The 114,455-nt window shown below is 58.8% G+C and carries 104 protein-coding genes, 2 pseudogenes and 1 riboswitch (2 of these 107 running past the window's edge); of the genes and pseudogenes, 32 read left to right on the plus strand and 74 right to left on the minus strand.

Going from position 1 to position 114,455, the window contains the following annotated elements:
* The 15 genes from Q2T52_RS12510 to Q2T52_RS12580 all read right to left on the minus strand — a co-directional run.
* Positions 1-32, minus strand: partial view of an ABC transporter ATP-binding protein gene (locus Q2T52_RS12510; protein ID WP_302077069.1) — the 5' portion only. Its footprint begins 820 nt before the window's first position; the window shows 32 of its 852 coding nt (coding positions 1-32); it begins with the start codon at positions 30-32; the stop codon falls past the left edge of the window.
* Positions 33-34: 2 nt separating this feature from the next.
* On the minus strand, positions 35-946 hold the full coding sequence (locus tag Q2T52_RS12515) for an ABC transporter permease subunit (RefSeq protein ID WP_302077070.1): 912 nt from the start codon (positions 944-946) through the stop codon (positions 35-37).
* A gap of 16 nt (positions 947-962) precedes the next feature.
* On the minus strand, positions 963-1,967 hold the full coding sequence (locus Q2T52_RS12520; RefSeq protein ID WP_302077071.1) for an ABC transporter permease subunit: 1,005 nt from the start codon (positions 1,965-1,967) through the stop codon (positions 963-965).
* A 157-nt stretch (positions 1,968-2,124) separates the two neighbouring features.
* A complete protein-coding gene (locus Q2T52_RS12525; RefSeq protein ID WP_302077072.1) occupies positions 2,125-3,720 on the minus strand; it encodes an ABC transporter substrate-binding protein in 1,596 nt (531 codons plus the stop codon).
* 399 nt (positions 3,721-4,119) lie between these two features.
* Positions 4,120-4,440 (minus strand): hypothetical protein, encoded by a 321-nt coding sequence (locus tag Q2T52_RS12530; RefSeq protein ID WP_302077073.1) that lies wholly within the window; start codon positions 4,438-4,440, stop codon positions 4,120-4,122.
* Positions 4,441-4,485: 45 nt separating this feature from the next.
* On the minus strand, positions 4,486-6,006 hold the full coding sequence (locus Q2T52_RS12535; protein ID WP_367187305.1) for a methyl-accepting chemotaxis protein: 1,521 nt from the start codon (positions 6,004-6,006) through the stop codon (positions 4,486-4,488).
* Between the two features lie 365 nt (positions 6,007-6,371).
* On the minus strand, positions 6,372-7,295 hold the full coding sequence (locus tag Q2T52_RS12540; protein WP_302077075.1) for a MerR family transcriptional regulator: 924 nt from the start codon (positions 7,293-7,295) through the stop codon (positions 6,372-6,374).
* Between the two features lie 154 nt (positions 7,296-7,449).
* A complete protein-coding gene (locus tag Q2T52_RS12545; protein ID WP_302077076.1) occupies positions 7,450-8,916 on the minus strand; it encodes a sensor domain-containing diguanylate cyclase in 1,467 nt (488 codons plus the stop codon).
* A 108-nt stretch (positions 8,917-9,024) separates the two neighbouring features.
* Entirely contained in the window at positions 9,025-10,200 is a 1,176-nt protein-coding gene (locus Q2T52_RS12550) for a glycosyltransferase family protein (protein ID WP_302077077.1), read from the minus strand.
* Positions 10,193-11,440 carry a glycosyltransferase family 4 protein gene (locus Q2T52_RS12555; protein WP_302077078.1) on the minus strand — a complete coding sequence of 416 codons (1,248 nt, stop codon included), beginning with the start codon at positions 11,438-11,440 and terminating at the stop codon, positions 10,193-10,195. The genes Q2T52_RS12550 and Q2T52_RS12555 overlap by 8 nt, the downstream gene beginning before the upstream one ends.
* A gap of 15 nt (positions 11,441-11,455) precedes the next feature.
* Positions 11,456-12,667, minus strand: a complete 1,212-nt coding sequence (locus Q2T52_RS12560; RefSeq protein ID WP_302077079.1) for a glycosyltransferase family protein — start codon at positions 12,665-12,667, stop codon at positions 11,456-11,458.
* A 61-nt stretch (positions 12,668-12,728) separates the two neighbouring features.
* Positions 12,729-13,898 carry an ABC transporter permease gene (locus tag Q2T52_RS12565; protein ID WP_302077282.1) on the minus strand — a complete coding sequence of 390 codons (1,170 nt, stop codon included), beginning with the start codon at positions 13,896-13,898 and terminating at the stop codon, positions 12,729-12,731.
* Between the two features lie 2 nt (positions 13,899-13,900).
* Complete coding sequence (locus Q2T52_RS12570; RefSeq protein ID WP_302077080.1) at positions 13,901-14,899, minus strand: ABC transporter permease; 999 nt, start codon at positions 14,897-14,899, stop codon at positions 13,901-13,903.
* A complete protein-coding gene (locus Q2T52_RS12575; protein ID WP_302077283.1) occupies positions 14,896-16,800 on the minus strand; it encodes an ABC transporter substrate-binding protein in 1,905 nt (634 codons plus the stop codon). The genes Q2T52_RS12570 and Q2T52_RS12575 overlap by 4 nt, the downstream gene beginning before the upstream one ends.
* A gap of 8 nt (positions 16,801-16,808) precedes the next feature.
* Entirely contained in the window at positions 16,809-18,695 is a 1,887-nt protein-coding gene (locus tag Q2T52_RS12580) for an ABC transporter ATP-binding protein (RefSeq protein ID WP_302077081.1), read from the minus strand.
* Positions 18,696-18,926: 231 nt separating this feature from the next.
* On the opposite strand from Q2T52_RS12580, the gene Q2T52_RS12585 reads away from it, so the two are divergent.
* Entirely contained in the window at positions 18,927-19,910 is a 984-nt protein-coding gene (locus tag Q2T52_RS12585; protein ID WP_302077082.1) for a glycosyltransferase family 32 protein, read from the plus strand.
* 1 nt (position 19,911) lies between these two features.
* Here the strand turns inward: Q2T52_RS12585 and Q2T52_RS12590 are convergent, their stop codons facing one another.
* Both Q2T52_RS12590 and Q2T52_RS12595 read right to left on the minus strand, forming a co-directional pair.
* On the minus strand, positions 19,912-20,640 hold the full coding sequence (locus Q2T52_RS12590) for a polysaccharide deacetylase family protein (protein WP_302077083.1): 729 nt from the start codon (positions 20,638-20,640) through the stop codon (positions 19,912-19,914).
* A complete protein-coding gene (locus Q2T52_RS12595; RefSeq protein ID WP_367187307.1) occupies positions 20,633-21,661 on the minus strand; it encodes a glycosyltransferase family 4 protein in 1,029 nt (342 codons plus the stop codon). The genes Q2T52_RS12590 and Q2T52_RS12595 overlap by 8 nt, the downstream gene beginning before the upstream one ends.
* Before the next feature lie 234 nt (positions 21,662-21,895).
* Between Q2T52_RS12595 and Q2T52_RS12600 the strand changes: the two genes are divergently transcribed.
* Complete coding sequence (locus Q2T52_RS12600; protein ID WP_302077085.1) at positions 21,896-23,248, plus strand: nucleotide sugar dehydrogenase; 1,353 nt, start codon at positions 21,896-21,898, stop codon at positions 23,246-23,248.
* A 28-nt stretch (positions 23,249-23,276) separates the two neighbouring features.
* Positions 23,277-23,759: a class I SAM-dependent methyltransferase gene (locus Q2T52_RS12605; RefSeq protein WP_302077086.1), complete on the plus strand. Its 483-nt coding sequence runs from the start codon at positions 23,277-23,279 to the stop codon at positions 23,757-23,759.
* Between the two features lie 15 nt (positions 23,760-23,774).
* Here Q2T52_RS12605 and Q2T52_RS12610 read toward each other — a convergent pair whose 3' ends face one another.
* A complete protein-coding gene (locus tag Q2T52_RS12610) occupies positions 23,775-24,569 on the minus strand; it encodes a helix-turn-helix domain-containing protein (protein ID WP_302077087.1) in 795 nt (264 codons plus the stop codon).
* 312 nt (positions 24,570-24,881) lie between these two features.
* On the opposite strand from Q2T52_RS12610, the gene Q2T52_RS12615 reads away from it, so the two are divergent.
* Positions 24,882-25,277: a DUF805 domain-containing protein gene (locus tag Q2T52_RS12615; protein ID WP_302077088.1), complete on the plus strand. Its 396-nt coding sequence runs from the start codon at positions 24,882-24,884 to the stop codon at positions 25,275-25,277.
* Positions 25,278-25,555: 278 nt separating this feature from the next.
* On the opposite strand, the gene Q2T52_RS12620 is transcribed toward Q2T52_RS12615, so the two are convergent.
* Together Q2T52_RS12620 and Q2T52_RS12625 are read right to left on the minus strand one after the other, a co-directional pair.
* Positions 25,556-26,020 carry a cyclic nucleotide-binding domain-containing protein gene (locus Q2T52_RS12620; RefSeq protein ID WP_302077089.1) on the minus strand — a complete coding sequence of 155 codons (465 nt, stop codon included), beginning with the start codon at positions 26,018-26,020 and terminating at the stop codon, positions 25,556-25,558.
* 38 nt (positions 26,021-26,058) lie between these two features.
* Positions 26,059-28,782, minus strand: coding sequence for an ABC transporter transmembrane domain-containing protein (locus tag Q2T52_RS12625; protein ID WP_302077090.1), 2,724 nt, complete (start codon positions 28,780-28,782; stop codon positions 26,059-26,061).
* Between the two features lie 476 nt (positions 28,783-29,258).
* Between Q2T52_RS12625 and Q2T52_RS12630 the strand changes: the two genes are divergently transcribed.
* The 6 genes from Q2T52_RS12630 (at position 29,259) to Q2T52_RS12655 (ending at position 34,383) form a co-directional block, all read left to right on the plus strand.
* Complete coding sequence (locus tag Q2T52_RS12630; RefSeq protein WP_436799536.1) at positions 29,259-30,041, plus strand: transporter substrate-binding domain-containing protein; 783 nt, start codon at positions 29,259-29,261, stop codon at positions 30,039-30,041.
* Between the two features lie 96 nt (positions 30,042-30,137).
* On the plus strand, positions 30,138-30,779 hold the full coding sequence (locus Q2T52_RS12635) for an amino acid ABC transporter permease (protein WP_302077092.1): 642 nt from the start codon (positions 30,138-30,140) through the stop codon (positions 30,777-30,779).
* Positions 30,776-31,444 (plus strand): amino acid ABC transporter permease, encoded by a 669-nt coding sequence (locus Q2T52_RS12640; RefSeq protein WP_302077093.1) that lies wholly within the window; start codon positions 30,776-30,778, stop codon positions 31,442-31,444. Before Q2T52_RS12635 ends, Q2T52_RS12640 begins: the two co-directional genes overlap by 4 nt.
* On the plus strand, positions 31,441-32,232 hold the full coding sequence (locus tag Q2T52_RS12645) for an amino acid ABC transporter ATP-binding protein (protein WP_302077094.1): 792 nt from the start codon (positions 31,441-31,443) through the stop codon (positions 32,230-32,232). Before Q2T52_RS12640 ends, Q2T52_RS12645 begins: the two co-directional genes overlap by 4 nt.
* Before the next feature lie 21 nt (positions 32,233-32,253).
* Entirely contained in the window at positions 32,254-33,009 is a 756-nt protein-coding gene (gene hutC / locus Q2T52_RS12650; RefSeq protein WP_302077095.1) for a histidine utilization transcriptional repressor HutC, read from the plus strand.
* A 24-nt stretch (positions 33,010-33,033) separates the two neighbouring features.
* On the plus strand, positions 33,034-34,383 hold the full coding sequence (locus tag Q2T52_RS12655) for an LLM class flavin-dependent oxidoreductase (RefSeq protein WP_302077096.1): 1,350 nt from the start codon (positions 33,034-33,036) through the stop codon (positions 34,381-34,383).
* Between the two features lie 144 nt (positions 34,384-34,527).
* Here the strand turns inward: Q2T52_RS12655 and Q2T52_RS12660 are convergent, their stop codons facing one another.
* From Q2T52_RS12660 to Q2T52_RS12725, 14 genes are all read right to left on the minus strand, one after another.
* Positions 34,528-37,185: a DNA translocase FtsK gene (locus tag Q2T52_RS12660; RefSeq protein ID WP_302077097.1), complete on the minus strand. Its 2,658-nt coding sequence runs from the start codon at positions 37,183-37,185 to the stop codon at positions 34,528-34,530.
* Positions 37,186-37,390: 205 nt separating this feature from the next.
* On the minus strand, positions 37,391-37,942 hold the full coding sequence (gene recX, locus Q2T52_RS12665; RefSeq protein ID WP_302077098.1) for a recombination regulator RecX: 552 nt from the start codon (positions 37,940-37,942) through the stop codon (positions 37,391-37,393).
* 59 nt (positions 37,943-38,001) lie between these two features.
* Positions 38,002-38,820, minus strand: a complete 819-nt coding sequence (thiD, locus tag Q2T52_RS12670; protein ID WP_302077099.1) for a bifunctional hydroxymethylpyrimidine kinase/phosphomethylpyrimidine kinase — start codon at positions 38,818-38,820, stop codon at positions 38,002-38,004.
* A 56-nt stretch (positions 38,821-38,876) separates the two neighbouring features.
* Positions 38,877-38,979: riboswitch (TPP riboswitch) on the minus strand.
* 63 nt (positions 38,980-39,042) lie between these two features.
* Complete coding sequence (locus tag Q2T52_RS12675) at positions 39,043-40,569, minus strand: UxaA family hydrolase (RefSeq protein ID WP_302077100.1); 1,527 nt, start codon at positions 40,567-40,569, stop codon at positions 39,043-39,045.
* A 2-nt stretch (positions 40,570-40,571) separates the two neighbouring features.
* Positions 40,572-41,582 (minus strand): zinc-binding alcohol dehydrogenase family protein, encoded by a 1,011-nt coding sequence (locus tag Q2T52_RS12680; RefSeq protein ID WP_302077101.1) that lies wholly within the window; start codon positions 41,580-41,582, stop codon positions 40,572-40,574.
* A 51-nt stretch (positions 41,583-41,633) separates the two neighbouring features.
* Complete coding sequence (locus tag Q2T52_RS12685; protein WP_302077102.1) at positions 41,634-42,923, minus strand: L-fuconate dehydratase; 1,290 nt, start codon at positions 42,921-42,923, stop codon at positions 41,634-41,636.
* Positions 42,924-43,001: 78 nt separating this feature from the next.
* Positions 43,002-43,847: a fumarylacetoacetate hydrolase family protein gene (locus Q2T52_RS12690; RefSeq protein ID WP_302077103.1), complete on the minus strand. Its 846-nt coding sequence runs from the start codon at positions 43,845-43,847 to the stop codon at positions 43,002-43,004.
* A gap of 24 nt (positions 43,848-43,871) precedes the next feature.
* Positions 43,872-44,606 carry an SDR family oxidoreductase gene (locus Q2T52_RS12695; protein WP_302077104.1) on the minus strand — a complete coding sequence of 245 codons (735 nt, stop codon included), beginning with the start codon at positions 44,604-44,606 and terminating at the stop codon, positions 43,872-43,874.
* A 12-nt stretch (positions 44,607-44,618) separates the two neighbouring features.
* Positions 44,619-44,948, minus strand: a complete 330-nt coding sequence (locus Q2T52_RS12700; protein ID WP_302077106.1) for an L-rhamnose mutarotase — start codon at positions 44,946-44,948, stop codon at positions 44,619-44,621.
* A 12-nt stretch (positions 44,949-44,960) separates the two neighbouring features.
* Positions 44,961-45,773, minus strand: a complete 813-nt coding sequence (locus tag Q2T52_RS12705) for an amidohydrolase family protein (protein ID WP_302077107.1) — start codon at positions 45,771-45,773, stop codon at positions 44,961-44,963.
* Between the two features lie 3 nt (positions 45,774-45,776).
* Complete coding sequence (locus tag Q2T52_RS12710) at positions 45,777-46,781, minus strand: aldo/keto reductase (RefSeq protein ID WP_302077284.1); 1,005 nt, start codon at positions 46,779-46,781, stop codon at positions 45,777-45,779.
* Positions 46,782-46,846: 65 nt separating this feature from the next.
* Positions 46,847-47,788, minus strand: a complete 942-nt coding sequence (locus Q2T52_RS12715) for an ABC transporter substrate-binding protein (protein ID WP_302077108.1) — start codon at positions 47,786-47,788, stop codon at positions 46,847-46,849.
* A 94-nt stretch (positions 47,789-47,882) separates the two neighbouring features.
* Positions 47,883-48,920, minus strand: a complete 1,038-nt coding sequence (locus tag Q2T52_RS12720; protein WP_302077109.1) for an ABC transporter permease — start codon at positions 48,918-48,920, stop codon at positions 47,883-47,885.
* Between the two features lie 10 nt (positions 48,921-48,930).
* Complete coding sequence (locus tag Q2T52_RS12725; protein ID WP_302077285.1) at positions 48,931-50,472, minus strand: sugar ABC transporter ATP-binding protein; 1,542 nt, start codon at positions 50,470-50,472, stop codon at positions 48,931-48,933.
* 167 nt (positions 50,473-50,639) lie between these two features.
* On the opposite strand from Q2T52_RS12725, the gene Q2T52_RS12730 reads away from it, so the two are divergent.
* Entirely contained in the window at positions 50,640-51,311 is a 672-nt protein-coding gene (locus tag Q2T52_RS12730) for a FadR/GntR family transcriptional regulator (RefSeq protein WP_302077110.1), read from the plus strand.
* Positions 51,312-51,316: 5 nt separating this feature from the next.
* Here Q2T52_RS12730 and Q2T52_RS12735 read toward each other — a convergent pair whose 3' ends face one another.
* A complete protein-coding gene (locus Q2T52_RS12735; RefSeq protein WP_302077111.1) occupies positions 51,317-52,147 on the minus strand; it encodes a VOC family protein in 831 nt (276 codons plus the stop codon).
* Between the two features lie 138 nt (positions 52,148-52,285).
* On the opposite strand from Q2T52_RS12735, the gene Q2T52_RS12740 reads away from it, so the two are divergent.
* The 4 genes and pseudogenes from Q2T52_RS12740 to Q2T52_RS12750 form a co-directional block, all read left to right on the plus strand.
* A complete protein-coding gene (locus tag Q2T52_RS12740; protein WP_302077112.1) occupies positions 52,286-53,689 on the plus strand; it encodes a mannitol dehydrogenase family protein in 1,404 nt (467 codons plus the stop codon).
* Between the two features lie 78 nt (positions 53,690-53,767).
* Positions 53,768-54,301 carry a carboxymuconolactone decarboxylase family protein gene (locus Q2T52_RS12745; protein ID WP_302077113.1) on the plus strand — a complete coding sequence of 178 codons (534 nt, stop codon included), beginning with the start codon at positions 53,768-53,770 and terminating at the stop codon, positions 54,299-54,301.
* 278 nt (positions 54,302-54,579) lie between these two features.
* Positions 54,580-55,026, plus strand: a pseudogene (locus Q2T52_RS26895) (HAMP domain-containing protein); the annotation flags it as partial.
* Between the two features lie 30 nt (positions 55,027-55,056).
* Positions 55,057-56,569: pseudogene (locus tag Q2T52_RS12750) on the plus strand (methyl-accepting chemotaxis protein); the annotation flags it as partial.
* A gap of 281 nt (positions 56,570-56,850) precedes the next feature.
* Here the strand turns inward: Q2T52_RS12750 and Q2T52_RS12755 are convergent.
* The 8 genes from Q2T52_RS12755 to Q2T52_RS12790 all read right to left on the minus strand — a co-directional run bounded on the left by Q2T52_RS12755 (position 56,851) and on the right by Q2T52_RS12790 (position 65,102).
* The gene (locus tag Q2T52_RS12755) at positions 56,851-57,750 is read right to left on the minus strand and encodes a carbohydrate ABC transporter permease (RefSeq protein WP_302077115.1); all 900 of its coding nucleotides are present in this window, start codon (positions 57,748-57,750) and stop codon (positions 56,851-56,853) included.
* Between the two features lie 13 nt (positions 57,751-57,763).
* Positions 57,764-58,651 (minus strand): carbohydrate ABC transporter permease, encoded by an 888-nt coding sequence (locus Q2T52_RS12760; protein WP_302077286.1) that lies wholly within the window; start codon positions 58,649-58,651, stop codon positions 57,764-57,766.
* Positions 58,652-58,787: 136 nt separating this feature from the next.
* Positions 58,788-60,098 (minus strand): ABC transporter substrate-binding protein, encoded by a 1,311-nt coding sequence (locus Q2T52_RS12765; protein ID WP_302077116.1) that lies wholly within the window; start codon positions 60,096-60,098, stop codon positions 58,788-58,790.
* A 128-nt stretch (positions 60,099-60,226) separates the two neighbouring features.
* Positions 60,227-61,294, minus strand: a complete 1,068-nt coding sequence (locus tag Q2T52_RS12770) for an ABC transporter ATP-binding protein (RefSeq protein WP_302077117.1) — start codon at positions 61,292-61,294, stop codon at positions 60,227-60,229.
* A 106-nt stretch (positions 61,295-61,400) separates the two neighbouring features.
* Entirely contained in the window at positions 61,401-62,174 is a 774-nt protein-coding gene (locus tag Q2T52_RS12775; RefSeq protein ID WP_302077118.1) for an SDR family oxidoreductase, read from the minus strand.
* A complete protein-coding gene (denD, locus tag Q2T52_RS12780) occupies positions 62,171-63,157 on the minus strand; it encodes a D-erythronate dehydrogenase (RefSeq protein ID WP_302077119.1) in 987 nt (328 codons plus the stop codon). The genes Q2T52_RS12775 and denD overlap by 4 nt, the downstream gene beginning before the upstream one ends.
* Before the next feature lie 34 nt (positions 63,158-63,191).
* Positions 63,192-63,938, minus strand: a complete 747-nt coding sequence (locus tag Q2T52_RS12785) for a FadR/GntR family transcriptional regulator (RefSeq protein ID WP_302077120.1) — start codon at positions 63,936-63,938, stop codon at positions 63,192-63,194.
* Between the two features lie 132 nt (positions 63,939-64,070).
* Positions 64,071-65,102: a LacI family DNA-binding transcriptional regulator gene (locus Q2T52_RS12790; protein WP_302077121.1), complete on the minus strand. Its 1,032-nt coding sequence runs from the start codon at positions 65,100-65,102 to the stop codon at positions 64,071-64,073.
* A gap of 127 nt (positions 65,103-65,229) precedes the next feature.
* Between Q2T52_RS12790 and ltnD the strand changes: the two genes are divergently transcribed.
* From ltnD to otnC, 4 genes are read left to right on the plus strand one after another with little or no spacing between them, the layout of a single operon-like run.
* Complete coding sequence (gene ltnD, locus Q2T52_RS12795; RefSeq protein WP_302077122.1) at positions 65,230-66,159, plus strand: L-threonate dehydrogenase; 930 nt, start codon at positions 65,230-65,232, stop codon at positions 66,157-66,159.
* 5 nt (positions 66,160-66,164) lie between these two features.
* Positions 66,165-66,941 (plus strand): 2-oxo-tetronate isomerase, encoded by a 777-nt coding sequence (gene otnI, locus Q2T52_RS12800; protein WP_302077123.1) that lies wholly within the window; start codon positions 66,165-66,167, stop codon positions 66,939-66,941.
* A gap of 3 nt (positions 66,942-66,944) precedes the next feature.
* Positions 66,945-68,207, plus strand: a complete 1,263-nt coding sequence (gene otnK / locus Q2T52_RS12805; protein WP_367187308.1) for a 3-oxo-tetronate kinase — start codon at positions 66,945-66,947, stop codon at positions 68,205-68,207.
* A complete protein-coding gene (gene otnC / locus Q2T52_RS12810) occupies positions 68,204-68,842 on the plus strand; it encodes a 3-oxo-tetronate 4-phosphate decarboxylase (protein WP_302077124.1) in 639 nt (212 codons plus the stop codon). Before otnK ends, otnC begins: the two co-directional genes overlap by 4 nt.
* Before the next feature lie 13 nt (positions 68,843-68,855).
* Here the strand turns inward: otnC and Q2T52_RS12815 are convergent, their stop codons facing one another.
* The 9 genes from Q2T52_RS12815 to pcaD form a co-directional block, all read right to left on the minus strand.
* A complete protein-coding gene (locus tag Q2T52_RS12815; RefSeq protein ID WP_302077125.1) occupies positions 68,856-70,142 on the minus strand; it encodes an SAM-dependent methyltransferase in 1,287 nt (428 codons plus the stop codon).
* A gap of 142 nt (positions 70,143-70,284) precedes the next feature.
* Complete coding sequence (locus Q2T52_RS12820; RefSeq protein ID WP_302077288.1) at positions 70,285-70,689, minus strand: YqaA family protein; 405 nt, start codon at positions 70,687-70,689, stop codon at positions 70,285-70,287.
* 22 nt (positions 70,690-70,711) lie between these two features.
* Entirely contained in the window at positions 70,712-71,632 is a 921-nt protein-coding gene (locus Q2T52_RS12825) for a nickel/cobalt efflux protein RcnA (protein ID WP_302077126.1), read from the minus strand.
* A gap of 10 nt (positions 71,633-71,642) precedes the next feature.
* Positions 71,643-71,918: a metal-sensing transcriptional repressor gene (locus tag Q2T52_RS12830; RefSeq protein WP_302077127.1), complete on the minus strand. Its 276-nt coding sequence runs from the start codon at positions 71,916-71,918 to the stop codon at positions 71,643-71,645.
* A gap of 77 nt (positions 71,919-71,995) precedes the next feature.
* Positions 71,996-73,054, minus strand: a complete 1,059-nt coding sequence (locus Q2T52_RS12835; RefSeq protein ID WP_302077128.1) for a 3-carboxy-cis,cis-muconate cycloisomerase — start codon at positions 73,052-73,054, stop codon at positions 71,996-71,998.
* Positions 73,055-73,074: 20 nt separating this feature from the next.
* Positions 73,075-73,692, minus strand: a complete 618-nt coding sequence (pcaG, locus tag Q2T52_RS12840) for a protocatechuate 3,4-dioxygenase subunit alpha (protein WP_302077129.1) — start codon at positions 73,690-73,692, stop codon at positions 73,075-73,077.
* 1 nt (position 73,693) lies between these two features.
* Positions 73,694-74,434, minus strand: a complete 741-nt coding sequence (gene pcaH, locus Q2T52_RS12845; RefSeq protein WP_302077130.1) for a protocatechuate 3,4-dioxygenase subunit beta — start codon at positions 74,432-74,434, stop codon at positions 73,694-73,696.
* A complete protein-coding gene (gene pcaC, locus Q2T52_RS12850) occupies positions 74,431-74,850 on the minus strand; it encodes a 4-carboxymuconolactone decarboxylase (protein WP_302077131.1) in 420 nt (139 codons plus the stop codon). The genes pcaH and pcaC overlap by 4 nt, the downstream gene beginning before the upstream one ends.
* Positions 74,851-74,853: 3 nt before the next feature.
* Entirely contained in the window at positions 74,854-75,651 is a 798-nt protein-coding gene (gene pcaD, locus Q2T52_RS12855; protein ID WP_302077132.1) for a 3-oxoadipate enol-lactonase, read from the minus strand.
* A 93-nt stretch (positions 75,652-75,744) separates the two neighbouring features.
* On the opposite strand from pcaD, the gene pcaQ reads away from it, so the two are divergent.
* Positions 75,745-76,668, plus strand: coding sequence for a pca operon transcription factor PcaQ (pcaQ, locus tag Q2T52_RS12860; protein WP_302077133.1), 924 nt, complete (start codon positions 75,745-75,747; stop codon positions 76,666-76,668).
* Between the two features lie 11 nt (positions 76,669-76,679).
* Here the strand turns inward: pcaQ and Q2T52_RS12865 are convergent, their stop codons facing one another.
* From Q2T52_RS12865 to pobA, 4 genes are all read right to left on the minus strand, one after another.
* Positions 76,680-78,323 (minus strand): Na/Pi cotransporter family protein, encoded by a 1,644-nt coding sequence (locus Q2T52_RS12865; protein WP_302077134.1) that lies wholly within the window; start codon positions 78,321-78,323, stop codon positions 76,680-76,682.
* 285 nt (positions 78,324-78,608) lie between these two features.
* Positions 78,609-79,826: an MFS transporter gene (locus tag Q2T52_RS12870; RefSeq protein ID WP_302077135.1), complete on the minus strand. Its 1,218-nt coding sequence runs from the start codon at positions 79,824-79,826 to the stop codon at positions 78,609-78,611.
* A 136-nt stretch (positions 79,827-79,962) separates the two neighbouring features.
* Positions 79,963-81,009, minus strand: a complete 1,047-nt coding sequence (locus Q2T52_RS12875; protein ID WP_302077136.1) for an NAD(P)-dependent alcohol dehydrogenase — start codon at positions 81,007-81,009, stop codon at positions 79,963-79,965.
* Between the two features lie 133 nt (positions 81,010-81,142).
* Positions 81,143-82,312 (minus strand): 4-hydroxybenzoate 3-monooxygenase, encoded by a 1,170-nt coding sequence (gene pobA / locus Q2T52_RS12880; RefSeq protein WP_302077137.1) that lies wholly within the window; start codon positions 82,310-82,312, stop codon positions 81,143-81,145.
* A 111-nt stretch (positions 82,313-82,423) separates the two neighbouring features.
* Between pobA and Q2T52_RS12885 the strand changes: the two genes are divergently transcribed.
* Entirely contained in the window at positions 82,424-83,323 is a 900-nt protein-coding gene (locus Q2T52_RS12885; RefSeq protein ID WP_302077138.1) for a helix-turn-helix domain-containing protein, read from the plus strand.
* A gap of 31 nt (positions 83,324-83,354) precedes the next feature.
* Positions 83,355-83,693, plus strand: a complete 339-nt coding sequence (locus Q2T52_RS12890) for a hypothetical protein (protein WP_302077139.1) — start codon at positions 83,355-83,357, stop codon at positions 83,691-83,693.
* A gap of 80 nt (positions 83,694-83,773) precedes the next feature.
* On the opposite strand, the gene Q2T52_RS12895 is transcribed toward Q2T52_RS12890, so the two are convergent.
* The 3 genes from Q2T52_RS12895 to Q2T52_RS12905 form a co-directional block, all read right to left on the minus strand.
* Positions 83,774-84,058, minus strand: a complete 285-nt coding sequence (locus Q2T52_RS12895) for a GIY-YIG nuclease family protein (RefSeq protein WP_302077140.1) — start codon at positions 84,056-84,058, stop codon at positions 83,774-83,776.
* A gap of 622 nt (positions 84,059-84,680) precedes the next feature.
* Entirely contained in the window at positions 84,681-85,421 is a 741-nt protein-coding gene (locus tag Q2T52_RS12900) for a hypothetical protein (protein ID WP_302077141.1), read from the minus strand.
* Between the two features lie 291 nt (positions 85,422-85,712).
* On the minus strand, positions 85,713-89,513 hold the full coding sequence (locus tag Q2T52_RS12905) for a vitamin B12-dependent ribonucleotide reductase (RefSeq protein WP_302077143.1): 3,801 nt from the start codon (positions 89,511-89,513) through the stop codon (positions 85,713-85,715).
* A gap of 665 nt (positions 89,514-90,178) precedes the next feature.
* On the opposite strand from Q2T52_RS12905, the gene Q2T52_RS12910 reads away from it, so the two are divergent.
* Positions 90,179-92,089, plus strand: coding sequence for a HAMP domain-containing methyl-accepting chemotaxis protein (locus Q2T52_RS12910; protein ID WP_302077144.1), 1,911 nt, complete (start codon positions 90,179-90,181; stop codon positions 92,087-92,089).
* 88 nt (positions 92,090-92,177) lie between these two features.
* Here the strand turns inward: Q2T52_RS12910 and Q2T52_RS26900 are convergent, their stop codons facing one another.
* The 3 genes from Q2T52_RS26900 to Q2T52_RS12920 all read right to left on the minus strand — a co-directional run bounded on the left by Q2T52_RS26900 (position 92,178) and on the right by Q2T52_RS12920 (position 92,893).
* Positions 92,178-92,363, minus strand: coding sequence for a hypothetical protein (locus Q2T52_RS26900; protein WP_436799529.1), 186 nt, complete (start codon positions 92,361-92,363; stop codon positions 92,178-92,180).
* A complete protein-coding gene (locus Q2T52_RS26905; RefSeq protein WP_436799530.1) occupies positions 92,360-92,524 on the minus strand; it encodes an SDR family oxidoreductase in 165 nt (54 codons plus the stop codon). Before Q2T52_RS26905 ends, Q2T52_RS26900 begins: the two co-directional genes overlap by 4 nt.
* 123 nt (positions 92,525-92,647) lie before the next feature.
* Positions 92,648-92,893, minus strand: coding sequence for a PilZ domain-containing protein (locus Q2T52_RS12920; RefSeq protein ID WP_302077145.1), 246 nt, complete (start codon positions 92,891-92,893; stop codon positions 92,648-92,650).
* Between the two features lie 225 nt (positions 92,894-93,118).
* Here Q2T52_RS12920 and Q2T52_RS12925 point away from each other — a divergent pair, with 225 nt between their 5' ends.
* Positions 93,119-93,460, plus strand: a complete 342-nt coding sequence (locus Q2T52_RS12925) for a response regulator (protein ID WP_302077146.1) — start codon at positions 93,119-93,121, stop codon at positions 93,458-93,460.
* Here the strand turns inward: Q2T52_RS12925 and Q2T52_RS12930 are convergent.
* From Q2T52_RS12930 to Q2T52_RS12945, 4 genes are all read right to left on the minus strand, one after another.
* A complete protein-coding gene (locus Q2T52_RS12930) occupies positions 93,359-94,498 on the minus strand; it encodes a sensor histidine kinase (RefSeq protein ID WP_302077147.1) in 1,140 nt (379 codons plus the stop codon). The two genes, Q2T52_RS12925 and Q2T52_RS12930, sit on opposite strands and share 102 nt — an antisense overlap.
* Positions 94,485-94,943 carry a response regulator gene (locus Q2T52_RS12935; protein WP_302077289.1) on the minus strand — a complete coding sequence of 153 codons (459 nt, stop codon included), beginning with the start codon at positions 94,941-94,943 and terminating at the stop codon, positions 94,485-94,487. Before Q2T52_RS12935 ends, Q2T52_RS12930 begins: the two co-directional genes overlap by 14 nt.
* Positions 94,936-97,134: an ATP-binding protein gene (locus Q2T52_RS12940; protein WP_302077148.1), complete on the minus strand. Its 2,199-nt coding sequence runs from the start codon at positions 97,132-97,134 to the stop codon at positions 94,936-94,938. Before Q2T52_RS12940 ends, Q2T52_RS12935 begins: the two co-directional genes overlap by 8 nt.
* A gap of 216 nt (positions 97,135-97,350) precedes the next feature.
* Positions 97,351-98,082, minus strand: a complete 732-nt coding sequence (locus Q2T52_RS12945; protein ID WP_302077149.1) for a helix-turn-helix transcriptional regulator — start codon at positions 98,080-98,082, stop codon at positions 97,351-97,353.
* A gap of 245 nt (positions 98,083-98,327) precedes the next feature.
* Between Q2T52_RS12945 and Q2T52_RS12950 the strand changes: the two genes are divergently transcribed.
* The gene (locus tag Q2T52_RS12950; RefSeq protein WP_302077290.1) at positions 98,328-99,827 is read left to right on the plus strand and encodes a globin-coupled sensor protein; all 1,500 of its coding nucleotides are present in this window, start codon (positions 98,328-98,330) and stop codon (positions 99,825-99,827) included.
* On the opposite strand, the gene repB is transcribed toward Q2T52_RS12950, so the two are convergent.
* The 5 genes from repB to Q2T52_RS12975 form a co-directional block, all read right to left on the minus strand.
* Positions 99,828-100,880: a plasmid partitioning protein RepB gene (repB, locus tag Q2T52_RS12955; protein ID WP_302077150.1), complete on the minus strand. Its 1,053-nt coding sequence runs from the start codon at positions 100,878-100,880 to the stop codon at positions 99,828-99,830. It lies immediately after the preceding gene.
* Positions 100,881-100,890: 10 nt separating this feature from the next.
* Positions 100,891-102,120 carry a plasmid partitioning protein RepA gene (repA, locus tag Q2T52_RS12960; protein WP_302077151.1) on the minus strand — a complete coding sequence of 410 codons (1,230 nt, stop codon included), beginning with the start codon at positions 102,118-102,120 and terminating at the stop codon, positions 100,891-100,893.
* A 207-nt stretch (positions 102,121-102,327) separates the two neighbouring features.
* Positions 102,328-103,536, minus strand: coding sequence for a 3-(3-hydroxy-phenyl)propionate transporter MhpT (mhpT, locus tag Q2T52_RS12965; RefSeq protein WP_302077152.1), 1,209 nt, complete (start codon positions 103,534-103,536; stop codon positions 102,328-102,330).
* Positions 103,537-103,685: 149 nt separating this feature from the next.
* Positions 103,686-104,519 (minus strand): p-hydroxycinnamoyl CoA hydratase/lyase, encoded by an 834-nt coding sequence (locus tag Q2T52_RS12970; protein WP_302077153.1) that lies wholly within the window; start codon positions 104,517-104,519, stop codon positions 103,686-103,688.
* A gap of 36 nt (positions 104,520-104,555) precedes the next feature.
* Complete coding sequence (locus Q2T52_RS12975) at positions 104,556-106,130, minus strand: AMP-binding protein (protein WP_436799537.1); 1,575 nt, start codon at positions 106,128-106,130, stop codon at positions 104,556-104,558.
* A 462-nt stretch (positions 106,131-106,592) separates the two neighbouring features.
* Between Q2T52_RS12975 and Q2T52_RS12980 the strand changes: the two genes are divergently transcribed.
* Positions 106,593-107,069: a MarR family winged helix-turn-helix transcriptional regulator gene (locus Q2T52_RS12980; protein WP_302077155.1), complete on the plus strand. Its 477-nt coding sequence runs from the start codon at positions 106,593-106,595 to the stop codon at positions 107,067-107,069.
* Position 107,070: 1 nt separating this feature from the next.
* Here the strand turns inward: Q2T52_RS12980 and Q2T52_RS12985 are convergent, their stop codons facing one another.
* Positions 107,071-107,925: a D-amino-acid transaminase gene (locus Q2T52_RS12985; protein ID WP_302077156.1), complete on the minus strand. Its 855-nt coding sequence runs from the start codon at positions 107,923-107,925 to the stop codon at positions 107,071-107,073.
* Positions 107,926-108,054: 129 nt separating this feature from the next.
* Between Q2T52_RS12985 and Q2T52_RS12990 the strand changes: the two genes are divergently transcribed.
* Positions 108,055-108,999 carry a 2-hydroxyacid dehydrogenase gene (locus Q2T52_RS12990; protein ID WP_302077157.1) on the plus strand — a complete coding sequence of 315 codons (945 nt, stop codon included), beginning with the start codon at positions 108,055-108,057 and terminating at the stop codon, positions 108,997-108,999.
* A gap of 62 nt (positions 109,000-109,061) precedes the next feature.
* Here Q2T52_RS12990 and Q2T52_RS12995 read toward each other — a convergent pair whose 3' ends face one another.
* On the minus strand, positions 109,062-110,042 hold the full coding sequence (locus Q2T52_RS12995; RefSeq protein ID WP_302077158.1) for an alpha/beta fold hydrolase: 981 nt from the start codon (positions 110,040-110,042) through the stop codon (positions 109,062-109,064).
* Between the two features lie 262 nt (positions 110,043-110,304).
* On the opposite strand from Q2T52_RS12995, the gene Q2T52_RS13000 reads away from it, so the two are divergent.
* Together Q2T52_RS13000 and Q2T52_RS13005 are read left to right on the plus strand one after the other, a co-directional pair.
* Entirely contained in the window at positions 110,305-110,949 is a 645-nt protein-coding gene (locus tag Q2T52_RS13000; RefSeq protein ID WP_302077159.1) for a hydrolase, read from the plus strand.
* 9 nt (positions 110,950-110,958) lie between these two features.
* The gene (locus Q2T52_RS13005; RefSeq protein ID WP_302077160.1) at positions 110,959-111,318 is read left to right on the plus strand and encodes a hypothetical protein; all 360 of its coding nucleotides are present in this window, start codon (positions 110,959-110,961) and stop codon (positions 111,316-111,318) included.
* A gap of 63 nt (positions 111,319-111,381) precedes the next feature.
* Here Q2T52_RS13005 and Q2T52_RS13010 read toward each other — a convergent pair whose 3' ends face one another.
* A complete protein-coding gene (locus Q2T52_RS13010; protein WP_302077161.1) occupies positions 111,382-112,269 on the minus strand; it encodes a LysR family transcriptional regulator in 888 nt (295 codons plus the stop codon).
* Between the two features lie 198 nt (positions 112,270-112,467).
* Here Q2T52_RS13010 and Q2T52_RS13015 point away from each other — a divergent pair, with 198 nt between their 5' ends.
* The 3 genes in view from Q2T52_RS13015 to Q2T52_RS13025 are tightly spaced (at most 5 nt apart) and all read left to right on the plus strand, a layout consistent with a single transcriptional unit that may run on beyond the window.
* The gene (locus tag Q2T52_RS13015) at positions 112,468-113,442 is read left to right on the plus strand and encodes an ABC transporter permease (RefSeq protein WP_302077162.1); all 975 of its coding nucleotides are present in this window, start codon (positions 112,468-112,470) and stop codon (positions 113,440-113,442) included.
* Entirely contained in the window at positions 113,439-114,341 is a 903-nt protein-coding gene (locus Q2T52_RS13020) for an ABC transporter permease (RefSeq protein WP_302077163.1), read from the plus strand. The genes Q2T52_RS13015 and Q2T52_RS13020 overlap by 4 nt, the downstream gene beginning before the upstream one ends.
* Before the next feature lie 5 nt (positions 114,342-114,346).
* Positions 114,347-114,455, plus strand: partial view of an ABC transporter ATP-binding protein gene (locus Q2T52_RS13025; protein WP_302077164.1) — the 5' end (the start) only. The gene runs 866 nt beyond the window's last position; 109 of the gene's 975 nt are visible here — the first part of the coding sequence; it begins with the start codon at positions 114,347-114,349; its stop codon lies off the right edge, out of view.

Here is a 114,455-nt window from a genome sequence, read left to right on the forward strand (position 1 = left end):
ACGGTAAGGTTTTCGATTTCGAGAAGCGCCATGATCAGGACCTCTTCATTTTGGGATCAAGCGCGTCACGCAGCCCGTCACCCATCAGGTTGATGGCAAGAACGGTGATCAGGATCGCGAGGCCCGGGAAAGTAACAACCCACCACGCCTGCAGAATGAACTCGCGCGATTCAGACAGCATCGTTCCCCATTCCGGCGCCGGCGGCTGGGCGCCCATGCCGAGAAAGCCAAGCGCTGCCGCATCGAGAATGGCATTCGAGAAAGACAGCGTGGCCTGCACGATGAGCGGTGCGGTGCAGTTGGGCAGGATGGTGCGGAACATCAGGCGCAAGGGACCGGCGCCTGCCAGGCGAGATGCAGTGACGTAATCCTTGCTCTTTTCAGCCATGACGGCGGCACGCGTCAGGCGCACGAAATGCGGCTGCAAGACTAGCGCGATTGCAATCATGCCATTGGTCAGGCTCGGGCCGAGGATGGCCACGAGGACGAGCGCCAGCAGCAGCGACGGGAATGCCAGGATGATATCCATCAGCCGCATGATCACCGTATCGACCCATCCGCGATAATAGCCCGCGATCAAGCCCACCAGAATGCCGCCGACGAGCGACAGGGTTGTCACGAAGACGCCGATGAACAACGAATATTGCGCGCCGTAAATCAGGCGCGAAAGGATGTCGCGACCGACAGGATCGGTGCCCAAAAGGAAAGTTGCTGTTCCACCCTGCGCCCAGATCGGCGGCTTCAGAACCGCCTCGCGATACTGTTCAAAGGGAGAATGAGGCGCAATGATCGGCGCGAGAACCGCAATCACCACAAGGATGAGGAAAACGAAGAGGCCGATGACGGCGCCTCGGTTTTCGGAAAAATAGAACCAGAATTCCTTGAGCATCTGGCGGCGCATGGCCGCGGAAGATGTCGGTTGCGCCGTGGTTGAAGTGCCTGCCATGGGAATTTTCTCCTTCTTAGTGGCGGATGCGCGGATTGATCAGACCGTAGAGCAGGTCGACGATCAGGTTTACGATCATGATGATGCCAGCAATCAGAAGCAGGCCGCCCTGGATGACAGGGTAGTCGCGGCGGAACACGCTATCGACCATCCACTTGCCGATACCCGGCCAGGAGAAGATGGTTTCGGTCAGGATGGCGCCCGCCAGCATCACGCCGACCTGCAGGCCGATGGTGGTGATCACGGGGATCATGGCATTGCGCAGGGCGTGCAGGCCCACCACACGGAAGGGCGACAACCCCTTGGCGCGCGCAGTTCGGACGTAATCTTCCGACAGCACTTCCAGCATGGCCGAACGCGTCTGGCGTGCAATGACCGCCAAGGGAATCGTCGCAAGGACGATGGACGGCAGAGCCAGATGGCTGAGGGCCGAGAGAAACGCTCCCTTCTGATCAGAAAGCAGCGAGTCGATCAACATGAAGCCCGTCACCGGCTCGAAGAAGAACATCAGCGAGATGCGACCGGACACAGGGAACCATTGCAGGATGCCGGAGAACAGGATGATCAGCAGCAAACCCCACCAGAAGATCGGCATGGAATAGCCGACGAGTGCCACGCCCATCATGCCCTGATCGATGATCGTGCCGCGCTTGATCGCCGCAATCACACCTGCCGGGATGCCGAGAGCGACAGCAATGATGATGGCGCAAAAGGACAATTCGACCGTCGCCGGGAACAGGTCCAGAAACTGGGTCATGATCGGCGTCTTCGAAACAATCGAAGCGCCAAAGTCGCCACGCATCACGCCCCAAAGATAATCCAGATACTGGATGACGATAGGACGATCGAGACCCAACTGGTGACTGACCGCCGCATGCTGCTCGGGCGACATGACACGCTCGCCGGACAGGAGAGCGACCGGATCACCCGGCAGAAGCCGAATGAAGGAAAAGGCGATGATCGAGACCCCAATGAAAGTTGGGATCAAGACGGCGATACGCCGCAGAAGGAAGCCAAACATTCCGTGACCTTTAGTGGTTTCGGGCTTGAGCGATTCTCGCCATGTCAAGCCGTCAAGGAGCCTGATCCGTCAGGTCCGCGCTATTTTAACGCTTGATTAAGAAAATGCCGCGGGAAACGCAACGCGTCCCGCGGCAAAAACCGTTGAGAACTGACAATTAGTCGGCGAGATCAACAGATTCGAAGGTGAAGGCGCCAAGCGGGCTCTTCACGAAGTTGACCACATTCTTGCGCATCGGAACGATAGCGAGCGAGTGGTCGATCGTTGCCCAAGGAGCGTCCTTCTTGAACACAAGCTGTGCCTGTTCGTAAAGCTTGGTGCGCTCGGCCTGGTCAGCCGTGACCTTTGCCTTCTTCACGAGTTCGTCGAATTCCTTGTTGCACCACTGAGCGCGGTTGTTGCCGCCAACGGCGTCGCAACCGAGCAGCGTGTCAAGGAAGTTGTCCGGGTCGCCGTTGTCGCCCGTCCAGCCCATGATGGCTGCACCGTCGCGATCCTTCGCCTTCGAGCGGGAGAGGTATTCAGCCCATTCGTAGGTGACAATCTCGACCTTCACGCCGATCTTGGAAAAATCATCCTGGATGATTTCGGCAGCGCGGCGGGCGTTCAGCATATAGGGACGCGAAACCGGCATTGCCCAGACCTTCATGGAAAGGTCCTTCACGCCAGCGTCGGCCAGCATCTTCTTGGCGGCTTCCAGGTCGTAGGTGTCGTCCTGGGTGGACTTGTTGTAGGACCACATGGTCGGCGGGATCGGGTTGACAGCAGGCGTTGCCATGCCCTGGAAGACGGCGTCAACGATCGCCTTCTTGTTGATCGCCTTGTTCAGCGCCTTGCGGACCTCAGGCTTGTCGAACGGGGCCTGCGTGGTGTTGTAGGCGAGGTAGGCGATGTTCAGGCCTTCCTGTTCCAGAACCTTGAGGTTCGGATCAGCCTTCATGGCCTTGACGTCGGCAGCGTTCGGATACGGCATCAGGTGGCATTCGCCGGCCTTCAGCTTCTGGTAACGAACAGCGGCATCGGTGGTGATCGCAAAGACCAGATCGTCGATCTTCGGCGCGGTGCCCCAGTAATCGGCGTTCTTCTTGAAGCGGATCACAGCATCGCGCTGGTAGGCAACGAAGCTGTACGGACCGGTGCCGATCGGCGCCTGGTTCAACTGCTCCTTCTTGCCGGACTTTTCGAGGCTGTCGGCATATTCCTTGGAGAGAATCGATGCGAACGGCATGGCGAGGTCGGCGAGGAACGGCGCTTCCGGATGCGTCAGCGTGATCTTGACGGTCAGATCGTCCACTTTTTCGATCGACTTGATCAGCTTGGGGAAGCCCATGCCGCTGGCATATTCCCAGGAGGCGCCTGCGATATACTTGTTCCAGGGATTGTTCGCATCGATCTGGCGACCAATGGAAAAGATCACGTCGTCAGCCGTCAGCGTACGGGTCGGCTTGAAGCTTGCATTCGACTGGAACTTGACATTCGGGCGCAGCTTGAACGTGTAGACGGTGCCGTCCGAAGAAATGTCCCAGCTCTGTGCGAGGCCTGCAACCGGCTGCGTCGTGCCGGGCTTGAACTCGATCAGGCGGTTATAGACTGGATGCGCCGAGGCATCGAACGTAGTGCCAGCGGTATAGAGGCCCGGATCGAAACCTTCCGGAGAACCTTCAGAGCAGAACACGAACGTCTTAGCGCTCGCGGTCGTGGAAAGGAACGAGGCTGCGAGCAGTGCTGCAGCAAAACCCAATTTATATCTCATCGACGTCTCCCATGGGCGGCACGAAGGATGTTCCCCATCCGCCATTGTCTGGATCAAAAACGCGTGGTGCGCTTGAAGCTTCTTCTTATTCCACGCGCGGTCATCACCTCCACCAGCAACTCAGGCATATCGCCATATCATGGGCGCCTGAAATACGGGTCGGTCCGTCCGTCATATCCGTTGGGTGTGCCGTGTAAAGATGGGGAGCGGCATCCTTGCCGCGAAGTTGCCGAATTTTTGTTAGTTTGTGCAAAATGGAAAAATATGACGCAGATGAGGCAATAAAGTTTCGCGCGGGTAACTCAACTTGCTGCGATGCAACACGAATCTGGTGGCATTGGGAACAAGATGTCAAAGCGGCTCAAATGTGACTTGAGCCGCTTGTATTGGTAGAAACCTTTAACGATGGGCGTCAATCAAACCTTCGGCCATGGAAAGAATGCGCTCCATCGTGGTTGATACCTCGACGGGAGCATAACCCGTCCCCCCAAACTCGCGATGGCTCAAGTCGGCAATGCGAATTGCCGTTCCGCTAACCTCTGCTCCGAAGCGACCGAGATCGTCGTCGGCTGTGCCAGCATCGCGAAACTGATGGGCGATGAGCAGGGCCAGAACATTTTCCAATGCGATGACCCGGCTGGTCAGGGAGTGGTTCTGGTCAATCAGGCGATCCATGATCTGCGCCGCCAGATCTAACCGTTCCTCGAAACTAATCTGCATGGCTCGTCCTTTCACGATGGGCGGCAGAGCCGCGTTTCAAGCCGCTCAAGCAACCCTGCCGTAGCGCATGCCCTGCCCGCCATAGGCGTAGTTGCTTTCATCTGCTAGTTTGAACTGCGCCATCATAGCCTTCAGCTTGTCACTTTCAGAGGCCAACGTGGCTGCAGCTGCGCTGCTTTGCTCGACCATTGCCGCGTTCTGCTGCGTCGTCTGGTCCATGGTATTGACGGCGCTGTTGACTTCGGTCAGCCCGGTCGATTGCTCACGTGAAGCGGTAGAGATGGCAACGATGTGGTCGTTGATGTCGACAATCAACTGACTAATGCTGCGCAGTGCACCGCCCGTATCGCTCACCAACTTGACGCCGCTTGCCACTTCGGACGTGGAATTGTGAATGAGATCCTTAATCTCCTTGGCAGCCTTGGCGGAACGCTGCGCAAGCTCGCGCACCTCCTGCGCAACCACCGCGAAGCCGCGACCGGCTTCACCCGCGCGCGCTGCTTCGACGCCTGCATTCAACGCAAGCAGATTGGTTTGGAAGGCGATCTCGTCAATCACACTGATGATATTGGATATCTTGGACGAGGAATCCTCGATACGGCTCATGGCATCGACGGCATGCGCCACAACCTCACCAGATTTCTCTGCGCTCGATTTGGCGTCCGATGCCACGTTGCGGGCATCCTGTGCACGTTGTGCGGAAGCACCGACATTGGACGTAATCTCTTCGAGTGCCGCGGCCGTTTCTTCAAGGTTCGCCGCCTGAGCTTCAGTCCGGCGTGAAAGATCGGCTACACCCTGGCTGATCTCCTGGGTGCCATTGCGGATCAATTCGACGCTGGTGACAATCTGCGTGAACGTATCGCACAATTGGCGAACGGAGCGATTGAGATCGTGGCGCAGGAATTCGAATTCCGGCGCAAAGGGATCGTTGAGCTGAAAAGCAAAATCGCCCGAACAGAGCCGTTTCAGACTATCGCCCAGCGCAGCAACCGTCTGCACGCGCTTCGTCACATCGGTTGCAAATTTAACGACCTTCACCACCTTGCCGCTGAGATCAAGGATGGGGTTGTAGGAAGCGGCAATCGTTACGACCTGACCGTCCTTGCGTACACGCTTGAATTCGGCCGCCTGATACTTGCCCTCGGAAAGCTCTCTCCAGAACTGATGGTATTCGGGGCTGGAGGCGTACTCCTTGCCTACGAACATGCTGTGGTGGCGACCCTTGATCTCCGCCAGACTATACCCCAACGTATCCTCGAAATTCTTGTTCGCGGACATGATCTCGCCATCGACAGTGAACTCGATGATTGCCTGTGAACGGCTGATCGCAGCGATCTGAGCCGCGTAATCGAGATTGAGCACACGCTCCTTGGCATCGGACCATTCAACCACGAAACCGACGGTCTTCGAACCTTCCCGCAACGGCGTCACCTGAAGATCAAACATGCGATTGCCGACGCGGATGGTCGCGCTGTGCCGTTTAGTGAGCGCAGCCAGCATATTGCGCTGATGGGATGGGGTCTTATGAAAGACGTCGATGTTACTGCCAATCAGCGTCGCCACCGAAAACTTCGGGAGCTCCTTCTTAAGATCTGACTCGGCTTCTTTGAGTAGATCGACGACGGCAGGATTCATGTACATAATATTGAGCTTCGCGTCAGCAATCATGACGTTGGCCTTCAATGCATCAAGGGCCAGTAATTTTGCATGCGCTTTGGAATTCAATAGTCCCTGAAGCCCCATATCGCCATCCTCTATAGCGTCCACATTTGCAAAACGAGTGCCCTTGAGCGCTCTTATGCAAACCAAAATATATACAGATTACGAATGAAATCCTAATTATGGGATTGAATGTATATCTTTTTGCATAAAAGGCCGACCTGCCGGCGAACGACTGTCAGAAAAGAGATATATTTATTCAAATAGGATCAGGAAGAAGCGCAATCACCAGCTTCTCCCAATTTCAGCGAGATAAGCTTGGAAGACGCTTGTTCAAAGTCTGCAACATGTTGAAAATACTGGGTAGCCTCAACATGCGGCACCTCGGCGAACCCCGGTCCACCCAGCCACAGCAAGATCTCGCGCGGAAGGTTACGCCGGAGTTCCACGACGCGAGCTTCCATGACTTTGGCGCGCGCCATGAGACTGCTCAGACAAACGATCTGTCCTCGGTAATGACGACAAGCAGCCGTGATTTCTGCCACCGGCAGGTTCGGCCCAAGGTACAGAACATCGAGACCACAATGACGCCCAAGAAGCGCAATGAGCAGCGCTCCGATTTCATGCATCTCGCCTTCAACGGTGGTGACGATTGCACGGGGTGCGCCTGGTCGCGGCGAAGGCGCCCGTTCCAAACCATTTGTCAACAAACGGCGGATCTCAACGGAAGCCATATGTTCGGCGGCGATGGCAACGCTTCCCTCGGCCCAACGCCGGCCAACTTCTGCCATCAGCGGAACAACGATCCGCTTGGCGAACTCCACTGCACCAAGGCTGTCGAAGCGTGCCTGCAAAAGAGCACTCATCCGTTGTGCATCGAGCCGCTCTATAGCGGCCAGGATGTCGTAAACGCCGAGCACCAGCGTATGGGACTCAGCGATATCCAACAGCGCCGCTTCGCTCAGATGGATGATCTGGCCGATGCGATATCCCGCATCCGTGCACAATTTCAGCACCCGCAACCGCTCCACCTGCTCAACGGTGAAGAAACGACGGCCGGTTTCCGTCCGTTCCGATAACTCTAAGGAGTAGCGTCGCTCCCACGCGTGCAAAACGAGCTTGGTGATCCGCGCCTTGCGCAGACCTTCCGCAAACGAAATGACACCAGGATCCTGCTGCTTTCGCCGGCTCATTGCGGCTTCCTTACCCTCGTACCCAGACAAGCGACCTCACTCTAGCTGAAAGAGGCCGCCACAATGCCATCGCTTCAATTATGTAGCTTTGTCATTTGTTAAAGACAACTGGTAGCGCAGCAGCGAAAGATGACCGTTGACGGGCAGGGAACGGTCAGGAAAACGCAGCGCCTTTGTTGCGCGAGGCGTGAGATTCTTCAGTCGCTTGTTGCAGACGCTTATGCTCATACATGGCCATATCGGCCCGCTTGACTACAGCTTCGATCTTCTCGCCATCCTCGCTCGTCGCGCTGCCGAGGGCGATGCTGAGAGGCGCGCTTGAATAGAACTGGTTATTGATTTTCAGGAGCTCGAAAATCGTCTCACTCATGGCCTGCGCGACTATCCGATCGGCACCTGGCATGAGAACGGCAAATTCGTCGCCACCAATGCGTGCCGCATGGTTGGGCCGCGTCACCGCGCCTTCCAAGACTTCGCCCATTCGCCGCAACAAAGCGTCGCCGGCATCGTGCCCCATCTGGTCGTTGGCGTCTTTCAACCCGTTCAAATCGATCATGATGATGGACACTGGCCGCAATGTCTTGCGCTCCAGCCGGTTCAACTCGTCGATGTAGAAAGAGCGATTGTAGAGCTTAGTCAGAACATCATGGCGACCGAGATATTCGAGATAGGCCTCTGCCTTCTTTCGTGCGGTGATGTCAGTCAGTGCCACTTGCACCAGCGACCAGTCATCCTCATGCCCTGGCAGCACGGAGAATTGCAGCAGAAGATATCGCTCCGAACCATCCAAGGCATAGTTGACGACCTCTCGCTGGTGAAAGAGGTTGCCGTTCCACAATTCGATCAACTGCTCGCGGAAATGCTTTTCCATTTCATCGCGGAAGATATCGCTCGAACGTTGCAAAAGTGTCTTGCGATCAGGGGCGCAAAACAGGTCAAGTGTCGCCTGATTAACCTCCACCACGCGGATCTCGCTCATGCATTGGCGCACGAACTCGGGATGAACGTCCGTAAAGATCCGCAAATCAGCAATGTCGCGATCGCGCAATTCATCCATGAGATACTTGATGTGGCTGAAATCTTCGACCCATAGCGATACGGGCGAATGCTCAAAGATGCCTTCAGCGTACTGCCTATTCTTACGCTCACTGCGGCGGGCTTCCTCGCGATCGGTAACATTCTCCGTGGTGACAAGGAGGCGGGAAAGATCTTCCTCATGCCCAGGAAGCACCACTCCCCGCAACTGAATATCGAGACGCTTTCCGGATAGTGAGTAGTTCACGCTTGCGCCGGAAAATTCGAGCTTACCGTCCCAAAGCGCCACGAGCTCGTTGACATGGCTCTCCCACATCTCATCGCGAAAGACGCGGCTCATGTTGGCGACCAGGTGTTCCCGGCTATCGGCTTCAAACAGCTCCAGCGTCTTGCGGTTCACGTCAACAACACGAATTCGCGATGCACATTCACCCACACGTCGACGGTCTTCGCTGAGATGGGCGAGAATATCCGTTACACCTTCCGACCGCCAAAGATCGAACAGTGCCTTTACCTCGCTGAAATCTTCCAGCCACATCGCGATCGGCGCGAGGGCGAAAATGTAAGAGTCGGAATGGTCACTCATCATTTGATGTCTCTAATGGAAATACCGACAAGTTCGTCGGTTATTAGACTCAATGAATTACGCTAATGGTAGCCGATAGGAAAAGATACCCTTATGGAGCGAGACTGATCAATTGTCAGTTTTAGCGGAACTCGCCGTCATATCTCCAATGATCCGTGAAGTTTGATGCGCCCCGTCGAGGTGCATATTCATTGTAGGCGGCGAGCGCAGCATGGCCGCCCGTTGCAATGCATCAGCCACGGCCTCACCCGACAGATCAGCTTCCTCTACCACGATGGCCAATCCCATTTCCTCCAGCTTCTGCGCCCGCACCGTCTGTTCCGTCTCACCTCCGGAGGCGAAAGGAATGAGAATGCTGGCGCAGCGGGCGCGCAACAGGTCACACACGGTATTGTAACCCGCTTGGGAAATCGAAACCTCGGCTTTTGGCAATAGATTGGGAAAATCCGGCCGGAACCGAAAGAGCGAGACATTGGGAGGCACACGTGCCCCCAGGGTCTCAAATTCCAATTGCGGCAGGTTTGGTCCAGTGATGACGCACCAGCGCCGTTGATCACCGAGCAATTGTTGAGCATCCAGAGCCGCATTGATCAGTGCGCCGCCAACCGCCCCCCCGCCTGCGGAAACGACAACATCGAAGTGATCCGTCGATGGCTCCGGTTCGCCGGGTGCAACGAGACCGGTGTAGAAGACCTTGTCAGCAATATCTGCTGCAAGCGGAAAAGTTTCCTCCAACCGCACGAAGCTCGGATCTCCATGCACGAGGATGCCATCGAAATGGACCTTGATGTGGTCGACCGTCTCCTGATCGCGACCCGGCTTACGGTTCTCCTGGAGAATGTCGCGCACGGAAGAAAGAAGGAGCGGCCTTGGTGACGCCTTGCTGATGGCATCGAGCAGCGGCAACAACTCAAAACGCATCTGGCGGCGACCGAAGGGGAACGCCTCGATCAACACAACATCCGGCTGCTGATCGTGAAAGACCTGCAGCAATCGCGCCGTCCGTTGCGCTTCAAAAGTCGCATCCACGGGCGTTCCGTCTTCTTGGGCCAAGCCGGAAAAGCTGCTGCTGGATGCCAGCACAGTCGGCAGCTGCACATGCCGAACGCCCGGCTTCGGAAAGCCTTCAATGCGGCTTCCGCCCGTGACGAGGGTGACCTCCATGCCTGCCGAAACCATGGCTTCGGCGATACGGCTGGCGCGCACGAGATGACCGATGCCAAGGAGGTGCTGCACATAGAAGAACACACGCAATGCAGCAGGAGAACCGAAACCGTCAGTCATTCAGGCCGTCCTTCGTAAAGCTCGCCGTGAACAGCCGCGCAAGATCGCGGATACTGTTGTGATAGTCGAATTCGCTACGCACCTTGCCCTCCGCTGCACCACCAAGGGCAATACGCAAGGAGGGGTTTCGAATGGCCTTCTCCAGCGAGGCAGCGAGTGGATCCGGCTGCTCGGAGGGAACCAGCAGTCCGTTTTCGCCGTTGGAAAACAATTCAGTAATGCCCGATACGGTGGTCGAGACGACGCAAAGTCCCTGGCTTGCTGCCTCTACCATGACGTTTGGAAGTCCATCACGATCGCCATCAGCCGTGACACGACAAGCAAGCGCGAACAGGTCGCTTTCGCGGTAATGCTGCAGAACATCGCGCTGATCCATTGCGCCCTTCCAGGTGATACGATCATCGATGTGCAGGCGCTTTGCCAGCTCTTTCAAGCGTGCCAGTTCATCACCGCCACCGATATGCGTGAAGCTCCAGGCAAGTCCCTCAGGAAGCCGGGCAAGCGCCTCAAGCAGCACGTCATACCCCTTCTTTTTGACGGCTCGTCCGACGCTAAGAATACGAACAGGGTTAGCTGCATCGGAACCATCACGAGCCGGACGTTCGTCTTCGAAATGGGGGAAGCGATCGAGATCGAGCCCATGATAGCTGAGATGCACATTGTTCCGTCCACGCGACAGGTCGGTCAGATGATCAAAGCCGGTGCGCGTGCATGTGACGGCCCAGTCGGCATCCGCGAGCTTCTCCTCCAGCTCCCAGGCCGGCGACGTCCAGATGTCTTTCGCGTGCGCCGAGACAGTCCAGGGCGCCTGGCGCATTAAGCTTGCATAGCGCGCAACAGATGCGGGCGTATGGATGAAATGCACATGCAGCCAGCCAGCATCCTTAGGCCATTCTGCAACAAGAACGGCGGCCTGACCCAATCGACGAAAGCGGTTGCGCGAGACATCCCGCTTCAGGTCCTTCAAGAAGGCCCGCCAGGCTGCGCTGAAACCCTTCAGCTTGCGGACTTTCCAGAGCGCGCTCACAACCCTGAGCGGCTCCTCATGGAGGTATTCCGGCAAATACCAGACGCGCGCCTTGATCTCCTCATGGACGGGATGGCGCTTCTTATCCGTTGGACGCCGCATCGCAACCAGTTCCAGCGGAAAGCCGGCGCGTTCCAGCCCCAGCAACTCCTGCGCGATAAAGGTTTCAGAAAGGCGCGGATAGCCCTTCAGAAGAACGAGGATCTTTTTCATTTTGGTACGATCGGATTACTTTTGCACGACGGAGAGACCGTGCTCTTCCTTGCGCTCGAACCAGTCGGACACGATACGCGAAATATTCGGCAGGCCTTCCAGCAGCATGCCCGGCGCACTGACCGAGGGCGGATCACGCTTCAGCAAGGCCTTGATGGCTTCCGCAAAGCGCGGACTATCCGCGGATTCATCCGCAGACAGCATGCTGACCAGCCCGAGTTCTGCGGCGCGCGTCGCGCGGATCAGCTGCTCCTCGCGGGGTTGCGTGCGGGGCACGATCAAGGCCGGCTTGTCGAAGGACAGGATTTCGCAGTAGGTGTTGTAGCCGCCCATGGCAACCACGGCCTTGGCGCCGGCAATGCGGTCTTCCATGCGATTGTCGAATTCAAGAATTTCCAGGTAAGTGTGGCCTTCGCAGGCCTCCTTGAAATGGGTTCTCTGTTCAGCCGACATATAGGGACCGAGCACGATCACGGCCTTCTGTGTCAGAGTCGGATCCGCATTGTAGGCGGCAATCACATCGCGCACGAGGTCGGCCCCGTCGCCCCCGCCGCCAGTGGTCACCAGCAGATAGTCATCCTTGTCTAACTGCTGCGCTGCCGTATTCGTAGCAGAGGCGCTGCGCTGCAGGAAGCCGACGAAATTCATCTTCGAGCGAACGCTGGGCGGCGTATCAATGCCGGTCAAAGGGTCGTAGAAATCCGGCGGGCCGTAAACCCATACATCATCGTAGAGTTGGCCGATCTTGCGAAGCACGTCATTGCGCCGCCATTCGGCCTCCAGCAGGTGCGGAGCGTCCATGACGTCGCGCAGACCGAGGATCAGCGTGGTACCACGCGTCTTGAGGTAGACCAGCGTGTCCTCCACCTCGCCACGCAGGCCGAGCGGTTCCTTGTCGATGATGAAGATATCAGGCTCGAAGGTTTCCGCCGTGTGGCGAATGATCGACTGGCGCATCTTCATGGTTTCATGAAGATCGATGTGCCGGTCCATGGATGTATATTCGCCATTGCGAAGCTTGATCACGCTCGGGATCTTCACGAAATCCACGCGCGCACGGTAATCGAAAGCGCCGGCAATCGTGGCGCCCGATATGATCAGGACGTGAAGTCCGCGATAATCTTCCACCAGCGAGTGGGCAATCGTACGACACCGGCGTAAGTGGCCGAGCCCGAACGTGTCGTGGCTGTACATAAGGATACGGGCGTTGTCGAGGCGTCTCGGCATGCTCTAGAATCTCCTTGAAACACCAAGTGCCGGAAAACGCCCCCCGCGCAATCCGTAGGCCTTACTTATAGGGGTCAGCCGCATCTCTAAGCCCATCTCCCAGAAAATTGAAGGCAAGGATGACGAAAATGACCGGGACGACCGGTAAGAGAAGCCAGGGATAAAGTGCAACGATGCTGACTGTTCTGGCTTCAGTCAGCAGCACGCCCCAGCTTGTGATTGGAGGCCTGAGACCGAGACCGAGGAAGCTCAACGTCGTCTCGCCCAGGATCATGCTGGGGATTGTCAGAGTGGCGCTGGCAATCAGATGCGACATGAAGCCCGGGATCAGATGGCGGCCAATGATGCGGGCGCTTCCTGCCCCCATCAACTGCGCCGCCAACACATAATCCTCCTCGCGAAGTGAGAAGAGTTTGGAACGTACTGCACGTGCAAGCCCCGTCCAGTCGAGCAAGCCCAGAATGAATGTGATTCCAAGATAGATCAGCAGCGGGCTCCAGTCCGCCGGCATAATGGCGGCAAGCGCCAGCCAGAGCGGAATGCTAGGGATAGAATGCAGCATCTCAATGACACGCTGGGTGACCAGATCGAACCAGCCGCCCCAATAGCCGGCCAGACCGCCGATGATAATGCCGAGCACGAAGCTGGTCGTCACGCCCAGAAGGCCGATAGTCAGCGAAATGCGGGCTCCGTAAATGATGCGGGAGAGCATGTCACGGCCCAGGCGATCGGTGCCCATCAGGAACATTTGGCCTTCCTTGGCGGGGCAGACGAGATGCAGATCGCTCTTCACCATACCCCAGAAATGATAGTTTTCGCCACGGCAGAAAAAGCGGATTGGTTGTACCTTGCTCGTATCTTCCGAATAGACACGTTGCAGCGTCACCATGTCGAGCTTCATCGACATACCGTAGACGAACGGGCCGACAAAGCTGCCTTCGTGGAAGAGATGTACGCTCTGCGGCGGCGCATAGATGTAATCCATGTGCCGCGTATGGACGCGGTAAGGCGCCAGAAACTCCACGAACAGGATCATCACATAGGCTGCAATCAGCAGGATACCTGAGATGAGCGCGGGCTTGTGGCGACGAAAGCGCCACCACATCAGCCGTAGCTGCGATGCCTGGTCCAGGTCTGATGTGCCGCCACGATCGGTTTCGACAGCATAGGGGTCGAACGGTTCCTGTCGGACAAAATGCGTCAACGAAGCGGGCTGCACATTGTTTTCCAAGGTCACTTGGTGCTCCCTCCCCGCAGACGAATGCGCGGATCAAGCAGCGCCAGAGCAATATCGGATACCAGCACCCCGATCACCGTCAGGAAAGCAAGGAACATCAGGAACGATCCCGCCAGATACATGTCCTGGCTCTGGAGAGCGCGGATCAGCATCGGCCCGGTGGTTTCCAGAGACAGGACGACGGCGGTGATCTCAGCACCGGAAATGATGTGCGGTAGTACCGAGCCGATATCCGAGATGAAGAAGTTCAGCGACATGCGCAGCGGATATTTGATCAGGACACGGAAAGGGTGAAGCCCCTTGGCGCGCGCCGTCATGACATATTGCTTGTGCAATTCGTCCAGCAGATTGGCGCGCACGCGCCGTACCATGCCGGCGGTACCCGCCGTGCCGATGATGATGACAGGAATCCAGATGTGCTCCAGGATGGACTTGAACTTGTCCCAGCTCATAGGCTCGTTCAAGTATTTCTGGTCCATCAAATGCCCGATGGACGTGCCGAACCAGATATTGGCGAGGTACATCAGCACCAGCGCCAGCACGAAGTTCGGTACGGCGAGCCCGATCAATCCGAGAAGCGTCAGGCCGTAATCACCCCAGCTGTACTGGTGCGTTGCCGAATAGATGCCGATTGGAAAGGCGATCAGCCATGTCACGATGATCGTGACCGTCGAGACCAGGATGGTCAACCAGACCCGGTCGCCCACAACATCCGAAACTGGCATGCGATATTCGAAGGAATAGCCGAAATCACCCTTCAGCATGCCGCCGACCCAGTTGAGGTAGCGGATAGGCTCCGGTTGATCGAAACCGTAGCGTGCACGCAACTCCTCGATCTCCTGCATATCGGCCTTTTCGCCGATCGCCTTGAGTTCCTCGACATAGCTTTCGAAATAGTCACCGGGCGGCAATTCGATGATGGTGAAGATCAGCATCGAGATCATCACCAGCGTCGGGATCATCACCATGATGCGCCAGAGGATATAGCGGATCATTTCCCCGCCTCCTTGTCGAGCCAGAAGGTGTCGGGCATGTAGACGCCAAGAAATGCCGTCGGATCGAAGCCGTACAACGCCTTTTGCGGCACATTCCGCAGGCTTCGCGCCGTTACGATCGGTTGCAGCGTGGCGTTGACGATCCCGATGGTGAAGACCTGATCGGTGAAAATGTGCAGCATCTCGTGCCAGATCCGGGTGCGTTCCTCACTGGATGGCGCCCGACGCCAGGCTCCCATGAGATCCTGTAGTGCAATCGCTTCGGCCAGATCCGGCGGCTTACCGTCGTGGCCGTTTGAGAGGGCGTAAAGCCCCCAGAGTGGCCATTGCTGCTGATCATCGCTGGTGGGGGCGAGTTCACGCGGCGACATGTCGGGTGTTGGAACGCCGTTATCCAGCCCCGGGCCAACGGTCATGATCGTATCGCCACCCTTTATACGGCGGCGCAACAGTTCCCGTTGGGAGATATGGATGAAGATCTTCACCCCGATCTCCAGCCAATGATCGTTCACCAGTTCAAGCACGTCGGTCTCGAAGGCGTTTTCACCACTGCTTTCCACGATGATCGTCATTGGTCGACCATCAGGCAGCAGGCGTATGCCATCCCAGTTGCGCTTGGTCAGGCCCACCTCATCCAGGAGCGCATTCGCCTTATCCAGATTGAGATCCGCCCAGGCCAGCCGGTATTCGTCACGGTACAGCGGGCTGTCCGGAAGGATGGCATTGCCGCTCTTCTGGCCGAGGCCATAGAAGACAGCCTTGTTGATTTCATCACGGTCGATCGCCAGCGAAAGTGCACGCCGGACACGGACATCCTGGAACAGACCGCGCCAGACGGGGTCCTTGCAATTGAGATTGGGGATCAGCGCCATGCGCGATCCTTGAGTCCGCTTCCATAGATCGACCGTGATCGGGTAGCGCTGTTCGGCGCTTTTCAGGAAGGTGTAGTCGGAAAAATCCAGATTGGTGACCTGCAAATCACTTTCGCCAGTCCCGGCCTTGGCGGAAATGATTCCGGGTGAACTGACGTCGAGCAGTACGCGGTCGATATAGGGCAGTTGCTGGCCCTTCTCGTCCACCCGGTGGAAATACGGATTGCGCTCGAAGATGAACTGGCCGGAAGGTGGCTCGGTTCTGTTGCACCAAGGATCGAGCGTTGGCAGGGCCGGATTTTCGGGACGCACGACGCGTGATTTCAACTGGTGGAGAGCCACCCAGTCTTCTACCCGGCTTTTTGCCACAAGTTCCGCCAGCTTTTCCGGCGTCTGGTACTTCGGGTGAAACTGCTTGAGATAGGCGGCGGGATGCATCAACCGAGTCGGCGAGGGCGAGGCTACATCCGCCAGAAAGTCCGGATTGGGATCTTCCCAGGTATAGCGCACCGTCAGGCGATCCAGGACCTCGAATTTCGGGGCCTTGCCATCCACCTTGAGGCTAGCTGGAATGCCGCCCTTGTAGAGCTTCTTGTTGAGGAACATGTCCTCCCAGACATAGCGGAAGTCTTCCGTGGTAAACTCGCTGCCGTCGGACCAGCGATGACCATCGCGCAGGCGGAAGGTGAAGATACGCTCCTCCTTCACCTCGAAGCTTTCGAGAATATCCGTCTCCAGTTCCAGCTTCGGATTGTAGCCGATCAACCGGCTGTAGCCATTGATCGGCATGTAGCGGATATCGCGCTGGCCGCCGATCAACATGCGGATCGTGCCACCCAGGCGGCCCGGCGCCTTGTCGCCTTCCAGCTTCACCACGCGCGGCACCTTGGGCAGACGCTGATCGATAGGCGGTAGTGGTTCCTTAAGATCCGGCCGGCGCACATAGTCGGAATCGACATAGGCTGCGAGAACCTGATGCGGCACCATGGTTCCGGCGAGAAGCGCAAGCGCCTGTCGGCGTGTGATCACTGTGCCGGTCATGGGCGCAACTCCCGAGCATCGACATTTCGCCGGGCCAGCACCCAGTGCCCCCCGCCGAGGTCTGCATGGATTAGGCTGTCAGGGTTACCGTCATCCTTGAACTGTGTCGCCCAAACCTTTTTCGCTGCAGCGCTGGGCTGGCCGATCGCCTCGAAATCCAGGGGACAATCGAGGTTTGGCAGCGGTACCGCCGCCAGAAGCTTCTTTGTATAAGGATGCACTGGGTTGCGCATGATGATCTCGCAGGGCGCGATCTCCACGATCCGTCCGGCATACATCACCGCCACGCGGTCTGCCATGTAGTTCACGACTGCGAGGTTGTGTGAGATGAACAGATAGGTCAGCCCCAGCTCCTTCTTCAGATCCTTCATGAGATTGAGGATCTGCGCCTGGATCGACACATCGAGCGCCGAAACCGGTTCGTCGCAGATGATCAGGTCCGGCCCTAGCGCAAGGGCGCGGGCAATGCCGATGCGCTGGCGCTGGCCGCCGGAAAAGCTGTGCGGATAGCGGGACAATGCGCTGTCCGGCAGGCCGATTGCGTGGATGAGGCGTTGTACCGCCTCCTGTCGCGACTTGGCATCACCGCGCGCATGAATTTCAAGCGGTTCGCTGATGATGCTGCGCACGGGCATGCGAGGCGACAGCGACGAGACCGGATCCTGGAAGACCATCTGGATCCGCGTCCGGAGTTCCTGTAGCGCCTGCCCTTCGGCATTCAGCACGTCAATCGGGCCGTTATCTCCGTTATAGGTCACCGTACCGCTATTGGCGGTCAGCCCACGCATGATGATCTTGCTCATCGTGGTCTTGCCGCAGCCGCTCTCGCCCACGAGCCCTAAGGTCTCGCCACGTTTGATATCGAAGCTGACGTCGTTCACAGCGACCGTGGGTGCGGAGGGCCGTGCACCAAACCCCTGGGAGCGCTTCGGCAGAAACGACTTCGTCACGTTGCGGACGGACAGAATGATGTCGGTCTTGGCTTCCGTCCGCCCCGTGCGCTGCATCAGTCCGGCGGTGTCGACCTTGATCTCTCGAAGCGGCTTCAGGCGTTCATCCCTGGCCATGTTAAAGTCCGGAACAGCCTGCATCAGTCCGCGCGTGTAGGGGTGCTGCGGATTGCGGAAGATGTCTTCCGCCGTTCCGGCTTCCATCACCTGCCCGCGATAGACCACGACCACCTCATCGGCCATGCTGGCGACGACACCGAGATCGTGGGTGATCAGCAGCATGGCCATTCCAAGCTTTGCCTGCGCTTCCCGCAGCAGCTTCAGGATCTGCGCTTGTATGGTGACGTCGAGCGCCGTTGTCGGTTCATCGGCGATCAAAAGCGCCGGACGGCAGATCAGCGCCATGGCGATCATCGCACGCTGGCGCATGCCACCGGAAAGCTCGAATGGATACATGTCGAAGGCACGACCGGGATTTTCAAAGCCGACGCGACCCAGCACGTCTTCGCAACGTTCGCGACGCTCTCCGGGCGAGAGGATGGAGTGGACCCTCAAGACCTCGTCAATCTGGTTGCCGATGGTGTGCATCGGCGAAAAGGAGGTCATCGGCTCCTGGAAGATCATGCCGATGCGGTTTCCGCGAATGGAGCGGATCTTTCGGCCATCATGCGGAAGCGACAGAAGATCCAAGGGCTCATCGCGTTCGGGATCATTGAAGATGATTTGCCCGCTCGTTCGCGCAACCGGGGTTTCGATACCCATGATGGCACGGCCGAGAACCGATTTACCGGAACCGGATTCTCCCACGAGCGCTGTGACCTTGCCGGGCCGAATGCGCATATCAAGGTTTCTGACGGCTTCGATTGTACCGCCCCATAACGGGAAAGAAACACTCAGGTTTTCGACACGGAGCAAGTCTCCACGTTCAGTCATCAATGCATTCCGGGTAGTTCCGCCAGTTCCCCATTAGAAGCGGCTTTCTTTATTTTAGACAAGCGTATCTCACAGGTTGACGTGTGTCCACGTGAAGCACGCGCATTATGCCGTGCTTTTCCTTTCTCGAATTGCAAAAAACGATTGCCGATTGATGACAGATGCATTGTAAGTTCCTGCATTTGCCTCCGTCGGGCAAGACAATGCTCCCTCTGCCGAAGGACCTATTGCGTGCCTCAGGAAAAGCAACCTGCCGTTTCGCTGCGCGAAAGAATAAAGCATCTCCGCCGGCAGATCAGCAGCGGCGCCCTCAAGGGCGTTTCTTCGGAATTGACGCAGATCGAAGCGCAGGCGCGACAATCGGGGGATCATCGTCTCGGGCCAGACACAATCCTTGGCCTGCCCCGAAAACTCCACGCAGCGCATCTCGCTCTTGCCAAGGCAGAGAATGACTCCGTTCGCCGGGCAGGCCTTCAGTATACCCTTGTGCCGCCGCCAGAACTGTTGCGGCCTCTTGTCTCCTTTGACGACGCCGAACGACGGTTGATGATCGAGAAAAGTCGACAGCCGGTCCCAGGCATACTGCACCAGATCTGGATAGGGTCTCTGCCAGTTCCGCCCTCGACAATCCACTGGGCTTCCTATGCCAGCCGGCATGGCTTTCAGTACCGTCTGTGGCGCGAGGAGGATCTCTCGGCGCTAAAGGTGGACAAACATGGCGGCTTCCGCGCCATGATCGAAGAGGGCGACTATCCCGGCGCAGTCGATGTGGCGCGCTACGCCATCCTGCATGAATTCGGTGGCATCTATCTGGATTGCGACTGGTTTCCGGCGCGGGAGGACGTTGCTTTTCAGGATATCCTGCCCCTGGTGGGGCTGTCTGCCCTGCCGGAGGATGTGCCGCGCGACACCGGGATGGGCAGTCTTTTGCTGACCAACTCCTTTATTGCGGCGCCGCCCGGGCATCCGGTGTTCAGACGCATTCTGGATGTCATGCCTGATGTGATGAAGCTGTTGCCGAAAGCCCCTGCCTGGTGGTCGACCGGCCCGCTGCTGATGACCCTTGTGTTCCGCGGCACCAATGTCACCCTACCGGATGAAAGCTTCGTCGCCGCACTTTTGCCGCGTCAGGCACCGTTTGCGGATGTCGAAGCCGCTCGGGAGGCGGCGATCACTTCCGGACGCGGTCTGCTGATCGGCTGGAAGTCATGGTGATTTAAAGCAGCAGCGTTTCCGACCGTTGCCAGCGACATGCAGGGTGATCGGCGGTCAGTGCGAAGAGCCGCTCCAGAAACCACCAAGCCTTTTCGTCATGCACCAGATGGTGCGTGAGCACCCCGATCGCCTTCAATGGATCCGGCTGGCTGATAAGGCCCGCCAGTTCTGCAAAGAGAACATCCGCATCACGGCCGCCCCTCGTGCCATGCCAGTCCATGATATCGAGATGGGTATTGAGTAGCGGAAGCGGTCCGGACTTTTCGCGCCCGAACACGGAAAGTGCCTCATACCCGATTTCCTGAAGCTGCTTCACGACTGTTGGCGCGATCCGGTTCCATGGCGGCACGAGCGTGGGCGTGAAGCGGGTGCCGTGTAGTTCGGCAAGCTTTTGTCGTCCCGCCGCAAGTTCGCGCAGCACCTGATCGAGCGGACGATGCAGGCCAAGCTCCTGCTTCTTCTCCGAAGACGGCGCGTAATTGTGGTGCGACCAGCCGTGGACGGTGACGGTCAGATGGCTTTCCCGGTCAAGGCGCTCCGCCAGCGCCTGCCCGGTATGTTCTGGGATGACAGCCAGTGTCAGCGGCACGGCATGCGTGGCTGTCAACGTCAGCAGCATCTCCAGCGCGTCTGTCGGTTCGACGGCATCGTCGTCCCGCAACCAAAGCGAGACTATCCGGCCATTTCGTTGAGCTTTTTCCAGAGTCGCCAGAAACTGCTGCTCACTCATGGCCGCCTCCAATGCGTGCTTTAAGAATGTCGTTCAGCCGCTTCGATGCCGCCTGAAGGGAGCGATCCTGCAGAACGAAACAGCGTGCGCTTGCCGCCAGCGCATGACGCGACGCCTCGTCTTCCAGCAGGCGAGTGATCGCGGCGGCATAGGCTTCCGTATCTCCCGCTGGCGTCAGAGATCCGCTGATTCCGTCCATTACGACTTCGGGCACACCAGCGACAGCCTCCGCCACCACAGGCACGCCAGCGGCCTGCGCCTCAAGATAGGCAAGGCCATAGGCTTCGCCGTGACCCGGCCAGACATAGAGCCAGCTTTCGGACAAGGCTTTCGCAACCTCCTGTGCCGAAAGCTGTCCCCGCCAGCGCACGCGCTGCGGCGGAAAGCCAGCAAACAGCGCCTCGACCTCGGCGCGCGCAGGACCGTCTCCAACGACAGTCAGCCGCCAATCCGTGTCCGATAGCGTCTCCAGCGCCTTTGCCAGTGCAGCATAGCTGCTTAGCTTGTCGCCCGGTCGCATCATCGCGACCGTTACCAATTCACCCGCCTTCGGCTCTGGTTTTATCAAATAGAACTCTTCCGTCGCGATGAAAGGATCAAGCCGTTCCAGCTGGGCCGAAGGAACGGCCTCCGCCAGTCCCCGGCGGTCGCGCTCGGTAAGGCATAGATTGACGACGGCAAGTTCAGCACCGTCAGCGACCAGAGCCTGCGATGCGGCCCACTCCCCCTGGTTTCGGCGATACGAATAGGAGCTTTCTGCCGTGACATAGGGAACACCAAATTCCCGGCAGAGTGCAGGTCCCAAAAGATCTGGCGCCTTGTAATAGGGGTGATAGCAGAACCAGAGATCCGGCTTGCCCTGCGATGCCCAGTCTCGGCGCAAACGATTGATCTCAGGTGCCGCCTGCTGCTGACGCTCATTGAGACTGATATCGGCGCTACCGGCAAAGGCTCGGAATTCCGAGGCAAGTGTCACCTGGTGCCCGCCCATTTCCAGCGCTCGAAAAAACAGGCGCGCCATCAATCGGTCCCCGGAAGGGACAGGATGACGCGGTGACTTCAACGGCGCGTAGAATGCGATCTTCATGGGGCGAGATAGAAGACAAGGCGGCGGAGATAGCAAGCCCGCAGTCCATTTGTCCTATAAAGTCTACGCGACATGGTGAGCATTTGTGAGAGGATCTCGATCTGCCCTTGGCTTGACAGCAGCCTTCAACAACCTCAACTGATGCACTTCCTTCCGCTGATTTGGAACATGCTTCCCGTGACCACGCTCACTTCCACCCACACTGAACTTCTTGCCGCCATCCAGTCGAAACGTGCCAAAGCCGGCGTCATCGGCCTCGGTTACGTTGGATTGCCTCTGGCGATCAGCATGGCGCGTGCGGGCTTTACCGTTTTCGGCTTCGACATCGATCCCGAAAAGATTACCATGATCGAGGGCCATCAGAGCTATATCGAGGCGGTGCCGCATGCGATTCTGGGCGAGGAGGTGTTGGCGGGACGTTTTTCCGCGACCTGCGATTTCTCGCGCCTGGCCGAATGCGACGTGATCGCAATCTGCGTGCCGACGCCACTGACCCGCTACCGTGACCCGGACCTCACCTATGTGGAAAACACATGCCGGGATATCGCGAAAACGCTGCGGCCGGGCCAGTTGATCGTTCTCGAATCGACCACCTATCCCGGCACGACCGACGAGATCATGCGGCCGATCCTGGAGAAGACCGGCCTGAAATCAGGTCAGGATTTCTTCCTTGGCTATTCGCCCGAGCGCGAAGACCCCGGCAACAGGGATTTCCAGACCTCCACCATCCCCAAAGTCGTGGCAGGCGATGGCGATCAGGCTTCGGAACTGATGCAGGCCTTCTACGGACAGGTGGTGCAGACGATCGTACCCGTTTCCGGCACCCGCACCGCTGAAGCCGTGAAGCTGACGGAGAACATCTTCCGCGCCGTCAACATCGCGCTCGTGAACGAACTGAAGCTTGTCTATGACGCCATGGGCATTGATGTCTGGGAGGTGATCGATGCAGCGAAGACGAAACCCTTCGGCTACATGCCCTTCTATCCGGGACCAGGTCTTGGCGGTCACTGCATTCCGATCGATCCTTTCTATCTCACCTGGAAGTCGCGGGAGTTCGAGCAGCCGACTCGCTTCATCGAACTGGCCGGCGAGATCAACACGGCCATGCCGCGCCATGTGGTGGAGAAGCTGGCGGAAGCGCTGGACCGCCGCCTCGGCAAGGCACTCAGCCGCTCGCGCGTGCTGATCATCGGGCTAGCCTACAAGAAGAACGTGCCGGATATTCGCGAAAGCCCTTCATTGCGGCTGCTGGAACTCCTGCTCGAACGGGGCGCGGATGCGGCCTATCATGACCCATTCATTACCGAGATTCCGAAGACGCGCGAATACGGTCACCTAAAAGGGCGTCACTCCGAGCCGCTTGATCCGGTGACCGTCGCCGCCTTTGATGCGGTCGTGATCGCAACGGACCACGACGCCATCGACTACGCGGGGCTGGAGCGGGATGCTCCTCTTATCGTCGATACGCGCAATGTCTTTGCTCGCCGCCAGATCGCCAGCGACAAGGTGGTGAAGGCATGAGACCTAATTTCTTGAAGGATGGAAGTGCATGAGCCGCCTGGACAGCTTCATCAACCGCATGAGCGCGCAGCGCGACCTGCTGAACCACGTTCGGGACGCGGCGCTTCTGCCCTCCAGTGGTATGGTTTTCGAAATCGGGCTTGGCAATGGCCGCACCTTCAGTCATTTGCGGGAATTGTTTCCGGACCGGCGCATCATCGCCTTTGACCGAAAGCTTGCCTCACACGCATCAGCAACACCGGAACATCAGGATTTCATCGAGGGTGAAATTCACGAAACCGGCCAGCGTTTTCTGGGCAGTGAAGCGGCCCTCGTGCATGCGGATATTGGCACAGGATATCCCGACAAAGATGCGATCACATTGACCTGGCTGCCGCAACTGACCGCAGGCCTGCTGCAAAAGGGAGGGATTGCGGTTAGCGGCCTACCGCTCGAGCACGCGAATCTGGAGGCGCTGCCGCTGGTATCGACCATTCAATCAGGCCGATATTTTATCTATCGGCGGCGCTGAAAAGCAGCCCCGCAGTTACTGCTGTTCTAGCGCCTCTTCACGCACTTCCTTCGGCGAGCGGCCAAAGCGCCGGCGGAATGCGCGGAAGAAAGATGGATAGTCCTGAAAGCCGCAGGCGCGTGCAATCTGCTCGATCGGCCGTCGATCGGCCTTGTCGCACAGCATGGCCTTGACCCTGTTCAGGCGCGTATCACGTATAGCAGCGTTGACACCGCCCATTTCTTGAAAGATTTCGTAGAGGCGCGTCCGCGAAATCCCGAGTGCGGTCTTGATCATGATCGCATCGAGGCGTGGATCGAAGAGGTGGTCATCAATGTAACGCTGTGCGAGCGCCAGCATGGCGGCTGAAGACGGTTCCGCCTTGTCCAGCATGCTCATTGCCCCAGCAGTTTTGATGAGACTGGACAACAGATGCAGCAAGCCATCCAGCCCCAAGGTCGCTTCCGCACTCGTCATTTCCGGAACCCGCTGCACGTAGGAAACCATATAGTCGGAAAACATTGCAACGAGAGGCGCCTGTTTCGAAAGGCAAAGACCGGCGAGCCTATCCACGCGACCGACACGGGCTTCAAAGTAGCTACGATCCACATGCAGACGCAGCTCCCGATAGCTGTTATGAATATCGTATGTCTGCGGCGATCCCAGGTCGCCAATGTAGATATCGCCCGGTATACCGGTGTTTTCCCGACCTGATTGGTGGATCACCCCTCCGCCGGTCAGCAATGTACCGATAACGGCCATATCCTTGTCATCGCGCGCAACATGGCGGCGATGCCTCTCAAGCAGAAACGGCGAGCTTGTGGTGTCCATTGCTGCGCAATGAGTCCACACAGACAATGAGCGTTCCGAAAAGAAAGCGCCAATATCGTTCTTCGGCGACATTTGGCCGCCCGTTAGGATTGTGTCATGCCAGTATTCAAACCTTTTGGCAGGCGATATATGGGCCGTACTCTGCTTTACTGTCAGTACCATTGGTCACAACACCTGCGCGCAAGTAGTTGATACGCTTTCAACAATAGTACCGACGCCCCGGACGAAGCGCAATCGGATGCGGACGGTGAGACATGGCAAACATTTTGCTAATTCAATATTTCTCCTCGCTCCAAAGCAGAGGAAACGACATTGAAGAAACTTCTCTTTACCGCAAGCGGGCGTATCAACCGTGCAACTTTTTGGAAGGGTTTCCTTCTGGTGATTGGGGTTACGTTGGTCGCCGGTGCTGCGGTTTTTGGCTATGCTTCAGCCATGGCGCCGGCAGGCACGGGTGATGAACCCATTCAGCTCGAAGGCGCAGCAGCAGTACCAATGGTGATCGGTATGTTTGCGATCATCGCGTTCAATATTGTCGCTGGCTTGTGCCTTGCCATAAAGCGACTCCATGATCGCAACAAGTCTGGATGGTGGATGCTAATCCAGTTCATCCCGCTGATCGGGTCGATCTGGTATTTTATCGAAGTGGGTTTTTTGGCTGGCACGAAAGGTGAAAATCGCTTCGGCGCTGACCCACTCGCCCTCTAACGATAAGAAATAACAACGTGTCAGAATTCTCGCTTTACGAGCATTGCCATCTGCATCTAAAGTAGCTGAAATCGATATGCTACCAGCCCGGTGCTAAGACACATTAACTGCCAAGGTGCGACAACCTGTCGCACCTTTTTCCAGTGGTTTGCATCAGATCACGCCGAGACAGGATTGTCTGTTTCATCAAACAAGCAAGGACAGCTTACCAACTACAAACAAAAAAAGCGGCACTTCGCTGGAGCCGCTTCTCTGCATCCGAGCTAAAATGGTCAATCTTAAAAAGCTTCAGCAGGTTGCCTAACAGGTGTTGATTCGACACGAGCTGTCGTACCGCGAAGGGTTTCCGCAAGCGCCCGGCTGATCTCAAAGCTGATACGTGGATTGTCCGAGATCACCTTGAAGAAGCAGTCCTTGGCGATGCGGAGGGCTTCGACTTCCGTTACCGCACGAACAGTCATCGCGCGCGGCGCATCACACAACAGGCACATCTCGCCGATAATGGAATTGGATCCAGCCTCACCGGCCTTCATCTCATTTCCGCCTGAATTTACAAGCAGATCAGCGTTGCCACGCAGGATGACAAAGGCAGCGTCGCTTAAGTCGCCCTGCCGGAAAATATCCTCTCCGGGATTATAGCAAACGCGTTCAGAGGCAAAGGCCATCAGCTTCAGCTTGCAGGGGTCAACCCGGCTGAAATATGGGACTTTCCTCAGCAGTTGTACTTCGTCATTGAGCAACATGGTTATCACCATCTCCTCGAGGGCATGGCGGCCTGAACTCACGCCACCAGCGACTTGAAGATACCACTTTCCTTATCCAGAGTCTCGAACGTTCCGTCCTCAGCCACACGGCCGTGGTCGAATACGATCACTCTATGAAACATTCGTGACAACGAAGTGTTCGAGAGCACCCAGACAATAGTTGGATCATTGTCCTGCTCGCGCAGGAAATCAAGCACTGCCTTTACAATTTCTTCCTGTACGCGTCGATCCAATCCCGGCAACGGGCGGTTGAGGATATAAAAATCAGACCGACGGACAAGGGCGCGCGCAAGACTGAGCTTGTGCCTTTGCGCAAGTGTTAACCGGCGGCCGCCCGATCCGATATCGAAACTGAGGCCGAGAGCGATGAAGCTCTCATAAAGCCCCTTTTCATGCATCACGCGCGCCGCATGCGTACGCACCTTTGTCAAAGCATCCGGGCTACGATGCGACAGTTTGCCGAACAGAACGTTCTCGCGCAGCGTCGCCGCCGCCATATAGCGATGAGGATCGTAGCGTTCAACACTGTCACGCAAATGGGCCGGCAGGTTGGTATAAAACAGGTCGCGGGCTGCGACCACCTTGTCCATGATATCCCGCGTGAGGACACCAAAACGATAGCGTGGTTCGATGTAGAAGAGACTGAGACGCAGAATGGAACGCCTCTCCTCCTCTGTGATCTGCGCCTTGCCCTTGGCCTGCTTTCGCTTCTGCAGGAATTGCTGGTAGCCGGCGATATCCTCTGCCGTCAGGTTCTGCAATTGCTGGAAAAACGGATGGTCTGGCGGCAGATCGGCAAAGATTTCTACCAGGTTTTCCGCAATCGTCAGCCCCATCTCGTAGAGCAGGTCATAGAGCTTTGCGATGCGCAGGATCTCGAAGACATAGTCGTGCTCGATAAATTCACGCTCAGCTTCGGGTGACTTGCCGGTGGCGGCGAAAATCAGGTTTTCACCGACAGTTGCCTCCACATTGTAACTATGTGGATCAAAGTGAGCGACGATGTTGGCCAGCCCCTGCTTGCGAAGCTCCTCCCGAAGTGCATGTCGCATCTCGACGACCCGCTCCGCGAGGGTGGGATTCTCCTCCGGATCCAGATGAGAATGCAGCGCAAGCTCCATGATATCGGATGTGAGTTGCACGGCATCCAGCGCCCTCAGGACCGATTGCTTGAGGTCATCGCTAAATCCCCGCAGGACGGAGGTCGTGTGACGGTCGATCCAGTCTGCATTGAGGTCATAGCTGCAGTTCTCGGCCATTTCAGCCTCATACACCTCCCACCGCCGCGCCGTTGCATCCTTGCCGGAATAGCTCACGGTGCTCATCGGGGCATGCTTCAAGCCGTAGAGCAGATTGTCTTTCAAGCTGCCGTGGAAGAAGTAGCTGTCTGCCGACACATAGGAAATCTGCCGGCCGGTTACAGCTTCCGGCAGCTCAAGAATATCAACTTCGCCTAGCGTGATTTTTCCGGATGCCGGCCAGATGACCCGCCCAATGGCAGCCGCGAATGCTTCAGCACCACCACCACTGTTGTCAATTACGGCAATCGTTTCGCCGCGGTCGATCTTGATCGAAACATTCTCCACCACACGGGCACCGCTGCCCTCCACGATCGAGAGATTGACGGCGCAAAGAGGCCCGCTGACCGGTTCCGTTACCGTCGTCGTCAAAGCATGCAGCTTCGGATCTACAATCTGTGGCGGATCGAATTGTTCGAGCACCTGCTCGTATTTCACCTGCACATCCTGGCGCGCCTGATCCCAGTCGATCAACTCCTTCAGCGGACCCGGCAGATCCTTATAAGCATTGATGACAGCAACCAGCTGACCAATGTCGAGGCTGCCACGAAGGGCGAAATAGCCCCCAATCGAGTAGAACAGGAAAGGCGTGAGCTGCGAGAGGAAATTGTTTGTAAATTTGACGAGGAACTTCCAGCGATAAAGATCATAGCGGATCTTGTAGATCTGGCCCAGACGGTGAGCGATATCGGCGCGCTCGAAATTGGATGTGTCATAGGCGTGGATCGTATCGATGCCTTCTACGATCTCGCCCACCTTGCCCGCCAGATGACGGGCGGTGATCTGGCGCTGGCGTCCAAGTTCGATCAACCGCCGCCGCATCTTTGGAATGATCCCCACCTGGATCGCTACCATCACGGCGGCAATCAGACCGAGCCAGAGGTTCTGCAGCAGAATGAAGAACAGGGCGGCCGCCGCCTGTCCGCCCAGCATGGTGGGCTGCACGAAGGCATCGCCGGTAAAGCCGCCGAACGGCTCCACCTCATCCTTGACCATGGTGGAGATTTCAGCGGCGTGGATCTGCTTCAGCGTCGCCGGCGGGAAGCGCAGGACGCGGTCTACAAGTTCGAATCGAATGCGGCGAAGAAGCCGTTCCCCCAGCCGCCCCTTGTAGGTGTTGATGTAGAACTTGAAGAGACCATTGATGATGACCAGCAGCAGGAACACCCCACTGAGGGCCATCAGCATCGACATGCGATCAAGCTGGAAGCCAGGAAACGAGATAGCCCAACCTGTGAGTGGCAGATCGTAGTGAAAATGCAGAAAGGCTTCGCGCGCATCGGGCGATTCGAAACCTTCACCCTGGATTGGCCCATTAATGATCTGCTTAGGCAGGTCAAACGCCATGAAATACGGTACCATCGACAGGAGCACGATGGCCAGGATCCACACCTGCTGCTGGCGCGTGTGGTTCCAGATGTAGCGAAGAAGGTTCTTTTCCATCTGTGGCGTTCGTTGATGTCCTGGCGGCCCGCTCTTTTCGAGAATGGCTTTTCAGGGCCACGGGAGATCGATGATATAGGCTTTCTTTACTTCATCGCCAATGAGCGGAAGCGAAGGGCGCCGAAAGTGCTGATTCTTTTATCATCGGAAAGTCACATTTGCTTCATCAATTTGCATTGCAGCATATCCAGGGGCCGTGCGGGAGGGCATTTCCGGCCTTATGTGCGCATTGTGCGCCGCTCAGACGTCCATGATTTTCGCTTCCGTCGGCGATCGCGCGCTCGACGCGCACTGCCCATGCAATAGGCACAAATCCTGCTTGCACAAATTTGTTGACAGCGGCTAACAGGGTCGCTCTATTTGTATAGTCAAAAGAGGCCACCAACGGCCCGTAAGGGAACAGTCTGCGGGGCAACGAGACGGGAGCTACTATCGTGAAGAAGACAACATTTCTGAAGGCTGCACTGGGTGCGGCCATGCTTTTCTCTGCAAGTCTTTCCGCCCATGCGGAAGACGTACTGGCCAAGGTGAAGGCGGCGGGCACGCTCAAGGTCGGCACCGAGACCGCCTTCGCTCCATTTGACTACATCGATGCTGGCGAACATGCCGGTCTCAATGTCGATCTCTTCGCCGAAATCGGCAAGGAACTTGGCGTGAAGATCGAGTGGGTTGCCCTGCCCTGGGAAGGCGTCCTGCCCGGCCTCGAAGCGGGCAAGTTTGATGTTGTTGCCGGCCCGGCCACCATCACCAAGGCGCGCCTCGAGCGCTATCGCTTCACGGTTCCGATCGCCGAAGCAACTGTTGCCATCCTCAAGAAGGCAGGCGCTCCGATCAGCAAGCCGGAAGACATCGCCGGCAAGGCTGTTGGCGTCGGCAAGGCCACTGCGCAGTTGGCTCAGTTGACCGAATTCTCGGCCACGCTGCCGACCAAGGTGGATATCCGTGAATATCCGGCCTTCAATGACGCCTATGCCGATATGGCGGCTGGCCGTATCGTCGCGGTCGCAAACTCGCTGCCGAACATCGCTTTCGTGGCAAAGCAGCGAAATGGCGCGTTTGAAGTCGTGCTGCCGCCCTTCGGCAAGAAGACCTATTTCGGCTTCATCGGCACAAAGGACGCCGACCATGCTAGCCTAGTCGACGCCATCGACGCCGCTCTGCTGAAGATGAAGGCTGATGGCCGCATGGCAAAGCTGCAGGAAAAGTGGTTCGGCCAAAAGTTCGACACGCCGGACGCCGTCAAAGACCCCGCGTTCTGATCGTAACGCAACCGGCAGCGCTGCATGCGGTGGCTGCCGGTTCTCTCCTTCTGCCCGCCTTGAGATCAGGCGATTGCGGCGAGTTCGGACGGACGCATGTCATTCAAGCTCTTTTTCCTTCTGCTGAAGGCCGCCGGCTGGACGCTGAGCATCAGCCTCGTGTCGATCCTGCTTGGCTTCGCCTTGGCGATCGGCCTTTCGGCGGTGCTGCTGTCCAGCAAACGTCTTTACCGGGCGCCTGCCGAACTCTTCATCAGCTTTTTTCGTGGCGTGCCTCTGCTCGTCCAATTGCTGTTTATCTACAACCTCTTGCCCTTCATCGGGCTGAACGTGCCGAGCGTCGTCGCCGCCATCATCGGACTGACCCTCTGCACGGCCGCCTATCAGGCGGAAAACCTCCGCGGTGGTTTTGAGAGTGTGCCGCGCGGCCTGATCGAGGCTGCCGATATGGCAGGCTTTTCCGTGCGCCAGATTTTCCTGCGCATCAAGGTGCCGATCGCGATGCGCCTGACGTTCCCGGCATTGGTGAATGAGGCGATCATGATCCTGAAGTCATCGTCGCTGGTGTCTGTGGTCGGCATCGTGGAAGTGACGAAGATGGCGCAGGACCTAGCGTCCTCGACCTACCTGCCCATTGAACTCTTCTCATCTGCCGCCCTGATCTATCTCGTCATCTGCTGGAGCATCGCGCTGATCGGCCGTTACACCGAGCGCGCGCTGCCGGGAGGCGTGAAATGATCTTCGATCCGAACGTCATCCTGAAGCACCTGCCCGAGATCATCCAGGGTACAGGCGTCACGCTCGCCCTCTGGATCGCAGGCATGGCATTTGGCATTGCTCTGGGCTTTTTGGTCGCAACCACACGGCGCTACGGCGGCAAGGCAACCAATGTCGTGCTGGCCATCCCTGTTGAAATCCTGCGCGGTACGCCCTTCCTGGTGCAGATCTTTCTGGTCTATTACGGCGGTCCATTTGCCGGCCTTTCCCTCGGCCCGATCCCTTGTGGGCTGATCTGCCTCACCGTCTATTCGGCTGCCTATTATTCGGAAGTGTTCCGCGCCGGCTTTGCGGCTGTCCCGCATGGTCATGTGGAAGCAGCGGAATGCCTGGGGCTTTCGCGGGTCCAGATCATCCGTCGGATTCTCCTGCCCGAGATGGCGCTGATCGTGCTGCCGCCTTCGGTGAACCTCGCCGTCATCCTTCTGAAGGAATCGGCCGTTCTTTCGATCATCACCGTGCCGGAACTCACCACGACCATCAGCGCCATCGGCTCTCAAGAATACGCCTTCCTGGAAGCGATTTTCCTGCTCGCCGTCATTTATTGGGCCATTGTCGAAGCATCCGCAAAGCTGGGCCGGATCGCCGAGGCCCGTCTTTCCACCTTCAGGTTTTCTGCGCCATGACCCTTCCCGCCATCAACGTCAAGAAACTGGTCAAACGCTTCGGTACGGCAACCGTGCTGCAGGATATCGACCTGGAAGTGCCTGAGGGAAAGGTATCCTGCCTGATTGGCCCATCCGGCTCGGGCAAGAGCACGCTGTTGCGTTGTATGGCCTTTCTGGAAGAATCCAGCGAGGGCATGATCACCGTCAATGGCGAGGCATTGGGTTTCTTCGAAAACGCGAGGGGCGAGCGCGAGCGGCTGCCGGCCGCCCAGATCCGCGCGGTGCGTTCGCAGATCGGCATGGTGTTCCAGCAGTTCAATCTGTGGCCGCATATGACGGCGCTTGGCAACGTGTCCGAAGCGCTGAAGACGGTACACAAGGTGCCGAAGACGGAAGCCGAAGACCGCGCTATGGCGCAATTGAAAAAGGTGGGCCTGGAAAACAGGGCAAACCACTATCCTTCGCAGCTTTCTGGCGGCCAGCAGCAGCGTGTCGCGATTGCGCGTGCACTCACTCTTTCCCCCAAGATCATGCTGTTCGATGAGCCGACGTCCGCACTCGACCCGGAGTTGACGGGTGAAGTGTTGAACGTCATGCGCGATCTGGCAGCCGAAGGCATGACCATGGTCGTCGTCAGCCACGAGATCGGCTTTGCGGCAACTGTCGGCAACCAGATCAGTTTCCTCGATCAGGGCAGGCTGCTGTTTACCGGCGCGCCGGCAGATGTTTTTGCGAAGCCACGCCACCCCCGCCTTGAACAGTTCCTCGATACCTATCTCGATCGAGGCGCATCCATGCTCGTCTGATGGCGTGAGGAAGGAGGAGGCATGGCCACGATGAATATTCGACCGGAAGTGTCCCTTTCTCTTCACCAGCGCATCCTGAAGGATATTGAGGACAACATCCTCACGGGTCGCTGGCCGCCCGGTTACAAGATTCCATCCGAACAGGCGCTCACCGAACAATATGCCTGCTCCCGCATGACGGTGAACAAGGTTGTGACGCAGCTGGCGCGGGCAGGACTCGTACTTCGGCGGCGCAAGACCGGCAGCATTGTGATGCCGCAGAACTCCCAGAGCGCGATCCTCGAAATCTACGACATCAGGCATGAGGTGGAAGCGCTCGGGCTCGATTACCATTTCGATATCCAGGATCGAACCGTGCGTTCGCCGACCAAAGCGGAGCAGGACGCGCTATCGCTCTCGTCGAGGCGTCGCCTGCTGCAACTCTCCTGCCTGCATTACGCCGGGGGCGAGCCCTTTTGCCTGGAAGAGCGGCTGATAAACCTGTCGGTGGTGCCGCAGGCAGAAAGTGAAAGCTTCCGGGAGCTTGCGCCCGGTCCGTGGCTGTTGCAGCACGTTCCCTGGAATGCGGCGGAACATCGTATTGCGGCGGAGGCGGCGGATGATGCCACTTCGAAGTATCTTTCGGTGCCTAAAGGCGCCCCGGTCCTGCTGGTGGAGCGCCAGACATGGCGCCTCGACGAAACCGTCACCCGCGTCCGCCTCACTTATCCCGGCGCGCAGCACGCTCTGACGGCGCGGTTTACGCCCACCCAATCCCTCAATCCCCTCGGCATGTAATCCACCTGGAAAGGACAGAGCGCCATGGCGCGGCAAGACAAACTCAAACTCGGAACTTTTGTCTATACATTTGGCTTCAACCCGGCAGCCTGGCGGCATCCGGCGGCCGATGTGAACGGCGCCAACAAGATCGATCACCTGCTGAACGTGGCAAAGATCTCCGAGGCGGCGAAATTCGACTTCATGTTCCTGGCGGATTCGCCGGCGGCTGCGATCGGCGATGCCGATGCATTGGCGCGCTCGCCCACCAAGATGAACCGCTTCGAGCCACTGTCTCTGATATCAGCGCTTTCGGTACTCACGGAAAAGCTCGGCTTCGTCGCCACCGCCTCCACCAGCTATTACGAGCCCTATAATATCGCGCGTATCTTCGCCTCCGTGGACCACCTCAGCGGCGGGCGTGCCTGCTGGAATGTCGTGACATCGGATCATGACGAAACCGGCTACAACTACAATTATGACGGGCTGCCACCGCATAGCTGGCGTTATGAACGCGGCTCGGAATTTGTGGATGTCGTTTTCGGCCTGTGGGACAGTTTTGAGCCGGACGCGCTGATCCTCGACAAGGCCGCCGGGCTCTATCACGACAAGGACAAGCTTCACCTCCTGAATCACAAGGGCAAGCATTTCCAGGTGCGCGGGCCGCTGAACATTGCCGCCTCGCCGCAAGGACGACCCATCATCGCCCAGGCCGGCGGTTCGGAAGCGGGCATGGAACTGGCCGCCCGCACGGCAGAGATCGTCTTCAGCCTCGCCTCCAACCTGGAGCGCAACAAGGCGTTTGCGGAAAACGTAAAGGGCCGCATGGCGAAATACGGTCGCGCGACCAGCGATCTCAAGATGATGCCGGGCGTCGTCTTGAACGTCGGAGAAACGAAGGCAGAGGCTCAGGCGAAAGTCGATTTCCTGATCGACAACCTGCACCCCGATGTCGGTCGCTGGATGCTGGGCGAATTCCTGGAGACGGACCTTTCGGGCGCAGCGCTTGATGAACCCTTCCCGATGGAGCGGCTTCCGGCCGAACCCAAGGGGTCAAAGGCTCTGTTCGAGGAGTTGACAGACTATATCAAGCAGGGCCACACGCTCGGCCATCTCATCCGCCATTACGCGGAAAAGAGCACGGGCAATGGCATTACCGGCACGCCGACCGAAATTGCTGACTTCATGGAAGAATGGTTCGAGGCGGGCGCCGCCGACGGCTTCATCCTGATGTTCCCCACTCTTCCCGCCAGCCTTGAAGATTTCGTGCGGCTGGTGCTGCCGGAACTGCGGCGGCGTGGCTTATTCCGCGAGGAATATGAAGGCAAGACGCTGCGGGAAAACCTCGGCATTTCAATGCCTGTCAACAGGTATGCGGCGGCGCGCAAGGGCTGAGGTTGAAAGCCCGTGCGATCGGCCCGATCACATCTTCTACGTCATCCTCGGGCTTGACCCGAGGATCCATGGCTTCAGTGGTCTACGGATGGTCGGGTCAAGCCCGACCATGACGCCGTGGAGGTTTATCTAGTCCCAGGCCGATCAACCTTCTTCCGGCATGGCTCCCGCTGGCCGGCCCGAAATGATCTCGCGCTTGCCCACATGGTTCGCCGGGCCAACTAGCCCTTCCTTCTCCATGCGTTCCACCAGCGAGGCGGCACGGTTATAGCCGATCGACAGACGCCGCTGGATATAGGAGGTCGAGCACTTACGGTCCTTCATGACGACCTTGACGGCCTTGTCATAGAGGTCGTCCGAGTCTTCGGCGCCCATGCCGGAACGGTCGAATACGGCGGCATCAACGGGTGCATCCTCTTCCTGCTCGTCTTCATCCTCGGTCACATTGCCGAGGTAATCCGGGCGGCCTTGCGCCTTCAGATGCGTGACGACATGCTCGACCTCGGCATCAGAGACGAAGGGACCATGCACGCGCATGATGCGTCCGCCGCCCGCCATATGCAGCATGTCGCCCTGACCAAGCAGATGTTCGGCACCCTGTTCGCCCAGAATCGTGCGGCTGTCGATCTTCGATGTGACCTGGAAGGAGATGCGGGTCGGGAAGTTCGCCTTGATCGTGCCGGTGATGACATCGACGGACGGACGCTGGGTCGCCATGATCAGATGGATACCGGCGGCACGCGCCATCTGCGCCAGACGCTGGATGGCACCTTCGATTTCCTTGCCGGCAACCATCATCAGGTCAGCCATCTCGTCGACCACGACCACGATGTAGGGCATCGGCGAGAGATCCAGTTCCTGATCCTCGTAGACGATCTCACCGGTGTTGCGGTCGAACCCAGTCTGGACGCTGACGGTGATCGTCTCACCCTTTTCGCGAGCCTGGGCAGCGCGGGCATTATATCCATCGATATTGCGCACGCCGAGGCGCGACATCTTGCGATAGCGGTCTTCCATCTCGCGAACAGCCCATTTCAGGGCCAGCACCGCCTTCTTCGGGTCGGTCACGACGGGCGTCAGCAGATGCGGGATGCCGTCATAGACGGAGAGCTCCAGCATCTTGGGATCGATCATGATCAGGCGGCATTCTTCCGGGCGCAGCCGGTAGAGCAGCGACAGGATCATGGTGTTGATCGCAACCGACTTGCCCGAGCCGGTGGTGCCGGCCACCAGCAGATGCGGCATCTTGGCGAGTTCTGCGATAACAGGCTCGCCGCCAATCGTTTTGCCAAGGCAGAGCGGCAGGCGATGCTTGGTTTCCCAGTAATCCTCGCATTCGATGAGTTCTCGGAAGAACACCATTTCGCGAACGGCATTGGGCAGCTCGATGCCGATGACATTGCGACCGGGCACCACGGCAACACGCGCCGAAAGGGCCGACATGGAACGGGCGATATCATCGGCAAGACCGATAACGCGGGAGGATTTGACGCCCGGGGCGGGTTCGAATTCGTAAAGCGTCACGACCGGACCGGGACGCACGTCGATGATCTCACCCTTGACGCCGAAGTCTTCGAGAATGCTTTCGAGCAGCCCGGCGCTTTGTTGCAGGGCATCCGGCTGCACCGCTTCCGCCTGCTGGCCGAAGGGCTCCTGCAGCAGCGAGATCGGCGGGAATTCGTAGGCGTCATCGCTCTGGCGCGGGGTCAGTCCACCGGCAAGTCCCGGCAGGCCCTGCGGCTGACGGCGCGGAACCACATTGGCGACGCGAAGAGCTGGCTGTGCGGTCACCTCCGGGGCAACAGCCACGACCTCGGCCTGTGGAGCCGGGGCCTCGACGGCTGCGGGAAGAATGACTTCCGGTGCAGTGGCTTCCACCACAGCAACAGGCTGCGGAACGACTTGCGGCGCGGGCTGAACCGGTGCCACGATCTGCACCGGCACAGGACGATGCAGGCGCATGCCGGGACGCACTTCGCGATAAAGCGCCGTCACGGAATTGACCGTAATGGTTGCCGTATCCGGTAGAGGCTGGCGGATGATTTCCGCCAGCCGGCGCTTCAGCATGACGGGAGCGGGTTCGGCAGCAGGCGTCACATAGTGTGCGTTGATGGCAGGAATAGCCGGCTCGGCGGACGCAGCCGGCAGATCGACCGGCCCATTTTCAAAGAAGGCAAAGTCGGAAAGCCAGATGTCGGCTGTGGGCTTCGTCTGGGCGGATGATGAATGCAATGACGCCTCCGGCGCGGCAGGTGTTTCAGTGACGGCGGGTTCGGATGGCGGGGCGGGTTCCGGCATTTTTGCGCCCGGCGGCACCATGCGGGCGGCAAGATCCGGCCGCGCCCTTTTGACGATCAGCGCGCGCGGCGATGGTTCCGGCTTGGGCTTCGGCGCGACAGACGCGATGGGCGCCATGGCTGCCTGCTGCATGGCACTGGCCACGTCCTGAAGCACTTCGACCATCTTTTGCGAAGCATCCTGACCCGGGCGAAGCGCAGCTGGCTCCATGTCGACAGGCTCGACCAGACGGCCAGCGGCAGCGGGTACGCGCTCTTCCGGTGCGACCGGCGCGACATCGCGCCCCTTCTGGCGAGCAAGATTGTTTTCAGGCGTGCGGGTGAAGCGCACATTGGGCGCCAGATGGAATGCGGATTGCCAGACGGCCTGCTGCTCGGCCCTCACCTGCTGTGGGTCTGGTGCATGAAGCGGAGCCGGGTGATCATTGCGCTGCGCGTGCGAAGTTCCATCTCGGGTCTGGCTGGTATCAGAGGTCTTATTGAAGTTGTTTCTATTGAAGTGCATGGGACCCAACCGCGTACAAAGATGGCAGTCCTCTGAAGTAGAAAATAAAGGTTAATGGCTCCTTTCCAACTGGCTCAAACCCCGTCTCAGACCCAGGATATTTTTAACGGCACTGCACATGTGAAAATGCTTTAGGACTTTGATATATCATCTATATTCGCGGCTAAGGCTCGACAATCCGGCGCTTTCATCCCATCTCGGCACATCACCAGGGAAGAGACACCAGCAATTCCTCCGCCTCATCCCGCTCCATGCCCAGCACGCGCTTGCCGATCTCGAAGGAAAAACCCTGCCGGGCGAAGGCGGAAAGCTCCTTGGCCTTCTGCTTTTCATCAAGCTCAACCCTTCGAAAAGGGCCGAAGGCGCGCTTGCGCGCAAACACGATGGCAGCGGTCAGATCATCGGTTTCGGCCACGGCTTCCTGCACGATCTGCCGGTCCACCCCCTTCTGAACCAGTTTCTGGCTGATCGCCTTTTTCGACTTTCCGGCGCGCGAAGCGCTGCGGGTACGAATTTCGGCATAGGCGGTGTCGTCCAGCGCCTTCATGTCCTTTCCAAAAGCAATGGCCGCTTCGCTCAGGGCTTTCAGTTGATTGTCGGTAATGCCTTCGAATTTCTGCCGTGCCTTGCGGGCAATGGCATCGCCCAATTGCTTCTCCGTCATCATCTGCTTGGAAAGACGATAGGCCGCCGAATTGCGGACCCAGGACAGCATGCGCGATGTTGGCGGGGGATCGGTTTGGTCGGGCTGTGTCATTATTCGGTATCCGCGATTTGCCTTTGCAGCCTTCGCAGAAACCGGCTGGCCTGCCAACCCTACAAGGCGTTGCCCTGGGAAGCAGGCCACCATGCATGGAAGTGATGCACGGGACCGTGGCCCGATCCGACCTTCAGATGGCGGCCCGCCTCAAGACTGGCGTGAAGATAGGCCTTCGCCGCGCCGACCGCCTCTTCGAGCACAAGCCCTCTGGCGAGCCCGGCCGCAATCGCAGCCGCCAGTGTGCAGCCGGTGCCATGATCGTTACGGGTATCGATTCTGAGCGAACTGAAGGGCCGCACACTGTCTTGTGTCAGCAGCAGGTCCACACTTTCCGCACCCTCTCCGTGACCGCCCTTCATCAGCACAGCCTTGGCGCCTAGCCCCAGTATGGCCCGACCCTGCTCCATCATCGCGGCCTCAGTGCGGCCAATCTCCTGGCCCGTCAACAAGGCTGCTTCCGGCAGGTTGGGCGTGACAATGGCAGCAAGCGGAATGAGTTTTTCCTTCAATGCCACAATTGCATCCTCGCGCAGCAAACGATCCCCTGATGTGGCGACCATGACAGGATCGACAACCACAGGCCCCGCGAAACCAGAAAGCTTGCCAGCAATCGTCAGAATCGTTTCGCTACGCGAGACCATGCCAATCTTGATCGCGCCGACAGCAAGGTCGGAAAGGACGGCATCGATCTGCGCGGCGATTATGGTGGGAGAGATATCCTCGACCGCGCTGACGCCGCGTGTGTTCTGCGCGGTGATGGCGGTAATGACGCTTGCCCCGTAGACGCCGAGCGCCGAAAAGCTCTTCAGATCCGCCTGGATCCCGGCCCCGCCGCCACTGTCGGAACCGGCAATTGTCAAAGCGATCGGTGTCATGTCGCGCATATCCTCGTTCAAGGATGATCCAGACATGGGGACGAGGAGATCCGGGCAAGTCCTGAACTTTCCGTTCCTACGCCGGCATGACCCGGATCAGGTTCAAGGGTCCGGCTCCACGCCATCTCAGCACCGTGCGGTGCTCCCCTCGGAATAAATGCAGACATCTTTCAATGCGCTGCCGCTGTCAACAGGATACATGCGCACGAGCGCCGGTGCCGGTTACATCACAGCACCGATCTGCCACGGCACGAACTCGTTACGGCCATAGCCCAGTTCTTCTGACTTGGTCTGCTTGCCGGAAGCCACCGCCAGCACTTCCTCAAAGATCTGGCGGCCCTTTTCCTCAAGGGTGACGCCTTCAACGATATCGCCGCAATTGATGTCCATGTCGTCGGGCATGCGGGCATAAAGCTCGCTATTGGTGGCAAGCTTGATGGAGGGTACCGGCTTGCAGCCATAGGCGGAGCCGCGGCCCGTGGTAAAGGCCAGAATATTGGCGCCGCCCGCCACCTGTCCGGTCGCCGCAACAGGATCATATCCGGGCGTATCCATGTAGACAAAGCCCTTGCGATCGATGCGTTCGGCATAGCGATAGACGCCACGAAGCGTCGAATTGCCACCCTTGGCGACCGCGCCCAAGGACTTCTCGAGAATCGTCGTCAACCCGCCCGCCTTGTTGCCCGGTGAGGGATTGTTGTTCATCTCGCCACCGTTCTTGGCGGTATAGTCTTCCCACCAGTGAATGAGATCGACGATCTTCTGGCCGACCTCAGCGCTTTCCGCGCGGCGGGTCAAGAGATGTTCGGCGCCATAAATCTCCGGCGTTTCCGAGAGGATCGCCGTACCACCCTGCCGCACCAGCATATCAGCGGCCACGCCGAGCGCCGGATTGGCCGTCAAGCCTGAATAACCATCCGAGCCGCCGCACTGCAGAGCAAGCGTCAGTTCCGAGGCGGGAATGGGCTGGCGCTTCACCTTCGCCGCGAAGGGCAGCATTTCCTTGATGCGCGCAACACCGGCCTCGACGGCCTTGCGCGTGCCGCCGGTCTCCTGGATCGTCAATGATTGGAAGTGATCGCCCTCGGCAATGCCATAGGTGTCCTTCATGCGCGGGATCTGGAAGACCTCGCAACCAAGGCCGACCAGCAGCACGGCAGAGAAATTCGGGTGGCTGGCATAGCCCCATTGCGTCCGCGAGAGCACGTCGAAGGCCTCGCCGCGGCCCGCCATTCCGCAGCCCTGTCCGTGCGGCAGAGGCACGATGCCGTCGATGTCAGGATAGTCCCTCAAGATGCCGGAGCGCATGATTTCATCAGCGATGTAATCCACCGCCGTGGCGGAACAGTTCACCGAAGAGAGGATGCCGATATAGTTGCGGGTGCCGGCCCGGCCATCGGCGCGGCGGAAACCGTCGAAGAAGGCCGGCACCTCCCCCGGACGAAGGCTCTCGACAGGCTTCGCATCGGCCGCGAAGGCATAATCGCGCTCGAAATCCTCGCCCATGGTCACATTCTTCTCATGCACCCATTCGCCCGGCTCGATCGCCACGCTGGCAAAGCCGATGATCTGCCCGAACTTACGGATCGGCTCGCCCGCCGGAATACCGCGCGCGGCAATCTTGTGGCCACGCGGCACGCGGGCGCGGGTGACAATGTCCCCTTCGACGGCACTTCCTGTCGGCAGATCGGCAATGGCGACGACGACATTGTCCGCCGGGTTAAGGCGCAAGATGCGGCTTTGTGTCATCGTCAGACCTCCAGGATTGCCTTGATCACGCCGGCTTCCGGTCGCGACCAGTCTTGAAAAAGCTGCACGCCATCTTCCAGGCGGCCGGAATGCGTGTTGAGCGCGCGCGACGGCACATTGCCTGCCTCCATCTGACGGACGACTTCCGCAAAATCATCCGGTTGCGCATTACGGCTCGCAAACAGCGTCGCCTCGCGCTTGTGGAACTCCGGATCTGAGAAGGTGATATCCTGCCGAACAACGGACAACAGGACATAGCGCGCGCCATGCGCCAGGAAATTGAAGCCGCGCTGCATGGGGATGGCATTACCGGTCGCATCGATCACCACGTCAAAGCCATCGCCGCTGGTCATTTTCTGCACCTGTTCCTCGGCGGAGGCATCGGCAAATAGCGACGCATTTGCCTTCAGTCCATCGACGGCAAAGGCCAGCCGGTCTTCGCGTGTGTCGATCACGGTCACATCAGCGCCTCGGGCCTTGGCAAAGATGATGGCGGACATGCCGATCGGACCAGCGCCCGTCACCAGAACACGGTCCTGACTGGTAATCGAGCCGCGCTTCACACCATGCGCCCCAATGGCGAGGAACTCGATCATCGCCGCATCGACCAGCGAAATGCCGCCTGTCGGCACCACGTTTTGTTCCGGCACGGAGAGATATTCCGTCATGCCGCCATCGCGGTGAACGCCAAGGACCTGAATGTTCTGGCAGGCATTGGTCAGCCCCTTGCGGCAGGCATGGCAGGTGCCGCAGGAGAGATAGGGGACGATGTAGACCGGCTCCCCCTTCTTGAGCGAGGAGCCGGAAGGCGCCTCTTCGACAATGCCGGAAAGCTCATGCCCCATCACCCGCGGATATTCGAGAAAGGGATGCTTGCCGGCATAGATGTGAAAATCCGTGCCGCAGATGCCGACATGGCGGATTCGCACCAGCACCTCATTTTCCGCCCGCTTGGGAACATCCCGCTCGACGAGCGAGAGGCGGCCTGGTTCGTCACACAAAAGGGCTTTCATGGGATATCCTTGCATATGGTTCGGAAACAACCGCGCGCCGTATCGGCACGATCAAGCCGCTTCCTGCTTCTTGAATGTGTAGGTTGAGATCGACTGCGGCTTCATCTCGATGGAAAAGCCGGGGCGCGTCGGTGGCATATAGGCTGCATCACGGATCACGCAGGGGTCGAGAAAATGCTCGTGCAGATGATCGACATATTCGATCACCCGGCCTTCCTTGGTGCCAGACACAGCAATGAAATCGATCATCGAGAGATGCTGCACATATTCGCAAAGCCCGACGCCGCCTGCATGAGGCCAGACCGGCTTGCCGTATTTGGCCGCGAGCAGCAGTACCGCCAGCACTTCGTTCAATCCGCCCATACGGCATGAATCGATCTGCACGATATCGATCGCGTTCTCGGTGATGAACTGCTTGAACATGATGCGGTTCTGGCACATCTCGCCGGTCGCGACCTTGATCGGCGCAATCGCCTCGCGGATCTTTCGATGGCCGGCGACATCGTCGGGGCTCGTCGGCTCCTCGATGAAGAAGGGCTTGGCAAAGGCAAGCTCGCGCATCCATTCGATCGCCTGTCCCACTTCCCAGACCTGATTGGCATCCACCATCAGGTAGCGATCCGGGCCGATCACTTCGCGCGCAATGGTGAGGCGGCGGATATCGTCTTTGAGATCACGCCCCACCTTCATCTTGATATGGTTGAAGCCAGCATCAACCGCCTCCTGTGCCAGACGCCGAAGCTTCTCGTCCCCATAGCCCAGCCAGCCAGCGGAGGTGGTGTAACAAGGGTAGCCCTCCCGTTCGAGGGTGGCGATGCGCTCCGCCTTGCCCTCTTCCGCCTTGCGCAGAATGGCGAGCGCCTCGTCACGGGTCAGGGCGTCGGTCAGATAGCGGTAATCGACGATATCGGCGATGTCTTCCGGCGACATGGTGGCGACGAATTTCCAGACCGGCAGTCCGGCTTCCTTGGCCATGGCATCCCAGAAGGCATTGACGACGGCGCCGGTGGCAAGATGCATGGCGCCTTTGTCCGGGCCGATCCAGCGCAACTGGCTGTCACCCGTCAGCTTGCGCCAGAATTTGCCGGGTGCGGCCTTCACCTCGGCCAAATCTACGCCCACCACCAGATGGCGCATCGCCTCGATCGCCATGCAGCAGATATCGTTACCGCGCCCGATGGTGAAGGTCAGGCCATGGCCCGCAATGTCAGGCCTGTCGGTTTCCAGAACCACATAAGCAGCCGAATAATCCGGATCCGGATTCATCGCGTCGGAACCGTCAAGGCTTGCGGAGGTCGGGAAGCGCAGATCGAAAACGCTGAGGTTGGTAATGCGGGTCATGGAAGCCTCTTTTGCAGGTCCGCCGTTTGGGGAGCCGGTTCTCCCAACGGACCTGCAAACATTTGAACCGGTGCTGCCTCAGCGGTCTGCCTTGAAGGTCTGCTTCTGGGTGCCAAGGCCCTCGATGCCAAGCTCGACCACGTCGCCGTCCTTCAGATAGCGCGGCGGCTTCAAGCCCATGCCGACGCCGGGCGGCGTGCCAGTCGAGATGACATCACCCGGATGCAGCGACATGAACTGCGAGAGGTAGGAAACGAGGAAGGCAACACCATAGACCATGGTTTTCGACGAACCGTTCTGCATGGTCTGCCCGTTGACCTTCAGCCACATGCCAAGGTTCTGCGGATCGGTGATCTCATCCTTCGTGACCAGCCACGGACCCATCGGGCCAAACGTGTCGCAGGACTTGCCCTTGGTCCACTGGCCGGAGCGCTCCGTCTGGAAAGCGCGCTCGGACACGTCGTTGGTGACGCAGTAGCCGGCGACATAATCCAGTGCTTCAGCCTCGGAGACATATTTCGCGGTCTTGCCGATGACGACAGCCAGTTCGACTTCCCAGTCCGTCTTTTCGGAACCGCGCGGGATCAGCACGTCATCATTCGGGCCAACAATGGCGGACGTCGCCTTCATGAAGATGATCGGCTCCGGCGGAACCGTGGCGCCGGTTTCGGCGGCGTGGTCGGAGTAGTTGAGGCCGATGCAGATGAACTTGCCGGTGCCGGCAACGCAGGGACCGAGACGGGTTGATGCGTCCACGACCGGAAGCGTGGAGGTATCAATGGCGCCGAGCTTGGCGAGCGCGTGCGGATCAAGTGCTGCACCGGAGAGATCCGACACATGGCCGGAGAGATCGCGGATCGTGCCGTCGCTGGCGAACAGGCCGGGCTTTTCGGCCCCTGCCGGGCCATGGCGAAGAAACTTCATGGGTCTATTCCTTTCAATTCAAACTCAGATCGACCAGCCGCCATCGATTCCATAGGCTTGGCCGGTGGTATAGGTAGCACTTGCGAGGTGAACCGCGAGATCGGCAATTTCCTCCGGTGTGCCGAGACGGCCCATCGGTTGACGGGCGATGAAGGCGGCGCGCGCTTCCTCGTAATTGCCCTGCGCACGCATGCGCTCTTCCAGCGACGGGCTTTCGACGGTGCCGGGGCAGATGGCGTTGCAGCGGATACCCTTTGCCACGTAGTCGGCCGCGACGGACTTGGTGAGGCCGATTACGGCCGCCTTCGTCACGCCATAGGCACACCGGTTCGGCACGCCCTTGGAGGACGAAGCGATGGAAGCCATGTTGATGATGGCACCGTCACCGCGCTCAAGCATGCCGGGCAGTACCGCCTGAATGGTGCGGATCATGGCGCGGACGTTGAGGTTGAAGGCGAAATCCAGATCCTTGTCGGCCAGTTCCAGTACCGTTCCGCCGTGCACGACACCGGCACAATTGAACAGCACATCGACGCGACCAACCCGACCGAAGAAGCCGGCGACCGCACCGGCATCCAGCACATCCAGCCGCGCCGTCCTGATATTGGCGATGCCATCCAGCGAGGCCAAGGCCCCCTCATTGATATCGGTCGCCCAGACCGTGGCGCCGGCCTCTGCAAAGGCGAGCGCGCTTGCGCGGCCAATACCCTGGCCTGCCGCCGTCACCACTGCAATCTTGCCATCCAGTTTCTTGCTCATGCGAATGCCCTCTCAATCCATATGGAACACTTGTTCCATCATCGCCCACCATTCACCTTCCTGTCGCGTTTCGAAAGGCTTCTGGCAGGGAATACAGAAGGACCACCATTCCTGATTCTTCGGGTCAGCCGCCATCTTGGCCATGTCGGCCTCGAAATCCGTGCCGTGATATTCCCAATAGCCGAACAGCATGTTTTCCGGCTCCTTGAGGAAGATCGAGTAGTTCTTCACGTTGCAGCGGGAAATCAGATCGATGATCTCCGGCCAAACGGCGGCATGCAGCCGCTTGTATTCCTCGATTTTGCCCGGCTGCAGGCCGATCACCATTCCCATGCGCTGCATTCAACTTCTCCCTCAAATTCCGTAGAACTGTCTGGCATTGTCGCCGAACACCCGGCCCCACGCGGCCTCAGGTACGATCAACCGCGCCTGCTCAAGCCAAGTCTTGTAGTCACTGACGAGATTGACGACCGGCCAGTCGCTGCCCCACATCACCCGCTCCATTGCGAAAAGCTCCAGAATGGTTTCGGCATAGGGGCGCACGGCCTGCGGCTTCTGGCTTCCTGCTTCCGTCAATAGGCCTGATAGCTTGCAGCAGACATTTTCCAGATCCGCCAGACGCGCCATGGCCCGCCGCCAGTCGCTGTAGAGACCATCCGCGATGATCGGCTTTGCGCCGTGATCGATGACGATGGGCAGATCCGGATGGCGGCGCGCGAACTTCTCCAGGTGTTCCAGATGCCGCGGCAGAACCAGCGCGTCGAACGTCAGGCGAGCCAAACGCATGGCATCGATCGCCGGATCGAGGGCGGGATCGGAGATCCAGTCATCCACGGCAATGTCCTGCAGCATCGGGCGCAGGCCCTTGAGCTTAGGCGACTTCGCCAGCTCTGCGATGACTTGAGGTGCCTCGGGGGCCTTCAGATCCGCCCAACCGACAACGCCGAGGATGAAATCATGCCGATCCGCCAGATCCAGCATGAAGCGCGTGTCATCCACATTGGGCAGGGATTGCACCAGCACAGTGCCCGTGACACCAGTCTGGGCCAAATGCGGCGAAAGATCCTCGGGTCCGAAATCCCTATGGATCGCGGCCAGTTCCGGCGGTGGCCACTGGCCCTCCCGGTTCTTCATCAGCCAGAAATGCTGGTGCGCGTCGATGATCATCGCTCAGGCTCCGATCGGCGCGCCGTCGGCAATCACGCCCTTGTCCTTCAGCGCCTTCCAGACAGAGGATGGGATCTGTTCCTGCATCCAGGCGATGTTTGCCTTCAGCTGCTCCGCGTTGCGGGCACCGGATACGACCGTCACCACAGCCGGGTGCAGCAGCGGGAAGTTCAGCGCCGCCGCCTGCATGGAAACGCCTTCCGCAGCACAGGCCGCCTCGACCTCGGAAACGCGCGCCAGAAGCTCTGCCGGCGCATCCGCATAGTTGAACTTCCTGTTGCCGGCCAGCAGGCCGGAATTGAAAGCACCGGCCACGACGATGCCGACGCCAGCCTTCTCCGCCCGATCCAGCAGTTTCAAGCTTTCCTGCTCAATGAGCGTATAGCGACCGGCGAGCATGGCGGCATCGATATCGAACTCGTCCATGGCATCCCACACGGCCTGCCATTCATTGACGCCGAGACCGACCGCCTTGATCTGTCCCGCCGCCCGCAATTCTCCCAGAGCCTTGAAGCCGCCACCCTTGGTGAGTTGCTGCCAGTAATGCTCGTGCCGGTCACCATGCGTGACGCGGCCGATGTCATGCACATAGAGAATGTCAGGTTTCAGCACGCCAAGACGCTGCTGGCTCGATTCGAAGGATTTCAGGATGGCATCATAGGTGTAATCATAGACCGGGCGGAAAGGCAGCGGCTGGACGTAGGTGTCTTCCTCGGGTCCGACCGTCTCGTCCGGCACCATCACGCGGCCCACCTTGGTGGAAACGACGTAATCGCCGCGCTCATGCTCCGTCAGCATGGTACCGAGACGGCGTTCGGAGCGCGTATAGCCATAAAACGGAGCCGTATCGAAATAGCGGATGCCCGCATCCCAGGCGGCATCGAACGCACCAAGCGATTCCTGATAGCTCGTCCAGCGATAGAGACTGCCCATCTGCGCACAGCCGAGGCCCATCGCCGTGAAGGAAACATCGCGATTGCGCAGCTTGCGCCTGTCATTGACCTGCATTGTCCTGCCCGTCATTTTCAAAACCTGGGAAGAAGCGCGCGGAAAACCCCGCGCGCCTCGCTGTTTCAGTAGAGAACGTTCTTGGCTTCCGGCTTGTCGATGTTGGACTTGGTGACCACCACAACGCCGGTATCGATGACCTTCTCAACCTTTTCCTTGTTCAGGAGCTTCAGCAGCGTATCCACGCCCTTTTCACCCATCTGGTAGGAGCCCTGCACGATGGTGGCTTCCAGCGTGCCGTCCTTCACGAATTCCTGCAGGTCCTGATTGCCGTCGAAGCCGATGGCGACCAGCTTGCCAGCCTTGCCGGCCTGCTTGATGGCGCGGCCCATGCCGATTGCCGTCGGCTCATTGGCGCCGAAGATGCCCTTGAGGTCGGAGTTCGCGGCCAGCACGTCGGTGGTCTGGTTCAGAGCGGTCGCCATCTGTGACTGCGAGTAGAACGGACCGACGATCTGGAGCTTGGAGTTCTTCTTGATGTAATCGGTGAAGCCGCCGACACGTCCGATTTCCGAACCCGCACCGGCCACATAGGACATGACGGCGATCTTGCCTTCGGTACCGACCTTGGCGATCAACGCCTTTGCGGCGAGTTCGCCAGCAGCCTTGTTATCCGTGGCGAGGAAGGCCTGGTAATACTTCTCTGCATCCTTCGACAGCATGGAGTCGATGATTACGACCGGAATGCGGGCTTCCCAGGCCTTCTTGACGGCCGGAACCAGTGCATCCGGATCGGACGGCGCAAGAAGGATCGCATCGACCTTACGGTTGACGGCGTTCTCCACCATGTTCACCTGGTCGGCGATGGCGGATTCCGCGGCCGGCCCCTGGAAGGTCATGGTGTGCGCTTTCTGCTTGCCGATGGCGGCATCCGCGCCCTTCTGGACGTTCTGCCAGAAGGTGGAGTTTACAGTCTTGACGATGACGGCAATTTCGCCCGCCGAAGCGGAGGCTGCGCCCGAAAGCGCGAAGACGGAGGCCGCAAGGGCCAGGGCAAGTTTACGCATAGTTTCTCCTCCTTAAGTTTTCCGGTCCCTGCCGGGGACCGATGCGGGGGAAGGCTCCTCCCCTTCCCGTTTTCTCTTGCCAAACCGGCTCAGCTCACTTGCGGTTGCGGATCTGGTCGATCCAGACCGTGCCGAGAATGACGAGGCCGATGATGATCTGCTGTGTGAAGGCGGAGACGCCATTCATGTTGAGGCCGTTGCGCAGGATGCCGATCACGAAGGCGCCGATGAAGGTGCCGGAGATCGTGCCGACGCCCCCGATCAGCGATGTGCCGCCGATGACCGCAGATGCAATCGCATCCAGTTCATAGGCCACGCCCTCGTTCGGCTGGGCGGTGACGAGGCGCGACATCAGCACACAGCCCGTCAAACCCGCCAGAGTGCCTGACACGATGTAGGTGAAGGCAGTGACGCGCGGGACATTCACGCCTGAAAGCTTGGCGGCATCGCCGTTGGAGCCCGTCGCATAGATGTGGCGACCGAGCACGGTGCGGTTCAGCACGAAGGAGGCCACCACCGCGATGACGATCATCAGTACGACCGGATAGGGAATGCCCGGGAAACTCACGACCGGAAAACCCTGGTCATCGATGGATTCGAAGCGCAGCAGCGACCCGTTGCCCAGTACGCCGAAGGATTCGCCAAGACCGGACACCGCGCGCGCGCCGGTGATCTGCAGCGCGACGCCGCGGGCGATCAGCATCATGCCAAGCGTTGCGATGAAGGGCGGCAGCTTCAGTTTGGTGATGACGAGACCGTTGATCACGCCACAGGCAGAACCGGTGAGAATGCCGAGCAGCATGCCAATCCAGACAGGCATTCCGAGTTCTTTCACGGCAAGCGCTGCGACGACGCCGGCAAGCGCCAGAACGGAACCCACAGAGAGATCGATGCCGCCGGTGATAATGACATAAGTAGCCCCAATGCCGAGCAGCGCGATCGAGGTCACCTGAAGTGCGATCGTCATGCCGTTGTTGACGGTGAGGAAGGCATTCGACGTAACGGCAAAGACGGCAGCCAGAATAACCAGACTGCCAAGTGCTGCAAACTTCTGGATGATATCCTTCTGGCGGTCGCTCAGACCTTTTCGCTGGGGCGCCGGTTGCGGCTTGCCGGTGGTGATGTCAGCCATAAGTTATTCCTCAGTGGCGCTGCCGGCCGCGGCCGGAGGCATAAAGCATGATGTCTTCCTGCGACGCGTCACGCGTCGTCAGCGTTGCGGTGATGCGGCCCTCGTGGAACACCGCCACCCGGTCGGAGAGGCCGAGAATTTCCGGCAGCTCCGAACTGATCAGCACGATACCGATGCCTTTGGCCGCGAGTTCGTCCATCACCCGGTAGATCGCAAGCTTAGCGCCCACATCAATGCCGCGGGTCGGCTCGTCGAAGAACATGATCTTCGGCTGGCGGAACAGCCATTTGCCGATGATGATCTTCTGCTGGTTGCCGCCGGACAGCAGGCGAACCGGCTGACTGAGGCTGGGCGTCCTGATATTCAGGAGGTCGACATAATGCTGGCTGGACTGACGGTGCAGTTCCTGATCGATGACGCCGAAGGGGTTGGCGACGGCTTCCATGTTGGCAAGCGTCAGGTTGGCATCGACAGGCATCTTCAGCGCCAGGCCTTCCGCCTTGCGATCTTCGGAAAGGTAGGCAATGCCGGCCTCGATGGCCGAACGCGGATCACGGATGGAAAGCTGATGCCCCTCGAGCGTGATCGTTCCGCTGTCGAACGGGTCCGCGCCGAAGATCGCCCGCGCAACTTCCGTGCGACCGGCACCCATCAACCCAGCGAACCCTAAGATCTCTCCGCGGCGAAGATCAAAGCTGATATCGGAAAAGATGCCGCTTCGGGTGAGACCGGAAACGGAGAAGATGACCTCTTCCGTCGGCCAGCGCGTCGGCGTCGGAAACTTCTCTTCCAGCGAGCGGCCCACCATGCGCGCGACGATCTGGTCCACTGTGATGGTGTGGAAGTCATCAGTCGAAATATAGCGTCCATCCCGCAGCACGGTCACGCGGTCGACGATTTCAGCCATCTCATCCAGACGGTGCGAGATGTAGATGATGCCGGTGCCTTCGCGCTTCAGGTCACGGATAACACGGAAGAGAAGCTGCGCCTCCTGCTCGGTGAGCGACGACGTCGGCTCGTCCATGATCAGCACGGAAGCATCGAGCGACAGCGCCTTGGCGATTTCGACCATCTGCCGCTGCGCAACGGACAGCGTGCGCACCTGCGCATCCGGATCGATATCGACGCCGAGACGGTCGAGACAGCGTTTTGCATCCTGGCGCAGCTTGCGCCGGTCGACCATGAAACCGCGACGCGGCTCGCGAGCCAGATAGATGTTTTCTGCGACCGAAAGATGCGGAACGAGGTTAAGTTCCTGATGGATGATGGCGATACCCGCCGCCTCGGACTGCAGCGTGGAGGTGAAATGGACCGTCTGGCCCTTGTAGACCATCTCGCCAGCGTCCCTTTGGTAGACTCCGCTGATGATCTTCATGAGGGTCGATTTGCCCGCGCCGTTCTCGCCACAGACCGCGTGAACCTCACCGGCGCGCAGCTCCAGGCTAACATTCTGCAATGCCTTGACGCCGGGAAACTCCTTGCTCACGCCCTCGAGTTTCAAAAGCAGCGGCGCGGGCTCACGCTCGCTATGCGCAAGCGAAACTCCTCCCATCGCGATGTCCTCCAACTGTCGAAAGCCTCCCAGACCTTCGTTGAGGCAGACATAGGGCAAGGCCCGATAATTGGTCAAGCCAATTTTTCGAATTCTCTTGCAGACATGCCGAGAAGCGGATTAATTCGGCCTCAACAGACATTACGAAACAAATTGGCCTGACCACTATGACATTGCCCAAACGCCTCTATCAGCAGATCGCAGATCAGGTTCGTCAACTGATCCAGAACGGCCAATATCCGGCTGGATCGCGGCTGCCACCGGAACGTGAATTGGCGCAGACGCTTGGCGTGTCCAGACCCTCGCTGCGTGAAGCACTCATTGCGTTGGAAATTGATGGCACCATCGAGATCCGTATGGGGTCAGGGATTTATGCCTTGTCTCCAGCCAAGACATCCAACGGGCAGCGATCCCTCGGCGAAAGCCCGACGGAACTGATGCAGGCACGCGCCGTGATCGAAAGTGCCGTCATCGCCAAGGCGGCTGCTGCCGTAACCGATTCCTTCATCGAGGCACTCAGTGCAATCCTGGACTCGATGCGGGCGGAAATTGCCGAGGGTCGCAAGCCCATCGATCAGGATCGCCAGTTCCACCTGACGATTGCGGAGCAGGCGGGTAATTCCGTGCTGGCGGATATCGTCGCCAACCTGTTCGACGAGCGTCATAGCCCCATGTCCGACCACATGCGCGGACGCTTCGAAACGCCGGAAACATGGTTTGCCGCACTTCAGGAACACGAGGCAATCCTGACCGCCCTCGACATGCGTGACCCGCTGGCGGCGCAGGCGGCCATGCACGCTCACCTCACCGCATCGCGCCGGCGTTGGCTTGAAAATTGATGTGCTTACGAGGTCGTCTTGAAGTGCAAATTGACGCCGAAGCAATCCACCGCCGCGACAGTGATGGCGCTCGCGCGAGCCACATAGGGAATTCCTGCCTCCTCCAGTCGGATCGCGACCGCAGCCACGTCCGGAACATGCACGGAAAAGTCAGTCAGGCCACCCTGAGAGGCTTGTGTGGCAATTTCGATTTGCCCGTGATTGCGCAAGGCGAAGACGGGAGCATCGGCTTCCCTTTCGCCATCGGTAAACGCGCGAAGAAATGCCGCATGGCTGATAGGATCGGCGGCCTCGACGCGGACCGATCCGACATTGGTGGCGCCGTTGGGATGCTGCTGAAACACTGGATTCCAGAAGGCATCCGGATAATGTTGCTGGCACACAAAGAAGGATGCGTTCGGCACGCCGGGATCGACGGCAAAAGCCAGCGTGAAGGCCACATGGGTTTCGCTGCCGTCTGGCCGACGCCCCTTCCGCTCGAAGAAGAAGGGCTCGAAGCGGCCTATACCCCGCTCCGCGAAGAGCCTCGCATCCGCTTTGGAGTCGCCACTGTCGAGCACCAGCATGGCCAATCCCTCGCGCTTCGCCAGATAATCCCGCACGAAGGCGCCGAAGCTGAAATGGCCGGGGCTATGCGGCGGGATCAGAGACGCATCCCCCACCGTAATCAACTCAAGGAAAGACGACTGGAACTGCACGATGCGGTTCTCCGTGCCCCAGGGATGGCGATTGCGCGCACCCACCTGAAAGCCGAGCCTTTCGTAGAACAAGCCAGCTGCATCGAGGTCTCGAACAGCCAGAACCAGATGATCGATTCGTCTTTTCGCTTGGCTCATGGGGCTTCTCCGTCTTGGCTTTTCCGCAGCTATAGGACGCGTCGTCCGCGCTTGGAAGGCTTGCGAGGAACGGCCTACACAAATCATCATTACCGGCTAAACCCGGTGCGCACATAAATCAGGAGGAGGAGCCCGATCATGAACCGTCTTTGCAACGAAGCCGCATTGCCGGAACAGGTCCGTCAGCCCGGCTACGACCGCAGCCAGTTGAAGCCAGGCATTGTTCATTTCGGGCTTGGGGCCTTTCATCGCGCCCATCAGGCCGTTTACACGCAGCGCGCGCTTGAAGAAGAGTTTGGCCCATGGGGAATCGTGGCGGTCAATCTTCGCTCTTCCCAACCGGTCGAGGCGCTGGCTGCTCAGGATGGGCTTTATTCGATCACCGTGCGCAGCGAAGCAGGCGATAGTTCCGAGATCATCGGTGCGACCGTGGACTGGATTTGCGCCGCAACGGATAGCGATCGCGTTCTTCAATATCTTGCATCGCCCGAGATCCGCGTCGTTACCATGACCGTTTCGGAAAAAGCCTATGGCCTAGATCCTGTGACGGGCGGTCTTGATCTTCATCACCCATCCGTGGCGGCAGATCTTGCTTCGCCGCATGCTCCTTCCGGTATTCTCGGCTTCATCGTGCGTGGCTTGGAACTGCGGCGACAGGCGGGGGCAAAACCCTTCACGGTTCTGTGCTGCGATAACCTGCCTTCAAATGGCAAGGTCATCCGTCGTCTGGTGCTTGAAATGGCAGAGCATCACAATCCGCACCTCGCAGAATGGATCGCATCCAATGGCGCCTTTCCCTGCTCGATGGTGGATCGCATCGTGCCAGCGGCCACGCAGGAAACACTCGACCGTGCAGAGCGTCTGCTGGGAGTGACCGACAGCCTCGCGATCGATACAGAACCGTTCCTGCAATGGGTGATCGAAGACAGTTTCACGGATGGACGTCCGGCCTGGGAAGCGGCCGGCGCAATCTTTGCCGACAATGTGGAACCTTATGAGAAGATGAAACTCAGGCTGCTCAACGGCTCCCATACGCTTCTCGCCCATCTCGGCATTCTGCACGGCCTTGACTATATCAGGGACGACATGGCCGTGCCGGAACTTGCGGTTAGCGCGCGCGCGCACATGGAAGAGGTGGTGCGGACACTCGATCCCGTGCCGGGCATCAATCTTCCCGCCTATATCGACGAACTCCTGGAAAGGTTTTCCAATCCCACCATTGCCCATCGCAATCTGCAGATCGCGCTCGACACCACCCAGAAACTGCCGCAGCGTTTGCTATCACCGGCCGTAGACGCGCTGGCGAGCGGCGAGGATGGCGCTGCGACCGCTTATGCAGTGGGCGTATGGATGGCCGCTGTCGCAAAACGCGGTGATTGCGATGATCCGCGTCGCGAGGAGGTGTTGCGTGCCGCGTCGGCGATGAATGCAGCAGATCCGTCAGCCAGCTTTTTCGCAATACCGGGTCTTTTCCCGCCAGCACTTGTCGAAGCGCGCGCTTGGCGAGATAAGGTCAATGCAGCCATCCGCAGTTTTGCGTGAGGTCGTCCGCATCACCTTTCCCAAGGTGGGCGAAGCGGTTAGATCTTTCGGTAACGCATTAGAAGAACCGGATTGTCCATGCCGCATATTCCCATGATCGACTACGATACCGCGCCTCAACACATTCGTGCGGCGCATGATGCGGAGGTGGAAGCGCGGGGACGCATGACCAACATGAAGCGCACGCTTCTGCATTCGCCGGAGGCGCACCGCATCTATGCCGAATGGTTCACGCTGCGCGCAGAGCTGAACGGGGTTCTCGACGACCGGGCCGTGCAGGTTTTCTGCAAGGCGATCTCCGAAGAGGCGGGCTCCAGGATCGCGGTCACCTTCTTCCGCAGGGCAATCACGTTGTCGGGCGCCAATCCTGATGCGCTGGAACTGCGGGAGGAGGATCAGCTTCTCGATGCGTTTGGCCGGGCGATAGTGCGCAATTCGCGCCACATCCCGCCAGCGATCTGGGCAAGACTGAAAGCTCGCTATGATGCAAAGGCGCTGGTGGATCTGGTGGCGTTTAGCGGGATCATGCTGGCAACGGCTGTGTTCAACAATGTGGTGGAAGTGCCATTCGACGTAGAACTGGAACCGTATGCCCCGACCAACACTTTTTGATTGCCTGTCAGTCTGTCAACCACAGTCTGACCAATGCGTTTATTTTCGATACAAGCTGAATGCAAATTTGAACTAGCTTTAAGCAGAAAAAAATATCTCATATCCCGCCTCATATTTATCATTACTTAAACAACCCTGAATTATTATTATCAGAAATCACTTCTTGGAATTCATGATGCATTAAAGCCTAATACGATAATCTTCCGAGTGGGATAGAGCTGAGCGGTCGGAGCGCCGACGCAACCGTCTGGCTCGCATGTCTTTTGAACGGAGCAAACATGTCCGGCCTACTCGACTTCAAGAAATCTTCGCGACCAGCAACGGCTGTGGCAGCTATTCGCTACGTGACCCAACTCATAGAGGAAGGCGATCTTGACGTTCGAGCGGACGTGCAAACCGCAACAGGCGATGCTCGTGAAATCCTCGATGCGGTGAACGCCCTTCTGAGCAGCGTGACGCGTCCGATCAACCGCCTCAGCGCCCAGATGGAAAAGATGGCGAGCGAGCATGAGCGCGGTGATATCGATGTCACCATCGCGGCGCACGAATTTCGTGGTAAGTTTGCCTCAATGGCCGAAGGTATCAACAATATGGTAGCAGGCCATATTGCTGTAAAGAAAAGGGCCATGGCCTGCGTCAAGGAGTTCGCCGACGGCAACTTCGAAGCACCAATGGAACAACTCCCCGGCAAAAAGGCGTTCATTAACGAAACAATTGAAACCTTGCGCGGCAACGTGAAAGGGCTAATCAATGAAATGAACCGCATGTCGACCGAACACGACAGGGGCGACATTGATATTTTTGTACCCGTTCAGAAGTTCAAGGGTGACTTCGCCACTGTGGCAGAAGGCATAAATGGCATGGTCGCTGGCCACATTGCGGTGAAAAAGAAAGCCATGGCCTGCGTCAAAGAGTTCGCTGAGGGCAACTTTGATGCAAAACTCGAACAGTTTCCCGGCAAAAAGGCGTTCATCAACGAGACGATCGAGACTCTGCGCGGTAACGTGAAGGCGCTGATCACCGAAATGAACCGCATGTCGACCGAACATGACAGGGGCGACATTGACGTTTTTGTACCCGTCGAGAAGTTCAAAGGTGACTTCGCCACTGTGGCAGAAGGCATCAATGCCATGGTCGCCGGCCATATTGCTGTGAAGAAGAAGGCCATGGCCTGCGTGAAGGAGTTCGGCGAGGGCAATTTCAACGCGGTGTTGGAGCAATTTCCCGGTAAGAAGGCCTTCATCAACGAAACCATCGAAACGCTGCGCAACAACCTGCGCGCCATTATGAGTGAGATCCAGCGGCTGATCGATGCTGCAACAGCGGGACGCCTCAGCGAACGCGGTGACGCCGCGCGCTTTGTAGGCGACTTCAACAAGGTGGTTGCCGGCATCAATGGCATGCTGGACGCAATTCTGATCCCGATTGGTGAAGGTAACCGCGTGCTGGCTCTTGTCAGTGCTGGCGATGTGACCGAACGTGTCGAGATCGAGTGCGAAGGCGATCATCAGCATATGAAGAACGCGGTAAACGATCTCGTCGCCAATCTGACGAAATTTGCGACAGAGGTCGCCACCGCTGCCGGTCAGGTTGCTGATGGTAGCCAAGCGCTGTCCGCTAGTGCGGAACAGATGAGTCAGGGCGCCACAGAGCAAGCTTCTGCCGCGGAGGAGGCTTCTGCCTCGATGGAGCAGATGGCAGCCAACATCAAGCAGAACGCTGATAACGCTTCCCAGACGGAAAAGATTGCTCGCCAGTCCGCGAAAAATGCAGAGCTTTCCGGCAATGCCGTTCGCAAGGCCGTTGACGCAATGCAGACGATTGCGGAAAAGATTTCAATCGTTCAGGAAATCGCCCGCCAGACAGACCTCCTGGCTCTGAACGCCGCTGTCGAAGCGGCACGCGCCGGCGAACATGGACGCGGCTTCGCCGTGGTTGCATCCGAAGTGCGCAAGCTCGCGGAGCGCAGCCAGAAGGCGGCTGCCGAAATCGGCTCGGTTTCAACGGAAACCGTCAAGGCTGCCCAGGAAGCCGGCGAAATGTTGACGACCCTGGTGCCGGATATTCGCAAAACGGCTGAACTCGTTTCCGAAATCAGCGCTGCTTGCCGCGAACAGGATGTCGGCGCCGAGCAGATCAACCTGGCCATCCAGCAATTGGACACAGTAACGCAGCAAAATGCTGCCGCGTCAGAAAAAGTCAGCTCAACTTCGGAAGAACTGGCCAGCCAAGCCGAGCTGCTGCAGGAATCCATCGCCTTCTTCCGCACGAAGAGCGAGCCCACCGTATCGAGAAACGCCCGGGCGCTTTCCAATCTCGCCGGACGGATGAAGGCCGAGCCTCGACAGGGAAAATCTGTGGCACAAGGTGGTCGCCAATCTGCTTACATGTCATCGAGAGGACAGCAAGGCGAGGCTCGGGGCTTTGCACTGGAGTTGAGCACTGGCGGACCCGACGACGACGACGGCCATTTCCGCTGACTTCAAGTTTGACAGAAACCTCCAATAACTTCGGGCCGCCCCTTTAGGGAGCGGCCCTTCCTTTTTTATCTACTCCTTCACCGCCCCGGTCATGGACGAAACGTAGTAGTCTACGAAGAAGGAATAGAGGATGACGACCGGCAGCGAACCGAACAGCGCGCCCGCCATCAGCGATCCCCATTCAAAGATATCGCCGCGTACCAGTTCGGTCAGCACGCCAACGGGTACGGTCTTGTTCTCCGAGGACTGGATGAAGGTCAACGCGTAGATGAACTCGTTCCAGGAGAGGGTGAAGGCAAAGATGCCAGCCGAGATGAGGCCTGGAACAGCAAGCGGCAAGATGATCTTCGTCAGGATCTGCAGGCGGCTGGCGCCATCCACCAGCGCGCTTTCCTCAAGCTCGAAGGGGATCGAGCGGAAATAGCCCATCAGCAGCCAGGTGCAAAAGGGAATGAGGAAGGTTGGATAGGTGAAGATCAGCGCCATGCGGCTGTCGTAGATGCCGATCTTGAAGACGATGAAGGCGAGCGGAATGAACAGGATCGACGGTGGCACCAGATAGGCGAGGAAGATGAACAGGCCGACGGAGCGCGAACCGGTGAAACGGATACGCTCGATCGCATAGGCGCCGAGCACTGAGGCCACCAACGACAGGAAGGTGGAGGCGACCGCCACCAGCATGGTGTTCCACAGCCAGCCGGGATAGGAGGTCTCGAACAGCAGGTATTTGATGTGGTCGAGCGTCGCCCCAACCACCCAGAATGGGCTGTAATTGTTGTAGTCGGTCAGCTGCGAGTTCGGCTTCACCGCCGTGATCGCCATCCAGTAGAACGGAAACAGCAGCACGAAGACGAACACGGCCATCGGCAGATAAATGGTCACGATCTGCCTGGGCAGGCTGTTGAGATAGGACATGCCCTGGCTGTCATCGGTCAGCACGGCATCTGAGACTTTTACTTTTGACGTCATGACGGTCTCCATCTCAGTCACCCCCGCCCTGCTGCCACTTGCGGCGCTGCAGCCCGAAGAACGAGAACATGATTGCGGCAAGCAGGAAGGGGATCATGGCGACCGCGATGGCCGCCCCCTCCCCCAACTGCCCGCCGGGAATGGCGCGTTGGAAGGACAGCGTCGCCATCAGATGCGTGGCATTCACCGGGCCACCCTTGGTCAGCACGTAGATCAGCTGGAAATCGGTGAAGGTGAAGAGCACCGAAAAGGTCATGACGACAGCAATGATCGGGGTCAGCATCGGCAGCGTCACATAGCGGAAGCGCTGCCAGCTGGTGGCTCCGTCAAGCGAGGCCGCCTCTTGCAGGGAGGCCGGAATGGTCTGCAGACCGGCAAGCAGGGAGATGGCCACGAAGGGAATGCCGCGCCAGACATTGGCGGCAATGACGGATGCGCGCGCCAGGTTCGGGTCGCCCAGGAAATTAATCGGGCTGCTGATCACGCCCATCTCCATCAATGACCAGGAAATGATCGAGAACTGTGAGTCGTAGATCCACCAGAAAGCCAGCGCGGAAAGCACCGTCGGCACGACCCAGGGCAGAAGCACGATGGCCCGGAAGAAGGATTTGAACGGCAGATGCTGGTTGAGCAGCAGTGCCAGCCATAGGCCCAGCGCGAATTTGAGGACAGAGGCGGCAAAGGTATAGACCACCGTGTTGAAGACCGACTGCCAGAAGACCCGGTCACTCATCAGAAACTGGTAGTTTTCAAGCCCGATGAAGACGCCGTCACGGCCGATCTTGGTGTCGGTAAAGCCGAGCCAGACGCCCAGCCCCAGCGGATAGGTGAGAAAGCACAGGAGAAAGATCGCTGCCGGCAGCATGAAAAGAAAGCCGAGCACGTCGCGATTATTGGTCATCCGAGACCAGAGCGATCGCTCCGGCAAGGCAAGCTCCGGGGTGTTGGTGATCGTCATGAAATATCCAGGCTCCGACAAGAGGCGCTTGAAACGGATGCGGAGAGCGAGAGGCTCCCCGCATCCAACGAACGGCCACTCAGACCTTGTAGTAGCGGTTGGCGCGCTTTTCCGCCTGCGCCATCGCATCTTCCGGTGTGGACGCACCTGTGACGGCGGCGGCGAACATGTCGACCAGCACGTAGTCTGCCATGACGGCGGCAGAGGCATAACCCAGCGGCCCGGCATACCCATTGGGCCGCAACGTCTCGGATGCTTTCGCGTAAGGCGCGTGGATCGGGTTTTCCGTCCAGACCGGATTGTTGGCAAAGGCCTTCAGCGGTTGGCAGCAATAGGCGCTCGACCCCTTGATCCAGGCGTTCATCTGGTCCGCTTCCATCATGAACTTGATGTAGGCCTTGGCCGCCTGCGGATATTTCGAATGCTTGAAGAGCAACATGGAACTGGTCTGGTGCAACTCGATGCTCTTGCCGACCGGTCCCAATGGGAAGTTGGTGCTGCGCATATCGTCAGCGATTTCCACAAGCTTCGGATCGTTCTTGGCGGCATAGTAGATCGAGACGCCGTTTGCCGTCAGCGAAATCTGGTTGGCCAGGAAGGCGCGGTTGTTGTTGATATCAAGCCAGCTTTCGGTGCCCGGGATGAAGGTAGCATAAAGCTCCTTGGCGTATTTGATGGCGGCCAGCGTTTCCGGCGAGTTGATCGTCACTTTGCCGCTTTCGTCCACCATCTTGCCGCCATGGCTCCACAAGAGCCAATGGGCGTAGTTGTTGCCGTCACCGACCGCCTTGCCATGCGGGAAGCCGGCTGGCGTACCCTTGGCCTTCATCGCCTTGCAAAGCTCGAGGAAACCCTTGGTATCCTTCGGGAACTCGCTGAAGCCCGCCGCCTTCATGTGGCTGTCGCGGTAGACGACGGCATTGCCGATTGCCGTCAAAGGCATGGCGATATACTTGCCCTCGCGGGTGGCATAGCCTTTGACGCCGTCATAGAAGCCGCCATACTTGCCATCGAGATAGGTGCCGAGTTCGGTGAGATCCGTCAGCTTGTCGGGATACTGGTGCGCATCATCGAACCAGCACATGACAAGATCAGGACCCGAACCGACATTGGCGGCAACCGCGGCCTTGGGACGAATGTCCTCCCAGCTTTCCTTGTCGATGCGGACTTCCACGCCCGTCGCTTCGGTAAACTTCTTGGTATTTGCCAGCCACGCGTCCTCGTCACCCTTCACGAAGGGCGTCCAGCGCAGCAGGCGAAGGCTCGCTCCCTTTTCCGGCGTGTAGGTGGGCTCTGCCGCGTAGGCGGGCGTGAAACCAAGGCCCGACAGACCGGCTGCACCGGCAAGACCGGCGGTTCCGGCCAGGAATGTTCTTCTCTTGATGGTCATGATTGCTCCTCCTCCAAATCGGGACCCTTAGAGCGAGGCATTCGCCGTCCCGAGGGGCGAATGCCGTTTTCTGCTGCTGCGATAACTTCGAGACCTGCGGCTCCTCTTCCGCCGGTCTCACACCGTCATCAGCGAGAAATCTTCTGTCCGCCTTCCGCGTCGAACAGATGGACGTTAGCGGGATCGATGGCGATGGTAATCGCTTCGCCGGGACGGACATCCACCCGTTCGCGGAAGACGCAAGTGACTTCCGATCCGCCAAAATTGACGACGATCTGCGTCTCGTAGCCAGTGGGTTCGATCACCACCACTTCGGCCCGGTAACCGGTGCCATCCAGGCGGATATATTCCGGCCGCAGACCATAGACGAGGTTCTTGCCCACGGCAGACGGATAGGCTGCCGGCAAGGGTAGGCGCGTGCCATCAGCGGCCACGAAGACCTGAGGGTTTTGCGGGTCGAGCTGTCCCTTGATCATGTTCATGGCAGGCGAGCCGATGAAACCCGCAACAAACAGGTTGCTCGGATTGTCATAGAGTTCCAGCGGCGAACCGATCTGCTCCACGCGCCCGTCATGCATCACGACGATCTTGTCCGCCATGGTCATGGCTTCGATCTGGTCGTGCGTGACATAGACGGTGGTGGTCTTCAGGCGGTGATGCAGTTCCTTGATCTCGGCGCGCATGGCAACGCGCAGCTTGGCGTCGAGGTTCGAGAGTGGCTCATCGAACAGAAAAACCTGCGGATCGCGCACGATGGCGCGGCCCATGGCCACGCGCTGGCGCTGGCCGCCGGAGAGCTGGCGCGGATAACGATCCAGCAAATGGGTAAGCCCCAAAATGCTGGCGGCATTGTTGACCCGCTTGTCGATCTCGACCTGCGAAGTGGAATTCAGCATGAGCGAGAACGCCATGTTCTTGGCGACCGTCATATGTGGATAGAGCGCATAGTTCTGGAACACCATGGCGATGTCGCGGTCCTTGGGCGGCAGGTTGTTGACCTGGCGCCCGCCGATACGGATTTCGCCGCCGGAAATGTTTTCCAGCCCCGCAAGCATGCGCAGAAGCGTTGATTTTCCGCAGCCGGACGGACCGACGAGGATGACAAACTCCCCGTCCTGGATGTCGATATTGACACCCTTGATGACAGGAAAGGCGCCGAAAGACTTCTTGACTTCGGCAAATTGAACAGTGGCCATGCGTCTCCTCCCAGAGTGCAAAAATCCTATGTAATCTGATCTACCTGTTTCCGTGCAGCGGGCTTCTCAACCCATCCAGCAAGGACTAGAGGCAGCTTAACGGCCGCTATCCGCGGCCGACAAACGGCATTTTGGTCGCCATGACGGTCATGGTCAGTACATTGGCATCCAGCGGCAGGCTGGCCATGTAGACCACGGCGTTGGCGACATGCGCCGGATCGATGGTCGGCTCGGCGGCAATCGATCCATTGGCCTGGATGACCCCTGTCGAAATCCTCTGCGTCATCTCGGTTCCGGCATTGCCGATATCGATCTGGCCGCAGGCGATATCGAAGTTGCGGCCATCCAGCGCCGTCGATTTCGTCAGGCCCGTAATGGCGTGCTTAGTGGCCGTATAGGGTGCCGAATTGGGCCGCGGAGTGGTGGCCGAGATCGAACCGTTGTTGATGATACGGCCGCCCTGCGGGGTTTGCGCCTTCATGAGGCGGAACGCTTCCTGCGTGCAGAGAAATGCACCGGTGAGATTGGCGGCGACGACCGCGCTCCACTGATCGAAAGTGATCTCCTCGAGCGCCACGCCCGGCGCGCTGATGCCGGCATTGTTGACCAGAAGGTCCAGCCGACCAAAAGCTTGGACAATGGCGTCGAACAGGGCTTTGACGGAGGCGGGATCACCCACATCTGCCGCAATACCCTTCACCGTTCCACCAGTTTCTCCCACAATCTCCTTCGCGGCGGTCTCCAGCACCTCTGCCCGGCGGCCGGAAATGACGACGCTATAGCCTTCCGCTGCCAACGCCTTGGCAATCGCGCGTCCCACACCTGTGCCACCACCGGTGACCAGCGCGACCGACCCGGACTTTGCGCCTGATGATGTCATGACAGGGAACCTCCCAATTCGTCCTCGATATGAATGCGGATGATCTCGTCAAAAGTCTTCTCCGCCTTGAAACCAAGGCTTTCCGCACGGCGGGCATCGAAATTCGTCGGCCAGCCGGCAACGATCCTCTCGATCACAGGATCTGCCTCCCGGCGAATGAGCGCGACCGCCTTTTCGCCCGCCACGCGCCGCAGCGCCTCGATCTCCTCACCCACAAGAGCGGAGAGACCGGGCATCGTCAAGTTGCGGCGGGGCCCGATTGGGCCAGTGTCCATGGTTGCGGCATGCACGAAGAAGCCAACGGCAGAACGCGGGCTGGCAAACCAGTGGCGCACGTTCTCGCTGACCGGCAGCACGGCTTCTTTGCCCACCAGCGGCTCGCGCAGGATGTTGGAGAAGAAGCCGGACGCCGCCTTGTTGGGCGTTCCCGGCCGGATGCAGATGGTCGGCAGACGGATACCGACTCCATCGAAAATGCCGCGGCGGGAGTAATCCGCCAGAAGCAGTTCCGCGATCGCCTTCTGTGTACCGTAGCTGGTGAGCGGCGTTGTGAAGAAGTCTTCACTGATCACCTCATGGAAGGGCGCCCCGAACACGGCAATGGAAGAGGCGAAGACAACGCGCGGCACGTAAGGTTCCCGCTGCCCTTCATCCCGGATCGCCTCGAACAGGGCACGCGTGCCGTCCAGATTGACTGCATATCCCTTATCGAAATCGGCTTCCGCCTCGCCTGAGACGATGGCTGCCAGATGGATGATGATATCCGGCCGGTCCGCTACCAGCGCTTCGGCCGTGCCGGGTGCAGCGAGATCAACCGTCATGGTCTGCGCCACCGGCTGCAGTGCAGCCGGCACAACGGGCTCGAATGCATCCGCCAAGGTCAGGCGCTCGATGTCGCGCCCTAAAATGGTCGGCGCGGTGGCAATTTTCTCAACCAGTTTGCGGCCCACCATGCCGGCGGCCCCAATCACCAAAACATGCATTTGCGGCTTTCCTCCCTGCCGAATAATGTTTGCCCTACGATGCGGTCCTTGCCCTTTGGCGCATCGCTAGCGTCGTGTCGTAAATACGCGTCAGATGCTGGCGGAACGCCTCCACCACCGCCGGCTTGTCGCGTCGGCGCAGGGCCTCTACGATGGCGACATGATCCTCATAGCTGTTGTCCATAGCGCCCGGCACCGCCATGGCGTGGCGGCGGTGCGCCATGAGATAGCCATAGAGATCGATGACGAAATCCGTCAGCAGCGGGTTGCCGCAGGCCCGGTAGATCGTCAGATGGAATTCGCGGTCGCACATTAGGAAGCGCATCACGTCCTGACCAATCTCGCGCTGCGTTTCCAGAAGCGCTTCGAGTTTGGAAAGGGTTGCCTCATCGATCTTGTCGACCGCCTCCCCTACCACATGCACTTCCACCAGCAAGCGCGCACCATGTACCGCATCGAGATCATAGCGGTCGATGGCACTGGAAGATGTGATGGTAATGGGGAGGTGGCTCAGATCCACATTGGCGATACGGCTTCTTGTGCCTTGCGAGACCTCGATAAATCCCTTGGCGGACAGGATCTGGATCGCGCCGCGCACCGTCTCCCGGCTGACATGCAGCACATGTGCCAGCTCCCGCTCACCCGGCAATTCATCACCGGGGCGCAGCATGCCCGTCGCAATCAGAGTCGTCAGCTTGTCGGCAACGGCATCCCGCGCGGTCTGGCGGTGGATTGAACCGCCCAGCGTTGGAACCTGTGTCAGAATGCCGTCGGTCTTCATGCCCCGCCATTCGCCTCCCACCATCCTGCAGATTTACCAGATCGTAACTGGTCTGCTGGACGGACCACCCGATATGTTGATATCCAGAGTAGGTAGAGTGGTCAATGCGAATTCGTCGCTGCGTTGCAGCACTCAGATCGTAGCACCTGCGACGATGGTGAACCCGAGGTCGACCACCTGCGATGGAGCTCCCTCCAGAAACAGTTCCGCCGCGCGTCGGCCGGTCTCGATTCTGGGGGTGAAAACGCTGGCAATGGGCTGCGGTGTATGACGACAGATGTCGAGCGCGTTGAAACCCATCAACGCAATCTGGTCCGGAATGGAGATACGCTCCGCCAGGCAATGGAAATAGCCTCCGAGTGCCATGTCATCATTGGAAAAATAGACGGCATCGATCGGCCTGCCCCGGCTCAGAACATCCGCGAGGCCCGCCCTCCCCTCGCTGACGGATGAGGGAGCATCGCGGATTTCCTGCTCGGCGAGCTCCAGACCGGCGTTGGCCAAGCCTTCCAAGAAGCCGGCAAACCGTTTGCCGCTTCGCATGTCGTGCTTCAGGTCATGCCCCACATAGGCGATGTTGCGATAGCCCGATTCCAACAGGCGGGCAGCCGTCTGACGTCCAGCTTCGTGATGCGAAAAGCCGACAGCTATATCGATGGCCTCACCATCGATATCGAGCAGTTCAAGCACGCGACACCCGGAGGCGTGCAGCATCCTGCGGGTGCCATCGGTATGCTCAAGCCCAACCAGCATGACCGCCGCCGGACGCCAAGCGAGAACCGCCGCCACAAGCGCTTCTTCCTTGGCCGGATCGTAATCCGTCACCGCAAAAACAGCCTGATGGCCTTTGGCCTCCAGCGCCTTGGTTACACCGCTCAACACATCCGCAAAAACGATGTTGGACAGCGAGGGAACGATGATCGCGACCAGCGGCGATCCGGTTGACGCCAGCGCCCCGGCAATCTTGTTCGGCACGTAACCAAGTTTCTCGACGGCAGCCATCACCTTGGCCCGCGTTTTCTCGGAAAACGAGCCGTGATTGCGCAGGACGCGGGAGACCGTGCTTTCGCCAACGCCCGCTTCAGCTGCGACATCGGTTAGGGTGATAAGGGGAGATTTCTGATCAGCGGGGGTCAAAGCGGGCTCGGATTCTGCGCAGGTCATTGTGTGTTGATCCTTCTTACCACTTCAGTGGCAGCGCTGCCAAAATTTTCTTGGCAGCGACGCAAGTTTCTGATTAGGTCTTTTTGGCAGCGCTGCCACATTGCATCCGGCTTGGGAGACGCAGGATATGACAGGTTTACCAGACACATCATCTTCACGCGGCGTCGCCGTGGTCATCGGCCTCGGTTCCATGGGCATGGGCATGGCTCTGTCCCTGAAGAAGGCGGGCTTCGACGTGCTGGGTGCGGATGTCTCCGCAGATGCGGTTGCCCGTTTCGTCCAGGCCGGTGGGCGCGCCATCTCCAAGCTCGCGGAAGACGTAAAGCAGGCTGATGTCGTTGTTTCGGTCGTGGTGAATGCTGCGCAGACGGAAGGTGTCCTCTTCGGCGCGGACGGCATTGCGGATAGCATGAAGCCGGGCTCGGGCTTCATTTCCTCCGCCACCATGGACCCCGCCATTGCCCGCAAGCTTGCCGCACAGCTGGAAGCCAAGGGCGTGCATTATCTCGACGCTCCGATTTCCGGCGGCGCCGCCCGTGCAGCCAAGGGCGAGTTGACGGTGATGGCCTCGGGCAGCCCGGCCGCCTTTGCGGCTGCACGCGCAGCGCTGGATGCAATGGCCACGAAAGTCTACGAACTGGGTGACGCGGCGGGACAGGGTGCCGCCTTCAAGATGATCAACCAGCTTCTCGCCGGCGTGCATATCGCTGCCGCGTGCGAAGCGATCACCTTTGCCGCCAAGCAGGGGCTTGACCTCGACAAGGTGTACGAAGTCATCACGGCATCCGCCGGCAATTCTTGGATGTTCGAAAACCGTATCCCGCATGTGCTGGCGGGTGATTATACGCCGCTGAGCGCCATCGAGATCTTCGTCAAGGATCTCGGCATCATTCAGGACATGGCGCTGTCCGAGCGCTATCCCGTACCCTTGAGTGCTGCGGCGCTACAGATGTACCTTGCCGCCTCTGGAGCCGGCATGGGCCGCGACGACGATTCCTCGCTTGCGCGGATCTATGCGCAGCTTTCCGGCGCCAAACTTCCTGAAAGGGCAGAGTGAAACCCATGCCCGTCTTTGCCGCCAATCTCACCATGATGTTCAACGAGTGGTCCTTCCTGGACCGCTTCGATGCCGCCGCTGACGCCGGCTTTTCCGCCGTAGAGTTCTTGTTTCCGTATGACTTCACGCCGGAAGCCATCCAGGAACGGCTGAACCGCAACAAGCTGACCCAGGCGCTGTTCAACATGCCGCCTGGCGACTGGGCCTCCGGGGAACGGGGCGTTGCGGCGCTACCCGATCGGTTCGAGGAATTTCAGGCCGGCGTTGACCGTGCGCTTGACTACGCCGAGGCAACCGGCGTGAAGCGCATCCACATGATGGCAGGGCTGGCGGACCCCACGGACGAGATTGCCGTTGGCAGTTATCGCCGCGCGCTGGATCATGCCGCCGAGAGGCTGGCGGAGAAGGGGATCGACCTGTTGTTGGAGCCGATCAACGGCCGCAATATGCCCGGCTACTTCCTGAACAGCTTCGACAATACCCTGCGGGAGGTCGAGGCAGCAGGGCACGAAAATCTGAAGCTCCAGTTCGATATCTATCACTGCCAGATCATCCATGGGGATGTCACGACCCGGCTGCGGCACGCATTTCCCCATGTTGGCCACATCCAGATCGCCAGTGTGCCCTCGCGCAACGAGCCTGACGGAGAGGAGCTGAACTACCCCTTCCTGTTTTCCGAGCTGGATCGCTTGGGCTATACCGGCTTTGTGGGCTGCGAATACATCCCGCGTGGCAAGACGGTCGACGGTCTCGGCTGGTTCGCCCCCTATCGACGGAGCTGATCGATGAGCATTCTTCTCGGCGTGATCGCCGACGACTTCACCGGCGCGACCGACATTGCCAACATCATCGCCCGCGAAGGCATGAAGGTCGCCATGACCATCGGCGTACCGCGCGACGGCTTCGAGATCGGTGATACGCAGGCTGTGGTCGTGGCGCTGAAATCGCGGACGATTCCCGCAGCCGACGCGGTGGCGCAGTCGCTGAAGGCACTTGCCTGGCTGAATGAGCGCGGAGCGCAACAGATCTTCTTCAAGTACTGCTCGACTTTCGATTCGACCGCCGAGGGCAATATCGGCCCCGTGGCCGATGCGCTGGCAGAGGCGCTTGGCGCCGAGATCGCCGTCGTCTGCCCCGCCTTCCCCAAGAATGGCAGAACCGTCTTCAATGGCCACCTGTTCGTCGGGCGGCAATTGCTGCAGGATTCGCCGATGAAGGATCACCCGCTGACGCCGATGCGCCGCTCCGATCTGGTGGCACTTATGGCGGAGCAATCGGCGCATGCGGTAGGCCTCGTGCCGCATGATGTGGTTTCATCCGGTGAAACAGCCATTGCCGAAGCCTTCGTGAGGGCCATTGCAGCGGATCAACGCTATGCGGTGGTCGATGCCATCAACGATGACCATCTGCGGGCGCTTGGCCGCGCCGTGCGTAACCATAAGCTGCTGACGGGCGGCTCGGCGCTTGCCATGGGCCTGCCGGCCAATTTCGGGATAGCGCCGCGTGCCTCTCATGAGGCGGCTCAGTCGAAGGGCACGCCGGTCAAGACCGCTATCCTGTCCGGCAGCTGCTCTGCGGCAACCCGCCAGCAGTTGGTCCGCGCGAAAGAACTCTGGCCGAGCCTGAAGATCGACCTCGATGCGCTGGCCGAAAACCGGCCCGTGGTCGAGGAGGCGATTGCCTGGGCAAGCGCTCAGCCACAGGATCGGCCGATCGTCATCTACGGCTCCGCCGACCCGGCCGAAGTGGAAGCCAACCAGCAGCGTTACGGACGCCAGCGGGCTGGCGAGTTGATGGAGCATGCGCTCGCAGCGATTTCAAAGGCACTGGTGGCCGACGGCGTCGGTCGTCTCTTGGTGGCGGGTGGCGAAACCTCGGGCGCGGTCATTTCCGCCCTTGCGATCGAAGGCCTCTCGATCGGGGAGGAAATCGCACCCGGCGTTCCCTGGACGGTGACGCTGTCCCAGTCCCCATTGCAGGTAGCGCTGAAGAGCGGCAATTTTGGCGGCCCTGATTTCTTCGAGCGGGCGCTGGAGATTGCCGGATGAGCGAAACGAAACTGAGGGACGACATTACCGCTTACGCCAAATCGCTGTTCGATCGCGGCCTGACGGCAGGCTCCACTGGCAATATCAGCGTGCGCACAGACGACGGTTGGCTGATGACGCCGACCGGCTCCTCCATGGGGACGATCGATCCCGCCCGCATCTCGAAACTGGATGCGGAAGGCCGCCACGTCTCTGGCGATCCACCCACCAAGGAAGCCTTTCTGCACCGGGTCATGTACCAGAACCGGCCCAAGGCGAAGGCGGTGGTGCATCTGCATTCCACCCATTGCGTGGCGGTGAGCTGCCTCTGCGATCTCGACACGGAGGATGTGCTGCCGCCGCTGACGGCCTATTACGTCATGCGCGTCGGACGCCTGCCGCTGGTGCCCTATTATCCGCCAGGGGATGAGGCGCTGGCGGAGGCCGTAGCACTGCGCACCAGGAACGCTCATGCCGTGCTGCTCGCCAATCACGGCCCGGTCGTTGCAGGCGTCGATCTGGCCGAAGCCGTCTATGCGACGGAAGAGCTGGAAGAAACGGCCAAGCTTTACCTGATGCTGCGGGGGCAGAAGACGCGCCCGCTCACGTGCGATGAAACGACGGAACTGAACCGTCGTTTTCCGAGCAAGGTTTAAATCCGGACAGGGATTATGGAGCAGCGCCCACCGGTGCATGCACGAGGTAATCGCGCGTGATCGGCAGCGCGGTGTTGCGCTTGCAGATCTGGATCTGAAAAACGACCAGATCCTCATAGAGGAAGGCAGCTTCGGCAGTCGCCAGATAATATTCCCACATGCGGCAGAAGCGCTCGTCATAGAGGCGAGCGGCATCATCCCAGCGCTGCATGAAGCGACGCCGCCAATGGTTCAGCGTCTTGGCATAATGCAGCCGCAGCACTTCCACATCGGTAATGGTGAGGCCTGCCTTTTCCACCTCCGGCACGATTTCCGACAGCGCCGGAATATAACCGCCCGGGAAGATGTACTTGTCCAGCCAGGGCGTGGTGAAGCCGGGTGTGGCCGAGCAGCCGATGGTATGCAGCACCATCACGCCGTTCTCATCCAGCAGCTCCGCGCATTTTTCGAAGAAGGCGGTGTAGGATGCGCGGCCCACATGCTCGAACATGCCGACCGAGACGATGCGATCGAACTGGCCGCCCAGCGAACGATAGTCCTGCAGGATGTAATCGACAGAGGGTGGCGGACCGTTCTTGGCAAGTTCCTGCCGGCGTGCCTTGGCATAGGCCAGCTGTTCGGTCGATAGCGTAATGCCGAGTACGCTGGCATCCTCAGCCTTCGAGGCGAGATGCAGTGCCAGCCCGCCCCAACCGCAACCGATATCGAGAATGCGGTTACCGGGCGCGATCTTCAGCTTGGCGGCCAGATGTTCCTTCTTCGCCTTCTGGGCATCATCGAGCGACTGCTCGTCATATTCGAAATAGGCGCAGGAATATTGGCGCGCCTCGTCCAGGAAAAGCTCGTAAAGACGCCCGTCGAGATCGTAATGATGCGCCACGTTCTGGCGCGAGCGGCCGGGCAGGTTGCGCAGACGGAAGATGCGCAGCCGCGTACGAAGATCATCGATGATGCGGGCGATCTTCGGATGCGTGGCATTTTGCGCCTCGCGCAGCATCAGGGAGACGAAGTCGAACATGGTGCCGCGCTCCATCAGGAAGCGCTGGTCCATGTAGAGTTCGCCGAGCTTTCCGTCGGCATCGATCAAGAAGATCCATTGCGCACGCGTGTCGGCAAAGCGCACGGCCACCGGCTCGCCTGTACCATCGCCGAAATGCAGAACCGAACCGGCGGCTGTCGTGATCGTCAGGTTGCCGCGCGTGACAATCCTGGCGACCGCCTTTTGCAGCACCCAGTCCGCCGCCGTCCGTGCCTTGGAAGAACGGTTCGATCCATCGCGTTTCTGCATCACATCAGCCATGACATCCCACCCGCCTGATTGAGGCGTTATCGATAGAAAACCGAAATGAGGTGAAACTGAAATTTTAATATAAGCGGCCGCGTCGAGTACCAGCCGATAGCTATGAATGTTCGGCAACCGATAGGGCCTGGCACGGGCCGCGTCAGATCAGGCCGAGCGTGACCACTGCCAGAACGACATAGCGCGCCGTCTTCGCGAGAGCGACCAGCACGATGAAGATCGGCAGCGGCTCACGCATCACGCCCGCCGTTACCGTGATCGCATCCCCGATGACGGGAAGCCAGCTGACCAGCAGCGACCACTTGCCGTAACGCTGATACCAGGCTTGCGCCTGCTGCAGCCGCTTGGGCGAGACCGGAAACCACCGCCGGTCCCGATAGCGTTCGATGGCTGCGCCCAAGAACCAGTTGACGACGGAACCCAGCGTATTGCCCAGCGCCGCAACCGCCACCAGCCCGACCGCCGAGTGACCGCCCGTCAGCAGGAGGCCAACCAGGACTGCTTCCGACTGGGCCGGCAGAATGGTGGCCGCGATGAACGCGACCATGAAGAGACTGAGATAGACCACATCAGCTCCGGGCAGGCTGGGTTATGGCGGCGGGGGCCGGACCATGCGGCGCCTTCAGCCCGTTCCAGCCCTGAAGACCCACATAGATGCCAACCGCCACGATCAATAGGCTGGAGACATAGGGAGCCTTCCGCGCCAGATCACCAAACCAGCTCCACTTCTTCGTGGCGTGACGAACACTGAGCGCCGCGACTGCGCCAACCGTGACCAGCGTGATGGCAAGGCCGATGGAGAAGCACAGCACCAGGACGAAGCCGAGCGAAAACTGCTTGAGTTGCAGGCAGAGCAAAAGCACCGTGATGGCGGCCGGGCACGGGATCAATCCACCCGTAAGCCCGAACAGCACGATCTGCCAGGTGGTGACATCGCGATCGCCGAAGCGGCGACGGATATCGTCTGCATGCGCTCGCTCATGGGCATCCTGATAATCCTCACCTCCCACATCAAGGCCGTGGTGATCATGATGATGATGTTCATGTTCATGTTCATGTTCATGTTCATGATCGTGGTCGTGATCATGATCATGGTGATGGTGATGGGCGTGATCATGATGCGCGTGACCGGCCAGAGCCAGCTGCTGATCCTTCCAGGTGCGCCAGAACATCCAGAGTGCAATGATGAGGATCACCGCTGCGGAGGCCAGTTGGAAATAGGGCTCGAATGCGTCCGCATCCACGCCCTGCCACACATACATGCCGGCAAAGGCGATGCCCCAGACCACGGCCGTATGCGAAACGGTTGCCGCGAGCCCCAAGAGAACCGCCTGCCCCACCGTGCCGCGAATAGCCACAATGAAGGCTGCCATCAATGTCTTGGAATGGCCGGGCTCCAGCCCGTGCAGAATGCCCAGCAGGATGGCACTTGGGATAAACAGCCAGGCATGCGCCGCGCCCTGCTGCAGCAGTTCGGAAAATTCAGGCATCACGGCGTCCTCAAAGATATTTGGTGATGGCTTTGAACGCGTCGACAGCCTTGCGCTGTTCGCGATCCAGCGGGCCAACCGTTTCATCCAGGCAATGGTCCAGATGATCCTGGATCAGGGTGCGCTTGGCATTGGCAACCGCCTTTTCCACCGCATGCAGCTGCTGCGCGAGTTCCAGGCATGGTCGGCCGGCTTCAATCATCTCGATCACGCTGCGCAGATGTCCATCGGCGCGCTTCAGCCGCTTGATGATTTCAGGATGGGTTTCATGACGATGTTCGCTCATAGTTTATACCTATCCCCCTGGAGGGGATATGACAAGACATAGAAGTAAGCGTCGTGAAGGCCGCCGTTATGACCCTGTTAAGCGTCCAGGCCGAGGCTTTGGATATTGCCCGCAAGTTCCTGAGCCAGTCGAAGCGATGCACCGGTCGCGGCTACGATCAGGGGCAGGATCAGCCATTCCAGCGTCCAGGCTGCGCCAGAACGCTCCTGCTCATGAACCAGCGAGTGGTGCATGCCGGATAGTTGGACGGCGTTGAAACGGGCGAGCGACACCAGCACTTCGGCCGCAACGGGATTCTGCTTGTGCGCCATGGCGGAAGAACCGCCGCCGCCGGCGAGCTTGATCTCGCCGCCCATTTCCGCGAGCAACGCAATATCTTGACCAAACTTGCCGAGGCTACCGCTGATCAACGAGAGAAGATCGGCGACTTCCACGAGGATGTCGCGCTGGCTCTGCCATTGCGGGCCATCCGCCAGACCCAATTCGCTCGCGAGCGCGGCACGGATTGCAATACCTTTTTCACCCAGCTTGTCGAGCGTTCCGGCCGCACCGCCAAACTGCAGGGGCAAACCCTTGCCAAGCAGGGCAGCAAGGCGCTCCCTGTGTCTTGCCAGCGGAAAGCCCCAGGCGTGCAGACGGTCTGCGACTGTAATCGGGAGCGCCGCCTGCATCCGCGTATGCCCCATAAGGTTACGTCGTCCATGAACGTCGTCCAGCGCCGCGAAAGCAGAAATCAGCGCTTCAAGCCGCTCACCAAACAACGCCAGCACATCCTTCAGGCGCAGCATCAGGGAGGTGTCGATCACATCCTGGCTGGTCGCACCAGTATGGACATGCGCCGCCGCATCACCACCCACGGCTGAGCGTAATTGCTTGACCAGTTCTGCGACCACAACGCCATCGCGACCGGTGCCTCGCTTCAGTCTCTCCATATCCGGCTTAAAGCCTTGGAGAACAGCGACGATACGGGCTGCTGCATCCTGCGGAATGACACCGGCCCCGGCTTCCGCCCGGGCCAGCGCAATCTCGAACCGGAGCATGGCCTGAACATCCGCCTCCGCTGTGAAGAAACGGGCGGTCTCGTCGTCGCCAACGAGACCGGAAAGAAAGGGATGTTCGAAGGCTGAGATGCTCATGGGTCTCAATTCAAGGGTAATCAGATATCAAAGAAGACGGTTTCGTTTTCACCCTGCAGGTGGATGTCGAAGGTTACCGTGTCCCCTTCCCTCTTCCCGATCAGTGTCGGTACGCGCACACGATGTTCGATGCGGGCAAGAACGGGATCTTCCGCGTTGGCCGCTTCCTCATCGGAAAAATACATGCGCGTCTGCAAGCCGATATTGATGCCGCGCGCCACGATCCAGAGCGTGACATGCGGCGCCATCAACCGACCGTCGCGAAACGGCACCTTACCCGGCTTGATGGTTTCGAACACGAATTCGCCCGTCGTCATGTCGGCCGGGCAACGACCCCAGCCGAAGAAGTTCGGATCTGCGGAGCCGCGCGTTTCCGAAGGGCTGTTGTAGAAGCCATCGGAATCCGCCTGCCAGATTTCGACCAGCGCATCCTTTAGAACGGTGCCGGAGCCATCGAAGACCCGGCCGCGAATGGTGATGCGCTCGCCGCGGGTCTTGTCGTTATACATCGGGCCTGAGCCGAGATCGGTTTCGTAGACGCCGTGGATGCCGGTGAAGTTCGGCGTACAACCGATATGCACGTAAGGCCCGGCCGTCTGGGAAGGCGATTCTTTCAGGTAGTTCAGAGGCTGCACCATCTCAGTTGCCCTCCTTCCGGTTTTCGAAGAATGTCGAGCGACGTCCGCGCAGAACGATATCGAACTTGTAGGCGCGCATGTCCATCGGGATCGTGTTGTTCATGTCGAGCGGTGCGATCAGGCGCTTGATCGCTTCTTCATCGGGAATCGTTTTCACGATCGGGCAGATCCAGATCAGCGGGTCACCCTCGAAATACATCTGGGTAATCAGGCGCTGCGCAAAACCATGTCCGAAAACGGAGAAATGGATATGCGCTGGGCGCCAGTCGTTGACGCCGTTCGGCCAGGGGTACGGACCGGGCTTGATGGTGCGGAACCAGTAATAGCCGTTCTCGTCGGCGATCGTGCGGCCGAAGCCGCCGAAATTGGGATCGAGCGCCGCGAGATAGGTTTCCTTCTTGTGGCGATAGCGGCCGCCGGCATTTGCCTGCCAGAATTCCACCAGCGCGCCGGCCACGCCAACGCCACGCTCGTCCAGCACACGGCCATGCACGAGAATGCGCTGGCCGATAGCCATCTCGCCGGGCTTGGCATAGTTGATGATCAGGTCGTTATCGAACTCGCCGATCGTGTTGTGGCCGAAGACAGGCCCGGTGATTTCGCTCTTGGTCCCGTCCAGAGAGATCAGGGCGCGCTGGGGCGAGCGCAGCACCGTGGTCTTGTAGCCCGGCGCAAAGGCCGGCGGGTGCCAGTCACGGTCTCGGGCGAAAAACGGCCCGGATTCAGGAAGCGTATTTTTCATTTCGTATCCTCCTCTGCGCCATCAGGCGCCTCCATCTCGGCATAGATTGATTTTGCGATCTTGAAGGCATGGTTGGCTGCCGGTACGCCGGCATAGATGGCGACATGCAGAAGCGCCTCGCGGATATCTTCCTTTGTCGCCCCGGTATTCGCCGTGGCACGAATATGCATCGCCACTTCCTCGTCCTGGCCGAGGGCGGCGAGTAGCGCGATTGTCACGATGGAACGCTCGCGCTTGGTGAAATTGGGCCGGGACCAGACATTGCCCCAGGCGCTTTCCGTGATCAGTTCCTGGAACGGCGCATCAAAGGAGGTCTCCTTGGCAATCGCGCGATCGACATGCGCATCGCCCAGAACCGAGCGGCGCGTCGCCATGCCCTGATGATAACGGTCGGATCGAAGAGCGGAATCGGCCATCGGTCAGGCTCCCGGCAAGGTGTTGAGAAAGCGTCTGAGCCTTGCGATGAAATCAGCAGGCTGTTCGACACATGGAATGTGGGCGGCCCCTTCGATCACCTCGAACCCGGCCTGGGGGACGAGATCGGCCAGCGAGCGGACGAGATCGGGGGGCGTGGATCCATCCTGATCGCCCACCACGCAGAGAGCGGGCACAGCGATCGATCGGGCCGTTTCGGTGAAGTCGGCATCGCGGATAGCAGCACAGGTGCTGGCATAACCTGGCACCGGCTGGCGAACCAGCATGTTGCAATAGCCTTCGTAATCGGCGTTGTCGAGCGTGCGATAGGTGGGCGTGAACCAGCGAGACATGACCGGCTCGAGAATGCCCTCGATGCCATTCATCTCGACCGCTTCGATGCGAGCCTTCCAGAATTCCGGCGTGCCGATCTTGTGGGCCGTATCGGCAAATACGACGGCGCGGATGAGGTCCGGTCGCGCCTTGTAGAGGCCGAGTGCGATCAGGCCACCCACCGACAGGCCGCAGAGGATGACATTCTTTAGACCGTAATGATCCAGCAGACCGGCGAGGTCTGCGGCATGATCCTCGATCCGGTAAGGCGACTGACCAATGCCCGACAGGCCATGGCCGCGCTTGTCATAGGTCAGGATGGTGAACTCGCCTGCGAGATCCGCGACAACGTGATCCCAGATGCGGCGATCGGTGCCGAGCGAATTGATGAAGACGATTGCCGGCTTATCGCTGCCCAGGCCCTGGATGTCGTGCGCCAGCACGACGCCGTTGATCCGCGTGAACTTCATGATCAAATCTCCTCCGCTGCTGTTATTGCAGATATCAAATGGTTCGGTAAAATGACATTTTCTGGCGGTTTTATTAACTGATAGGTTATGTGAATGATCGGCGCGCGCGTTAAATTCCGTCACTTGCAGACATTTGTGGAAGTTGCCCGCCAGAAAAGCGTTGTCAAAGCGGCTGACAGTCTGCACATCAGCCAGCCCGCCGTGACCAAGACCATCCGCGAGTTGGAGGAGGAATTGGGTGTTGCCGTGCTGGAGCGCGACGGCCGCGGGATCCGCCTGACCCGTCACGGCGAAGTTTTCCTCCGTCATGCGGGTGCGTCGCTGACTGCCCTGCGGCAGGGCATCGACTCCGTCTCGCAGGAGCTTCTGGACAATGCGCCGCCGGTGCGGGTTGGTGCGCTTCCCACCGTTTCGACCAGGATCATGCCACGCGCCATGACACTCTTTCTGGAAGAAGGCACCCGGAGCCGTATCAAGATCGTAACGGGCGAGAATGCCGTTCTTCTGGAGCAATTGCGGGTCGGCGATCTCGATCTCGTCGTCGGACGATTGGCCGCGCCGGAGAAGATGACCGGCTTTTCCTTCGAGCATCTGTATTCCGAACAGGTCCTTTTCACCGTGCGGGTCGGCCACCCACTTCTCGCCGGGCATTCCTTGTTGAACAGGCTCGGCCAATATCCGGTGCTGATGCCGACGCGGGGGTCGATCATCCGCCCCCTGGTGGAGCAGTTGTTGATCGCAAACGGCGTCGGAAACATTCCCACACAGGTCGAGACGGTTTCCGATGCCTTTGGCCGTGCCTTCGTCCGCTCCAGCGACGCAGTGTGGATCATCTCCAGCGGTGTCGTGGCCGGCGACATTGCAGATGGTGTCCTGGCCGCTTTGCCGCTGGACACAAGCGAAACGAAAGGACCGGTGGGGCTGACGCTTCGCGCTGACGCAACGCCGCCACTGCCGCTCTCGATCCTCATGCAGACGATCCGGCAGGCCGCGTCCGACATCGCACCGGTCGCTTGATACGGATGCGCTCAGTTGGTGGCGCGAAGGCGGCTTTCCACCAGCAGACCGCTTTCATCCAGGATGGGATGTGCGACCGAAACAATATGGGCATTGATGCGCTTCAGGTCGCGCAGCATGTCCAGATGCAACGAGCTTGTTTGCAGGCTCTCCAGACGCCCGTCCTGCAGGCGCTTCAAGTGACGCTCGGAAGATTCCTTTTCCATCCGACGCACCGCCACCTTCACTTCCATCATCTGGCGAGCGAGATCAAAATCACGCGTCACGAAAATGGTCTGGGCAACGCGCAGATTGTCCAGCGTCATGTTCATCAGCTGCAAAAGCTCGTTATAGCCGTCCTCGGAAAATTTCAGGCCCTGCGCAACCTTCTTGGTGACCTGCGGCATCAGGCCCTTTTCGATGATATCGCCGATATGCTCAAGGTTGATGGCGTAATCGATGATCTGGATGGATCGGCGGCTGTTCTCGTCGCTCAAACCCACCCTCGCCAGCAGCGAGAGATAGACCTTCACCTCCTGCTGAAGACGGTCTACGCGGCGTTCAAGCTGCGCCACCTCCACCAGCTCGGATAGATCATTCTTGGTAAAAGCGTGCGAGGTCTTGATCAGCATGCGCTCGATGAGATCACCGACAGCAAGCACCTCGCGCGTCGCACTGGTCAGCGCGACCACCGGACTCGACAGCTCGTCCCGGTCAAGGAACTTCGGTGCCATGTCGGCTTTCGCCTCTTCAGGGATGAGGCGCGCCATACGATCGGAAAGCAGCGTTGCAAACGGCCATGCCACCAGCGCCAGCAAAAGATTGAAGGCAAGGTGCGCATCGACCGGCATCATTTGCGGCGGGGTGGGTGCATGGTCCAGCAGCATGCCGCCATAGCCCGCCAGCGGCATCACAGCCAGGCAGCCAACGCCGCGCACGATGATGTTGCCGAGCGTCACCCGGCGTGCCGCAGCCGCGCCGCTCATGGACGCGACAAAGGGCGGAATGGCGCCGCCGAAATTCGCACCGAGCACCATGACGATGATCAGCGCCGGCGGTACGATTCCTTTGGATGCAACGGAGAGAATGAGAATGACCGCTGCCAGACTGGATGAGGATGCGAAGGCAATGAAGGCCGCCAGCAGAAACGCCACAGGCCATGCAGAATCCAGCAGACCGATGAAGGCGATCAGAACGGGCGATTCTCTCAACGGCTCGGTGGCGGCGCTCATGAGGTGCAGCGAAAGCAGCATCAGGCCGATACCGATCAGCGCCGAACCCAGTCCCTGTCGGCTGGAGGATTTCGCCCTGTAGAAGGCAATCCCAACCAGGATCAGCAGCGGCGAAAGCCAGCCAACGCCGAAGCCAACAATCCAGGCCGTCACCGCCGTGCCGACATTCGCGCCCAACAGCACGATCTGCGCCATGCGCGGCTTCACCAGATCCTTCTCCACGAAGGATGCCGTCATCAATGCGGTTGCCGTGGAACTTTGCAGGGCGACGGTTGCGACAAAGCCGGACAGGAAGGATCTGACGCCCGTCCGTGTGCCCGTGGAAAGACCAGTGCGCAGCTGTGCACCGAAGGCCCGAGAAACGCCTTCCTTGACCTGAGAAAGACCGAACAACAGCAGTGCCACGGCTCCGAGGAGATTGATGATGACCGCTGTCGAGCCCATGTTTCCGCTTCTTCCTCGGCCGAGGGCCGCCCACACTCTGCCATAAACAGACGCATCGGGAAGGTCGTCACCTGTCGGACTGGCCGGCACAGCGAGAACGACCCCGCCGGATATGCCCCTGCTAAAGGCTGATTGTCCTCCGAAACCTCTAAGGATTCGTAGAGACCAATGAGAAACGATACTGCATACAATGGAGCAAGGCTATCCTGATCCGGCTAATTAGTTAGCCGGAATGCGTCACTGCTCTCACAAGCAGGCATACACTCTGCCGCAGGTGTGCGAAGGTCACGGAGCGGCGGCGTTTTGCTTGCCGCGCTGCTCTACCAAAAACAGCAGGAAGCCGGTGAGCCCGAGGAGCCCACCAACGACAGCGGTCGCATTCCAGCCGCCGAGATGGTAGGTCAGCGTTCCCAGCGTGGAGCCGATCGCCCCGCCGATGAAAGCGGACGTCATGTAGATCGCGTTCAACCGTCCGCGCTTTTCCGGTGCGATGGCAAAGATAATGCGCTGGCTGACAATCTGATTGCCCTGTACGGCTGCATCGATGACGATGGCGAAGATGGCCAGCAGCACGAGTGCGCCTCCGGCCACGGCAAAGCCGGTCGCGAAGAAGAACAGCGACAGGCACAGCATGGCTGCTCCTGAGAGAACCAGGCCAAGGCCGCGATCTGCCAGCCGTCCGGCGAGCGGGGCGGCGAGCGCACCACCGGCACCAGCCAGCGCAAACAGGCCGATCGCCTGCTGGCTTAGCTGAAAGCGCTCCGACAGGGCAAAGGGAATGGCGGTCCAGAACAGGTTGAAGGCACAGAAAACCAGCATCTGATAGGCTGAGCGCCAGCGCAGCACCGGGGTTTCCCGGATCAGCCCCGCCATGGATTTCAGGATCTGCGGATAGGTGAGCTGCCCGTGCGGCGTGTGCCGAGGCATGATGGCGGCAAGCGCCACCCCAATGATGGTCATCAGCACCGCCGACAGCCAGAAGACGGCGCGCCAGCCGAAGCTCGCGGAAATGAACAGTGAAACCGGACGCGCCAGCATGATGCCGGTCAAAAGAGCGCCCATGACATTGCCGACCACACGCCCGCGCCTCTGCAACGGAACAAGATGCGCGATAAAGGGAACAAGGACCTGGGCGGACGTCGAGCACAAACCGATCAGAAATGCGCACACGAAAAAGACGACCGCAGACGTCGAGAGCGCCATGCCGACCAGGCCGAGAATGGTGATGGCGAGCGTGGACAACGCTAGCGTCTTGTTCTCCACGCGGTCGGCAAGCGACACGAGAAAGAACAGGCCGATGCCGTAGCCGATCTGCGTGGTGCTGACGATGGTGCCCGCAACGTCGGCGCTGACGCCGATTTCCGGCGCGATCGAGGAGATCAGCGGTTGGGCGTAATAGATATTGGCGACAAGCGTGCCCGTCGCGAGACCCACCGTCGCGACCAGCAGGCTGGAGGGACCTTGTGAGGGTTCGGTCGCCTCGGCGTGGGGTGAACCGGCCATATTGTTTTCCTTAACGGTCATCCAAACGCATGGGGACTATGAAATCCCCCTCATCCGCCCGTCGTCAGCGGTTCCCCTCTCCCCAAGAGGAGAGGTACGCCGAGCGAAGCGGAGGCGGGTGAGGGGGCGGAGCAGGTCAGCCTGCCAGTGTCGCGATATCGATCACGAAGCGATAGCGCACATCGCTCTTCAGTACGCGCTCGTAAGCGGTGTTGACGTCCTTGATGTCGATGATCTCGACATCGGCTGCGATGTTATGCTTTCCGCAGAAATCCAGCATTTCCTGAGTTTCCTTGATAGAGCCGATCATCGAGCCCGCTAGACTGCGACGGCCTGGGATCAGTGCGAAGGCATGCACCGGCACCGGATGTTCCGGCGCACCGACCAGCACCATGGTGCCATCGACCTTGAGGAGACCGAGATAGGCATTCCAGTCGATCCCGGCGCTGACGGTGCAGATGATCAGGTCGAACGTGCCTGCGAGCTTCTTGAAAGTCTCGGCATCCGACGTCGCGTAATAGTCCTTGGCGCCGAACTTCAGGCCATCGTCCTTCTTGGAAAGCGACTGGCTGAGCACGGTGATGTCAGCCCCCATGGCTGCGCCGATCTTGACGCCCATATGGCCGAGACCGCCCATGCCAACGATGGCAACCTTCTTACCGGGACCGGCCTTCCAGTGTGCCAGCGGCGAATACAGCGTGATGCCGGCGCAGAGCAGCGGTGCTGCCTTGTCGAGCGGCAGGTTGTCCGGGATGGACAGCACATAGCCTTCTTTCACGACGATCGAGTCCGAATAGCCGCCATAGGTCGGCGTTTCGCCATCGGCTTCCACGTCGTTGTAGGTCTGGACGAGGCCGGGCATATACTGTTCGTTGTCGAGGTCGCGCGTCTGGCAATGGACGCAGGAATCGACGAAGCAGCCGACACCGACATGATCGCCAACCTTGAACTTGCTGACCTTGGAGCCGACCGCTGTCACAACGCCGGCGATTTCATGACCCGGCACCATGGGGAAGCGGGAATTGCCCCATTCATTGCGCGCCTGGTGGATATCCGAATGGCAGATGCCGGAATACTTGATGGCGATGACGACGTCGTCTTCGCGGGGTTCGCGGCGTTCGAAGGTAAATGGTTCGAGGGGCTTGGACGCATCCGTTGCCGCATAGCCTCGTGCAATAGCCATGGTTCAACCTTCCGATAAATAGATGTGGGAAGCCTCCCGGAATTGGGAGGCCGCTCTTCTTAACGGATAACATGGCGCTCCGGTTTGTTCGATCAACCGGATTTCTTGCACGATCCTCTAATCGCACATCCCATCAATAGGGAAGGCCAACGTAGTTTTCCGCCATGGCCCTGGAAGCCGCTTCGGAATGGGTCAGATAATCCAGTTCGGCCTCCTGGATCTTTTGGCCGAAATCGCCTGTATCCGGGAAACGGTGCATCAGGGTCGTCATGGACCAGGAGAAGCGAACGGATTTCCAGACGCGGCTTAAGGCACGCGCTGAATAGGCATCCACCCCGGCGCGGGATTTGTCTGCGTAAAACTCTCGCAAGCCATTGAAGAGATAGTAGACATCGCTGGCCGCAAGGTTCAGGCCCTTGGCACCGGTGGGCGGCACGATGTGCGCCGCATCACCGACGAGGAATAGCGTGCCGAAGCGCATGGGTTCGGCTACGAAAGACCGTAGCGGTGCGATGGATTTCTCGAACGAGGGACCAACCACCATGGCGTCTGCATGGTGCTGCGGCAAACGGCGGCGCAACTCGTCGAAGAAGCGCTCATCCGACCAATCCTCTACCTTGTCGTCCAGCGTGCATTGCACGTAATACCGGCTGCGCGTTTCCGAGCGCATGGAGCAGAGCGCGAAGCCGCGGGGATGGTTGGCATAGATCAGCTCATGGCTGACGGGCGGGATATCCGCCAGCACACCGAGCCAGCCAAACGGATAGATCTTTTCGAAGGTCTTGATGGCGCCCTCAGGCACGGACTTGCGGCTGATACCGTGGAAGCCGTCGCAACCGGCGATGAAGTCGCAGTCGATGCGGTGCGTTACGCCATCCTTCTCGTAGCTGACGTACGGCTTGGCGCCATCGAATTCGTGCGGCGTGACATTGGCGGCCTCATAGATCGTCGTAGCACCTGCGGCATCGCGCGCATCCATCAGGTCGCGTGTCACTTCCGTCTGGCCATAGACCATCACGCGCTTGCCGGTGAGGCCGAACAGGTCGATGCGGTGATCGCGCCCGTCGAAGGCCAGTGAATAGCCGTCATGCGGCAGGCCTTCGGCATGCATCCTGTCCCCTGCCCCCGCCTCATCCAACAGGCCGACCGTACCCCATTCCAGCACGCCGGCGCGGACGCGGCCCAGAATGTAATCACGGCTGACGCGATCGAGAATGATGTTGTCGATGCCGGCCTTGGTCAGAAGCTGACCGAGCAGAAGGCCCGCGGGCCCCGAGCCAATAATGGCGACCTGTGTACGCATGGTTTCCTCCCGTGGCGTGGTGATCGCAAATTTGCGAGGTCAGCTTCGAGAGAACAATGGACATTTGCTTCCTCTTCTTGCACAAATCGAACATCAGCCTGGGAGGAGACGATGGCTGGACCTGTTCCGACCTATAACCTCTACGGCGAGGAAAGCGCCGTAGAACGAGCGTTTTGGGTGCACTGCGAAACAATTGCGGCGCGCAGCAGCGGCTATCGCTGGGAAATCGGCCTGCACCGGCACGAGAGTTTTTTGCAATTCCTGCACATCAGGAGCGGTTCGGGTGATGCACTACTTCCCTCAGGCACGGTACCGCTTATCCCCCCTTGCGTGGTGGTGGTGCCGCCGGGACCGGAGCACGGCTTCCGCTTCTCACCGGATATCGATGGCCTTGTGGTGACACTGGTGCCGGAACGGCTGCGCCTTGCGCGCGATTTGCCGGGCAAGGCGCCCTGGTTTCCGCTTCCCACACTGATGGAACTCGGCTCCAGCGGTGATGCCGCTTATCTTGATGCTACCTTTCAGCGGATTGCCGAAGAGTATGACGGCCAGCGCGTCGGTCGGGATGAATGTCTCGAGGCGCATGTGGCAACGGTCATCCTGCTCCTCGGACGACTTCTGCTGCCGGAACCGCAGGATGACCCGGCCGACCTCAATCGCCAGCGCGTGCAACAGCTCATGCGGCTGATCGCCGATCATTACCGCGAACAGTTGACGGTAGAAAGCTGCGCGGCTCGGCTGAAGCTTTCGCCGACGCATCTCAACCGGATCGTGCGCCAGGTGACCGGTGCTAGCACGCATGATCTCATCATCGGAAAATCCATTGAAGAAGCCAAGCGAGCGCTGGTCTTTACCGCCAGCAGTGTGCAGGCCATCGCTGAAAGCCTCGGCTTTTCCGATGCCGCTTACTTTTCCCGCTGTTTCCGCCATCGCACCGGCATGACGCCCAAGGCCTATCGCGACGCGGAACGGGCAAAGCTTCGGAACAAAGAGGCTGAGGGTTCTGTTTAAGGATCAAATCCTCAAACGGAGAAGATAGACGATGGCTGAACATCTGGGCGAAGCGGCAAGCAACGGCAAGCTGAATGTCGGCGGCGGAAACTCTTCGGTAGGCTACAAAGTCACCGCCCGCAAACAAGATGGCGGCAAGGTGAAGGTGGCCATCAGCGTCATGGCCCCGCGCGACTGGCTGCTGAAACAGGGTTTCAAGCAGGATGCGACGCTGGTTCGCGCCAATGGCGGCGAATTGGCCGTTCGCCACACCGGCGGAGAGCTAGACGTGTCGGACAGCATTTCCGTGACGCTGTCGGCTGCTGAGGTGGAGTGCGACTCCGAGGAGCAGGCGCGCCAGGCGTTTCCGGAACTGGAACTTAATTCGTGAGGCTGAAAACGCATCAGGCGAGAAAACTGATTTATCACCCTGTCGCGAGCGAAAGCTGAGGGGTAAGGTGGAGCCCTTGCTCACCAGAGCTCGAGATAGAGATCCCGCCAGTCGGGATTCATGGCTTCGATCAGTTCGATCTTCCATTTGCGATACCAGCGCTTCAGGGACTTTTCGCGCTGGATCTCCGTCTCGATCCGGTCGTGTTCCTCGTACCAGACCAGCATCCGGCAACCGTATTTGGCAGCAAATCCGTCGTTGATCCCTTCGCGGTGTTCCCAGACCCGCCGCGCTATGTCCGATGTCACGCCGACATACAGCGTTCCGTTCTTTTGATTGGTGATGATGTAGACATAACCCGCCATGCGTGCAGCATGCTTGTATCTGGGGTCAGGCCCGAGGATGACGGAGTTTGTAGGACCGGCAGGAGCCCCAAGGGCTGGCTGACTCGTTGAAATGTTTGATGGGGCAACCTTTGGCATCCCCTAACGGTGGTCATTCCCTCGCCGTCGTCATCCTCGGTCCTCGGGTTTAATCCGAGGATGACCCGAGGATCCACACTGAACTGTGCACTTCGCCAGAGCCTCGGCTGTGCTTTCAGGGGTGCTGGCAATGACCTTCAGATAAGTGCGGGGCTGCTCAGCGGTGTAACGCCAGCTTGTTTTTGGATCCTCGGGTCAGGCCCGAGGATGACGGAGTTTGTGGGGTGATTGGTGCCCCAAAAACTGGTTCACCTGTTGAAACGCCTGATGGCCCGTTCCACGCTTGATAGGGGCACCTTTGGTATCCCCTCCACGGTCGTCATCCTCGGGCTTGACCCGAGGATCCATGATGAACCGCGCCCTTGGGGAAGGCTTCCACCGTGCCGTCGGAATTGCGGCGATGACCTGAAAATAGGCGGGGAAGGTGGAGTTCCAGCAAGGCCGCAGCGAAGTCCCTGATTGGCTAATGACGGCCGACCACTATGCAAAACGGTCGACCGCATTTTCATTCTTTTGTTGCAGTAGAACCGCTACTCGTTCTTGAGTGCAGCCGATCAGCAATGGGTTGCCATCTGTCCGCTATTTCTTGTGCCAGCGCCTGAAGCTGTTTTCTTCTTTGAATGTTGCGTTTTGCAGCGGGAAACATTTCCTCCCTGAATACATCAGCAACTATGCACATATTGGGATCTGAACTGCCTAAATGGCTTAGGTTTTGTTCAGAAAACCAATGGAGCAATGTGGCAAAGAGCACGCCACGTTCGGTATCTTGACCAGAATTTAAAGGCCAAACTTTTCCGAAGTAGGGTTTTATTACGCCGATAAATGGATCGCGAAATCCTGATTGGCGTCTCTTCAAAATTACTGGCGCTTTGATGCGGATCGTAATCCCACCTACCTCAATGCCGTGTGGAATATCTACCGCAAACTCAACGGCATAGTCCTTCAGTGACCATGGCGCGGATTTCACATGTTGAATTGCATCTAGTGCATTCAGTAAGCGCTGCTCATGATGATCTGAACTTGCTTCACGCAACTGATAGGATTTGTCTAGCCCATCAAGGCGTTTAGGATCTTTGCAGCCGGAAACGAGGAAATGAGCGGTCGCTCGCTCAATGTCAGGATACATAGTATCCATGATGAACGTAGGAGGCTGAAGAGCGTTTTCTATTATAGTGACGCGCTTTTGCGGGCTCGCAAATGCATACTCGATGAACTTATGTGCACTTATCGTTTTATTCGCGTTCATAGGCGTTCCCTTGCGCTCTGCGCATGTGAGGAATGCCGTCGCCAACTCGACTCTGATAAAGACTCTCCGTACAATGACCTTGCTACAGGGTGGAGAGCTTTTCTTTGCCCCACGAGGGTGACAGCCTGTTCGTGGTATCCAAAGCCGAGACTGCCAGGTCTCGGCTTTGGTATTTCTAGGACTTGCGAACATGCGCATTCCTTTATGTCTTTCTGTGCCATAGACGGCAAAAGCCCAGGGACGTAATCCCCGGGCTTCCCCAAACTTACCGAAATTTCTCGGCCCCTTTCCTCAAGAGCACCCACTCGTGGCGCCGCACGTGTCACACTTCTCGCAGGTGCCGTTGCGCACCATCGTGAAGTTCTGGCACTCGGAGCACATGTTGCCCGTATAGCCTTGGGCGATCGAGCGCATGCGGCGTTCGGCTTCCACCTTCTTGGCATCGGCCTTGGCCGTGGCTGCGTCGGCAGCGGCCTTGTCCGAGAAGAGGCCGGTGGCAGCTTCGTCGGCCAGCACTTCCTCGGCCACCTCCTCCGCCAGTTCGCGGGCCCGCTCCTCATAGTCCCGCTTGAAGGAGACCACTTCGGAGGTGGAGATGGCGACCGTCGGTTCCAGCTTGCGGGCGGCAGAGCCGGCAAAGGCCGTCACATTGCCGCCGGCGGATGCCTTGGCAGGAGCAGCAGACGCTGCACCGCGCGGTTCGCTGGCTGCCGGTGCGGCGCTGGAAACCAGCGTCGGACGGTAACCACGGGTCAGGCCCTTGGAGACGATATCGGCCTTGCCTTCCGAAACGCCACGGCCAAGTGCCGTGTTGGAGAAGTCGGACGTATCGACATGCGCCAGATCATGGCGGCCGAGATAGGAGACGGCGAGTTCGCGGAACACGTAGTCGAGGATCGACGTGGCGTTCTTGATTGCGTCATTGCCCGTCACGATGCCGGCCGGCTCGAACTTGGTGAAGGTGAAGGCATCCACATATTCTTCCAGCGGCACGCCGTACTGGAGGCCGAGCGACACCGAGATCGCGAAGTTGTTGATGAAGGCGCGCAGCGCCGAACCTTCCTTGTTCATGTCGAGGAAGATTTCGCCAAGGCGGCCGTCGTCATACTCGCCGGTGCGCAGGAAGATGGTATGACCGCCGATCTTCGCCTTCTGGGTATAACCCTTGCGGCGGCCCGGCAGCTTCTCCTGGCTGCGAACCAGACGTTCCACCACGCGCTCGACGATCTTTTCGGTCACGATCACGGCCTGGGCGGCTGCCGGCTGCGCCAGCAGTTCTTCCACCGTGTCTTCGTCTTCCTCATCCTCGATCAGCGAGGCGTTCAGCGGCTGGGAGAGCTTCGAGCCATCGCGGTAAAGCGCATTGGCCTTCAGTGCCAGCTTCCAGGAAAGCATGTAGGCCGCACCGCAATCTTCAACCGTTGCCTCGTTCGGCATGTTGATCGTCTTGGAGATCGCACCTGAGATGAACGGCTGGGCTGCCGCCATCATGCGGATATGGCTTTCGACCGAGAGGTAACGCTTGCCGATCTTGCCGCAAGGGTTGGCGCAATCGAAGACAGGCAGATGCTCGGCCTTCAGGAAGGGGGCGCCTTCCAGCGTCATCGCACCGCAGACATGGATGTTCGCGGCTTCGATGTCCTTCTTCGAGAAGCCGATATACTCCAGCAGGTTGAAGCTCATGTCGGCGAGCTGCTCGTCGGTGACCTTCAGGGTCTCCTTCAGGAAGTCGGCGCCGAGCGTCCACTGGTTAAAGACGAACTTGATGTCGAAGGCCGCCTTGGTGGCGCCGTTGATCGCTTCGATCTTCTCGTCGGTAAAGCCCTTGGCCTTCAGGGAGCCGGGGTTGATGCCGGGTGCCTGGTTGATGTTGCCGTGGCCGACCGCATAGGCCTCGATCTCGGCGATCTGGCCTTCAGAGTAGCCCAGCGTGCGCAGCGCTTCCGGAACCGCACCGTTGATGATCTTGAAATAGCCGCCGCCAGCAAGCTTCTTGAACTTCACCAGGGCGAAGTCCGGCTCGATGCCTGTGGTGTCGCAGTCCATCACGAGGCCGATCGTGCCGGTTGGCGCAATCACGGTCGTCTGGGCGTTGCGGTAGCCGTGCTTCTCGCCAAGCTCCAGCGCCTTGTCCCAGGCAGCCTTGGCGTGGGCGACGAGATCCTGATCCGGGTTTTCCGAATGCGTCAGCGGCACGGGGTTGACGGACAGACCTTCATAGCCCGCGCCTTCGCCATAGGCTGCGCGGCGATGGTTGCGCATGACGCGCAGCATGTTCTCGCGGTTCGGCTTGAAGCCGGGGAAGGGACCAAGCTCGGAGGCGATTTCCGCCGAGGTGGCGTAGGCGATGCCGGTCATGATCGCGGTCAGCGAGCCGGCAATGGCGCGGCCTTCCGCCGAGTCGTAGGGGATACCAGAGGACATCAGCAGGCCGCCGATGTTCGCATAGCCAAGGCCGAGCGTGCGGTATTCGTAGGAAAGCTCGGCGATCTGGCGCGAGGGGAACTGCGCCATCATGACGGAGACTTCGAGAACGACCGTCCACAGGCGAACGGCATGCTCGTATTCGGCAATGTTGATGCGCTTGGTAGCCTTGTCCTTGAACTGCAGGAGGTTCAATGAGGCAAGATTGCAGGCCGTGTCATCCAGGAACATGTATTCCGAGCACGGGTTGGAGGCGCGGATGGGGCCTGCCGCCGGGCAGGTGTGCCAGTCGTTCATGGTGGTGTTGAAGTGCAGGCCGGGGTCGGCAGAGGCCCAGGCGGCGTAGGAGATCTTCTCCCACAGATCGCGTGCCTTCAGCGTCTTCAAGACCTTGCCGTCCTTGCGGGCGGTCAGGTTCCAGTCGCCATCCTTCTCCACAGCGCGCAGGAAGTCGTCCTTCAGCGAAACGGAGTTGTTGGAGTTCTGGCCGGAAACGGTGAGGTAGGCTTCCGAATCCCAGTCGGTGTCATAGGTCTTGAACTCCAGGTCCTTGTAGCCCTGGCGTGCGAACTGGATGACGCGCTTGACGTAGTTTTCCGGAACCTGATCCTTCTTGGCGGCGCGGATTTCGCGCTTCAGGGCAGGGTTCTTGGCGGGGTCGAAGCAGTCTTCGCCGTCGCCTTCGCAGTTCACGCAGGCCTTCATGATGGCCTTGAGATGCTTGGAAACGATCTTGGAGCCGGTGACGAGAGCGGCAACCTTCTGCTCTTCCTTCACCTTCCAGTCGATATATTCCTCGATATCCGGGTGATCGATATCGACCACCACCATCTTGGCGGCGCGGCGGGTCGTGCCGCCGGACTTGATGGCGCCCGCTGCACGGTCACCGATCTTCAGGAAGGACATCAGGCCGGAGGAGCGGCCACCGCCGGACAGCTTTTCGCCCTCGCCACGCAGGTGGGAGAAGTTGGAGCCGGTGCCGGAGCCATACTTGAACAGGCGCGCTTCACGCACCCACAGATCCATGATGCCGCCTTCGTTGACGAGGTCGTCTTCGACGGACTGGATGAAGCAGGCATGCGGCTGCGGATGTTCGTAGGACGACTTCGACTTCGTCAGCTTGCCGGTGAAGGGATCGACATAGAAATGGCCCTGGCTGGGGCCGTCAATGCCATAGGCCCAGTGCAGGCCGGTGTTGAACCACTGCGGGGAATTGGGGGCAACGCGCTGGGTGGCGAGCATGTAGGCAAGCTCGTCGCGGAAGGCGGACGCATCTTCCTCAGACGAGAAATAGCCGCCCTTCCAACCCCAATAGGTCCAGGTGCCGGCCAGACGGTCGAAAACCTGACGGGCATCGGTTTCCGAACCATAGCGCTCATTCTCGGGCAGATCCTTCATGGCCTTTTCGTCGGCGACGGAACGCCACAGGAAGGAAGGAACATTGTTTTCCTCGACCTTCTTCAGGATCTTCGGCACGCCCGCCTTGCGGAAATATTTCTGCGCCAGAACGTCGGTCGCGACCTGGCTGAACTGCGCAGGCACGTCGATATCCGCCAGACGGAAGACGATCGAGCCATCCGGATTGCGGATCTCGCTGACGGCCTTGCGGAACTCGATGTCCGCATAGGCGCCAAGGCCGGGTTTGGTGAAACGACGTTCAATGCGCATGTCTCTCGTCCTCGCTGTCGCGCCTTTTCAGGGCGCAAGAATTTCCGTTGGCGGCGATCGCATCAACAATCGGCAGCCGTGCCCGTTCCAGATCTCTATCGGTTCATCATCCGTGGGATGGTCGACCTCTATATGGTGGGCAGCCTGCCTGTAAATACTAAATATAGTATCAACGAGCTTTTTGCACCAGCCATTTATGCCTTGGCCGACACGCGAAACGGCACAGGAAACCACGCTGCCGGAATGCCGTCATGGCAAGCCCGGTGAAGCTATAGGCTACAGAGTTTCGCATTGAGGAACCGGCCTCGTGACGCCCGGTTCAGTCGCCGCCGCAACATGGAATGCAATCTTGTTCGAATGCGTGATTCCGTCAAGGCATAGATCGACACAGATTTTTAACCACAAGATATTGTGGCTGTGGACTGTGGAAAACGGGGACAGCCGAATCAACAAAGGAACTCAATTACTTGCGCGAATCAGCTCAGGGGCACCCTTCACTTTCGTGCTATTTCGGCACGCCTGTGCATATGCGAAACAGCTTCTGCGTCCCCAGAAAAATGTGACTCAATATTAACTTTCACAAATCATAATATACCCTGAAATTGCAGGGTGAATGTGCTGTTTTGCCCGCAATCGAGTCTGTGTGGGAAGCGGGGAAGCCTCCAATGAATATTCGGAATCTGTCCATCTTGAAGAAGGTGGGGCTGGTTGTCGGCCTGATGGGTATAGCGGCCATTGCCATCGCAAGCGTTGGGGCTCAAGGTCTTTTTGCGCTGGGCGGCGCCTTAAAAGACACAGGTGCGCGTGAAGAGGTGGCGCGCGAGGCCATGGACCTGCGCGTCGACATCATCGCCATCAGCCGCATGACCTATCAGCTGGCCTTCGCGCCGGAAAAGGCCGCGGACTTTGCCGCCGAAACGGAAAAACGCGCCAAGGAAATGCTGGAGCGACTGCCAAAGATTGCGGCAACTGCCGACAAGGAAGAGCAGAAGCAATTGGCTGATATCAAGACCAGCCTGAATTCCTACTTCGATACGATCCGCGCCATGGTGAAGACGGCTGGCACCGAAGCGGGCAAAGACCCGAAGGCGATGGCTGACGCACTGAACAAGGCGCTGGATGGCCAGAAGGCCGTTACCGCTGCAGTGAAGGTCTACAGCACCTATTCCGCAACCACGCTGGCGGCCTCCCGCGCCTATGCCATTGACGAGTCTGAGGGAACGGTCCTGGTCCTCGGCATCACGGCTGCAGTCTGCATCGCGCTTGGCGTGGCGCTCAGCCTCGTGATCGCCCGTCGTGACATTGCCGGACCAATCCGCCGCATGACCGGTGTCATGAGTGATCTCGCCAAGGGCCATACCGACCAGCCGGTCACTGACACCGACCGCAAGGACGAAATAGGCGAGATGGCCCGCGCGCTGGAAGTGTTCCGCGCCAACGAGATCCACATGCGCGAGATGGAGGCGCAGGAAGCGGCCCTCAACCGCCAGAGCAAGGATCTGCAGCAGTCGATCAGCGGAATCGTGGCCGCTGCCGCCGCCGGCGACTTCAGCCAGCGCATCACCAAGGCCTATGATGACGCGGATCTTCGCCGCTTCGCTGATAGCGTTAACGAGCTGGTGCAGAATGTTGATCACGGCGTCACCGAAGTGCGCCGGGTCATCGCAGCCCTGGCCGATGCGGATCTGACAAAGGACATGGAAGGCCGCTTCCAGGGCGCCTTTGCCGAACTGCAGCAGAACGTGAACGCGACCATGGCAACGCTGCGCGCTACCATGGACAATGTTCGCACCGCTGCAGGCACCATCACCGACAATTCCGGTGAACTGTCGTCTGCGTCCAACCAGTTGGCGCGGCGCACCGAGCAGCAGGCCGCAGCGCTGGAAGAAACCGCCGCAGCACTGGAAGAAATCACCACGACGGTGCGCATGTCCACCGAGCGGGCGACGGAAGCCAGCCGCATGGTGAACGAGACCAAGAACAGCACGGGCAAGTCAGGCGGCATCGTGCGCGATGCGATCGAAGCCATGGGCCGCATTGAGCAATCCTCGCAAAAAATCAGCCAGATCATTTCGGTCATTGACGAGATTGCCTTCCAGACCAATCTGCTGGCGCTCAACGCAGGCGTGGAAGCAGCCCGTGCCGGTGAGGCAGGCCGCGGCTTTGCGGTTGTCGCGCAGGAAGTGCGCGAGCTTGCGCAGCGCTCGGCCAATGCCGCCAAGGAGATCAAGGGTCTTATCAATGCCTCGGCGGATGAAGTGAAGGGTGGCGTGTCGCTTGTTCTCTCCACCGGCGATGCGCTGAAGGAGATCGAAGATCTCGTCAACCGCGTCAATGACCACGTGGCAACCATTGCCCGTGCGGCCGGCGAACAGTCGGCGGCGCTGGCGGAGATCAACACCTCGGTCAATCATATGGACCAGATGACGCAGCAGAATGCGGCCATGGTGGAAGAGACGACGGCGGCCAGCCAGGTGCTCGCCAGCGAAAGCCGCCAGTTGACCGCGCTGCTGGCCAAGTTCCGTCTCGACGGGCCTGGCAGCGCCGGGGCAGATTACAGCCGCCGCGCTGCTTGATCAGCTGAGGTATTGGCTTCGGGCGCCAACACCCTGCAGCGCCCGATGTCTTTACTTGATAGCCCGTCATCCGGTGACGCGCCGCGCGTCATCTATTCTTTCGATGATCGGGCTCGGCCATCTTGCGGTGCGCAGCAGCCAAGGCCCCCGCAGGCGTGACATTGGCAAGGGCTGACTGCTGCTTGTTTTTAAAACCGGTCACGACATCGCCTTCCCCGCCCAGCATCGCCTGAAATCCATGCTGGGCGACCATCGCAGGATCGTCCTTCTTCATCCATCAATGGGCGTATCCTGCATCTCGGCACGCTCGAAAAATTCGGAGGAGAAGCTTTTGATGAAGGCCTTGGTGGCCTTGTACACTGCCTGAAAGCTCCCCGGCATGAAACCCGCAGTCGCGCCCGTGAAGCGTATGCGCCCCTGCCCGCGGGCGTGCATGCGGCTGCCGATGTCAGACCTTTTGCGATTCCCTAGGGGATATGTTCGTTTCCTCTCGACACAGCACGGCGGAACACCCGCTGTTTGAGAGATGAAACCTTGCCTTTCGCGGCATGTTCCGTTTCAGCGAAAACGCAGGCCGAGTTCCCCCAATTCGCGACGAACCACGTCGCAGTCATAGGTCAAGCCGTCATCCAGAACCAGAGTGACATGATCTGGAACAGACAGGGTATTTTCTGTGGTGACGCGAGCACCGGTTTCAGAGAGATCGCGCAGCATGCAGGTGATGGCACTGTGACCATGGTTAAACGCAAGCCTTGCCCCTTTCAGCATGCGACGTCGCGGAGCGGGAGTAGATTCTTCATTCATAGTGAAATCTCGATACGCTAATCTCGTTTAGACGTCTGCGGGATCCAAAATTAATTCATACAAGTAAATCACCCCTTAAATTAGGAGTTCCATACAATACGCGAAACCATTACCCTCTGATTGCAGATTCGAATTCCATGCACCCGCACATAATAACAACGGGAGGCCACTGTGAACAGATTCAGCCCCAATATACCCCGCAAGATCCTCCTTCTGGAAGATGACATGCTGCTGGCGCTCGACATGGAAGACTATCTGACGGAGAAGGGTTACTATGTCGTCGGACCGTTTGGAAGGGTCACCCAAGCACTGGAAACAATCCACCATACGGAACTCGCAGGTGCAATCGTCGATCTCAACCTCAAAGGCGAATATTCCTTTCCGGTCATTGATGCACTCCAGGCTCGCGGTGTTCCGGTCATCATTTGCAGCGGATATGCTGACCTTCCCGACATGAAGGACAAATTAGCTTTCCTGCCGCTTTTGCCCAAACCCTGGAGCCCCGACGAATTGAACGTTTTGATGGTCGAGACCTTCCAATTCCATCAAAACGTCATCGGCGGCTGAAAGGCCTTCGTCGTCATCTGCAGCCTGCAGCGGGAAGCTGAGACGACAGGTCAAACCCGCGGGCGAATAGTCGATCGTGACGTTGCCCTGGAGTTCATATTCAATGGTCCGCTGAATCAGGATCGTGCCAAACCCGCTCTTGCTGGGTACGCGCACGGACGGCCCATCAATTTCGCACCAATACAACACAAGATCACTGCCAGAAGGTGTTTCCTGGCCGCGGGACCAGCGAATGGCGACACGACCACGCTCATGGGCCAAAGCCCCGTACTTGACGGCATTCGTCAGCAGTTCGTTGAGCACCATACTGAGAGCAAGCGCGGTTTTGGGCGTCAAGCGAATAGCGGGACCAGGCTCTACCTCGATGCGCGCTGGATCTCTGATATAGGCCGTTACCGTCCGACGGATGACATCCTGAAGCTGCGCCTCGCGCCAGTTGGTCTCAAACAGCAAAGCATGCGCATCGGCCATCGCACGCAAGCGCCCGGTCAGGTTGTCAACATAGGCATCGACATCATCCGCGCCCTTCGCAGTACGACGCACGATAGACATGACCATCGCCATCGTATTCTTCACGCGGTGGCTCAACTCACGTACAAGAAGTTCACGATGGTGTTCGGCACGCCTCAATTCCCGGCGCTCATGTGCTTCCGACAGAGCCCGCTCCACTGCCGCCGGCAATCGGATAAGCCGCTGCTTCAGCACATAATCCGTCGCGCCGCGTCGAAAGGATTCAATCGCGGCCTCTTCCCCAAGCACTCCGGAAACGAAGATGAACGGGGTTTCCGGCACACGCGCATGCGCGATCTCCAACGCCGTCATTCCATCGAAGTCGGGAAGAGAGAAGTCGGAGAGAATCACGTCGAAACCCATGGAATCGAGCGCCTTGAGATATTCGCCCCGCGTTGCGACTCGTCGCACCTCGGGCGGCGGCTTCAGGGTATTCAGATGCTCGCAGATCAGCTCTGCATCGAGCGCGCTATCTTCCAGTACCAGCACACGAGCCGGCAGATGCCTGCTGAAGTCAAATTTTACCATAGCGCGAGTGTCCTGGTGGCGGCTCGTTTAGCAGTGCCCAAAAGACACCGAGGTCTTGAATAGCCTTGAAGAACTCGGAAAATTCAACCGGCTTCACCACGAAGGCATTGACGCCGAGTTCGTAGCTGCGCACCAGATCCTGCTCTTCCCTTGATGAGGTCAGCATCACGATCGGGATATGCCGCAGCAGGTTATCTTTCTTGACACGCTCCAAAACCTCAAGACCATCAATCTTGGGCAATTTAAGATCGAGAAGTACAACGGTCGGATCACCGCCAGAGCGCTTTTCGTAAGCGCCCTGTGAGTAGAGATAATCCATGGCCTCAGCCCCATCCCGTGCAATCACGATCGCGTTCGCGAGCTGGCACTTTTCCAAGGCCGCAAGCGTCAGCTCCAGGTCACGAGGATTATCTTCTACCAGAAGGATTGGACGCAACTCAGGCAATGGCACGGCCTTTCTTTTCTATGGTCGGCAGGGCGAAGGTAAAGGTCGCTCCCTTATCGAGCTCGCCTTCTGCCCTGATGCTCCCGTTATGTTTCTCAACAATGCGCCGGGTGAGTGCTAATCCAATCCCGGTTCCTTCAAAGTCTTCGGGTCTCTGCAGGCGCTGGAAAACCCCAAACAACTTTCCGACATAGGCCATATCGAACCCCACGCCGTTATCCCGAATCACGTAGGTTGATTGATTTTTTTCTTCTCTACCAAAAATTTCAATACGCGCTATCGCGCGCTTACCAGTATATTTCACAGCATTTTCGATCAGGTTGAACCAAACCTGACGCAACAATGTCGCATCACCCCACGCAATGGGGAGTGGTTCAACCTTCCAATCTATCGCTCGAGACTGAAATTCACCCGAAACACTTTGGATGACTTCCGCTACAAGCTTGTTCATGTCTACAGACTTGGAAACTATGGAAGCCCGACCCAATTGCGAAAAATTCAGGAGATCGTCTACCAGCCTTCCAGCTGCGACAGCAGCTTCAGATATGGTTTCAAGATAGTGGTGGGATTTCTCGTCCAGATTACGCTCGCGTTCACGCAGCAACTGAGCGAAGCCGACGATGTGACGAAATGGGGCCCGCAGATCGTGCGAGATGGAATAGGAGAATGCTTCAAGCTCCTTGTTCGACCTCTGCAGCTCATTGGTGAGTTCTGCCAGTTCCTCAGCCTGCCGAAGAACGATACCGACGATGGCAGCGCGCAAGTCCTTGGCAGCGGTCAGTTCCGCTTCCGTCCAGGGGCGAGCCTTGTATCGGACGAGTTCACTCCACGCCGCGAAGGAGTTGCGGGGATGGATACGCCCGCTTTCTCTTACCACCTTATGCGGATTACCACCCCAGGTGACTGTGTGAACCACTTCTGGCCTGAACCAGATCAACCAGCTTGGATGCAATTCGGACAACCTGATGGCAAGGATCCCGCTCGCCGTCTCAACCAGAGGCTCAAGCAGCGGTTCCTTGACGGCAAGGGAATCAGTCGCAACCATGTCCCCGCCGTTTGCCTTCTCCAACCAATCGAGAAGCCTGCGGAGCAGCATCTCTTGCGGACATTGCCCCAGGCGATGCAGAGTGTTCTCCGTAATGATTGCCGCTCCCGTGGCGTTGACCTGCGCCAAAAGATCGTCACCCATCGCCGCAAGCGCACCCACCCAGTCCGCACCGGTCGACATACCCGCCAGAAGCCGGCTGGTGATATGCGACAGTTGAAGGTGTCTTGCGGCTTCATCTATCCGCTCGAGAGCGGCAATTCGCATGCCGAGGGACTGCGCAAGGAAGTCACAGGCATCCCGGATGGGTCGGGCCACCAGATGCGGATCAACGCTATGGCACGCGACCAGCCCCCACAAGCGTCCATCGATGATGATCGAGACGGACATAGAGGCGGCGGTACCCATGTTGCGCATATATTCGAGATGCACGGGAGATACGCTTCGCAGCTGGGCGAAGCTCATGTCCAGGGGCTCACCCGTTCGCGGGTTCAATACGGGTTGGAGCGGAATGGCTGTATAATCGATATCGGGAATGATGCGCAGACGGTTTGAAGCATATAGATCCCTGGCTTGGCTGGGGATGTCGGAACTCGGAAACCGCAAATCAAGATAGTTTGGGAGCTGCCCGTTGCCGGCTTCAGCCACAACCCGTCCATCCCAGTTCTCGTCAAAACGGTAAACGAGAACCCGGTCGAAATCCGTCAATTCCTGAACGAAATTGGCCGCAGCCTGAAGAGAGCCTCGCACATCGGCTTGGGCGTTCAAACGTCCAACGAAAGCCCGAAGTCGATGAAATGTCTCTTCGAGCGACTGAGCGTCAACGCGCTCCGCTTCAACGATAATGTTCCCGCCAGCGCGATGCGCCAGGATGGCAAGGCCCTGCTCCGGAAGGATACACTGATAATTCGGGGCATCCGTTGGGTACCAACTCAGAAGATCGCAACTCAACTTAGCGAGCCCACCCTCAAGACGGTGAGACGGGCGGACCGGAGATGAAAAGAATTGGGGCGCATTGGCGCTTATCTGCAGCACGATTCCATCCGCTGGAGACAGCACGAAGAGTGCACCATGCGGTTGGATGGCACCGGGAATACGGATGGGTTCCCGGGCACAGGCTTCAAGATCCGAATCCGTCTCGGTCAAAGGCGCCTCCGATTCCCGCATCACGATATGGTGTAAGCTAGGGAATTGCCTAAACGTCAAAGTAGCATAGACGATCAGCTACCGATGTGAAAGGCGCAACGGAAGTAAGGAACAATTAATATAAAAACCATCGCTGCTATGGCGTCACAAGGATAATCAGCGCGGGAGGAACCGGACGACCCTGAATGCCTCCTTCGCGTATATCGTGCGGCTGCGTTATTCTATCAGATGGCGGCGGATGGCCTCAGCGATTGCCTGAGTGCGATTGGTGGCGCCAACCTTCTTCGTAGCGTTCTTGATATAAGTATTCACGGTATCAACCTGATAACCGCTTTCTGCTGCGATTTGTTCGCTGGTGAGCCCTTTCGAGGCGAGGCGCAGACAGGTAATCTCGCCGGACGATAGCTTGAGTGCGGCTGCGGCAAAGCGCTCCATAAGTGGACGGGTGATCGCCGTATGGGTCGCATGAGCAATGGCGCCCAAAAACTCCATCTCTTCCTGATCAAAAGGCACCGAGCGGGTAAAACCAACACCACCATATACTTTGTCGCCGCGTCGTATCGGGAAAAGCGTGCGGTTTTTGATGTTGAAGGTATCGAGCAGATAGGCCAGTCGCTCGTTCAGAACTGTATCCTTGAGCACTTCGCCTTCGATGACTGGACCCTGTGCCATTTTGCAAGCTTGAACATAGGGATCCGTCAGATGAAAACGTTCATCGTAATAGGCTTCTAAAAAGGCAGGCGGGAAATCGGTATCGACGGATTGAGCCGTACCAAATCGGAATCGATCGATATCCAATCCCCCAACCATGATATAGTCGAAGGAGACCGAACGGCGTAGCCGTTCGACAAACGGATTGCTATGGAGAAAGCGGTGGCGCGGCACAGACGCGAGGTCCACAAACTCGTCAAGCTGGTCGGCGCGGCGATACATGGGTCTGGACAGCATGGCAGATACCTGAGTGATTTTGCCAATTTTTAAGATCTACAACTTGCGATTTGGTAAACAACCGCAACAAATATGACTTATTCAAAGTCTTGATAGCGACCTGATTCTGACAAAAACATTAACAACCTGTAACCGATCATTCCGATTTCCGCCAGATCCAATAATCCCTCATTAATTCATTTCACCTAATAATCGCCACCTATACGCGCAGCATTCGCCGCGCCGTCTCCTGGGGGCTCAAAATGATGACTTCAAAAAGTGAGATTGACGATCTGCAGGAACGACTTGCGTTTATGGACATCGGTTCCCGGGAACGGCAGACGCTCGCTGGATTGCATGCCATCGTCGCAGAATCAATCGGCCCAGCCCTAGACCGTTTCTATATCAAGGCGGGAAAAAACCCGCACACATCGAGCTTCTTCTCTAATGAGGCCCATGTCGAACACGCCAAATCCCGGCAGGTTAAGCACTGGAAGACCATTACCAGCGGAAATTACAACGCTGAATATGTCAGCGCTGTTGGTGCGATCGGCAAGACCCATGCCCGGCTTGGCCTGGAGCCCAGATGGTATATCGGCGGTTATGCACTCATCCTCGAAGGCATCATCAAAGATGTCGTGGCGTCCGAATTGAAGGGCTTCCTGCATCGGAGCAAGGCAGCTGCACTCCAGGATCGCTTGTCTGTTCTGGTGAAGGCAGCGCTTCTGGATATGGACTACGCAATCTCAGTCTATCTTGACGCTTTGGCGGACGAAAGACGAAAGGTGGAAGCAGACAAAGCCAAGGCATCGGCAGAACAGCAAGTCGCGCTTGACGCTTTGGGTTCGGCACTCGCCAAGCTTGCCGCCCGCGACCTGACATCACATATTCAGGACGCGCTTTCCCCGGAATTTGGTGCCATCAAAGACAATTACAACGCGTCCGTCGTCGAATTGAACCGAGCCCTCCAAGAGGTAACCAACGCAGTCGAGCAGGTGAACGGCGAGGTTGGAAACATCTCGAGCGCCACAGAAGATATGGCCAAGCGGGCGGAACAGCAGGCCTCTGCGCTGGAACAGACCGCAGCCGCACTGGAAGAAATCACGACAATCTCCGCAGCATCTTCGAAGCGTACCAGTGACGTCCAGAATATTGTGCAGGACTCGGCGAATGAAACCGTGAGATCTGGAGAGGTGGTTCAGCAGGCTATCGAGGCGATGGGAGACATCGAGCAATCGTCTCAGAAGATGAACCAGATCATCGGCGTCATCGATGAGATCGCCTTCCAGACCAACCTCCTAGCATTGAACGCTGGAGTGGAAGCGGCACGCGCTGGAGAACAGGGCAAGGGATTTGCCGTGGTCGCACAGGAAGTTCGCGAACTCGCTCAACGCTCCGCCGCCGCAGCTAAGGAAATCAAGGAGTTGATCAACCGGTCCACGGCCGATGTCAATCGCGGCGTTGAACTGGTCAACCGCACTGGGGACGCACTGGTGGGGATTGGCGATCGGGTAAAGGCGATCAATGAGCATATCAACTCTATCGCCCACTCCGCGCGAGAACAATCGACCGGCATTGATGAGATCAATACCGCCATTCGCAGCATGGATCAGAATACGCAGCGTAATGCCGCCCTTATGGAGGAGACCAATGCCTCCACGCAAAATCTGATGGCTATCAGCACGAACTTATCGTCGCTGCTGAGCCGATTCAGGACCGGCACATCCGTCTCGGGCACATCCACCGGCTATCGGAGAAGCGGCTGATCAAGCCTTGCCGTTTTTGCTGCTGAAGCGATCGAAGCTTTGAACGAGTGCGGACAAAGCCTCATCGATAAATGCGTTTTCGAGGCCGACCGCGAATTCGATTTTCGTCGTGCGCCCTTCACGCCGGATTTTTGCAAATACCTCGCCATTTGAGCCCTTCAACGTGGCAGAGGGTTTGGCATCCACCTTTGGCAGCCGCGACAGGCTGTCGAACAGCATCTGGAAACGTTCATCACTGCCTGCCAGGCGAAACGCTTCCGTATCAACGTCACGCTCGGCACGCGCCAGCTGATCGGCTACCTGCAGCAACTCGCCCAGCTTCATCCAGCGATCACGCCCTGCTTTCGGCGCAGAGCCGATCAGCCGGATGAACCGCTCAGGTACGGCCTCGACGACCTGCATTAGGCGCGAAAGTTCACTCTTCTGGACGGAGAGTGCCTCGCCAATCACCTTGCGTTCAAACCCTCGAGCGGCAAGGTTGCGGGCAAAAATGGCGCGTTCGATGAAGGAGAGATTGCGCCTTTCCGCATTTTCCTTACCCTGCGCAAGAACGAGTTCATCGTCGGTCAAGGGGCGCACAATTGCCCTGACGTCTATACCAAGTTTGGTTGCCGCACGAATACGACGATGACCATAGGCGGTTTGATAATAGCCGGGCTTTTCAGGATGCGGACGCAAAAGCACCGGCACCTGCTGCCCGCTCTCGCGCATGCTTTCCGTCAGAACCTCGAAATCTTCATCTTCCTGATCCGCAAGGCGAATACGATCTTCGATAAAGGACGCCTCGATTTTATCAGGCGCAATGGCAATGACCCGCTCGCCGTCCTGAAGTGCCTGACGCAACAGACGTGCTTCTTCCGCATCCCGCGTCATGGAGCCGAGGGTCAGGCCCATCGCCTTGACAGCACCAGATGCGCTGCGAGCAGCAGGAGCTTGCTGCACAGCTTCCGACGAAGCAGCGTGTGCTGGTTTGGCGGGAACAGAGCCCGGCGAAGGCGCAAGTCCACCGGCGAACAGCGCCTTCAACTCATCCTTCCGATTGCCTGCCATCATCCCTCTCCCGTCACCAGCCCCATGCGGCGTGAATCAGTGTCTCGATTTCACCATTCACCGCGTTCATTGCTTCCAATGCGCGATCATAGGTGGAGCGTGTGAAATTCTCGCGCCCGACCTCGTACAAGGTCTGCTTTGTCAGCCCTGCGTCCGATACTGCAGTGGATTTCAGCATGGGCGCGGTCAGTACGCGATCGCCAAACAGCGAGCGCATGAATCCGACGATCTGCGCCTGCGGCCCATCATTCGGTTCGAAACGCGTCACCAGATAGCGCAAGAAGTCGAAGTTCAAGCTACCACCAGCCTCGCGCACAACGGAAAGGAGATCCGACGTCATGAACAGGAACTGGTTCATTGAGGCGACATCCAGCATTTGCGGATGCACTGTGACAATAACGGATGTCGACGCACATAGGGCCGATAGTGTCAGATAGCCCAGTTGTGGCGGGCAATCGATGACCACGACATCATAGTTGTCCGCGACACTCTGAAGGGCCTCCTGAATTCGGGCGAAAAAGACGGAGCCAGCGTCCTGACCGCTCTGGCGCCTTGCCAGCGCCTGCGGCGTCTCGTGTTCGAACTCCTGCAGTTCGATATTCCCTGGAACCAGATCCAGCCCCGGAAAATAGCTTCCGCGAATGATATCCGACAGCGGACGCGCGCTTTCATCATAGCGGATTGCGCCATACAGCGTGTCATTGCCCGTAAGATCCAATTCTGGTTGATAGCCAAACAATGCCGAGAGAGAAGCCTGTGGATCGAGATCCACGGCCAGCACGCGGTGACCGGTCAGCGCAAGATATTGCGCCAGATGCGCCGCAGATGTCGTCTTGCCGGAACCACCTTTGAAGTTGGTGACAGATATGATCTGAAGGTGCTCTGCCCCAGATGCACTGCGGCGCGGCAGGTAACTGCGTGCCTTTGCAACATTACCCTTGGCAAGAGCCTGTTCAGCCAGATGGCTGCGGAGCGCATTAATGTCCGTGAGCGTATAGAAGCGGCGCCCGCCATTGCCTGTTTCAGGCTGCGGGCCTTCGCCGGCAAGCGACAACTGGCGCAAATACCCATCGGATACGCCAATCAGTTTGGCAGCTTCGCCCGAGGAAAACGCTCGCAAGGATTTGCTGGCCGCAGGCGGAAAGAGCCGCTCCCGCATCGCCTTCAACTGTTCGGAAAGCGCCCGCGCATCCGCCGCGATCGCAACATCAGCGGATGGCTTCAAATTTTCACTCACAGCCATGACAACGACCTCTGCATCCGCCAAACAATAACGAGATTAATCCGATATACGGAAAAATTTCACAAATCCGCAAATCACCGTTACAATATGACATTGTCGCGCACGCTTCGTCAATTCACGTTCGCAGTTAAGTTCCGTTACCACAATGCAGCAAGAGGCGGGCGCACAAGCCAGTGCACCCGCCTGGAACCCCTATCGAAGATGACGTCAGGCCAGCGCAACAGCCGGGGATCGGCGACGAAGCACCAGAAGGAGAACGGTGGCAACGCCGCTGAAGATCGCAACCGGCACGATGGCCATCAGCACTTCAGAGGGCGAGCGTCCTGCCGCCACGAGACCACCGGCCAGCAATGGGCCTGCAACCGATCCCAATCGACCGGCAGCAATGGCAAAGCCCACACCCGTGCCACGCACATGTGCCGGGTAACACTGAGGGGCGATCCCATACAAAATGGCCTGTGCACCAAGCAAACCACCACCGACCATGGTGGCTGCAATGGCAGTGACCCACACATTTGCAGGGGCGTTGCCCAGCAATACCAGTGAAACGATCAGGAACGAGAAGCAAAGACCGGCGCTGAGGGCTTTCTTTTCTCCATCTAGGAGACGGCCGGCAATGAGGCTTCCGGCGGCGCTGCCGATATTGAACAGGATCTGGATCAGAGCTGCGCTGGTACGATCAATCCCCTTGGATACCATCAGAGCCGGCAGCCAGTTGATCAAGAGATAGACGATCAGCAGACCGAAGAAGAATCCAACCCAAAGTAATAAGGTAGGAAGGAGTGAACCGGGCGCAAAGAGATCCCGCCAGCGGTTTCCGGAACCACTAATGGCAGGTTGCGTCACCCGCAACGGTGGCAGCATCGTCATCAGCGGGATAATGAGCAGGATCGGCAAAATGCCGCCTGCGATAAAAATGCTCTTCCAGTCATCATGAAGCCCGGCCATGGCGACGAAACTGGCAACAGCTCCGCCCAGTGGCACGCCCGCATACATGATGGACACGGCCTGTCCGCGCTTCTCGGGTGTTGTCGCCTCTGCGGCAATGCTGACAAGATTAGGAAGCGCACCTCCCAGCCCCACGCCGGTCAGAAACCTGATGACGATCAGCGCTTCAAAGCTTCCCGCAAAGCTTGTGGCGAGCGAGAACACGCCAAACAACAGCAACGAGGCGGCCAGACCTGCCCTACGGCCATAGCGATCTGCAAACATCCCGCCCAAGAGGGCACCAAAGATGAGAGCAATCGTGGCTGCAGAAAAAAAGATGCCAATTTGTGGTGGGGTCAGCCCGAAGGCGGGCGCCAGCTTTGGCGCGGCAACACCCGCTGCCTGAAGGTCAAAACCCTCGATGATGGCCGCCAGAAAAGCAATGGATAGGATCTTGCGTGATGTAGCATGCGAAACGTCTGCAGACATGATTTCCCTCCCACGAAATCTGCGTGCGCCGCCGCACTCAATCAGCGCGACGGGTATTCCAAATGATTCAGACGGGCTGCGATACTCGCCGCGCCGCCCTTATAAGCAGTCGAGGGCCGGGATGCTTGGGTGTCCCGGCCCCGGCGCGATCAGGCGCGCTTGTAAGCTCCGAGACCCGGGCGATAGGTCTTGTCATCAAGGAACTGCTTCAGCCCCTCGTCGCGCCCACGGGTCTGATCGAGGAAGAGCATCTGCTCGAGCTTTGCGTAAATGTAATCGTCCGCCAGATCCCATGGCATGTTGCGCACACGCTTGAACGTATCCTTCGCAGCCTTGAGCGTGACCGGGTTCTTTTCGAGCAGGCTCTCGCAGATCTTGCGAACGCGCGCCTCCAGCTCGGCCAGCGGCACGGATTCGTTGACGAGGCCCATTTCACGCGCCTTCTGACCACCGAAAGTTTCGCCGGTCATGATGTAATAGAGCGAGTCCCGATGGTTCATGACCTCGGCGACGGCACGAGTGACGTTGCCGCCGGGCAGGATGCCCCAGTTGATCTCCGAGAGACCGAACGTCGCCTCGTCCGCCGCAACAGCCAGATCGCAGGACACGAGCGGCGTGAAGGCGCCACCGAAGCACCAGCCGTTGACCATGGCGATGGTCGGCTTTTCGAAATACATCAGGCGGCCCCACCAGCCGCCTGATTGGCGGCGCGCCTTGAGCGTGGCGTCGCGCGGCTTGCCGTCATTGTCGCGGAAGTATTCCTTGAGGTCCATGCCGGCGGACCAGGATGCGCCCGCGCCGCGGAGAACGAGAACGCCGCAACGGTCATCTCCCTCAAGCTCATCCAGAACCTCCAACATGCGCTTGTTCAGCGTCGGGTTCATGGCATTGCGCTTTTCCGGGCGGTTCAGAGTGACGAAGGCGATCCGCCCATCAAATTCGACGAGGACGGGTGAAGTGCTGCTTTCTGCTGCATTGCTCATGGTGTATCTCTTTCCTAAGCTCTCAATCAAATCCAATCAGGCGGCGCGCCAGTTCTGGCGCAACACGTGCTTGAGCGGCTTGCCCGCTGCGTTTCTGGGTATGCTGTCGACAATCAGGATATGGCTTGGGCACTTGAAGGTCGCGAGGCGCGCTTTGCACAAGGCCTGCAACTGGGCGGGGTCGACGGAAGAACCACCGCGCGAGACCACGAAGGCCGCACCCGTCTCGCCCCAGCGGTCATCCGCCACGCCTATGACAGCCACTTCGGCCACATCGGAATGGCCCGCAATGACAGCCTCGACTTCCGCCGGATATACGTTTTCGCCACCACTGATATACATGTCCTTCAGGCGATCGGCGAGCATGTAGAAACCGTCAGAGTCGCGCCTTGCCATGTCGCCCGTGCGGAACCAGCCATCGGTAAAGGCCGCTTGGGTTAGTTCCGGCTTGTTCCAGTAGCCAGGCGATACCGACGGCCCGCGAATCCACAGCTCGCCGACTTCATCCACCTCTGCTTCCTCACCCGTATCCCTGGAGATACGGACCTCAATCAAGGGCGCTGGGAAACCGACGCTTCCGTGACGGGTGGCAATAGCCAGCTCATCCAGCGGCATGTGCATGACAGTACCCGCTTCGCTCATGCCGTAGCCATTCACCAGCGCGATGCCGTCCTTCAGGTAGGCTTCCACCAAAGGCGGCGGCAGAGGCGCGCCTCCGATAAAGATCGCTTTCAGGCGTCGCATCCGCTCCGGCGCAAAGCCCGGATGATCGCGCAGCATGGAGGCCATTTGCGGCACGGCGAAATAGTGGGTGATACCAAGGTCGTCATCATTCAGGCAGGAGATCGTCCGCTCCGGCACAAAGCGATCGGAGATGACCAATGTACCGCCCATCATCAGTGTCGTCCGCGCAATCGCCACGAGCCCAATGGTGTGGAAAAAGGGCAGATCACAGAAGGTGACGGAACCCGGCACCACCTCACCCACGAAGGAGAAATTGACCGCAGCGCAGAAGAGGTTCTTGCGGGTCAGGATAACGCCTTTGGGCGTCCCTGTTGTGCCCGAGGTATAGAGCAGAACACTGGGCGTATCAGCATCTGCCTTCAGACGCTTCATTGGCTCCGCGCGGGCAATGCGCGCATCGAGGCTATCTTCACTGCCCGTGAAGGGAATGGTGGCACGTTTGGCCGAAGCGGCACCGAGCGCTTTGCCAACTGCCTCGAATTCAGGCTCGTACACCACCAGTTCCGGTTCGCAATCGGCTACGATGCTTTCAAGCTCGGCAGCGCCGAGACGCCAGTTCAACGGCACGAAAATGGCACGTATGCGCTGACAGGCGAAAGCCAGAACCAGCAGGTCGATGCTGTTGCGGCCAAGGCTGGCGACACGGATATGGTCGCCGCGAAAGCGGAACATCTCATAAAGCACCGCCGCGCAACGAGAGATCCGTTGGTCGAGTTCCTGAAAAGTCAGAGAATAGCCGCCTGGCAGTACATGCACGGCTTTGCGCGTGGGCGAGACCTGGGCGCGATAGCCCACAGGATCTTCAGCCACAAGCGTATAGGAATTGCCGAGACCAAAGCCCGACAAGTCGACTCCAGAATGCATCAGAATTCTCCTCCCATTGACCGCTCCCACGACCAATTAGTATGCAACACATACAATTTCCTTTATCAAATGGCAAGAGTTGTTTCGCCGGGGCGAAACATTCGCCTTTGCGGAAATAATACCAAGTGTCGATGACAGGAACCGATTGCGCCGGAGCGATTTTGGTTTCCGGCGAGGAGAAAACCACAGTCGGACCCATCGGTCCGGCGCGGATTTTCGACGACGCCTGGAGGCCAAAAGCGCCCGGTCCTTCGGATGGGCCGGATATCCTTCCCCGCCTTTGTCGCAATCCTCGACCGATGCGGGAGCATCGCTCTCCGGTATGCTTCGCGTCGGATGAAGGCCTCCGGTCCCACGCAATGGGTTTCTATCATCGACATTTGGTATAAGCGCAGCCGGGCGACTTGGGTAACGGCAGAAACCCGTGCTATGCGCGGGAGCGATGAATGCAGCGAAAGACAAGCGATGAGCGACGGGATCGAAGCCGAGGAGACAAGTGTCGAAGGATTGGAGCGCGGCTGGCTGAAGAGCATTGTCGGCTATCATCTGCGCATGGCGCATGTGGCGCTCTATCGCGACTTTGCCGCGGCCATGGCGGAGTTCGACCTGACACAGAAACAGATGGCCGCGCTGGTACTCATTGCGACCAACCCTGGGGCGTCGCAGGTGGACGTGGCAAATGCACTTTCGATGGATCGCGCCACGATGATGGGCATGGTGAAACGGTTGACCGCGCGCAACCTGATAGAACGCCGCTCATCAACGGCAGATCGCCGCCGTCAGGAACTCCGTCTCACACCTGAGGGTCAGGACACGCTGAAGCGGGCGCACCTGGCCATCGATGCGCATGAGGAGCGATTCTGTGCCATTCTATCCCCGCAGGAACGGGAAAGCCTGATCAGCATGCTGCGCAGGCTTTACGAACAGGACATCCCGGCCTGACTCAGATCGCCGTAGCGATGCGGTCCTGGATGTAAAGTTGCAGGAACCGTCCGGACACAGGGCCGGGCACCCCTTCCCCCACGGGTTCGCCATCAAGGCGCACAACCGGCATCACGAAGGCCGTAGCGGAGGTTATGAAGATTTCCGCAGCATTACGCGCCTCATCCAGGGTGAAGCGCCTTTCTTCCACCGGCACGCCGGCCTGGCGCGCGAGATCCAGGATAGAGCCACGCGTAATGCCGTGCAGCAGGGCGTTTGAAAGTTGACGTGTGATCAGCGTCCCCTCCCGCGTCACGATATGGACATTCGAAGAACTGGCCTCGGTTATGAAACCATCTTCGATAAAAATTGCATCATCTGCGCCGGCCTTGGCGGCTTCCATCTTTGCAAGCGAGGAGTAGAGGAGTTGCACCGTCTTGATCTGGCGGTTCACCCAGCGACCATCCGGCATGGTAATGACGGAAATGCCGGTTTTCCATTTTGGGTTATCCAGCACCTTCTTCGATTGTGTGAAGATCACAAAGGTCGGCGATAGATCCGCACCAAACATGAAGTCGCGATCCTGCACACCGCGCGACACCTGCAGATAGACCAGCCCCTCTTCCACCCCGTTGCGGGCGATCGCCTGGCGGTGGAGCGCCAGCATATGCTCTTCACTCACGGGGACGGGAATGCCGAGCGCCGTCAATGAACGGGACAGGCGTTGGGCATGACCATGATAGTCGATCAGCTTGCCGCCAAGCACAGCCGTGATCTCATAGATCGAATCAGCGAATTGAAAGCCACGGTCGAAGACGGAAATCTTGGCGTCTGCCTCCGGCATCCACTCACCATTCACATAGACGATGCGGGACATGGCACTCCTCCGAACACGGTTTCTGCAAATAACAGTTGGTTGAACTATGACAGCCCGATTCGGGCGGAACCGGGACTTGACGCTGTTCTGTCACAGGTTCCAAAAGGCGCGTCAAACAGGAGATGTGTCATGCCGCCGCCGATCGCACTTGTGACCCGCATGGACCGCGAAGAAGAACAATCCTGGCTCAACATTCTCGCGCGCGCCATGCCGGAAGAACGTATCCTTCCCTTCCGCGACCTGACGCAGGAAGAGCGACGACTGGCGGAAATCGCCATCGTTGCCAATCCGGATCCGGCGGATGTGGCCGCCCTTCCCGGCCTCTCCTGGATCCACAGCCTCTGGGCTGGCGTCGAGCGGCTGGTGATGGAGCTTGGGGGCACGGCACCACCGATCGTGCGGCTAGTCGATCTGGAACTGGCAAGGGTCATGGCGGAGGCGGTGCTGGCCTGGACCTACTACCTGCAGCGCGACATGCCAGCCTATCGCCAGAGCCAGATCGAGCGCCGCTGGCAGCAACTTGACTATCGGCATCCGGGGGAAACCACGGTTGGTCTGCTTGGGCTTGGTGCCCTTGGCACACAAGCGGCCGAGCGACTGCTGAATGCCGGATTCTCGGTGCAAGGCTGGAGCCGCAGCACGAAAAGCGATGAACGCTTCGCCTGTCTGACCGGCGAGGAAGGTTTGCGGGCACTTCTTGCCACCAGCGATATCGTGGTCTGCCTGGTACCGCTGACGGCGGAAACGCGAGGGCTTTTAGACGCCGACCGTTTCAATAGCATGCGTCCCGGCGCATCGCTCATCAACTTTGCACGCGGCGCCGTCGTGGTCACGGACGATCTCATCGCGGCGCTGGACCGTGGACAGCTCAGCCATGCGGTTCTTGATGTCTTCGAGAAGGAACCGCTGGACGAAGCCTCTCCCCTTTGGTTGCACGACAAGGTGACGGTGCTGCCGCATATCAGCGCGCCGACCAATCCGGCAACTGCGGCAAAGATCGTGGCTCGGAACATCGAGATCTGGCGACAGCAAGGCATTCTGCCTGCCACGGTCGATCGCGGACGCGGTTATTAAACCGGGAGGCCTGAAGGCGACAACCTGCCGCCGCGATACAGCGGCAGGTTGGATTGGCTGGGTCACCCCTTGATGAAAGCCAGAAGATCCGGGTTGATGACATCGGCGTGCGTGGTCAGCATGCCGTGCGGATAGCCCTTGTAAACCTTGAGGGTGCCGTTCTTCAGCAGCTTTACCGAGAGTTCGGCAGAGTCCGCAATCGGCACGACCTGGTCGTCGTCGCCGTGCATGACCAGTGTCGGAACGCTGATCTTATTGAGGTCTTCGGTCTGGTCCGTTTCGGAGAAAGCCTTGATGCCATCGTAATGGGCCTTCGCAGAACCCATCATGCCCTGACGCCACCAATTCTGGATAACACCTGGATAGACCTTCGCGCCATCGCGGTTGAAGCCATAGAAGGGGCCCGTGGGGAAATCGAGGAAGAGCTGAGCGCGGTTTTCCGCGACGCCCTTGCGGATACCGTCGAATACTTCGATCGGCAGGCCGCCCGGGTTGGATGCAGTCTTCAACATGATCGGCGGAACGGCACTCACGAGAACCGCCTTGGCAACGCGGCCCTGCGGTTCACCGAACTTCGCCACGTAACGAGCCACCTCACCGCCGCCGGTGGAATGACCGATGTGAACGGCGTTCTTGAGGTTCAGATGTTCAACAACAGCCGAAGCATCGGCTGCGTAGTGGTCCATATCATGTCCATCGGCGACCTGCGACGAGCGGCCATGGCCACGGCGATCGTGTGCGACAACACGGAAGCCGCGCTGCACAAAGAACAGCATCTGGGCATCCCAGTCGTCGGACGACAGCGGCCAGCCATGGTGGAAATGGATCGGCTGGGCATCCTTCGGGCCCCAGTCCTTGTAGAAGATCTGTACGCCGTCCTTGGTCTCGACGAATCCGGTGGTCATTTCTTTAATTCCTTCTGCTTTCAGTGGAGCGGTTGCGGAAATTGCGAAAGATGGCATGGCCATCGCGGTGGAGAGCGTGGCGCCGGTCAGCAGCGTCTGTCTGCGCGACAGCATGAATTGGAACGGTTTGTTCGACATTGTGTTGGCACCTCTGGAGTAGACCCGTCCGGTGTAGGCGGTTCTCTGCCTCATCTCTTGCGCGTAGCTCCCTCCACTTGGATAATTCTGAGGTATCATGACAGTCGTTGGAGCATTTTGCTGAACAGCACTGCAGCCACTCTCATGAGAATGAGATCTGGGACAGCAATACCATTTGCCAAGACACCGCCGGCGCATCCAAGAACGCTATTGGGTGACGGCCTATGGTGGCCAGATCAGCATACCGGAACAGGAGCTTTTCATGGCTATATCCCCTCTCATCACGCCTGCGGATTGCGCGCTTCTTCTCATCGACCAGCAGGCGGGTCTCGCCTTCGGGGTGGAATCCATTCCGCGCCAGACGCTTCTCAACAATGTCGTGGCGCTCGCCAGGACGGCAAAGCTTTTTCAACTTCCCATCATCGCATCCACATCTGCCTCCGCCGTCTATAGCGGCCCCGTGATGCCCGCCGTGCAGGCCGCCATCGGAGACATCCGTTCAATCGAACGGCGCAACATGAACTTGTGGGAAGACGAGGCCGCCAAGGCCGCTGTGATGGCAACCGGACGAAGGCGCCTGTTGGTATCCGGCCTTCTCACGGAAGCCTGCGTCAGCTTCCCGGTTCTGTCAGCTTTGGCAGAAGGCTTTGATGTTTCCGTTATTGCCGATACCTGCGGCGGTCTGACGCCGGACAGTCATGCGCTTGCGCTCAGGCGTATGGAGGCCGCAGGTGCTACCGTTACCTCCTGGCTGCAGGTGCTCCTCGAGCTGCAACGAGACTGGACCCACCGGGAAACCTACACCGAGGCGCGTAGCATCGTTGAAAACCATGCAGGCGGATATGGCATTGGCCTCAACTACGCGCGTGATATGATCCACCCCGCATCGCCGCCGGCAGCCGGATAGGAACATTCCATGGTCGACAAGATCGAGAAGATTGAAGCCGTTTCCCCCGTCCGGGAAAGCAGGAAGGACTGGAGTACGTCCATCGATTCCGAACCGGACCGGGCATGGGTCGCCTTGCGCCAGGAACAGATTACTGAGGACCTGGCTCTTCGCAACGAAGAGGCGCGCTGGAAGGACGAGGCTGAAGACCAACCAAAACTCTGCGGCGACGAGGCGATGGCACAGGATCGTCGCAGTCATCCTCAGAAGCGACCTCACACCACCCCACGAACGGCCGAAGAAGAGTATCTGTCCGGCGAGAGCCCTGACATCGGCACCGGAAATCTCGATGAGGATGTTCCCTTTGGAACGCATGAGGGCTTTGTCTAATACACCAGCCTCGGTCTCCTTACGGACAACCCCATCAGCGCCGTACGTGCATGCCGGCAGCTGCTAGAACTCACTTTCGCGGCGCATGACCTCAATAAAGGCTTCGCAGCTCCAGGAAAGCGGCGCTTCGGAGCGAGTTATGATCCCATACTCCGCCCGTTTGTCCGGCAGGAAGGGCCGCATCACCAGCTGTTCGCTGCGGAAGAAATTGGCAATCAGGGTCGGCACAATAGCAATGCCGAGGCCCCGGGCGGCACAAGCGCAGGCTGTTTCCACCGAATGAACTTCCAGGCTGCACCGATAGGTGGGCACCATGCGGCGAAGTTCATGCTCCAACTCATTTCTGTTGATCCGCTGCCGCCCGAGCAGGATCAGGTCGTTGCGAGCGAGATCATTGACATCGATCGCATCCTTGGCAGCCAACGAATGGCTGGTTGGCATCACGCAGGTGGTGCCACTCGTATAGAGCGGCTTCGTCGTAAATCCCGGCTCTTCCGTCGGAAAGCGAACAAAGCCGAGATCTGCCATTCTTCCGCGAACCATTTGCTCGATAGCACTGTAAGGTCCACTGAGAATTTCCACAGTGACGCGCGGATGCAGTTTCTTGAACTCCGCAACGATGGGCGGCAGCATTGTTGTCGAAAGGCTGTGAGGAAACGCAACACGAATCAAGGCCTCGCCAAACACGCCGGTACGCAGATCGCCGATCTTCGTTTTCAGCTTCGCGATGCTTTGCGACACCTCTTCTATTTCCCCAACGAGAAGATGCGCTTCCGGGCGTGGACGAAGCCGACCCTTTTCCCGCACGAAGAGTTCGCGGCCGATCTCCTCTTCAAGCGCCGCCAGTTGGCGACTGATGGCAGATTGTGACAGGCCAAGCTGCGTCGACGCCGCAATCGTCGAGCCGGTTTCCAGGACTGCCTTGAAGATTTCGAGATGCTTGAGATTCATACGTTTACCCTATGCGACTGCGCAATTAAGGCAAGCCTTTGCAGTTGCACCAGAAGCCGCGCAAAACGCATAGCCTGATGCCACACACGCATAAGATTGTGCGGAGTAAAAAGCCCGCTATCGTCCAGGGCATAAACAAGAACGAGGGGTTTCCAATCATGATCATCTGTCCGTTCCCCGGGATCGGGGATTGAGCACGTGAGTGTTTTCGTTATCCGCCGGCTGATGCAGAGCATCGCCGTCCTGGTGGTCACGGCACTGATCGTGTTCCTCGGGGTCTATGCAATCGGCGATCCGATCGAAATGCTGATTTCTCATGATGCAAGCCCCGCCGAGCGTGCGCAGGTCATCCTGTCGCTCGGCCTCGATCGCCCGCTCTGGCAGCAATTCTTCACCTTTTGCTGGAATGCCCTGCATGGCGACCTCGGCCGCTCCTTCGTCTTTAACAAGCCGACCATCACACTGATTTTCGAGCGCCTGCCGGCCACGCTGGAACTGACGCTCACGGGTCTTGTCTTCGCGCTTGCCCTCGGCATTCCGCTTGGCCTGATCTCCGGCCTGAAGCCGAACAGCGTGACGGATGAGGCGATCATGACTGGCTCGATCCTCGGCTTCTCGCTGCCGGGCTTCTGGCAGGGCATGATGCTGATCATGATCTTTTCCGTCTGGCTCGGCTGGCTGCCGTCCACCGGCCGTGGCGAGATGGGTAGCTTTCTCGGCATCCATTCCAGCCTGTTCACGCTGGACGGCTTGAAGCACCTCATCCTGCCGGCCATCAACCTTTCTCTCTTCAAGCTGTCGCTGGTGATCCGTCTGACGCGGACCGGCGTGCGTGAAACTATGCCGCTCGATTTCGTCAAATTCGCCCGCGCCAAGGGCATTTCCGAGCGCCGCATCGTTTTCGTGCATGTGCTGAAGAACATCCTGATCCCGCTGATCACCGTCATCGGCATGGAGCTTGGCAGCATGCTGGCCTTTGCCGTCGTCACGGAAACCATCTTTGCCTGGCCGGGCATCGGCAAGCTCCTGATCGACAGCATCATGCGGCTCGATCGCCCTGTTGTGGTCGCCTACCTGCTGGTCATCGTCAGCCTGTTCATCCTCATCAACTTCGCGGTCGACATCCTCTACTCGCTGATCGATCCGCGCGTTCGCCTGGGAGACCAGTCATGAGCGCCCTCTCCTTCCTCAGCCGCGAAGACGCGCTTTCCGCTCGCCTGCTGCGCGGCATTGCCTCCAGCCCCAAGGCGCTATTCGGCGGCATCATCTGCCTGATCCTTCTGCTGACGGCCGTGCTTGGTCCGTTACTGACACCGCAGAACCCCTATGATCTCGCCGTTCTCGATATTCTGGATGCGAAACTGCCGCCGGGTTCCCAGAGCATGGACGGCCTGACCTACTGGCTTGGCACCGACGGCCAGGGGCGCGACATGTTGTCCGCCATGATCTACGGCCTGCGCACCAGCCTTGGCGTCGGCCTCTTCTCCGGCATCGTCGCCCTCATCGTCGGCACGGTTCTCGGCCTCATCGCCGCCTATTATGGTGGCCGCATCGACGCGCTGATCATGCGCGTGGTGGACCTGATGCTCGGGCTGCCGACCATTCTGGTGGCACTGATGCTGCTGGCGCTTCTGGGCCAAGGGCTGTGGAAAGTGGTTTTCGCGCTGGTTCTCGTGCAGTGGGCCACCTTCGCCCGCGCCGTGCGCAGCGCCGCCCTTGTCGAGAAGAACAAGGATTACATCGAGGCCGCCGTCACGCTCGGCATCAGCACGCCGCGCATCCTGCTCGGACACCTCTTGCCCAATTGCCTGCCGCCGCTGATTGTCATCGGCATGCTGCAGGTGGCAAACGCCATCTCGGCGGAGGCCACGCTGTCCTTCCTCGGCATCGGCCTGCCCATCACCCAGCCGTCGCTCGGCCTGCTGATCGCCAATGGCTATCAGGTGCTGATGTCGGGTGAATACTGGATCAGCGTCTATCCGGGCCTGCTTCTTCTCACGCTTGTCTTTTCCATCAACATCACCGGGGATCGTTGCCGAGAAATTCTCAATCCCCGCCTGGGCGAGAGGTAAGCGAGATGACACAACCTGTTCTCGATGTTCGCAATCTCTCCACGCATTTTCCCACACGCCGCGGCGTCATCAAGGCGGTCGACGATGTCAGCTTCCAGGTCGGCCAGCGCGAGA

Source organism: Rhizobium oryzicola, assembly GCF_030504645.1.
GTDB classification, from domain to species: Bacteria; Pseudomonadota; Alphaproteobacteria; order Rhizobiales; family Rhizobiaceae; genus Neorhizobium; species Neorhizobium oryzicola.

Excerpts from the sequence above, each read along its gene's own strand:
- Q2T52_RS12515 (WP_302077070.1), bottom strand. The coding sequence starts at position 946 with ATGGCAGGCACTTCAACCACGGCGCAACCGACATCTTCCGCGGCCATG.
- Q2T52_RS12520 (WP_302077071.1), bottom strand. The coding sequence starts at position 1,967 with ATGTTTGGCTTCCTTCTGCGGCGTATCGCCGTCTTGATCCCAACTTTC.
- Q2T52_RS12525 (WP_302077072.1), bottom strand. The coding sequence starts at position 3,720 with ATGAGATATAAATTGGGTTTTGCTGCAGCACTGCTCGCAGCCTCGTTC.
- Q2T52_RS12530 (WP_302077073.1), bottom strand. The coding sequence starts at position 4,440 with ATGCAGATTAGTTTCGAGGAACGGTTAGATCTGGCGGCGCAGATCATG.
- Q2T52_RS12540 (WP_302077075.1), bottom strand. The coding sequence starts at position 7,295 with ATGAGCCGGCGAAAGCAGCAGGATCCTGGTGTCATTTCGTTTGCGGAA.
- Q2T52_RS12545 (WP_302077076.1), bottom strand. The coding sequence starts at position 8,916 with ATGAGTGACCATTCCGACTCTTACATTTTCGCCCTCGCGCCGATCGCG.
- Q2T52_RS12550 (WP_302077077.1), bottom strand. The coding sequence starts at position 10,200 with ATGACTGACGGTTTCGGTTCTCCTGCTGCATTGCGTGTGTTCTTCTAT.
- Q2T52_RS12555 (WP_302077078.1), bottom strand. The coding sequence starts at position 11,440 with ATGAAAAAGATCCTCGTTCTTCTGAAGGGCTATCCGCGCCTTTCTGAA.
- Q2T52_RS12560 (WP_302077079.1), bottom strand. The coding sequence starts at position 12,667 with ATGCCGAGACGCCTCGACAACGCCCGTATCCTTATGTACAGCCACGAC.
- Q2T52_RS12570 (WP_302077080.1), bottom strand. The coding sequence starts at position 14,899 with ATGATCCGCTATATCCTCTGGCGCATCATGGTGATGATCCCGACGCTG.
- Q2T52_RS12580 (WP_302077081.1), bottom strand. The coding sequence starts at position 18,695 with ATGACTGAACGTGGAGACTTGCTCCGTGTCGAAAACCTGAGTGTTTCT.
- Q2T52_RS12590 (WP_302077083.1), bottom strand. The coding sequence starts at position 20,640 with ATGAGTGAGCAGCAGTTTCTGGCGACTCTGGAAAAAGCTCAACGAAAT.
- Q2T52_RS12595 (WP_367187307.1), bottom strand. The coding sequence starts at position 21,661 with ATGGCGCGCCTGTTTTTTCGAGCGCTGGAAATGGGCGGGCACCAGGTG.
- Q2T52_RS12600 (WP_302077085.1), top strand. The coding sequence starts at position 21,896 with ATGCTTCCCGTGACCACGCTCACTTCCACCCACACTGAACTTCTTGCC.
- Q2T52_RS12605 (WP_302077086.1), top strand. The coding sequence starts at position 23,277 with ATGAGCCGCCTGGACAGCTTCATCAACCGCATGAGCGCGCAGCGCGAC.
- Q2T52_RS12610 (WP_302077087.1), bottom strand. The coding sequence starts at position 24,569 with ATGGACACCACAAGCTCGCCGTTTCTGCTTGAGAGGCATCGCCGCCAT.
- Q2T52_RS12620 (WP_302077089.1), bottom strand. The coding sequence starts at position 26,020 with ATGTTGCTCAATGACGAAGTACAACTGCTGAGGAAAGTCCCATATTTC.
- Q2T52_RS12625 (WP_302077090.1), bottom strand. The coding sequence starts at position 28,782 with ATGGAAAAGAACCTTCTTCGCTACATCTGGAACCACACGCGCCAGCAG.
- Q2T52_RS12630 (WP_436799536.1), top strand. The coding sequence starts at position 29,259 with ATGCTTTTCTCTGCAAGTCTTTCCGCCCATGCGGAAGACGTACTGGCC.
- Q2T52_RS12635 (WP_302077092.1), top strand. The coding sequence starts at position 30,138 with ATGTCATTCAAGCTCTTTTTCCTTCTGCTGAAGGCCGCCGGCTGGACG.
- Q2T52_RS12640 (WP_302077093.1), top strand. The coding sequence starts at position 30,776 with ATGATCTTCGATCCGAACGTCATCCTGAAGCACCTGCCCGAGATCATC.
- Q2T52_RS12645 (WP_302077094.1), top strand. The coding sequence starts at position 31,441 with ATGACCCTTCCCGCCATCAACGTCAAGAAACTGGTCAAACGCTTCGGT.
- hutC (WP_302077095.1), top strand. The coding sequence starts at position 32,254 with ATGGCCACGATGAATATTCGACCGGAAGTGTCCCTTTCTCTTCACCAG.
- Q2T52_RS12655 (WP_302077096.1), top strand. The coding sequence starts at position 33,034 with ATGGCGCGGCAAGACAAACTCAAACTCGGAACTTTTGTCTATACATTT.
- Q2T52_RS12660 (WP_302077097.1), bottom strand. The coding sequence starts at position 37,185 with ATGCACTTCAATAGAAACAACTTCAATAAGACCTCTGATACCAGCCAG.
- recX (WP_302077098.1), bottom strand. The coding sequence starts at position 37,942 with ATGACACAGCCCGACCAAACCGATCCCCCGCCAACATCGCGCATGCTG.
- thiD (WP_302077099.1), bottom strand. The coding sequence starts at position 38,820 with ATGACACCGATCGCTTTGACAATTGCCGGTTCCGACAGTGGCGGCGGG.
- Q2T52_RS12675 (WP_302077100.1), bottom strand. The coding sequence starts at position 40,569 with ATGACACAAAGCCGCATCTTGCGCCTTAACCCGGCGGACAATGTCGTC.
- Q2T52_RS12680 (WP_302077101.1), bottom strand. The coding sequence starts at position 41,582 with ATGAAAGCCCTTTTGTGTGACGAACCAGGCCGCCTCTCGCTCGTCGAG.
- Q2T52_RS12685 (WP_302077102.1), bottom strand. The coding sequence starts at position 42,923 with ATGACCCGCATTACCAACCTCAGCGTTTTCGATCTGCGCTTCCCGACC.
- Q2T52_RS12690 (WP_302077103.1), bottom strand. The coding sequence starts at position 43,847 with ATGAAGTTTCTTCGCCATGGCCCGGCAGGGGCCGAAAAGCCCGGCCTG.
- Q2T52_RS12695 (WP_302077104.1), bottom strand. The coding sequence starts at position 44,606 with ATGAGCAAGAAACTGGATGGCAAGATTGCAGTGGTGACGGCGGCAGGC.
- Q2T52_RS12700 (WP_302077106.1), bottom strand. The coding sequence starts at position 44,948 with ATGCAGCGCATGGGAATGGTGATCGGCCTGCAGCCGGGCAAAATCGAG.
- Q2T52_RS12705 (WP_302077107.1), bottom strand. The coding sequence starts at position 45,773 with ATGATCATCGACGCGCACCAGCATTTCTGGCTGATGAAGAACCGGGAG.
- Q2T52_RS12710 (WP_302077284.1), bottom strand. The coding sequence starts at position 46,781 with ATGCAGGTCAATGACAGGCGCAAGCTGCGCAATCGCGATGTTTCCTTC.
- Q2T52_RS12715 (WP_302077108.1), bottom strand. The coding sequence starts at position 47,788 with ATGCGTAAACTTGCCCTGGCCCTTGCGGCCTCCGTCTTCGCGCTTTCG.
- Q2T52_RS12720 (WP_302077109.1), bottom strand. The coding sequence starts at position 48,920 with ATGGCTGACATCACCACCGGCAAGCCGCAACCGGCGCCCCAGCGAAAA.
- Q2T52_RS12725 (WP_302077285.1), bottom strand. The coding sequence starts at position 50,472 with ATGGGAGGAGTTTCGCTTGCGCATAGCGAGCGTGAGCCCGCGCCGCTG.
- Q2T52_RS12730 (WP_302077110.1), top strand. The coding sequence starts at position 50,640 with ATGACATTGCCCAAACGCCTCTATCAGCAGATCGCAGATCAGGTTCGT.
- Q2T52_RS12735 (WP_302077111.1), bottom strand. The coding sequence starts at position 52,147 with ATGAGCCAAGCGAAAAGACGAATCGATCATCTGGTTCTGGCTGTTCGA.
- Q2T52_RS12740 (WP_302077112.1), top strand. The coding sequence starts at position 52,286 with ATGAACCGTCTTTGCAACGAAGCCGCATTGCCGGAACAGGTCCGTCAG.
- Q2T52_RS12745 (WP_302077113.1), top strand. The coding sequence starts at position 53,768 with ATGCCGCATATTCCCATGATCGACTACGATACCGCGCCTCAACACATT.
- Q2T52_RS12755 (WP_302077115.1), bottom strand. The coding sequence starts at position 57,750 with ATGACGTCAAAAGTAAAAGTCTCAGATGCCGTGCTGACCGATGACAGC.
- Q2T52_RS12760 (WP_302077286.1), bottom strand. The coding sequence starts at position 58,651 with ATGACCAATAATCGCGACGTGCTCGGCTTTCTTTTCATGCTGCCGGCA.
- Q2T52_RS12765 (WP_302077116.1), bottom strand. The coding sequence starts at position 60,098 with ATGACCATCAAGAGAAGAACATTCCTGGCCGGAACCGCCGGTCTTGCC.
- Q2T52_RS12770 (WP_302077117.1), bottom strand. The coding sequence starts at position 61,294 with ATGGCCACTGTTCAATTTGCCGAAGTCAAGAAGTCTTTCGGCGCCTTT.
- Q2T52_RS12775 (WP_302077118.1), bottom strand. The coding sequence starts at position 62,174 with ATGACATCATCAGGCGCAAAGTCCGGGTCGGTCGCGCTGGTCACCGGT.
- denD (WP_302077119.1), bottom strand. The coding sequence starts at position 63,157 with ATGCATGTTTTGGTGATTGGGGCCGCCGGCATGGTGGGCCGCAAACTG.
- Q2T52_RS12785 (WP_302077120.1), bottom strand. The coding sequence starts at position 63,938 with ATGAAGACCGACGGCATTCTGACACAGGTTCCAACGCTGGGCGGTTCA.
- Q2T52_RS12790 (WP_302077121.1), bottom strand. The coding sequence starts at position 65,102 with ATGACCTGCGCAGAATCCGAGCCCGCTTTGACCCCCGCTGATCAGAAA.
- ltnD (WP_302077122.1), top strand. The coding sequence starts at position 65,230 with ATGACAGGTTTACCAGACACATCATCTTCACGCGGCGTCGCCGTGGTC.
- otnI (WP_302077123.1), top strand. The coding sequence starts at position 66,165 with ATGCCCGTCTTTGCCGCCAATCTCACCATGATGTTCAACGAGTGGTCC.
- otnK (WP_367187308.1), top strand. The coding sequence starts at position 66,945 with ATGAGCATTCTTCTCGGCGTGATCGCCGACGACTTCACCGGCGCGACC.
- otnC (WP_302077124.1), top strand. The coding sequence starts at position 68,204 with ATGAGCGAAACGAAACTGAGGGACGACATTACCGCTTACGCCAAATCG.
- Q2T52_RS12815 (WP_302077125.1), bottom strand. The coding sequence starts at position 70,142 with ATGGCTGATGTGATGCAGAAACGCGATGGATCGAACCGTTCTTCCAAG.
- Q2T52_RS12820 (WP_302077288.1), bottom strand. The coding sequence starts at position 70,689 with ATGGTCGCGTTCATCGCGGCCACCATTCTGCCGGCCCAGTCGGAAGCA.
- Q2T52_RS12825 (WP_302077126.1), bottom strand. The coding sequence starts at position 71,632 with ATGCCTGAATTTTCCGAACTGCTGCAGCAGGGCGCGGCGCATGCCTGG.
- Q2T52_RS12830 (WP_302077127.1), bottom strand. The coding sequence starts at position 71,918 with ATGAGCGAACATCGTCATGAAACCCATCCTGAAATCATCAAGCGGCTG.
- Q2T52_RS12835 (WP_302077128.1), bottom strand. The coding sequence starts at position 73,054 with ATGAGCATCTCAGCCTTCGAACATCCCTTTCTTTCCGGTCTCGTTGGC.
- pcaG (WP_302077129.1), bottom strand. The coding sequence starts at position 73,692 with ATGGTGCAGCCTCTGAACTACCTGAAAGAATCGCCTTCCCAGACGGCC.
- pcaH (WP_302077130.1), bottom strand. The coding sequence starts at position 74,434 with ATGAAAAATACGCTTCCTGAATCCGGGCCGTTTTTCGCCCGAGACCGT.
- pcaC (WP_302077131.1), bottom strand. The coding sequence starts at position 74,850 with ATGGCCGATTCCGCTCTTCGATCCGACCGTTATCATCAGGGCATGGCG.
- pcaD (WP_302077132.1), bottom strand. The coding sequence starts at position 75,651 with ATGAAGTTCACGCGGATCAACGGCGTCGTGCTGGCGCACGACATCCAG.
- pcaQ (WP_302077133.1), top strand. The coding sequence starts at position 75,745 with ATGATCGGCGCGCGCGTTAAATTCCGTCACTTGCAGACATTTGTGGAA.
- Q2T52_RS12865 (WP_302077134.1), bottom strand. The coding sequence starts at position 78,323 with ATGGGCTCGACAGCGGTCATCATCAATCTCCTCGGAGCCGTGGCACTG.
- Q2T52_RS12870 (WP_302077135.1), bottom strand. The coding sequence starts at position 79,826 with ATGGCCGGTTCACCCCACGCCGAGGCGACCGAACCCTCACAAGGTCCC.
- Q2T52_RS12875 (WP_302077136.1), bottom strand. The coding sequence starts at position 81,009 with ATGGCTATTGCACGAGGCTATGCGGCAACGGATGCGTCCAAGCCCCTC.
- pobA (WP_302077137.1), bottom strand. The coding sequence starts at position 82,312 with ATGCGTACACAGGTCGCCATTATTGGCTCGGGGCCCGCGGGCCTTCTG.
- Q2T52_RS12885 (WP_302077138.1), top strand. The coding sequence starts at position 82,424 with ATGGCTGGACCTGTTCCGACCTATAACCTCTACGGCGAGGAAAGCGCC.
- Q2T52_RS12890 (WP_302077139.1), top strand. The coding sequence starts at position 83,355 with ATGGCTGAACATCTGGGCGAAGCGGCAAGCAACGGCAAGCTGAATGTC.
- Q2T52_RS12895 (WP_302077140.1), bottom strand. The coding sequence starts at position 84,058 with ATGGCGGGTTATGTCTACATCATCACCAATCAAAAGAACGGAACGCTG.
- Q2T52_RS12900 (WP_302077141.1), bottom strand. The coding sequence starts at position 85,421 with ATGAACGCGAATAAAACGATAAGTGCACATAAGTTCATCGAGTATGCA.
- Q2T52_RS12905 (WP_302077143.1), bottom strand. The coding sequence starts at position 89,513 with ATGCGCATTGAACGTCGTTTCACCAAACCCGGCCTTGGCGCCTATGCG.
- Q2T52_RS12910 (WP_302077144.1), top strand. The coding sequence starts at position 90,179 with ATGAATATTCGGAATCTGTCCATCTTGAAGAAGGTGGGGCTGGTTGTC.
- Q2T52_RS26900 (WP_436799529.1), bottom strand. The coding sequence starts at position 92,363 with ATGAAGAAGGACGATCCTGCGATGGTCGCCCAGCATGGATTTCAGGCG.
- Q2T52_RS26905 (WP_436799530.1), bottom strand. The coding sequence starts at position 92,524 with ATGCACGCCCGCGGGCAGGGGCGCATACGCTTCACGGGCGCGACTGCG.
- Q2T52_RS12920 (WP_302077145.1), bottom strand. The coding sequence starts at position 92,893 with ATGAATGAAGAATCTACTCCCGCTCCGCGACGTCGCATGCTGAAAGGG.
- Q2T52_RS12925 (WP_302077146.1), top strand. The coding sequence starts at position 93,119 with ATGCTGCTGGCGCTCGACATGGAAGACTATCTGACGGAGAAGGGTTAC.
- Q2T52_RS12930 (WP_302077147.1), bottom strand. The coding sequence starts at position 94,498 with ATGGTAAAATTTGACTTCAGCAGGCATCTGCCGGCTCGTGTGCTGGTA.
- Q2T52_RS12945 (WP_302077149.1), bottom strand. The coding sequence starts at position 98,082 with ATGCTGTCCAGACCCATGTATCGCCGCGCCGACCAGCTTGACGAGTTT.
- Q2T52_RS12950 (WP_302077290.1), top strand. The coding sequence starts at position 98,328 with ATGACTTCAAAAAGTGAGATTGACGATCTGCAGGAACGACTTGCGTTT.
- repB (WP_302077150.1), bottom strand. The coding sequence starts at position 100,880 with ATGATGGCAGGCAATCGGAAGGATGAGTTGAAGGCGCTGTTCGCCGGT.
- repA (WP_302077151.1), bottom strand. The coding sequence starts at position 102,120 with ATGGCTGTGAGTGAAAATTTGAAGCCATCCGCTGATGTTGCGATCGCG.
- mhpT (WP_302077152.1), bottom strand. The coding sequence starts at position 103,536 with ATGTCTGCAGACGTTTCGCATGCTACATCACGCAAGATCCTATCCATT.
- Q2T52_RS12970 (WP_302077153.1), bottom strand. The coding sequence starts at position 104,519 with ATGAGCAATGCAGCAGAAAGCAGCACTTCACCCGTCCTCGTCGAATTT.
- Q2T52_RS12980 (WP_302077155.1), top strand. The coding sequence starts at position 106,593 with ATGAGCGACGGGATCGAAGCCGAGGAGACAAGTGTCGAAGGATTGGAG.
- Q2T52_RS12985 (WP_302077156.1), bottom strand. The coding sequence starts at position 107,925 with ATGTCCCGCATCGTCTATGTGAATGGTGAGTGGATGCCGGAGGCAGAC.
- Q2T52_RS12990 (WP_302077157.1), top strand. The coding sequence starts at position 108,055 with ATGCCGCCGCCGATCGCACTTGTGACCCGCATGGACCGCGAAGAAGAA.
- Q2T52_RS12995 (WP_302077158.1), bottom strand. The coding sequence starts at position 110,042 with ATGTCGAACAAACCGTTCCAATTCATGCTGTCGCGCAGACAGACGCTG.
- Q2T52_RS13000 (WP_302077159.1), top strand. The coding sequence starts at position 110,305 with ATGGCTATATCCCCTCTCATCACGCCTGCGGATTGCGCGCTTCTTCTC.
- Q2T52_RS13005 (WP_302077160.1), top strand. The coding sequence starts at position 110,959 with ATGGTCGACAAGATCGAGAAGATTGAAGCCGTTTCCCCCGTCCGGGAA.
- Q2T52_RS13010 (WP_302077161.1), bottom strand. The coding sequence starts at position 112,269 with ATGAATCTCAAGCATCTCGAAATCTTCAAGGCAGTCCTGGAAACCGGC.
- Q2T52_RS13020 (WP_302077163.1), top strand. The coding sequence starts at position 113,439 with ATGAGCGCCCTCTCCTTCCTCAGCCGCGAAGACGCGCTTTCCGCTCGC.